Raw genomic sequence first — 110,348 nt, 5'->3', positions numbered from 1 at the left:
GCGGACATCGCGGAGCGGCGGCGCGCGATGGGTGGAAACGACGACGATCCTATCGCTGAAGCGGGCGAGCAGCCGCTCGAGGATACGCTCGCCCTGCGCCTCGTCGAGATGCTCGGTCGGCTCGTCGAGCAGCACAAGCGGCTGGGATGACAGCCAGGCGCGCGCGAGGTTGATGCGCTGCGCTTCGCCGAGCGAGAACATGTCCTGCCTGACCCAGCTGCCCAGCCCGCCCGCTTCGCGGATGCGGCCGTCCATCTCGACGGCTTCGAGCGCCCGCCAGAGCGCGGCATCCGGGACATCGCCGGCGAAGAGATTGGCCCGGACGGTGTCCTCGAGCACGACCGCGTCGTGCAGGACGAGGGACACGAGCGCCCGCCGCTCGCCTGCCGGCAGGATGCGATCGTCGGCGGCGAAGGCATCGTCGCCGATCCAGCCCGCGATCTGCTTGAGCAGGCTCGTCTTGCCCGAGCCGCTTGCGCCGACGAGCAGTGTCGGCTGGCCCCGCGCGAGGAGCAGAGAGATGGGCGTTCCGATCGACCGGCCGTCGGGCGCACGGCGTTGCAGGCCGCCATGAAGCAGCAGGCCGGGCTTGATGTCATCCAGGGCGAATTCGCGCCTGCCGGCGGCGGTGCCGCGTGTCCATTGGCCGATCTCGGCGCGAGCCGCGTTGCGGCGAAGCACGGCAACCAGCATGCGCGATGCGCCATTCATGGTTTCGCCCAGCGCCAGCCAGGAGAAGGCGAGCAGCATCGGCGCGAGAAGCTCCGAGCCTTGTCTGCCCGCATACCAGGCAGCCGCCATCACGCTGACGCCGGCAACCGGACCGAAGGCCGCGCCGATCATGTCCAGCATGGCCTGAAGCCGGCGAAGGGCAAGCTGCGCGCCATCGGCGCGAGAGAGCGGGGCAAGGGCCTCAGTGCATTCGCGGTTCCAGGCGCCCTCCGCTTTCAGGGGCACGGCTGACGCCATGGCCGCGCCAAGCCGGCTCGCGCCCCCGCGGCGCAGCGACCTGGTTTCACCCCACGCCATGGCGCCAGCTCTGGCCACCCGGTTCCCCGCGAATAGGGTGGCAAGCAGCAAGACTATGATGGGCAGGAGGGACAAAGGCGCCAGCACCGCCGAGCCGGCGACCAGAACCGCGAGGCCGCAGGCAAGCGTCAGAGCCGGCAGGCCGGCGCGCAGCCTAGCGAAGTCGAGGTCCTCGACGTCGTCCAGATAGTCGGCAAGGCGCGCATCGTCGCCGAGCTGCCATCCGGCCCGTCGCACCGCCGGCGCCGCCGCCATCGCGGCGAACAGCTCGACGCGACGCGATATCTGATCGGTGAGCGCGGCCTTGTGGCCGGTCAGCCGCTCGCCATAGCGGGCGGCGGTGCGGCCGACCGCGAACAGCCTGATGAAGGCTGCGGGAGTGTGAAAGTTGAAAGTGAAAGCGGCGGCGGAAAGGCCGGCGATCGCCACCGAGCCGAGCAGCCAGGCGGAAACGCCGCCCAGCAATATGGCGCAGGCCAGCGCGGTGAAGGCGAAGCCCGTCGCCAGCCGCCACGACTTCCGGCTCGATGACTGAAACGCCGTGCTCATGCAGCCACCTCGACGGTATTACCACGGGTGAGGTCCACAACCAGGTCGGCGGCGGCGGCAAGCTCCCGGTCATGCGTCGCCACGATGACCAGCCGCGCTCCTGAAATCCCGAGCAGCATGCGCCGGACGGCTTCGGCGGTCGCGCAGTCGAGCTTTGCCGTCGGCTCGTCGGCGAGCACGGTTCGTCCGGAAAGCTGTGCGCGGGCGACGGCGATGCGGAGCCGCTGGCCGCCCGAAAGATTGGTGCCGCCCTTGTCCAGCCTTGCATCGAGACCGCCCGGCAGCAGGGCGTCGTCGAGCAGCCCGATCGCGCGCGCGGCATTTTCCAGCCGGCTCCGGTCCGGCGCGCCGTCATTCCACGAAATGGCCTCAGCCAGCGTTCCTTCGGGCACGTAGGCATCCGTCGAGACCCAGGCGATCTCTTCATTGGCCAGCGAACGGGTTCCCGGCGTCGGCATGGCGCCCGGCTCGAGCCCGGCGAGACGGCGCAGAAGCGTCGATTTGCCCGATCCACTCGGGCCGACGATGGCGACGAGGCCATGCGCCGGCAATGTCAGGCGCAACCGGTCGAGCACCGGCAAGGTCGTCGACGCGATCGGTTCGGCGCCGAGCAGCCGGTCCAGCGCGGCGGCCGCCGCCAGCCCTTCCGCCTTGGCATGGTACTGCTCCGAAAAGCGACGGAACGGCGCGAAATATTCCGGCGCGATCATCAGGATGAACAGGCTCTGCCAGAGCTCGAGATTGGAGAAGCCCGGGATCGTCGCAAGCTTCAGGTGCCCCAGGCCGAGGAAGATGGCGAGGATCGCAATCGAGAGCGAGGCGAAGAAGTCGATGATCCCGGCATTGGCAAAGGCTATACGCAGCAGACCGATCGTCTCGCCCGCGTAGCCCTCCAGGCGCTGGCCGAGTTTTGCCTCCTCGCTTGCCGTCGCGTGGTTGGCAAGAATTGTGGGCAGGGTGCGGACGCGGTCGGCGAACTGGCCCGCCAGCCGGCCGAAGGCACGCTCCTGGGCGTCGGCGCGCCGGCGGATCGCATTGCCCACCAGCACGAAGAACAGGATCATCACCGGCGTCAGGCAGATGACCAGCAGCGCTGCCTGCCAGGAGGCGAAGCAAAGCGCGATGGCGGCGAGCAACGGTCCGGCCGCCATCATGGTCGTGGCGGCACGATGGCCCACCATCAGTGCGGCGATCGACTCGGGATGCCGCTGCATCGAGACGATCAAGGCGCCCGTCGAGAGCGACTGCAGCTGCCGCGCCGGCATCTTGCCCAATCGCTCGCCCGCGAGCGCCCGCAGTCGCGTCGACACGGCGTTTTCCGCGGTGGCCTGCACCCTTTCAGCGGCGAATCCGGCGAAGTATGCGGCCGCGAGCAGCGCGACCATCCCGGCGACGAGCCATGGATCGACCGTCTCGCCCATCACGAGCCGGCCAGCGGCCATCGCCGCCGTCGCGGCAAAGCCGAGCCTGAGCACGGCGCGGAGCGCCTGCAAGGCGAGGAGACCGCGCAATCCGGGTCCGGCCAATCGCTCGGCGGCGGAGAGCGACTGAAAGGTGCCGGGCGTCGCGGCGGCGGAATCAGGAACCGGTGCGGGAACGACCTGCGTTTTCATGGCCCGCTTCTCGCATAGGCGAGAAGGACATGAGTTGATTCAGGTCAAGTCTCCAGCATTCGTGCCGCGCTATGAGGCGATGTCCAGAAAGGATGCTCCATGTCCGACTTTCTTCGTTGGCGTCGCGACGATAATCGCCTCGGTGGGCTGGCGATGTTCCCGATCCTGTTGCCGTCGAGCAGCAACCCTCCTTGAGCCTGGGCGTGACAGAGGAGCTATCATGACGGGCGTAATGCCGGAGCCGCTGCACAGCCCGGCGGATATGCGGCGGGCGCATATGCAGAAGCTCGCGCTCTGCCACATGCTCGAAGGCATCGCCGACGACCTGCCGTCGCGGGTCGACCGGCTCCAGTGCCTCGCCGTGGCGGCCGACCTCTTGCCGTTGCTGCGCGAGTGCCACCGCTTCGAGGAAGAGATTGTCTTCCCAGCCTTTGCGCGGCAGACGGGCGAAGAAGACACCGTCGCGCGACTGAAGCTCGAGCACCTGGAGGATGAAAGCGCGGCAGCGGATCTCAGCGAGGCGCTGCTGGCCTACGGCCACGGGCGGCCGATCGAAAATCCCGAGGCGTTCGGCTATATGCTGCGCGCCTTCTTCGAATCGTTGCGCCGCCACATTGCCTTTGAGCGCGACCACGTGCTGCCAAAGGTTCTCGGCAATCAGTAAGGGAAGCGGGGGATCAGTCCCCGGCCCGCGCGGCCAGGCGCCCGATGTCATCGACGATGACGTGGCGGTTGTTTTCGACGCGGATGACGCTCTCGCCCCGCAGGCGGGTGATCTGCCGGCTCACCGTCTCGACGGTGAGACCCAGGAAATCCGCGATCTCCGCGCGCGACAGCGGCAGGTCGAAGGCCGCGCCGCGCCGTTCCGGCCCGGCGGCGGGATCGATGTTGCGCGCGATCATCAGAAGGAAGCTCGCGATCTTCTCGGAGGCCGTCTTGCGGCCGAGCGCCACCATCCAGTCGCGCGCCTGGTCGAGCTCGCGCAGCTTCTGTTCGAGCAGGCGATGCTCAAGGTCCGGCTGCTCCTTTATCATGCGCTCCAGCGCCTGGCGCGGGAACGAGCACAATTCGACGTCGGTCGCCGCCTCGGCGCTGAGCGTGCTCTCGCTCTGGAACGGCCTGCCGAGGAAATCGGGAGCGAATTGCAGGCCGACAATCTGCTGGCGGCCGTCGGAAAGCGTCTTGGTCAGCTTCACGACGCCTGAAAGCACGTTCGAGAAACGCTCGACGCTTCTGGAATCGCCCACCAGTTCCTTGCCGGCCTCGGCCTTGTGCCGTTTCGTCGATTTGGCAAGATCGACGAGCTGCCCGGCGTTGAGCGCGCCGCATATGCCACGATGCCGCGCCTCGCATGAAACGCAGAGTACCGGGACGCCTGCCGTGTGAATATCTTCGCGCACGATGGAACATCTATAGTGTTCCCGCCCCTCAGCGGCAACGCAGCGCGGGACGCGAAAGCGTCGCAGCCCATGCCGCGAGGGTCGGATGAATCATTCCCATCGACTGCCGCATTGCACATCTGCGGGCCGCCTGCACAATAGGCGCATGTCCACCGGTTCGTTGACCATCCTTGTTATCGACGAGAACCGCATCCGGGCCTCGATCATCGAGGCCGGATTGCGGGATGCCGGCCATCGGCAAGTCACGGTGATCCATGACGTGGCCGGCATTGCCCGGCGCATCGCCGAGATCGAGCCGGACGTCATCGTCATCGATCTGGAAAACCCCAACCGCGACATGCTGGAGAACATGTTCCAGCTGTCGCGCGCGGTGAAGCGGCCGATCGCCATGTTCGTCGACCGCTCCGACCAGGCTTCGATCGAGGCGGCGGTCGATGCCGGTGTGTCCGCCTATGTCGTCGACGGACTGAAGAAGGAACGCATCAAACCGATCCTCGACATGGCGATCAGCCGCTTCAACGCCTTCTCGCGCATGGCGCGCGAATTGGAGGAGGCGCGCAGCGAGCTGGAGAACCGCAAGGTCATCGACCGGGCCAAGGGCATCTTGATGAAGTCGCGGGGGTTGAGCGAGGAAGCTGCCTATACGCTTCTGCGCAAGACCGCCATGAACCAGAACCGCAAGATCGCCGACATCGCCCAGAGCCTGGTGACGGCGGCGGGATTGTTGGGGGAGGGCGAATGAGCATGGCGCACGAAATCACCGCCGGCTTCATGCCGCTCTTCGACAGCGCGGTCCTGGTCGTGGCAGGCGAGATGGGCTTTGCCGCCCGCGAGGGCATCGAGCTCAAGCTGCAGCGCGAGACCTCCTGGGCCAATATTCGCGACCGCATCGCCATCGGCCATTTCGACGTCGCGCACATGCTGGGACCGATGCCGCTCGCCTGCAGCCTCGGGCTGACGCCGCTTGCCTCCGACACCATCGTGCCATTCTCGCTCGGGCTCGGCGGCAATTGCGTCACCGTCTCAAACGCCGTTTGGGGCGGCATGACGGCCCGTGGCGCTGTGCCCGACCTCGATCCGGCGCGTGCCGGGGCCGCCCTCGGCGCGCTTGTGCGCGAGCGCTCGGCCGCCGGCCGCGAGCCGCTGCGTTTTGCGGTCGTGCATCCGCATTCCGGGCACAATTACGAACTGCGCTACTGGCTCGCCGCCTGTGGCATCGACCCCGATCGCGACATCGAGATCGTCATCGTGCCGCCGCCCTTCATGGCCGATGCGCTGGCCGCCGGACGCATCGACGGCTATTGCGTCGGCGAGCCCTGGAACAGCGCTGCCGTCGCCGCTGGCACCGGCCGCATCGTCACCGTCAAGGCACTGCTCTGGCGCAACAGTCCGGAAAAGGTGATCGGCGCACGCCGGGCCTGGGCTGAGGAGAACCCGGAGGCGATGGCAGCACTCTTGAGGGCGCTGCATCACTCTGCCCGCTGGTGCCAGGATCCGGCGAATCGCGGCGAGTTGGCCGCGCTGATGGCAAGGCCAGCTTTTCTCGGTCAGCCGGAGGCGATCCAGATGCCGGCGCTCACCGGACGGCTTCAACTGGGCGGCGGCGTCGAGCGGAGCGTCGAGGATTTCTTCCTGCCCTTCGACAAGGCGGCGAACTTCCCCTGGAAGAGCCATGCGCTGTGGTTCTACACGCAGATGGTGCGCTGGGGGCAGTTGCCGCATACACCGCAAAACCTGGCCATCGCCCGCGACTGCTACCGGCCCGACCTCTACCGCTCGGCCCTGAAGCCGCTCGGCGTGGCGCTGCCCGGCGCCAATGCCAAGGTCGAGGGCGCGCTGAAGGTTGCGACGCCGGTCGGCTCGGCGGGGGCGAGCCTCGTGCTTGGCCCTGACGGATTTTTCGACGGCCAGATCTTCGATCCGGACCGGATCGACGCCTACATCGCCGGCCAGAAACGCGCCTGATCATTTGCACGCCATTCTTGTGCATTGCACAAAATTTATGCGGCATATCTATGCCGCTGACCAATCTTTGACCGCGCCGCCGCACCGGTCGGCCCCAGGCCGATTCTGCTATCCAATTGATTTTAAGTGAAATTCTGATTTTTCGCAAAACTGGCACGCTTCGTGCTTTAAAGTAACCGAGCCCCTCGCAGGGCAACAGAACAGGCGTCCAATGGCGGGCGCCACAGGCAAAGCTGCCGCTCAGGTCACCACGCGATCCCGGATGTACGGACGCGAGGGGGCCTGGACGGCAGCTTTTTTCGTTTTGGCCGACACGCAATCGACGGCGCTGGCCCCAAGCGGCGCCCAACGGGAGACGACGATGACAACATGGATCGCAACGACATCCCTCAAGGATTTCGCCCGCCGCGATTTCCTGCTGAGCAGCGCGCTGACTGCGGTGCTGTTCACTGCCGCAATGCTGCTGTTTCCCGCCAATCACGAAACCGAGGCCAAGGTGCTGCAAATGAGCCCGCAAGTCTCGGCGCGCTGACGGATGCCACGCCGCTGATCAACACAACACACGGCGCGCCGCCCTGCGCCGCAAACCGGAGCCGACCATGACCGCAAACCTCCCAGCCGCGCCCAGCCAGGACAGTGCTCCCCGGCAGGCGCTCGTCATGTCCACCATCGCCTTCACCGTGTGCTTCGCGGTGTGGACGATCTTTTCCATCATCGGCGTGCGCATCAAGCAGGAGCTTGGGCTGAACGAGACCGAGTTCGGCCTGCTCGTCGGCACGCCGATCCTCACCGGTTCGTTCGTGCGCATGGTGCTCGGCGTCTGGACCGACCGTTATGGCGGACGCCTGGTCTACACTCTGACGATGCTTGCCGCCGCGGTCGCGACCTTCCTGCTCGCCTTCGCGCATACCTACGGGCAGATGCTGCTCGCCGCGCTCGGCGTCGGGCTCGCGGGCGGCTCCTTCGCCGTCGGCGTCGCCTATGTCTCGCGCTTCTTCCCCGCCGGCAGACAAGGCACGGCGCTCGGCATTTTCGGCGTCGGCAATGTCGGCGCGGCGGTCACCAAGTTCCTGGCGCCGCTCGTGCTGCTTGCCTGGGGTTGGCAGTCGGTGGCGCTGATCTGGGCCGCGGCGCTGGTCGTCATGGCGATCGTCTTCTGGTTCACCACCAACGACGATCCTGTCATCCGTGAACGCCGTGCCGGCAAGGCGGTGCCGGGGAGGAGCTTCTGGCAGGAGTTCGCGCCGCTGAAGAACCTGCAGGTCTGGCGCTTCGCCTTCTACTATTTCTTCGCCTTCGGCGCGTTCGTGGCGCTGTCGCTCTGGCTGCCGCGCTACCTGATCGGCGTCTATGGCTTCGGCATCGCCACCGCCGGCATGATCGGCGCAGCCTATTCGATCCCCGCCAGCATCTTCCGCGCCTATGGCGGCGTGCTGTCCGACCGCATCGGTGCCCGCACCGTGCTCTACTGGACCTTCAGCGTCTCCGCTGTCGCGACCCTCGTTCTGTCTCTCCCCTCGGCAGATTACGTGGTGCGCGGCATCAGCGGGCCGATCCCGTTCCACTTCGAGATCGGCCCGCTCGCCTTCATCGCCGTCGCCTCCGTGCTCGGCTTCTTCATGAGCCTCGGCAAGGCCGCCGTCTACAAGCACATCCCCGTCTACTACCCGCAGAGCGTCGGCGCGGTCGGCGGCGTGGTCGGCATGATCGGCGGCCTCGGCGGCTTCATCCTGCCGATCGCCTTCGGCGCGCTGAACGACGTCACCGGCGTCTGGTCGAGCTGCTTCATGCTGCTCTTCCTGATCGTCGTCTCCTGCCTGGTCTGGATGCACGTCAGCATCCGCCGGATGGAGCGCCAGGCCGCCGTCAAGACATCATCCCTCTCCTACGCCGCCGAATAGACCGGAGACCGACATGAGCGAAAAACTCGTCATCATCGGCAACGGCATGGCGCCGGGCAGGATGCTGGAGCACCTGCTGGAAGCGGCGCCCGACCGTTACAGCGTCACCATCTTCAACGCCGAGCCGCGCGTGAACTACGACCGCATCATGCTGTCGCCGGTCCTGTCGGGCGAGAAGGCGTTCGAGGAAATCGTCATCCATGGCGATGGCTGGTACATCAAGCACGGCATCACCCTCTACAAGGGCCACCGGATCGTCGCCATCGACAGGGACGCGAAGACCGTCACCTCGGACCATGGCGTGACCGAAAGCTATGACCGGCTGGTCATCGCCACCGGCTCGGTGCCTTTCATCATCCCGGTGCCGGGCAAGGACCTGCCTGGCGTGCTCACCTATCGCGACCTCGACGACGTCAACGCCATGCTGCTTGCCGCGCAATCGCGGGCCAAGGCGGTCGTCATCGGCGGCGGCCTGCTTGGGCTCGAAGCCGCGGCGGGTCTGAAAGAACAGGGCATGGACGTCACCGTGCTGCACGTGATGCCGACGCTGATGGAACGCCAGCTCGACCCGGCCGCCGGCTACCTGCTGCAGAAAGCCGTCGAGGCGCGCGGCATCAAGGTGATGACCAAGGCCAACACCAAGGCCATTGTCGGCGACGGCAAGGTCGAGGGTGTCGGACTGATGGACGGCACGATCATCCCGGCGACGCTGGTCGTGATGGCGGTCGGCATCCGCCCGAGCACCGCTTTGGCCAAGGATGCCGGGCTCGAGGTCAATCGCGGCATCGTCGTCGACGACCGCATGCGGACCTCCGATCCGGCTGTCATGGCGCTTGGCGAATGCGCCGAAGTCGGCGGCCATGTCTACGGGCTGGTCGCGCCTCTCTACGAGATGGCGCGCGTCGCGGCCGCCGGGCTGGCGGATGGCGAGGACAGGCGCTTCGTCCATTCCGACACGCCGACCAAGCTCAAGGTCACCGGTATCGACCTCTATTCGCTGGGCGATTTCGCCGATGGCGAGGACCGCGAGGAGATCATCCTGCGGGACGCATCCGCCGGCATCTACAAGCGCCTCGTGCTGCAGGACAACCGCATCATCGGCACGGTGCTGTTCGGCGAGACGGGTGACGGCGCCTGGTTCAACGACCTCAAGAAGAAGGCGACCGACATCTCCGAGATGCGCGACACGCTGATCTTCGGCCAGGCGTTCCAGGGAGGCGTTTCCTCGGACCCTTTGGCGGCCGTTGCGGCACTGGCGGATGATGCGGAAATCTGCGGCTGCAACGGCGTCTGCAAGGGCAAGATCACCGGCGCCATCTCGGCCAAGGGGCTGACCGGCCTCGACGATGTGCGCGCGCATACGAAAGCCTCGGCCTCCTGCGGCTCATGCACGGGTCTGGTCGAACAGCTGCTGAAGCTCACGCTGGGCGAAGCGTACAATCCTGCGGCGGTGCAGCCGATGTGCGGCTGCACCGGCCTCGGCCATGACGATGTGCGGCGCCTGATCAAAGCGAAGGGCCTGAAGACAATTCCGGCCGTCATGCAGGAGCTCGAATGGAAGACCTCCTGCGGCTGCGCCAAATGCCGGCCGGCGCTCAACTATTATCTGGTCTGCGACTGGCCCGACCAATATGCCGACGACTATCAATCGCGCTTCATCAACGAGCGCGTGCACGCCAACATCCAGAAGGACGGCACCTATTCGGTGGTGCCGCGCATGTGGGGCGGAGTGACCAGCGCAAACGAATTGCGCGCCATCGCCGATGTCGTCGACAAGTTCGAGATCCCGATGGTCAAGGTCACCGGCGGCCAGCGCATCGACATGCTGGGCATCCGCAAGGAGGACCTGCCGGCGGTATGGGCCGACCTCGGCAGGGCCGGTTTCGTCTCCGGCCATGCCTATGCCAAGGGTCTGCGCACGGTGAAGACCTGCGTCGGCACCGACTGGTGCCGTTTCGGCACGCAGGATTCGACCGGGCTCGGCATCCGCATCGAGAAATTCATGTGGGGGTCGTGGACGCCGGCCAAGGTGAAGATGGCGGTGTCGGGCTGCCCGCGCAACTGCGCGGAGGCGACCTGCAAAGATGTCGGGGTGGTGTGCGTCGACTCCGGCTACGAGATCCACTTCGCGGGTGCGGCCGGCCTCGACATCAAGGGCACGGAAGTGCTCGGCCTGGTGAAGACCGAGGACGAGGCGCTGGAGGTGATTGTGGCGCTCGTCCAGATGTATCGCGAGCAGGCGCGCTATCTCGAGCGCATCTACAAATGGGCCAAGCGGATCGGCACAGCGGAGATCAAAAAACAGATCCTGGATGATGGCGAGAAGCGCAAAGCCTATTACGAGCGCTTCGTCTTCAGCCAGAAATTCGCCCAAGTCGATCCGTGGTCGGAGCGCGTCTCCGGCAAGGACAAGCATGAGTTCCGGCCGATGGCGTCGGTCGGGTTCGCGGAGGCGGCGGAGTGAGTCGACAGGAAAGAGACGGCATGAACTGGATCGCCATCGGCTCCATCGCCGACATCCCTAGCCGCGGCGCGCGCTGCGTTGCAACCCCGCAAGGCAAGATCGCGGTGTTCCGCACGGCGGACGACCAGGTCTTTGCCATCGACGACCACTGCCCGCACAAGGGCGGGCCGCTGAGCCAAGGCATCGTCCATGGCGCCGCGGTGACCTGCCCGCTGCACAATTGGGTGATCTCGCTGGAGACGGGCAAGGCGCTCGGCGCCGACGAGGGCGCGGTGCGAACGATCCCGGTCAAGGTCGAGGGCGGACGGCTGTTCATCGCGCTCGAAGCGCTGGCCTCGAAAGCGGCCTGAGGCATGGAGGAAGCGCGCGAGGTGAGGACCACCTGCCCCTATTGCGGGGTAGGCTGCGGCGTGCTGGCCACGGTCGCCGCGGACGGCAAGACGACCGTCCGCGGCGATCCCGAGCACCCGGCCAATTTCGGCCGGCTCTGCTCGAAAGGCGCCGCGCTTGGCGAGACGCTCGGCCTGGAAGGCCGTCTGCTGCAGCCGGAGATCGGCGGCGGGCAAGCCGGTTGGGACGAAGCGCTCGATCTCGTCGCCGAGAAATTCTCGCGGGCGATTGCCGAGCACGGGCCGGACTCGGTCGCCTTCTACGTCTCCGGCCAGTTGCTCACCGAAGACTATTACGTCGCCAACAAGCTGATGAAAGGCTTCATCGGCTCGGGCAATATCGACACCAATTCGCGGCTCTGCATGGCCTCGTCCGTCGCCGGCCACCGCCGCGCATTCGGCGAGGACATCGTTCCGGGCGTCTATGAGGATTTCGAGCGCGCCGACCTCATCGTGCTCACCGGCTCCAACACGGCCTGGTGCCATCCGGTTCTCTACCAGCGCATGCTTGCGGCGCGCCGGGAGCGTGGCACGAAATTCGTCGTGATCGATCCGCGCCGCACCGCCACGGCTGACGAGTGCGACCTGCATCTGGCGCTGGACCCTGGAACCGACGTGCTGCTGTTCAACGGGCTGCTCGCGCATCTCGTCCAGACCGGAAAGATCGATCAGGATTTCATCCGTGAGCATACGTCCGGCTTCGATGCAGCGGCCGCGCTGGCCGGCGCCGATGCGCCGTCGATCGCGCGTGTCGCGAAAGGCTGCGGATTGGCGGCCCCCGACGTCCAGGCCTTCTATGATCTCTTCGCCGAGACCGACCGTACGGTCACCGTCTACAGCCAGGGCGTCAACCAGTCGGCGCATGGAACCGACAAGGTCAACGCCATCATCAATTGCCATCTCGCCACCGGCCGCATCGGCAAGCCCGGCACGGGGCCGTTCTCGGTCACTGGGCAGCCGAACGCCATGGGCGGCCGCGAGGTGGGTGGCCTGGCCAACCAGCTTGCCGCGCATATGGACTTCGCGGATGAAGCCAACGTCGACCGCATCTCGCGCTTCTGGAACGCGCCAAATGTCGCGCGACGCGCCGGCCTGAAGGCGGTGGACATGTTCCAGGCAGTTGCAGACGGGCGCATCAAGGCCCTGTGGGTCATGGGCACCAACCCCGCCGTCAGCATGCCGGACGCTTCGCGCGTGCGTGCCGCGCTCGCCAAATGCGATTTCGTCGTCGTCTCGGATGTCACCCGCACCGACACCACGCGCTATGCCGACGTGCTGCTGCCGGCCGCCGGCTGGGGCGAGAAGGACGGCACCGTCACCAATTCGGAACGGCGTATCTCGCGCCAGCGGCCGTTCCTGCCGCCGCCGGGCGAGGCGAAGGCCGACTGGCGTATCGTCTGCGATGTCGCCGCGCGCATGGGCTTTGGCGATGCCTTCGCCTACAAGACGCCGGCAGAGATATTCCGCGAGCACGCCGCGCTGTCTGCTTTCGAGAATAGCGGCGCGCGGCTGTTCGACCTTGGCGGGCTGACCGGCCTTAGCGACACGGATTACGATACCTTCGCGCCGCGCCATTGGCCTGCGCCGGAGCAGCGCAAGAAGCAGACAAGATTGTTCGCCGACGGCCGTTTTCCGACACCCGACGGCCGCGCGCGTTTCGTGCCGGTGCGGCAAGAGGCAACGGCCTTCACCGTCGACGCCGACTATCCGCTTGCCCTCAACACCGGCCGGCTGCGCGACCAGTGGCACACCATGACGCGCACCGGCAACGTGCCGCGTTTGACGGCGAACGCGCCGGAGCCGGCGGTCGACATCAACCCGGGGGATGCGGCCGCGCACCGTCTCAAGGATGGCGATCTCGCCCATCTCTCGACGCGCTTCGGCTTCGTCCGTGCGAGGGTGCGGGTGTCGGAAGCACAGCGGCGCGGCCAGGCCTTCCTGCCCATGCATTGGAGCGGGCAGTTCGCGGCCAAGGCCGCGGCTGGCCTCTTATCCTCACCGGTGACCGATCCGCATTCCGGCCAGCCGGAACTCAAGCATGTTCCGGTGAGGATCGTGCGCGAGAACACCGGCTGGGCCGGCTTGCTCATCACCCGCCGTGATCTCAGGCCAACGGGTTTCGTCCACTGGAGCCGGCATGCGGTCGAGGGCGGCTGGGTCTACGAGCTGACCGGAACCGAACCGCCGGACCAGGGCATTCTCCTGGCGCGCAAGCTGCTCGCTGTCCAGCGGCAGGATCAGCTTCTGGAATACACCGATCGCCGCGGGCTCTCCTATCGCGCTGCAGCCATCGACGATGGGGGCGCTATGGCCGAGGCTCTGCTGGTCGCCGCCCCGGGGCAGTTGCCGGCGCGCGACTGGCTGGTGTCGCTGCTCGCCACTCGCCAGCCGCTATCGCCCACCGATCGTCATGCGCTTTTGTCGGGACGGTCGCCTGTGCCGATGCCCGCCATCGGGCGGGTCGTGTGCGCCTGCTTCCATGTCGGCGCCAACCAGCTTGCGTCAGCGGTCGCGGCCGGATGCGGCAGCCTCGAAGCCATCGGCTCGACGCTGCGCGCCGGCACCAATTGCGGCTCGTGCCGCTCCGAGATCAGGGCGATCATCGATGCCCGTCATGTGCAGGCGGCGGAGTGAGCCGTCCGCCAGCCCTACCGATCCTCGACGATCCGCAGATAGGCCGCCGTCACGAACAGCACGATGAAACCGAACAGGATGCGGCGACCGCCTTCGGGCATCTGCAGGATGGTGAGCAGCGTCGTCAGCACGGTCAGGATCAGCGCACCGATAATGGTGCCCATGTAGCCGCCGCGGCCGCCGAAGATCGACGTGCCGCCGATGACGGCGGCTGCCACCGAAGGCAGCACCAGCGGTTCGGCGAGTGAGAGCGAGGGCGCCTTGATCAGGCCGATATAGAGCAGGCCGGTGATGCCGGCGAGCAGGCTGGAGAGGATGTAGAGCGCCGTGATCACCTGCCAGTAGCGGACGCCGGACAGGCGTGCGGCGCGCTCATTGTCGCCGACGGCGTAGAGCAGGCGGCCGAAGCCGGTGCGGTTCAGCATGAAGACGATCAGCACCGCCACCGGTACGAACAGCAGAAGCGCATTGGGAAAACCGTAGGTGACGCCGGTGCCCAGCCAGTTGAGGAAATCCGGGATCTTCGCGCCGGACGCGATCACGGTGCGCTGGTAGACCTGCAGGAAGCCGGTGCCGATCAGGCTGGTGCCGAGCGTCATGATCAGCGGATGCACCCGGAACACGCCGACGCCGATGCCGTTGACGAGGCCGATCAGCACGGCGGGCAGCATGGCCAGCAGGAATGCCACCGTCGGATCCTGATTGACGATCTGGGTCGCCATGATGAAGGCGCTCATCGTAGCCACTGTGCCGACGGAAAGGTCGATGCCGCCGGTCAGCATGGTCATGGTCTGGCAGCCGGCGAGGATCGCCAGCGGAATGGCGAATTTCGCCGTGTTGGCGAGCCAGCGCTCGTTGACGATGCCGGGGCGCAGGATCTGCAGGATCACCACGAGGATGATCAAAAGGATGATCAGAGGAATCAGCGGCCGGTCCGCCATGAAGCGCTTCAGGCGGCGGCCGAACGAAACGGGCCGGGGCATGGTCGCGATGTCGGTCATGGCGTTGCTCCTGCCGGGCGGCTCCGCATGGTGATGAAGGCGCCGAACATCACGACCGCGACCATGATTGCGCCTTCGATGATCGCGGTGACATTCGGATCGATGGCCAGAAGCGTCAGGTCCGTGCGCACCAGCCTCAGCACGAAGACGGCGATGATCGGCCCGAGCAGGCCGCCCTTGCCGCCCCCGAGCGCGACGCCGCCCAACACCACCGCGGCGACGCTGGCGAGCAGGTAAGGCCCGGGTATCGGCGCGCCGATGCCGGTGCTGATGGTGAGCGACAGGCCGCCGAGCGCGGCGAACAGGCCGGAGAGCGCATAGGCGATGATCCTGGTGCGGGCCACCGGCACGCCGCTGCGGAAGGCGGCGAGCTCGTTGCTGCCAATGGCGTAGATGGAAAGCCCAAGGCGTGAGCGCCTGAGCGGAATCCACACGATGCAGAGGCAAACGACGAGCAGCACCAGCGCCTTCGGTACCCAGACATCGGCCCAGTCCGGCAGGCCGGGGATCGGCACGGTGCCGATGACGCTTGCCTTCAGCCATTCGGCGGCGGCGCCGCCCGGAGCGCCGAGCACGAGCAGCGCCGCGCCCTGCAGCACGAACAGCATGGCGAGGGTGACAACGATGTCGGGCACCCGGGTGACGACGATAAGGACACCGTTCAGCGCGCCGAGCACCAGCCCCATGGCCAGCACGAAGGGCACGACGAAGAACGCATATTCCTCGCTGGCGCCGTTCATCATCGAGGCGGCGGTCACGCTGGTCAGCGCCATCATGGCGGCGACCGACAGGTCGATGCCGCCGGCAATGACGACGACCGTCTGCGCCGCGACGGCGAAGGCATAGGGTAAGACTGCCCGCGCGAGCGAACCGAAGTCGCCGCTGCCATAGCCGGGCTGGATCAGCTTGGTGATGACGAAGAGGAAGATCAGCAGGGCGAACAGGCCGGCGACCCAGCCCTGGTTGCGGAAGAAGCGGCTCATGACGCGGCCTCCGCATCGGAAGCGGGTTTGACCTCGGCAAGGATGCCGACATCCGCCTTGGCGCCGCGCGGCAGGCCGTAGGCGGCCCGCATCAGCGCCGGCTCGTCGGCCTCCTCGACCGAAAAAGTGTCGACGACGCGGCCGCCGAAGATGACGATGACGCGGTCGCAGACGCGCTGCACCTCTTCCATTTCGGAGGTGTAGAACAGCACAGACTTGCCCTGGCCGGCGAGCTCGCGCAGCAGCTTGTAGATTTCCTGCTTGGTGCCGACATCGATGCCGCGCGTCGGGTCGAAGCAAAGGATGGTGCGGGCGTTGGCCGCGATCCAGCGGGCGATGGTCACCTTCTGCTGGTTGCCGCCGGAAAGCCGCTGCACCTCGCCCTGGGCGCGGGTGTCGATCTGCAATCTGCCGATCACGCCGGAAACCACCACCTGCTCGCGGCGCATGCGGATCGGCCCCCATTTGCGCAGCCCGGCGCTGAAGGGCAGCGCGATGTTCTCGCGCACCGAGCGCTGCATGGCCAAAGCATCGGTGCGGTCGCCCGGCACATAGGCGATGCCGGCCTGGATGGCGTCGCTCGGATGCGAGAACTTCACCGGCGCACCGTCGACGTCGATCGTGCCGCCGGTCGGACGGATCGAGCCGGCAAGTGCTGCGAAGAGCTCGTCCTGCCCCTGGCCCTCGAGCGCGAAGACGCCGACGACCTCGCCATTGGCGAGATCGAAGGAGACGTCGTTGAGCTTGGTGCCGAGCTGCAGGTTGCGGACCGACAGGCGCGGACGGCCGCCGGCCGCAACCGCCACCTCATTCGCCGCGCGCGCGGCGACGCGCGTTTTCTCGATGCGGGTGCCGAGCATCATCTCGACTATTCTTTCCTCGACGCCCGGCTCGATGTCGACGACACCGACCGTGGAGCCGTCACGCAAAACGGTGGCGCGGTCGCAGAGCGCGGAGATCTCGACGAAACGGTGCGAGATGAAGATGACGGAGCGGCCGGCGTCGCCCTGGCGGCGCACGACTTCCAGCACTTTCTCGGCGAGGTTGGCCGGCAGTGCCGCGGTCATCTCGTCGAGCAGAAGCACGTCGGGCTCAACGGCCAGAGCGCGGGCCAGGTCGAGCACGCGCAGGATGGCCAGGGGGATATGGCGCGCGGTGTCGCGGATGTCGAGGTTCGGAATGCCGAGCTCGCGCACCCAGGCGCGGAAGGGCTCAACCGGCGTGCCGGTCAACCGCAAATTGGACAGGACATCGAGGTCGGGGATGAGCGACGGTTCCTGATAGACCGGCAGCAGGCCGGCGCGGCGGGCGGCGGCGGGCGAACGGACATCGAGCTGCTTCCCGCGGATCAGGATGCGGCCGGCATCCGCCTTGATCGCGCCGGTCAGGATCTTCACCAGCGTTGACTTGCCGGCGCCGTTGGCGCCCATCAGCGCATGCACTTCGCCCGGCAGCACGGACAGCGAGGCGTTGCGAAGTGCTGCAACCGCACCGTAGTTTTTCGCGACACCGGTGGCGTCGAGGAGGGGGTTGGTGGTCAAAGCGTTCTCGGGTCTGGAGCGTTTCACCGTTTCATGGAAACGGCGAACCGCTCTATCTTTTGTTTTTACGCAATTCCGGACGGAACACCGCTCGCACTTTTCCTGGAATTGCTCGAAGGCTCAAACTATGCGTGACAAATCAAATGGCAAGGACGCCGGACCTTGGTCGGGCGTCCTCGCGCTTCAGTTCAGATCAGGTGCTTACTCGCCCGGACCCTTGCAGGCGACGATCTGGTCCTTGGTGTAGGTCGTCCAGTCCGGGATCGAGATCGAGACCGGCCATTCGGGGCTGAGCGACGGATCGGCGGCGGACTTCAGCTTGGCTTTGCCTTCGTCGGTGGCGTTTTCCCACAGCTGCGGCTCGACCAGCACGGTCTGCTGCGCCGGCTTCTTGCCGTCGAGGATCTGCAGCGCCAGCGTCACGCCGGCGCCGCCGATCGAGCCGGGGTTGGTGACGGCAGCGCCGACCAGGCCCTTGACCGTGTTCAACTGGCCGACGAAACCGGCATTGTCGGCGCCGACGACCGGCACCATGGGCGCCTGCTGCTCGACCAGCGCGTCGACGATGACGTTGTCGATGCCGGAGGTCCAGATGCCGTTGATCGGTGTGCCGGTGGCGAGGAAGGAGAGGATCTGCTGCTTGGCCTGGTCCTGCTGCCAGCCGGTGAAGACTTCCTGCGCGACTTTCACATCGGGGAATTCGGCCAGCGCCTTCTTGAAGCCTTTGTCGCGGTCGCTGTCAGCCGAGGCGCCGGCGGCGCCGCGCATATAGAACACCTCGCCCTTGCCGCCCATCTGCTGGAACAGCCACTTGGCGCCCAGATAGGCATATTGTTCCTGGTTGTTGGAGATGATGTAGGCGGATGGCTCGGTCACCGCCTGATCGACGGCGACGACGACGATGCCGGCCTTGGTGGCTTCTTCCAGACCTGCCTTGATGCCGGCCGGATCGGCCGGGTTGACGACGATGGCGTCGACCTTGGCGCTGATCAGGTTGCGGATGTCCTCGAGCTGGCCTGCGGCGTCGGTGTTGCGGTGGGCGATGTTGAGCTTCGCCACTTCGCCGGAAGCGAGCGCCTGTGCCTTCATCGCGCAGATCATTTCCTCGCGCCAGCCATTGCCCTGCACGGTGTTGGAAATGCCGATCGTGTACTTGCCGGCGGCGGCCGAGACGCCCACCGAGGCAAGCAAGGCGGCGCCGGCAAGTAGCGAGGCCACGGTCAGATGTTTCTTCATGTCAGTACTCCTCCACATTGATCTTTCAGTTCAGTTCGATTTTTCAGTTCGCGGGCGCCGACGCGACCGGCGTCAAGCTTTTCGTCATTTGACGAAGGGGCGCAGCACGTCGCGGGCAAGCAGGAAGCCGCGCTTGACCTTTTCATCCGTCCCCTCGAAGCGCCGGTCCTCATGCTCGATGATGACCGGCCCGTCATAACCGGCCCGGTAGAGGCCCGAAAAAATCCTGCTCCAATCGATGTCCCCAAGCCCCGGCATGCGCGGCACCTGCCAGCCTATGCCAGCCGAAAGGATTCCGCGCTCGTACAAACCATCATGATCAATCATCAGGTCCTTGGCATGCACATGCAGCATGCTTGCGCCGAACTCGCGGATGAAGCGCTCCTTGTCGATCATCTGCCAGACCAGATGCGAGGGGTCGAAATTCATGCCGACATCGCCGCCCCAGGCTTCGAGGATGCGGCGCCAGACGTAAGGCGAGTAGGCGATGTTGTGCCCGCCCGGCCATTCGTCATAGCTGAAGATCATCGGGCAATTCTCGAAGGCGAGTTTTACACCGTGTTCGCGGGCGTGGGCGATGATCGCCGGCCAGACCTTTTGCGCGTCCTCCCAATTGGCGTCGACAGTCTTCGAGGCGTCGCCGCCGCAGAAGGTGTTGACCAGCGAGACCCCCATGCGGCTCGCCAGCACGATCACCTTCTTCAGATGATCGATCACCGCCTCGCGATGCGCCCGGTCGGGATGGAGCGGGTTGGGATAGAAGCCGAGGCCGGAGATGGACAAGCCCTTGCCGGCAAGCCCGGCGGTAATATCCTTGGCTTCAGCGGCCGGGATGTCCACATCGATGTGGCTGGTGCCGGCATAGCGGCGGCTGGCCCCGGAAGTCTTCGGCCAGCAGGCGATTTCCAGCGCCTCGAAACCGGCCGAACGCGCCCAGTCGGCGACCTCGCCGAGAGCAGTATCCGGAAATGGTGCCGTGAGCAGTCCAAGTTTCATGATGCCTCCCAATACCAAACTATGCAGATCGAGCCGGCTGCTTCAACCGCGCATCCGTTGGCCCAGAGCAGACTTGTTTGACGAAGCCCATCGGATCATTCGAGAGCAGGCCGTCGAGGCTGGCGACGACATGCGCTCGGAACGTCGCGTTGGCGGCCAAGGACGGGTCGAAGACAGCGTCGATGGCGAGGATCGCGTCGGCGAGCAGTTTGCTGTCGGAACCAACGCGGTCGGCGATTGTCGCAATTCTCTCGGCGAAGGGGTCGGACACCTGCCAGGCGCGGCCGAAGCGCGCCGATGCCTTGATCAGATAGGCCATCCAGCCTGCCACTGGAACCGAAAGAAGCTCGACACTTAAGCCCTTCACCAGGCGGTCGCGGATCGGGTTGAGCAGGCGCTGCACGATCTTCTGCGAGCCGTCTGTAGCAATCTGGTGGTTGCGATGGCGGATCGCGGTGTTGGTGAGCCGCGACAGGCTCTGCTCGACATAAGCCGCGGGCGCAATGCCGGGGACCGGCATCAGCGTCGGCAGTGTTTCCTCGGTCAGCATGCGGCGGACGAAGCCTGCCAGAAGCGGGTCGGCTATCGCCTCGAAAGTGTGCTCGAAACCGCCCAAAACCCCGAGATAGCTGAGCGTCGTCTGGGCGCCGTTCAGCACCCGCATCTTGAGATGCTCGAACGGCGTGACATCGTCGACGAAGGCCGCGCCGACAAGGTCCCAGCGCGGCACGCGTCCGGCGAAGCGGTTCTCGATCACCCATTGGCGGAAACGCTCGCCGACCACCAAGGCGCTGTCATGGTAGCCATAGCGCTGCTCGACCGTATCGATATCGGCCGCGGTCGTCGCCGGCGCGATGCGGTCGACCATGGCCGAAGGGAAGGCGACATTGGCTTCGATCCAGTCCGCCAGCTTCCCGCCGCGCCGCTCTGCGAATGCACGCACGACATTGCCCAGGATGGTGCCGTTGGTCGGGATGTTGTCGCAGGAGAGCAGCGTCACCGGCCTGCCATGCGAGGCCATGCGCAGTTCCAGCGCCCGTGCCAGGATGCCGGGCACGCTGCGCGGCGTTTCCGGATTGGCGAGATCGTGGACGATATCGGGATGCTCAAGGTCGAGCGCGCCGCTCGACGGGATGTGGCAATAGCCTTTCTCGGTCACCGTCATGGTGACCATCTCGATCTCGGGCGAGGCGAGCACGTCCAGCGCCGGCGCGGCATTGTCCTGGCTGTCGACGACGCGCATGATGCTGCCGATGACGCGCGCCTCGACTTCGTCGTTCTGGCGGATCAGCCGCGTGTAGAGACCGTCCTGCTGCCCCAGCGTGTCGGAAAGAAGAGGCGGGCGGATGTTGATGCCGACCAGTCCCCAGCGATCGAAATCCTTCGCCAGGAGGTCGTCGGTGTATTCGGCCTGGTGGCAGCGGTGGAAGGCGCCGACGCCGATATGGGCGATGCCTGGCTTGAGTGCTGCGCGATTGTAAGCCGGCTTGCGGACTTCGGATGGCAAACGGCCGAGCAGGGCAGGGCTGAGGCTTTCGGGCGATGACGCGCTCACCGGTTGGCTCCGATCACCCATTGCTCCTGGTCGACCAGCGTGCCGGTCATCGGGCCGGCCGCGTCGGAGAGCAGGAAGACGGCAAGATTGGCTATGTCGGTCACGGAGAACAGCCGGCCGAAGGGCTGCGTTGCGTTGGCGGCGTCGAGCCAGCCTGGACCCTGGCCGAGCGTCTCGCCTTGCATGACCCGTTCGGCCGGGGTGTCGGTCCAGCCGACATTGATGCCGTTGACTCGGATGCGATCGAAGCGGTGGGCGTTGGCGGCGTTCTTGGTCAGCGTCGCCAGCGCGCCCTTGGTGGCGGAATAGACGGCAAGCTCCGGCGATCCGCAATGCGCGTTGATCGACAGGATGTTGACGATGGCGCCGCCTTGGCCGCGTTTCTTCATGTCCGCGATCGCCGCCTGCATCAGGAAGAAGGGCGCGCGGGCGTTGACGGCAAACAGCGACGCCCAATCGTCGAGCGTGGCGTCGATGAAGGACGCGCGGTCGGTGAGGCCGGCGGCGTTGACCAGACCGTCGATGCGGCCGAAGCGTTCAATGCAGGCATCAGCCAACCGCGCCGGGGCTTCGGGATCGCCGAGGTCGGCCGCAGCGAAGACGGTGGCGGCGCCTGTGGCCGTGAGTTCGGCGGCAACAGCGTCGCCGCGCTTTTGGTCCCGGCCGGTGATCAGCAGGCCGGCGGCGCCGGAGCGCGCAAGCGTCTCGGCGATCGCCCGGCCGATGCCTTGCGTCGCGCCGGTGACCAGCACCACCTTGCCGTCGAGACGAACCTCCATTCCTCCTCCCGGAACAAAGTTTCCATTTTTTCAAATATGGAACGATAATTCCTTTTAGTCAACTGCGCTAGAGCGGTTCACCGTTTTCTTGGAACCGGTGAACCGCTCTATCTCCTTGTCTTGCGCAATTCCGGACGGAAAACCGCTCCACACTTTTCCTGGAATTGCTCTTGTCAGCCTGTCCGGCGCGCGACGACGCCGTGGACCAAGGCCATGCCTACTGCGAGCGAGGCGGCGAGCGAACGGAAGCCGCCAAAATCCTGCTCGACCACTTCCAGCCAGGTTTCGGAGAGTTTTGCCAGCGGCGAAAATGTGCTGTCGGTGATGGCGAGGATGCGGGCCTTGCGCTCATGCGCGACGGCGACGAGGTCGGGCGTGATAGAATTGTAGGGACTGAAGGAGACGGCGAGCACCGCATCGCGCGGCGTGATGCAGCCGACCTGGTCCAGCGCGGTCGAGCCGACATTGTCGACCAGCACATTGCGCACGCCCTGCTGCGACAGCGTCAGCGACAGATACGCGGTGACGGGAAAGGCGCGTTTGCTGCCGATGACGTAGATCAGATCGGCCGCCGCCAAATGATCGATCATCGTCTCGAAAGCGGCGATATCGAAATCAGCGCCGATGCGGCCGAGCGAGGCCTGGCAGGCGCCGACCATGCCGCTGAGGAAATGCAGGTCGGCATTCGGCTCCTCGGCCCTGTCCGGGCTGCCTTGTGTCTCCGGCCAGGAGCCCTTCATGCGGTCCTTGAACAGGAGCTGGAAATCGGAAAAACCGGAATAGCCGAAGATCTGCGCGAAGCGCACCAGGGTCGAGGGCTGCACGCCGGCCTGATCCGCCACCTGCGCGATCGTGCCCAGCGCAACTTCGCTCGGATGTTGCCAGAGGAAGATCGCTACCTGGCGAAGCCGTTTCGGGAAATGCACGGTGCCTGACGAAAGCACTGCACGCAGCTCTTCATAGGTTTGCGGCTTGGTGTAGCCAAGTGCTGCCAGTGATCGGCTCCTCTTCCTCGCTGCCGTCTCCAGGCTATGCGAGGACGGCTCGTCGGCCGCCTTGCCGCGGCCGCTCATAGGATACGCCTCATCGTGACCCCAACCATCGGATGCATTATCCGATCCCTGCCCACCGGATGCGGTCCGTCATCTGGACCGAGGGTAAAAAGCTAACGCGGCACAATCGTTTTACAAAACAAAAAATAGAAATATCATTCGAAAACAGTCGTCGCCGGTCACAACATCCGCACCGACCGGCATATCGAAACTTGGGGAGGATAATCGCAATCATGGTCTACGCAACCGCCGATGGTACGTCGCGTCAACGCCTGCGGGTCGGCATGGTCGGAGGCGGCCGCAACGCCTTCATCGGCGCCGTGCATCGCCTGGCCATGCGGCTGGACGACCAGATCGCGCTGGTCGCCGGCGCATTGTCCTCGGATCCGGAGAATGCCGCGGCGTCCGCCGCCGAGATCGGCATTGCGCCCGAGCGCAGCTATGCCGACTACCATGCCATGGCCAAGGCCGAAGCGGCACGGCCGGACGGTATCGAGGCGGTGGTCATCGTCACGCCCAACCATCTGCATGCGCCGATCGCAACGGCCTTCCTCGAGGCCGGCATCGACGTCATCTGCGACAAGCCGCTGTCGACGACGCTTGGCGAGGCCGAGGCGCTGGTTGCGTTGACCAAAGCGCGGAAGCGCCGCTTTGTCGTCACGCTCAACAACACCGGCTATGCCATGGTGCGCCAGGCGCGCGAGATGGTGGCGGCGGGCGAGCTCGGCCGCATCGTGTCGGTGCATGGCGCCTATATCCAGGACTGGCTGACGAAGCCGATCGACGCCGAGGGTCAGAAGCAGGCCGAATGGCGCACCGATCCGGCGCGCGCCGGCCAGTCGGCCGTGCTTGCCGATATCGGCGTGCATGCCTTCAACCTGGCAAGCTTCGTCTCCGGCTTCGAGGCCGAGGCGGTTTCGGCCGACCTGTTCACCGCCGTGCCCGGACGGCGGCTCGACGACAATGCCCATGTGCTCATGCGCTGGTCGGGCGGAGCGCGCGGCACCATCCTCGCCAGCCAGACCTCGCCCGGTCACTACAACGACCTCTCGGTGCGCATCTATGGCGAGAAGGCCGGTCTCGAATGGTTTGGATCACGGCCGGAGGAACTGCGCTTCTCGCCCTATGGCGAGGAGACGCGCACGCTGGTGCGCGGCGGGCATGGCTCGACGGCGGAAGCTCGGCGCGTCTCGCGCATGCCAGCAGCGCACCCCGAAGGCTATATCGAGGCCTTCGCTAATTTCTACCGCGACGCCGCCGACATCATCCGCGCGCATCGATCGGGCGGTGCGGTCGATGCCGCGCGGGCAGCACAGGTACCCGATGTGGTCGACGGTGCGCGCGGCGTGAAGTTCGTCGCAGCGGCGGTGGAGTCGAATGCGGCGGGCGGGGCTTGGACGGCGGCGAGGTTTGAGTGAGGCACGCGAAGCCTTCTGCGATAAGACGCAAGCCAGGATCTCGATCAATGGCTAGCTTGCGACGCGCAACCGACGAGCTCGAACGAAGCTTCTCAGCGCGCCGGAATCCATCGCATGCCCGAATGCGTAGCCTTGGAGAATGTCGCAGCCAAGGCCTTTGAGCAGACGTGCGTGCTTCATCGTCTCGACGCCTTCGGCAATGATTTCGATGCCCAGGGATTTGCCGATTTCGATGATTGATGAGACGACCTGCCGTTGCGCGGGTGAGTTTACGATAGGATCCACCAACTGGCGATCTATCTTGAGGCGGCGAGGTTGCAATTTGAGCAAGCTGACGATGGATGCATAACCGGTGCCGAAATCGTCGATTTCGATGTCGATGCCTAGTTGCTTGATTTGCTCGACGTTCCACGTGACCAGATCGTCGTTGTTGTCGAGGAAGATCGACTCGACGAGTTCAAAGGAGACAGTCCCCTTCCTGATGTTGAGGTCCCGCAGACTCTTCAGCAGTTCCTCATCCTGAAGTCGCCGCGCCGAAACGTTGACCGAAACGCGCGGAATGCCAATTTTCTCCGCTGACCAAACGTCGAAGTCCAAAAGCGATTGCTGGAGGACTTTCCGATCTATCACCGAGACGACGTTCAGTTCTTCGGCGGTCTTCAGGAACACGTCGGGTGCCAGAATGCCCTTCTCTGGATGCCTCCACCGCGCCAGCGCCTCAACGCCCACAATCTCCAGCGTCTTGGCGTCAAATTGAGGCTGGTAGAACACGATGAATTCGTTGCGCTCGAGACCAGCTAGAATCTCGTCGGCAATCCGCTTTGTGTTGACGATTTCGCTTTGCAGCTCTCCGCTGAAGAATTCATGCCGGTTGCGGCCCCGCCTCTTTGCCCGGTAGAGGGCAATATCGGCGTTGACCAGCAACTGCTTGGCATCGGCAACCCGGCCATTGTCGATGGCAATTCCGACGCTGACGCCAAAGCGGCATTGATGACCGTGGTAGTAAACCGGTCTGCGCATCTGTTCGATAATGCGGTTCGCGAGCACGGCCGCTTGGTCGACATCCTCATGCACCGTGCAGAGCACGATGAATTCGTCGCCGCCGACCCGGGCGACGAAACCGCGGTCGCCGACGTTGGACTGGAGAACGGAGGATGCATGCACAAGCATTGCATCGCCCGCCGCGTGGCCGAGCGTATCGTTGATGTGCTTGAAGCGGTCCAGGTCAACGTGAAGCAGCGCTGCGTAGCCTCCGCTCAGCCTGGCTTTTGCCGCATAATCCTCCAGCACCTGGTCCAGGTAACGGCGATTCGGCAAATCCGTCAGCGAATCGTGCAGTGCGATGTGTTCTATGCGCGCCTTGGCGGACTCAAGTTCCGTATTTTTCGACTCGGTCAGCTGCTTCGCGCGAACCAGATCGGTGTTCAGCAGAACGTCCGCAGTCACGTCCCATTCGGCACCGACCATTCGAGGGGAATTGTTTGCGGTCTGGTAGAAGATCGCCCTGGAGCGGACGTGGCGAATTTCGCCGTCCGGGCGAATGATCCGGTATTGCGACGAATAGGTGCTGCGACCGGCCGCTGCATTGTCGAAGTCTGCAAGCGCGCCAGGCAGATCGGCGGGATGAATAGCTCCGGCCCAATCCGAATATCCGGGCGGTCCGCCATCGGGGTCTCTGCCGTATATTTCGTTGACGCGGTCATCCCAGGTCAGATCGTTGGTTTCGAGGTCGTGCTCCCACACTCCGATGGTCGACGCCTCCAGAGCGAGTTCCAGTCGCCGCGACAGCCGATGCAGTTCCCAGTAATTGCGCTGCCTTTCACCAATCAGGCGGCCCGCCGTCAGGAAAGGGATCAAGATCAGTGCCGCCGCCGCCGCCATGATCGCCCGGAGCTGCCATGCATTGCCGGGCGTGGCGGGCCAACCGCTAGTGGGGACGGCAGCGATCCGCCAGGAGCCCGACGGGACCAGAACGTCGGCCGTCACCGGATTGCTTTTGACGACGCGTTCGTCGCCGAAGAACTGGATTCCCTTTGTGCCAAGAGCATCATTGCCGATGAGTGCGATGTCGATCCCGAGATCCTTGTCGAGAAGACCGCTCGCCTTGTAGAGGCGCTGCACGTCGACGACCGCTGAAACGATGCCCCAGAACCGGTCGGTGTTGCCCGCGCTTTTGACGAAAACCGGAAAGCGGCCGATGAAAGCCTGCCCACCCTGAGCCAGATCGACCGGGCCGGCGAGAATGAGCTTGCGCTCGTCACGCGCACGCAAGGCAGCGGCACGCTGCTGATCGTTCTTCCGGTAATCGAGACCGATGGCCTTCTCATTGCCGGCCATCGGATACATCAAGGAAATCACCAGATCCGGCGCGCCGGCAATGTTGCGAAGCTGAGACTCTTCGCTGAACAGCCTGCTGGCAAGCTCCGCGAAGCGCTGCTGGCCCATATAGGGTTCGGTCGTGACTGCAGCGACCAGTCCCCGCACCAGCTGGAGGTTGCCGTTGATGTTGCCTTCGAGCTTGGCGCGAATGACATTGACCTTGGCCAGGACCTCCGCGCGAGAGGCCTGTTCCGAAACGACCTTGTTCTGATGATCAGCGAATATCGCGCAAACGGCCATGACCACGACCGCGATCGCCGCCGGTATCCTTGCCGGTGAAAGGACGGCTCCCCTCATGCGGCTGTACATGTTGGCAAAAAGAGCCAATAAAGCGTGAATCCCTGTGGCTGTCAGGCTCTCCGGGTGAGCCTCATCAAGGGAATATTAGTTCGCAATAAATTAATTTTAGACTTCACAGTCCTTAAAATTTCGCTCCGTCGGGCGCTGATACGCCGGCAATAGCACGAGAAACTCGCCGCGAGGTGGAGCTAATGGCGATCGACCTTCTTCTGGACGATCCGATACGTCCCAACACCGCGCTTGGTCGCACCAATTGAATAGGCCATCGGAATCTTGGGAGCGTTTTCGGGCAGGCCATACATGTCCTTGCCGGCCCTGACCGCGAATGAAAAGTGCTGCCAGGAAACCGTGTCGTGCTCATTGAGAAAATCGAGCGTCAGCCCCGCGGCAATCAACGCGTTCACCACGTCGCTGATGGGATGGATCCACTCGTAATATCGAGGATGCTTCAAGGTTCGTTCATCGCCAGTATAGGTCCGCTGCTCGTTCCAGACGAGCGGTCGCGCCACCGGCGTTCGCCAGTCGTCCTTCAATTCGAGGGCGGCAGCCTTGCGATTGCATTGGAACATCAAGGGATGGCCCTCGGCCATGTAGAGCCTGCCGCCAGGCCGCAGAAGATCGGCGACCACCCGTGCCCAACGAAATACATCGTCAAGCCAGTTCACCGACCCCCAGGTGACGTAGACGACATCAAAGGTCCGGTCGAGCGCCTCGACAGCTTCGTATAGCGGCGCTTCGACGAAGCGAACATCGCTGCCTGCCTTGGATGCGAAATCCCGCGCCGCCGCGATCGCCCTTGGTGAAAAGTCCAGGCCGGTCACGCTGCCCGCGCCGAGATTCCTCAAGCTGATCGTGTCGAGCCCGATGTGGCATTGCAGATGAACGATATCCTTGCCGAAAATGTCTCCGACCTCACGCGTTTCCAACTCATAGAGATTGGATCCGCCAGCCAGCACATTCTCGATGCGGTAACTACCCGTATTGTCGGTCGCGTGCAGTTCGGCCCGATCATCCCAATTCAGGAGATTCGCGTCCAAAAACGGTTCCAAATCGCCCCCCCACCTCGATCTCAGCCGCAAGGTTAACAGCTGGTTAACAACCATTGCAGCCTGAGGGCAGGCGCGTCAATCCGCAACGTCGCATTGGCGTGGCGCTGAAAGGCGCGAGAGGCGGGTCCACCGCCTCCTAGGAGCCTTCAAGGTTGGCGCCGCCTGGGCGTGGAATGCTTGGGCGGCGCGTCATTCTCATCGGGATTGGGGACCGGCTCCTCATCGGGAAGCCGATCCGGATCCGGCTCGCGCATCGGCTTCGGTTCCGGTATGGGCGGAGGCGTGGGCACCGGCGTTGGAGACGGGTCCGGATTGGGGAGAATTGCCATCGCTTTTTCCTTCCGCTCGGCGCCTTGGCAGGCTCTGCGCGATCCCGACAAGCGGGATGTCCTGCCCGACCTGAAATGATGGAGGCGATCGCCGCGTTCAGACGTTTCGTCGGGGGCGATCGGCGGCGCAAGCTGGCAGAACGGCCGCGCCAGCGGATGGTTCCCACACGATCGCGCCGCGAGATTGCGACAGGTGACGATCAAATGATTCCGCGCGTCCGTTTCGGCTCTTGCCGGCGCCGGTCGGCGCCTTAATTCCCATTGCGGGCGGGTGATTGTCTGTCGATACAGGAGACGGCCGTGAAGCACCAAACCCTTGACCAAATCAACGCCGTTGCCGACGTTCATGCCGAAGCACCGGCTCTCATCGCCAATCGGGGCCAGCGCCTTGAGCGCTGGGCGCAACTTCTCGAACAAAGCCCCAGCCGCCGCCTCACGGCGTTGGCGGGCACCGAATACGCTCCACCCGACGTGCGTGAAAGAATGCGCACCGACGGATCGGCGATCACCGTCGCATTCGAAGATCCGATCTTCCGTGCGCAGGGGCTGCAGGATGACACTTACGGCGAAGCCAAGCGCTTCTTCGAGATGAGCGACTGGCAACTGCATGAGGTTGTCTGCCATTGCCATGTCGGCGCCAACATGCCGGCACGCTGGGCGGCGTCGCGCGTGCGCGCGGCAGTCTCTCCGGGGGCTGGCATTCTTGCGTGGCTGAGAGCTGTGTTCATGCATTGAGGCGGTTCCGCCGGCGGGATCGTTCCGGGCTCGACGGTGGACGGAAGAGATTGGGGGAGGCGCCGGGCTCTCCTTCCCCGTCGGCGATCGATCTCGTCAGCGATCGATCTCGCCGAAGACAATGTCGAGCGAGCCGATGATCGCCGCGACGTCCGCCACCATGTGCCCGCGCGACAGGAAGTCCATCGCCTGGAGATGGGCGAAGGACGGCGCGCGTATCTTGCAGCGATAGGGAATGTTGCTGCCGTCGGAGACCAGATAGACGCCGAACTCGCCCTTCGGCGCCTCAACCGCGGCATAAACCTCGCCACGCGGCACGCGGTGGCCTTCGGTATAAAGCTTGAAATGATGGATGGTCGCTTCCATGGAGCGCTTCATGGTGGCGCGCGGCGGCGGCGTGATCTTCTGGTTGGGCACCGCGACCGGGCCCTGGCCATCGGGTGAGCGCAGCTTCTCCAGGCACTGCCGCATGATGCGCACCGACTGGCGCATCTCTTCCATGCGTACCAGATAGCGGTCGTAGCAGTCGCCGTTCTTGCCGATCGGGATATCGAACTCCATCTCGGGATAGCATTCATAGGGCTGTGCCTTGCGCAGGTCCCAGGCGGCGCCCGAGCCGCGCACCATGGGGCCGGAGAAACCCAGAGCCCAGGCGTCATCGAGCGAAATCGCGCCGATATCGACGTTGCGTTGCTTGAAGATGCGGTTGTCGGTAAGCAGGCCTTCGAGATTGTCGCAGACCTTCAGGAACGGATCGCAGAAATCCCAGATGTCGTCGAGCAGTTCTTCCGGCAGATCCTGATGCACACCGCCGACGCGGAAATAATTCGCGTGCATGCGGGCGCCGGATGCGCGTTCATAGAAAACCATCAGCTTCTCGCGTTCGGCGAAACCCCAGAGCGGCGGGGTCAAGGCGCCGATATCCATGGCCTGCGTGGTGACGTTGAGAAGATGCGAGAGCAACCGGCCGATCTCGCAGAACAGCACGCGGATGAGTTGCCCGCGCCGGGGAACCGATATTTCCAGCAGCTTTTCGGCGGCAAGGCAGAAGGCATGCTCCTGGTTCATCGGCGCGACATAATCGAGCCGGTCGAAATAGGGCAGCGCCTGCAGGTAGTTCTTGTGTTCGATCAGCTTCTCGGTGCCGCGATGGAGCAGGCCGATATGCGGATCGGCGCGATCGACGATCTCGCCGTCCAATTCCAGCACCAGCCTGAGCACGCCATGCGCCGAGGGGTGCTGCGCCCGAAATTCAGGGTGAAGTTGCGAACTGCGGCTTCGGTCATGGCGACCTCCGCATGAGTGAGGATCGAAGGACGCGGTCGCTTGGCCGCTGGCCGGTCAGGCCGTCGTCTGGATGATCAGCGTCAGTGTGCCGTCACCGTCGATGTTGGCGGCGACGACCTGCGAGGAATTCAGCCCGTTCGCCTGCAGGACCGACGTCGCCTCGGGCGAAGCATCGACCGAGTTCTGCAGCTTGGCCAACTCCTTGGCGGTCGTCCTGGTGACGATGGCCTCCGCCTGCGCCTTCACTTCCGAAGGCAGGTCCTCGATCGCGACCACGACGATGTTGGTGACGTTCTGGGCGGCATCGTCCTGGCCAGGCTGCGGCTGGTCCGGGACGGGCTCCTGAGCAGGAGGCGGGGCTTGCGGCGGCTGCGGATCGGCGCGTTGAGCAGAAGCGGGCTGCGCCAATGCCATTGCCGACAGCGTCAGGACCATCGTCAGGGTGCGCATCGTCTTTCCTTTCGATCTCGAAATCTGACGACACAACCCCGGGGGCCGGGTGATGGTTCCCCCATCGCAGTCCTCTTACGCCCTGCGCGCAAAGTGCGCGCTGCGCCGCCTGGATAAGAGGGATACCGCGCGGTCGATTGCGAAATCCTCCAGCATCTATCGCCGCGGTGCCAACCGCGTTTGTCGGAAGCGTTTACATTAGCGCTATAATAGGGATACTATGTATCCTTAATATGCGGTGATCGATCGTTCCCGGAAAAAGACCTATGATTTTGAAAAGCCAGGTTGAATGGGCGCTGCATTGCTGCGCCATTCTCTCCGGTCTGCCGGAGGGGCGCTATCTGTCCACCAAGGCGCTGGCGGAACTCCATGGACTTCCGAAGGAATATCTCTCCAAGGCATTGCAGAGCCTGTCACAGGCGGGGCTCGTCGATACGACCCTGGGTCCATCGGGCGGATACCGCCTTGCGAAGCCGCCGGAGCAGGTGACTTTCCTGGACATCGTCGAGGCGGTGGAAGGCGAGACGCGCACCTTCGTGTGCAACAATATCCGTACGAACAATCCGTGCCTGCCTGACGGCTATTGCTACAGCGGTCCGTGCGCCGTCGCGCGCGTCATGTGGGAAGCCGACGAAGCCTGGCGTGAAAAACTGCGAAGCGTCACACTGGCGAATCTCGGACGCATGCTCGTGCGGGAAACGCCGGCAAAGCTCTGGAAGGACACTTTCGCTTGGGTGTTAGACCGCGCTGGATGAGCGTGCATCGATGCCCTGAGCCGTCGCAGCCAGGCTGAAGACGAGGCTTCCGGCCGGTGCGGCGAACGAAAGGCCCTTTGCCTTGCAGTGGCTGTAGAGGAGGCCGATGATCTCATTGCGGGCCGCTGCCCAATCGGCGGGGTCTGTGATGCGGAACAGCAGGTCGACATCGATCGCAGCCGCATCGATCGTCTTCAAAACGACAATCGGTAGCGGGTCCTTGACGATCCGTGTGCTGCCATCCAGCACGGACCACATCACCCGTTCGACAAAAGTCGGTGTTGCGAGAGCGACGCGCACGCCCAACGTGATCTGGCGCGTGTCGTCGGGACGGCTGAGATTGGTCACCGCTTGTCTGGCCAGCACGCTGTTGGGCACCACCGCGACATTGTACTGTGCGGTGAGCAGTTTGGCGGAGCGCCAGTTGGTTTCGATGACACGGCCTTCCGCGCCATCGGTCAACTGGATCCAGTCGCCTATCGCATAAGTCCTGCCAAGCGTCAGCGCGATGCCCGAAAAGACATCGCCCAAAGTGTTTTGCAGGGCGAGGCCGAACACGATCGCGACGATGCCCGAGGTTGCGACCAGAGTGCCGACCGGCACGCCGAAAACGAAGCCTATGATGGATAGCGCCACGCCGGGATAGATGACACCGACGGCCATATCCTGGACGAGATGCGCTTCCCGCGGCCCACGCTTGAGCATGAGCAAGAAGTGGACCAGGCCGATGGTCGTCCATGCCAGGTGCGTCCACCACAGGATCATGGCCGATTTGACGAGCAGCGCGGCGAAGCCCCGCAGATCGGTGTCGTCGATGTGCTGCGGAGAGATGCCGCCAAGATAGAGCACCGAACTCATCCCGACAAAGAAAAGTATCTGGGCGATCAGCCGGCCTGTCGGGCGACTTCTGCCCTGGAGGTGCCACACGACGATACCGGCGATTCCGAGGATGTTGGTCAGGACAAGCGGCATCGAACCCTCTGCTGAAGCTGCTCGAGCTCGAAGCACGTCGCTCATCTCGGAGGGGCTTTACAGCTCGGCAATTACGGATATTATCTATCCTTAAGGATATCTGATATCCTTAATAAAGGGAAGGCTGGTTTGTGGTCGGCCGATCAAGCCGCTCGACCCGACGAACTATCGAACAAGGAGCGTGCCGCAAGAGCGGCGCAAAAGGAGACATCACATGAAACTCGTCATCATAGGGGGAACCGGCCTGATTGGTTCGAAAACCGCAGAACGCCTGCGCAAGCGCGGTCACGAGGTGATCGCGGCCTCCCCCAACACCGGCGTCAACACAATCACCGGTGAGGGGCTGGCAGCTGTGTTGGCGGGGGCCGAGGTGGTCATCGACCTGGCAAATTCCCCTTCCTTCGAGGACAGGGCCGTGCTCGAATTCTTCCAGACGTCTGGGCGGAACCTGATTGCCGCGGAGAAGGCCGCCGGCGTCAAGCACCACGTCGCGCTGTCCATCATCGGGACGGATCGGTTGCCGGACAGCGGCTATCTTCGCGCCAAGGTCGCCCAGGAAAAGATCATCCAGGAAGGCGGCATTCCCTATACGATCGTGCGCTCCACCCAGTTCTTCGAATTTCTCGGCGGCATCGCCAAGGAAGGCACGGTCGGCGATACGACGCGCCTGTCGACGGGCTATCTTCAACCGATCGCTTCGGACGACGTCGCGGACTTCGTGACGGACGCCGCTCTTGCGGCGCCGGTCAACGGCATCGTCGAGATCTCCGGTCCGGAACGCCTGCGCCTGTGCGATTTCGTCGCCCGCTACCTCAAGGCGATCGGCGACACGCGCACCGTCATAGCCGATCCGGAGGCGCGGTACTTCGGAACCAGACTGCAAGACGATTCGCTCGTTTCCGACGGCCATCCCCGCATCGGCCGCGTCGGTTTCGATCAGTGGTTCGCTGCCCAGCCGAAAAAATGACCGCGCCCGCTGCCCTTCATCCGGCGGCGCCCAACCCGTGAAAGGAAAATCGAAATGATCAAGTCACTCGCCGCCGCCGCAATTCTCACGGCGTTTCTGCCCTCTTCGGCTTTCGCCGACGACACCCCCGGCGGTGGTAAAGGCGCAAAGGTCACCCTCGTCTACGACCATGAACTGCCGAATGTGCCTGGCAAAAGCATGAAAGGCGTTCTCGTCGAATATGCTCCCGGCGGCTTCTCCGAGGGCCACACGCACCCCCAGTCCGCCTTCATCTACGCCACTGTGCTGGAAGGCGAGATCCGCAGCCAGGTCAATGACGGCCCCGTTACAGTCTACAAGGCCGGCGAGAGCTTTTCAGAAATGCCCGGCGACCGCCACGGTGTCAGCGAAAACGCCAGCAAGACGAAACCGGCAAAGCTGCTGGCTGTCTTCGTCGTCGACACTTCCCAAAAGGAACTGACGTTTCCGATCAAGAAATAGGGCCGAAGCGGTTCATCGTTTCAGGAAACGGTGAGCCGCCCTAGCTCTGTTTTTGGCGCGGATAGTGGATCACCTGGACGCCCGGCCCTTCAGCCGACGCGCAGCGTCCGGAACGTGATTGAGTAGCGGTGTTGTTCGACAGGCGGGATGGAGTGTTCCCACTCATTTCGCGCCGGTCCCGCCATGAGATAGACCGACCTGGGCTCGACGTTTATCGTCTCACGGTCCCATGCCGTGGCGCTCTTACGGCGCAGGCGGAAGCTGCAGGGCGCCAGCAGGGAAACGCCGGCGACCAGCTCGAAATGCGGCTTGTCCCGATGCCAGCCTATGCCGGCGCCCGGACGATATTCGTTGATCAGCAGCTGCGCGAATTCGCTCGCCGCGACGCCCGCGAATTCGGCGACCTTGGCGCGCAGCGGCAGCATGAAATCCGGAATGGGCGGCGCGTCGACGACCTGGCGGCGCTGATAGTCATAGCGCAGGCCGAAGCCGACGACCTGCCTGTTGGCAAGATAGCCGTGAAAATCGAACGGCTTGAAGGGCAGGCCGCGGATATGGCGGACCAGTTCGTGCTCTTCGTCACGGGTGATCAGTTCCGGCTGGTAGGAAAAGCCTTCGGGCAGGCTTGCGGGCAGCGCAGGCCCGGGCGCACGAAAGAGGTCGCCCTGGCGGGCGCTCTCCTTGGTCGGGCGTTTGGCTGATGACATGCGGGCTCAGATAGGCGATCGGAGCAGGTGTGCAAGGCCACTCCCGGCCCGCGGAACCTGGAGATGCGTGAAGGGTTGGGTTGGGAACAGGATGCCGGCCATGCCTTCCACCGCAATCCAGAACATTCACTACGATCCATCGAGGCGAGTCCTTTCGGTATGGTTCGTTCCGAGCGGCGACCGCTACGACTATGAGGATGTGGACCCCGAGATCTACATGGCCTTCAAGGCAGCTTTCTCAAAAGGCCAGTTCTTCAACGAATTCGTGCGCGATCGCTTCAGATACCACCTCGTGGGAGGTGGACGCCGGCATTGAGCGCCAGGGCGCCGCGTCTTGACGCTGCGGCGCCGTCAGCCCGTCTTGGGCGCGAGGATGCACATCACGTGCTCGGCAATCGCCAGGCTGGCAGTCAGGCCGGGGCTTTCGATGCCGAACAAGTTGACGAGGCCGTCGATGCCATGCGTTGCGGCATCCTGGATGACGAAATCGCTGTTGGGGTCGCCTGGACCGGAGAGCTTCGGCCGGATGCCGCTATAGGCCGCCTGCAGGCTACCATCGGGCAGATCGGGCCAATATTTGCGGATCGCGGCATAGAAGCGCTCGCCGCGCGCCGGATCGACGCGATAGTCGATCGTGTCCGTCCACTCGACGTCCGGTCCGAAGCGTGCGGCGCCCGCAAGATCGAGCGTAAGATGGACGCCGAGCCCTCCGGGCTCAGGCACGGGATAGAGAAGATGTGAAAAGGGGGCGCGCCCGGCAACCGAGAAGTAATTGCCCTTGGCGTAGCGAAGCGCCGGCAGGAACTGCCGGCCAAACCCTTTGAGCGAGCCTGCCAAGGCGACGGCGCCCAGGCCGGCCGCGTTGATGAGGCGCGGTGCGGCGATCTCGAACTGCTCGCCGCTCGCCGCGTCCATCGTCCGCACCACGATCCTGCTCGGCTCGACGCGGCCCGAGACGATGCGGGTGTTGAGCGACAGCGTCGCGCCGTTATCCTCGGCGTCGCCGAGCAGGCCGAGCATGAGCGCGTGGCTGTCGATGATGCCAGTGGAAGGCGAAAGCAGCGCCTTGGTACAGTGAAGCGCCGGCTCCAGGGCTCGCGCTTCGGCGGCGGAGACGAAGCGCAAATCGCCGACGCCGCAGGCAGCGGCGCCGGCCTGGATCGTGGCAAGCACGGGGTCCTGGGCCTCGTCGGTCGCGACGATCAGCTTGCCTGCGCGGCGATGCGGGATCGCGCGTTCCGCACAGTATCGATACAGCATGTCGCGGCCAGCGACGCAGAGCCGGGCCTTCAGCGACCCTTGCGGATAATAGATCCCGGCATGGATGACTTCCGAATTGCGCGAGCTCGTCTCGGTGCCTATGGCGTCCGCCGCTTCGAGGACCAGCGTGTCCAGACCTTGGGCGGCCATGGCGCGCGCGACCGCAAGGCCGATGACGCCGGCGCCCGCGACGATGCAATCGACTTGTTCCATGCTCCAACCCTGCTGCGCCATCAGTTCCGCGACGGTCGCGGCTTGTTGGCGCTATCGATCCCGGCTTCGCGGCTCTTGCGAGCAGCCTTCGCGATGAGGCATCAGCCGCGACAATGCAACGCGGAATTTTTGGATTTCTCAACGAGGAAGCTCGTCCTATTTCCGCTTTGGACCCCCAAGACAGGACCCACCATGATGGACGCCCGACCGAATTCCCCCGAAGCCCGCGATATCCGCTACCACCTGCATGGCTACACGAATGCCCGCAAGCATCAGGAAACGGGGCCGCTGGTGATCGAAAAGGGCGACGGCGTCTATGTCGAGGACATTGCCGGCAATCGTTACCTCGAGGCGATGGCGGGCTTGTGGAGCGTCGCCGTCGGCTTCTCAGAAAAGCGGCTGGTCGAAGCGGCAACGCGGCAGATGTCCAAGCTGCCTTTCTATCACGACTTTGGCTCGAAGGCGCATTCGCCGCTGATCGACCTGGCCGAGAAGCTGGTGCAGATGGCGCCGGTGCCGATGAGCAAGGCCTATTTCACCAATTCCGGCTCCGAGGCCAACGATACCGCGATCAAGATGATCTGGTACCGCTCGAATGCGCTTGGACAACCGGCGCGCAAGAAGATCATCAGCCGCAAGCGCGGCTATCATGGCGTCACCATCGCCTCGGCGAGCCTGACCGGCCTGCCCAACAACCATCTTTCCTTCGATCTGCCGATCGCCAATATTCTGCACACGTCGACGCCGCATCACTGGCGAGACGCCCAGCCCGGCGAGAGTGAGGAGCAGTTCACCGCCAGGCTCGCGGACGAGCTGGAGAAGCTCATCCTTGCCGAGGGGCCTGAAACGATTGCCGCCTTCATCGGCGAGCCGATCATGGGCGCCGGCGGCGTCGTCGTGCCGCCCGCCGGCTATTGGGAAAAGATCCAGGCGGTGCTGTCGAAATATGGCATCCTGCTGGTGGCCGACGAGGTGATTTGCGGTTTTGGCAGGACTGGCGAGATGTTCGGCTCGCAGACCTTCGGCATCAAGCCCGACATCATGGTGCTGTCCAAGCAGATTTCCTCCTCCTACCTGCCGATCTCGGCGCTGCTCATCAACGACAAGGTGTTCGAGCCGATCGCCGACGAGAGCGACCGCATCGGCACCTTCGGTCATGGCTTCACGGGCGGCGGCCATCCGGTCGCCGCGGCCGTGGCGCTGGAAAACATCAAGCTGATCGAGGAGCGCGATCTCGTCGGCAATGCGCGCAAGGTCGGCTCACATCTGCAGGCACGGCTGCGCAAGCTCGCCTCGCATCCGCTGGTGGGCGAGGTGCGCGGGGTCGGTCTCATCGCCGCCGTCGAACTCGTCGCCGACAAGGCATCCAAGGCGCCCTGGGGCAAGCCGGCGGCGCTCGGCGCGCTGGTCAACGGCTTCCTGCAGCAGAATGGCGTGATCTCGCGCAACATGGGCGACGCGATCGCCTTCTGTCCGCCGCTGATCATCACCGAGGCACAGGTCGACGTGCTGGTCGATGCGTTCGAGCGGTCGCTCGACGCCGCCCTGCCGCAAGTTCATCCGCAGGGCTGAAAAGACGATCGGGGACGGCGCCCGATGTCTTGGCGCCCCTGTTGATGGGCAAGCTGCTTATGCGCGTCTCGCCGTCAGTATCCATAATCTGTTCGATCCATGGAAAAATTGTTCGGCGGCAAGCCCTCCAAGGGTCGACGGTTCCTTCTAAGGCGGGTCGGAGTCTATAAAAATTATAGACATTGGACTCTGATCGTCGACCTACCGAGAAAGTGCCACAGCATGCCCAATCCAACTGTCGTCGGTTTCTCCGGAAATTTCACCCGGCCGTCGAAGACGCGCGGCTTCGTCGAGCATGTCGTCAGGGATATCGCGGTCCGCAACAATCTGTCGGCGAGCACCTATGACATCGAGGATGTCGGAGCCTCGCTCGGCAGCGCCAAATGGGCGCGCGATCTCGATCAGCAGGGCCGCGACGTCCTTGACAAGGTCGTCAACGCCGATGTGCTGGTGGTCGGATCACCGACCTACAAGGGCAGCTACACGGGCCTGTTCAAGCACTTCTTCGACCTGCTCGATCCGACGGCGCTGAGAGGCAAGCCGGTGCTGTTGCTTGCCACCGGCGGCGGCGAGCGGCATGCGCTGATCGTCGAGCACCAGCTTCGGCCGCTGTTCGGGTTCTTCGAGGCGCTTGCCTTGCCGACGGGAGTTTATGCGACGGACAAGGATTTCGCCGACGGCGTGCTTGTGTCCGAGGCGATCCGCAAACGCGCCGCGCAGGCGGTCGAGGAAGCGGGATACGCGCTGCTGCGCCGCGCCGGCGGTCAGCGGGTTGCGGCTGAATAGCCGGGGCCTCTGGCCGCAGGACGTTTCCCGACGAGTGAGGCATAGCCAATAGGCGGCCACCACTGGAACCGCGCCTTGCTCGTGCGAGCAGATCGTGACCTGCTGGCCTTTGCGCATATGGACGATCTCGCCCGGTCCTGCGGTGATGCTGCCTGACACCGCAGGTAAGGGCTACTGGAGATCATATGTTGCCAAGATATCAGCTCCCGATAACGCGGATTTTGCTGTAGCCATCGCGGTCGGCAATTCAACTGTGATGAAATAGCGGGCCTCACTTTCATTGGCGCCGCCTTGTGTTAGAGCCGCGCTCTCTGCCAGATATCCCCCGGCAATGACTGCGGCCAAGGCGCGGAGGAGTGGCATTGCGGCCGCCAGCGACTGGACGCTGTCGGGCGCTTTGGATAGCGTCTTCGCCAGTTCCGATATTTCAGACACAATACGGCTTGCGAGCGGTTCGCCGGCAACGATCGCCAGTCCCTCCCGGCTGGATTTCAGGGCGTCAAACAGCGTCTCGCCGTCTTCGAGACGTAGCTTTCGCGAGACAAGGTCAATGGCCTGTATGCCATTGGTGCCTTCGTAGATCGGCAGAATACGAGCGTCGCGATAAAGCTGCGCAACGCCCGTCTCCTCAATGTATCCCATTCCGCCGTGGATCTGAATTGCAGTTGACGTTACCTCAACCGCTATCTCCGTCGAGTAGGCTTTGGCCAACGGTGTCAATAGAGAGGCCCTTGCATGCGCAAGCCGTCGGTCATCAGCTGATTTTGCTCTCAGGCTCCCGTCGATCCAAGAGGCGGTGGCCATGCATAGCAGACGTGCAGCAGCGGTCTTGGCCCGCATTTCAAGGAGCATTCGTTTGACGTCAGGATGATGAATTATTGCGCTCGCGCCTGCTCGCTGATCCGGAACGCTTCCCTGGCGCCGTTCCCTTGCATACGCGACCGACATCTGCGTGGCCCGCTCGGCGAGCGCAACTCCCTGGACGCCAACAAGAAGCCTCGCGTTGTTCATCATCGTGAACATGCAATTGAGGCCGCGGTTCTCTTCTCCGATCAGCCATCCTTTCGCGCCGCCGTTGTCACCATAGGTCATGGCGCAGGTCGGTGAACCGTGTATGCCGAGCTTATGCTCGAGCGAATGGCAGCGCAGGTCGTTGCGTGCTCCGTCAGGCAGAAATTTAGGGACGAGAAACAGGGAGATTCCCCGAGTGCCGGCAGGCGCATCGGCAAGTCGCGCCAAGACCAGATGCACGATGTTGGACGCGCAATCATGCTCGCCATACGTTATGAAAATCTTGCTGCCGGTGATGGAGTAAGTGCCGTCGCCCAACCGTTCCGCTCGGCAGCGTAGATCCGAAAGATCGGAGCCAGCCTGCGGTTCCGTGAGGTTCATGGTACCGGTCCATTCCCCGGACACGAGCTTGGGCAGGTAAAAGTCCTTGAGGTCCTGGCAGGCGTGCGCCGCAATCGCTTCGATGGCACCTGCCGTCAGAAGCGGGCAGAGAGCGAAGGCCATGGAAGCTGAGTTCCACAGTTCGGTACATCCCACGGCGATCAACATGGGAAGGCCTTGCCCGCCATGGTCGGCGGGGCCCGCTAAGCCGTTCCAGCCAGCTGCGCACCAGTCCCGATAGGTTGCGCTCCAGCCCGGAGGTGTGGTGACCTTCCCGTCGTTGATGGATGCAGGAAGCCGGTCGCCGACCTGGTTCAACGGGGCGATACGTTTGGCGGCAAAACGCCCGGCCTCGGAAATGATGGCCTGCGCATCATCGAGAGAGAGATCGGCATAATGAGGAGCGCCGAACTTCCCGGCGCTCTGCATCGCCAAAAGAATCTGGGACACAGGCGGTCGATAGGTCATCTGTCACCTGGTCCCCGGTTCGAGACGCTCGGTTTTCTTGGAAAAGAAGGCCTCGAGCCGCTCCCTGATATCCGGGTTGGTTTGCACGGCTGCGGCAAGCAGGCCTTCCGCAAACAGGCCGTCCGTGGTGGACATGTCATTGATGCGGGATATGCCGGTCACGATGGCAAAATTGGTGGTTGGGGGATTGGACGCAACCTGCGCAGCCAGCATCTTGGCACGGGCGAGCGCCTGGCCGTCGCCAACCACTTCATGGCATAGGCCAAGATCCAGCCCGCGTCGGGCGTCGTAGGTCCTTGCCGACAGCATCATGTCGATCATGCGCGCCGGCGTGATGATGCGGGCCACGCGTACCGTTGCGCCGCCGCCCGTGAAGATGCCGCGCTGGCCTTCCGGAAGAGCAAAGAAGGCACTCTCCTCTGCTACGCGGACATGCGCCGCCGCCGCCAGTTCGAGGCCGCCGCCCACGACTGCCCCCTTGAGCGCGGCGACCACGGGGATGCCGCTGAATTGAATGAGGTCGAAGGTTCGGTGCCAGCGTTGGCACATGGTCATGAATTCGACTGGAGAGCGGTCCTTCTCATAGTGCTCCCGCAAATCCAGCCCGGCGCAGAAATGGGCGCCCCTGGCCGAAAGCACGAAACACCGCGTGCCGTGGGGTGGCGCCCGAAACACGTTTTCGATCTCCAACAGCATGTCTTCGCTAATGGCATTGCGCCGATCCTCGCGTGCCAGCGTCACAACGGTTACAGCGCCTTCCGTCTCGATGGTGATGTATTGTTGTTTCATCATGGAAAAGCCTTGGCCCGTTCACGTAACTTGTACTTTTCGATCTTGCCCGTCGAAGTCTTGGGCAAGGTCTCGAAGATATAATGCTTTGGAACCTTGAAGCCGGGGAGATGTTGCCGGCAGAACTGGTTCAGTTCATCCGCGGTGGCGTTTGCACCAGGCTTGAGCTCCACGAAGGCGCAGGGTGTTTCGCCCCATTTGACGTCGTGCTTGGCCACGACAGCGGCGGCGCTGACGGCCGCGTGTCGATATAGAACAGATTCCACCTCGATCGAGGAAATGTTCTCCCCGCCAGAGATGATGATGTCCTTGATGCGGTCCTTGATTTCGAGGAAGCCGTCCGGATGCTGCACGGCGACGTCGCCAGTGTGGAACGCTCCGCCTGCAAAGGCAGCTTCCGTGGCTGCTTCATCCTTGTGATAGCCTTTCATGATCGTGTTGCCGCGCAGCACGATCTCGCCCATCGCGCTGCCATCCTGGGGCAGGCGCGTTCCGGATTGGGAGTCCCAAATCTCAGCCGCTTCCGTTGTGGGAAAGCGCACGCCCTGGCGCGCTTTGATCATCGCGCGCCTCGTGAAATCCACGCCGTCCCATGCCTGGTCCCAAATGGATTGGACGACATGGCCGTAGGTTTCGGTGAGTCCGTATACTTGCATCACATCGAAGCCCAAGGCTTCGACTTTCTCAAGAATGGCCGCAGGCGGCGGCGCTCCGGCCGTCATGACCCGAACGGCATGCGGGAGTGTAAAAGGTTCTGCTTCGGCGGCCTCCACCAGCATGCCGAGCACGACGGGCGCCCCGCCAAAATGGGTGACACCGAAAGCCTCGATGGCCCCGACGATCGCCTTGGCCGAGATCTGCCGGCAACAGACGATCGTCGCTGCAAGCGCGGTCATGGTCCACGCATGCCCCCAGCCGTTGCAGTGGAACATGGGCACTGTGTAAAGATAGGTCGGATGGCCCGAGAGCCCCCATCCCGCGATGGTGCCCAGTGCCATGAGATAGGCGCCGCGATGATGGTAGAGCACGCCTTTGGGCCGCCCGCTGGTGCCGGATGTATAGTTCAGGCACAGGGTCTGCCATTCGTCGGCCGGCAGCAGCGGCGCGAAGGCTGCGGCTTCGGAATGAACCAAATCCGCGTGGCGGTTGCATCCGGCCAGGGCCTGTCCCGGCCCGCCAAGGTCGATGACCAGGGGTTTCAGCCGATTGAGGCGCGCCAGCGCCACTTCTGCCAACGGCGCGCTTTGCCTAAGCCGATCAAGGCGTGCCAGTGCCTCCTCCGCCAGGGGGGTCAATTGCCGATCCAGCATCAGCACTCGGGCTTCGGCATGCTCAAGAATATAGGCCACGGTTTCGGCATCGAGCCGGATATTGATGGTGTTGAGGACCGCGCCGGCCATCGCGACGGCGAAGTGTGCCTCGAACATTTCAGCCGTGTTGGGAGCAAGGACCGAAACGACGTCTCCCGGCCTAACGCCCAAGCGGATCAAGCCCGCCGCCAGAGCCTCGCAGCGGCGGCGCACTTCCAGCCAGGTGAAGCGACGCTCCTCATCGATGATTGCCAGGCGATCAGGATAAAGATCAGCCGTACGGTAGAGGAATGAGATCGGGGTCAACGGCACGTGGTTGGCGGCCCGAGGTCGGAGATAAGGCGCCTCGTCGATCATAGGAAAGGAAGCTCCACCAGCCGCGCGGCCATCGAACCGTTCGCGCGATTGACGCTGACCGTCGCTCCGGCCTTCACGTCGGTCGATATCAAGGCATACCCGATGTTGGCCTTCATTCGGGGCGACCACGTGCAATGCGTCATCACCCCAACCTTGGCGCCCTCGAAGGTGATGTCCTCACGTTTGGCGCCAAACGGCACCGGCATCGAGGCATCGAAGATGAGACCCAGTTGATGCCGCTTCGGTCCCTCGGCTTCAATCTTTCGGAGTGCTCCGATGCCAACAACATCGTCGGGAACGTCGAGATCGACATACTTGCCGAGCCGAACTTCGAAAGGATTGGTTTCGTCGTCGGTATCGCCTCCCACCGACACGAGTCCGCTCTCGGTGCGTTCCGCAGTTGCCGGTGCGCCGGGGCCGATCCCCCAGGGCTTGCCCGCTTCCTTGAAGATGTTCCAGAGCTTCGTGCCCTGCGTCCCATCCCTCAGATAGATTTCAAATCCGCCTTGTTTGGACCAGCCTGATCGCTGCACCGCTATCGGGATGCCTTCGATCTCGGTTTCTTTGAACCAGAAGTACTTGAGCGCGCGCACCCAATCGCCCAGGACATGGGCTACGACATCCTCGGCTTTGGGTCCCTGCAGCGCCATGGGCGAGACGTCGGGTTCGGTAATCTCGACATTCAGCCCGCGTTCGGCCGCGATGGCGCTGGCCCAAAGCCAGATGTCGCTGTCGGCAATCGAAAACCAATAGAGGTCGTCGGCGAGCTTCAACAAGATCGGGTCATTGATGATCGTGCCGCGATGGTTGCAAAGCGGCACATATTTTCCTTGGCCAATCTTGCAGGTCGAGAGATCGCGCGGTGACAGGATTTGTGCCAGCCGGCCTGCGTCCGGTCCCTTAAGCTGCACCTGGCGTTCCACACCGACATCCCATTGCGAGACGCCGTTGATCAGCCGCCAATACTCTCCCTCCGGGTCGCCGAACGATGTCGGCATGATCATGCGGTTGTAGACATTCGCAGCCACCATGCCTTCCGCGACGGCGGCTTCAAAGAAGGGCGATGGACGGACGCGGGCAGTTGGGAAAAACGAGAACATTGGATCCCTCGGGCTGCATTATCGGCGGTACCTGCCGCCTTCCTCATCGGGGACGGCTCTGAGCTTCGGAAGTGGGCTCACTTGGTCCCGCCGGCGCAGGTGAGCCTTGAATGTCTCGGCAACGCGTGTTGCGTCAAACAACCGTTTCGCAGACAATGACCCTGTTTCTGTTATAGATAGGTTGGAGATGACTAGATGCAGCTCGATCTGCCGCCTCTCATTTGGCTGCGCGCCTTCGAAGCCGCAGCGCGACACCTCAGCTTCACCGATGCTGCCAAGGAACTGAATCTGACTCAGGCCGCCATCTCCAAGCACGTCAAATCGCTCGAGTTCAGCCTTCGGCATCAGCTGTTCATCCGCCACCCCCGCAGCCTGCAACTGACCAAGACCGGGGAGGCCTATCTGCCGAAGGTGCGCGACGCATTCGAGCGTCTGGCTGTCGGTACCCGTGAGGTGTTCGGTGGGCGCCGAGCAAAGGAGTTGACAGTGAGATGCGCGGTGTCGTTCGCGGTCAATTGGCTGGCGCCCCGTCTCCCGGAATTTCTGGACTGCAATCCCAACAAGAATATCCGGATTATCTCGAGTGTCTGGAACGATGCCTTCGATACGGACGTCTTTGATCTCGACATTCAGTACGGCACTGGCGGCTGGAGCAACGTGCGGAGTCACCGTTTGACATGGGAGACCATTACGCCCCTCTGCGCCCCTGGCCTCGTCGCGAAACGGCCACTGAAGCGGCCCGACGATCTGCGGGAACACCGGTTACTGCATGTGCTCGGATACCAGGAAGGCTGGGGGATCTGGCTGAATGCCGCCAAGGCAAAAACGGTCGACCCGGGGCAAGGCTTGCAACTCGACACCTCCTTAACGGCCTTCGAGATCGCGGCAGAAGGTGGCGGCGTGGCACTCGGGCGGTTGTCTGTTGCCAACCGAGAACGGAAATCCGGCAGACTGTTCGCGCCATTCGATCTCGAAGTTCCGATTGACGAGGCCTTTCACCTGTTGGAGCCCCTCGGAAGGGATCCGCATCCCGACGCCGCGCTTTTCGTCGACTGGCTGCTGGAAGCCGCGGCTCGCAATCGAGTTAGCTAACTATTCGAAACAATTGATTCATTAAAAAAATATGGCGGAGAGGTCGTCTTTCGATTTTATGCCTATACATTGAAATTGTTGATTTTTTCTGCTCATTGTTACGCAGTTTATTACACAGAAAACGTTCAGTATGGATATGTTACAAATAGAATTCCCACCCTCACGACCCGATTGATGGGCGATAAACTCTCCTGCGCAACCTCGATCACGTCTGGTGAACAGAGGTGATGGTGCCCCGGCGGCGGAATCCAAGCGCAAGAAATTCCGCTTTGTTTCCAGGCGGTTGACCGCCAATCCCAGGCAACAAAGCCAACAAAAATACCCCGAAATATTTCTGTGGATCGCTTCGGTTCACGAATCGTTTTGCGCGTGAAGGCGACTTGCAGTGTTTCGGTCGCGAGGGGAGTCGTTGGGGCGAGCCGATACCGGGTTTCTCCGCTGAAGCGCCAAACGCCTCCAGCCGCGCGCTCGAACCGTCGAGGAACATTCTTCTCTCCGCACTCTTCGGTGGACGTTTTCTCGGGATCGCGACATGTCGATACTTGGATGGATTCTCGGCCGCCGGCTGGCCAATCAGGAACAGTCGCAGCGCAAGATCGGCGTCTTCGAAGGCGTGCCGGCCATGGGCCTCGATGGGCTGGGTTCCTCGGCCTACGGCCCGGAAGCGGCACTCACCGTCCTGATCCCGCTCGGCGCGGCGGGCCTCGGCTATATCGGCCCGATCATGGGCGCTATAGTCGGCCTGCTCGCGGTCCTCTATCTTTCCTACCGCCAGACCATCGCGGCCTATCCCAGCAATGGCGGTACCTACATCGTTTCGCGCGAGAACCTTGGCCGCAATGCCAGCCTGCTCGCCGCCTCCGCGCTGATGGTCGACTACGTGCTCAATGTCGCCGTCGGCATCTCCGCAGGCGTCGGCGCGCTGGTTTCGGCGCTGCCCTCGCTGCACCCCTACACGCTGTGGCTTTGCCTTGGCATCCTTCTTCTGGTGACCGTCGTCAACCTGCGCGGCACGCTCGATGCCGGCCGGCTGTTCGCCTTGCCCACCTACCTCTTCGTGGGGAGCTTTCTGGCGATCCTTGCGATCGGCGTCTGGAAGGCGAGCCTATCGGGCGGGCAGCCGTCGCCGGCAGTTCCGCCGCCGCCGCTGCCGCAGCCGACCGCGAGTGTGAGCCTGCTGCTTTTGATGCACGCCTTCGCCAGCGGCTGCACTGCGATGACCGGCGTCGAGGCGGTCAGCAACGGCATGACCGCCTTCAAGGATCCGCCCGTCAGGCACGGCCGCCGCACGCTGGCGGCGATCTGCCTGGTCCTGGGGCTTCTGCTCGGCGGTATCGCCTTCCTTTCGGCACGCTATCGCATTGGCGCGATGGACCAGGAGAAGGACGGCTATCAGAGCGTGCTTTCGCAGCTTGCGCATGCCGTGGTGGGCGACGGTATTTTCTATTACGTCGCCATCGGCAGCCTGCTCTGCGTGCTCGCGCTTTCAGCCAACACCAGCTTCGTCGATTTTCCCCGCCTTTGCCGCATGGTGGCTGAAGACGGGTATCTTCCCAGGCCCTTTGCAATGGTCGGCCGCCGGCTGGTTTTCTCTGTCGGCATACTCTACCTCGGTTTTGCCACGGGGCTGCTGCTGGTGGTGTTTGGCGGCATCACCGACCATTTGATCCCGCTCTTCGCCATCGGCGCCTTTCTGACCTTCACGCTGTCGCAGACCGGCATGGTGCTGCATTGGGTGAGAGCGCGGCGCACGGAGAAGGGTCCGGAGCACGCAGGTCATCGTATGCATCTGGCGGTCAATGCGCTCGGCGGCGCCATCACCGCCCTGGCGCTCGTCGTGATCGTCATCGCCAAATTCAGGGAAGGGGCCTGGATAACGGTGATCGTCATTCCTCTGGTGATCGTCCTCCTGCGGCTGGTGCGGCGCTATTACGACCACCTCGAGGCCGGTTTGCGCGAGCCCGGAGAGCTCAGTCTCAGCAACACTCAACCGCCTGTGGTTCTCGTCGTGACCCAGCAGTGGAACAGGATGGCCGACAAGGCGCTCAGCTTTGCCTTTCAGTTGTCGAAAGATGTCATTGCCGTCCATGTCGCGCGCCTGTCGGGTGAAGAGAGCGACGAAGAGCGAGCAATTCGCGGGAGGTGGTCGAAGGATGTGGAGGCGCCGGTGAAGGCCGCTGGCCTGCGCCACCCCGCCTGGTTCTCCTCAATGCCGACTACCGGCTGATGTCCGAGCCGTTGCTGAAGGAGATCAGGGTGCTGCGAGTCGAGTTCGGTGGCCGCACCATTGCGGTGCTGCTCCCGGAGGTCGTGCCGCCCAATTGGTGGCAGTACATCCTGCACACCCATCGCGCTCGCCGACTGCACGCCAAACTGCTCGAGTTTGGCGGATCGGACATCGTGATCATTTCCATGCCTTGGTATATCGAGGAGCCGAGGATCGAAGCGCCCCACTGAATGTTGCCGCTTCCCTCGACCGAGCCGCTCAGCCAAAAGTTTCGGCCGAGCGATGGAAAACAGGAACGTTCCTTTTTCTCAGGCATTCTCCCTAGTCTGCATCTCATCCACTCCTGCTTGCTAGGCCCGGAAAATTGTCACCCAGAGAGCATAATTTGTCGAACTCTGACGCCGGTGAGGTCTCCGTCGTTGATCTTATTCCTGCTTTGCGGGCTTTTGCACGAACGTTCTGTCGGGTGCCCGACGACGCCGACGACCTCGTGCAGGAGACACTGACCAAGGGACTCGCCAACCTGGACAAGTTCGAGCCGGGCACGCGGCTGAAGTCCTGGCTCTTCACGATCATGCGCAACACGCATTACACGCGTGTCAAGGCGGCGGCCAGGGAGGCCCCCGGGCTGCTTGACTGCGCCTCCAGCCGGCCGATCTCGGAGCCGTCGCAGGATTGGTCCGTTCAAAGCAAGGAGGTGCATCGAGCCATCCAGAAACTGCCATCCCATCAGCGTGAAGTTCTGGTGCTGATCGGCGTGCTGGGCGTAAGCTATGAAGAAACTGCTGAGATATGCGGTTGCGCTGTCGGCACCGTCAAAAGCCGTCTCAATCGTGCCCGTGCCGGTGTTCTGGAGTTCCTCGGGGAAAGCTCGCCGCAGGCGCTGATCGAGCGACGGCGCCAATTTTCGGACGACCATTGGGATACCGAAGGCGCAAGACGCTAAAGCCAGCCTACGGGCGCTGAGTTGCTTGCAGGACTTTCGCCTCTCTCATCAACGAAGCCCAATTCAGGCCGAGCAAGGCAACAAGTTCAAGCGCCTGCGTTTCGGTGATGCCCGTCGTTGCGACAAGCCGCCGAACGAGTTCGTCCACTTCCGGAGTTCTGCCATCCTGCGCCATCGGGATGACTCCTAACCGGCTACAACGATTCACATATGTTAAGGTTCCATCGATCAAGTTGGCCAGCGACAGCAGGCCCTGCCAATGCCCTTCGGCCGGTCTCGGAGGAATGCCGCATCCTTGCCGCGACACCTTCAACCGCGCTCAGTCGTCATATCGCCTTTGCGCTTTTCGATCAGTGCGTTCTGCAGTTCGAGTGCAAGCCTGGTCAGCCGGTCAGGGACCTTCTCCCGCTCGATGGCGGTCAACAGGGACGCGATCTCCTGATCCAGGCTCTGGATTGCCTGGGCGCATAGATCGCGCTGGCTCCGGCGAGACATCGCATTCTCTTAACAATAGAGGCCCCTTCAGATCTCACTGAGGCATACCCGACCGGCCTTTGCAAGGCGCCCGCCGCAAGCTGTGGGATTTCGGAATCGCAGTCTTCGGATTTCGGGGCAAAAGGCGATCCGCTGGCATTCACTCATTCCTTCGGGAGACGGTTCGCCGCGTGGTCCTGGTACTGATCGGATTTGATCCGGTTGCCGTCCAGACCGCGTTGCTCCGTATGCTGCTTCTTGTCCCGATTGGACAGGACCTCGTTCTCGCCGACCATTTCCTTGTCGAGGGTCGTCTTCGCCCCGGTTCCAGAGCTCTTGCCCTGGCTGCCCCGGCCCATATGCTTCTTGCCGCCGGTCGCCATTGTTCGTCTTCCTGCCTGCGTGAAACTGTTCGGCGACCGAACTGCCGCCCGCGCGTTATGTTCCGCCGCCACGGCGGATAAGGAAGACCGTGCCGTCCCAACTGCGGAAAGGCATTTCGCCGTCGACCAGGACATGCATGCCATAGGCACGGGCAAGACCGTTGATATCGCGGGAATCGATGTCCGGCGATGTCCGATAAGAATAGTTGAGGATTGCCGCCATTCCTCCCGGCCGCAGCACGCGCGCGATCTCGCCGAGGTGCCGCCCGGCAACACCGGCAAGCATCAGGTAAGGAAAACTGTCGAGAGCCAGCACGTCGTCGAAGCTTTGATCGGCAAAGTCATCGAGGTCTAGGCCCGAGGTCAGGCGGAATTCCACATTGGCGACGCCGGCGCATCGCCGGCGCGCGATGGCGATCATCCCGGGCGAGATATCGATGCCGACGATAGATCCCGCCATGGCGCCAAGCGCATGTTCGAGGCGCCCGATGCCGCAGCCGATGTCCAACATTCGTTTGTGGGCGCCGAGCATGCCTTGCCGTTCCAGCCACAAGGCAATCTCGCCGGTTGTGGCCGAGAGTCTGTCCTCGTCGCCCAGCGAAGACAGTTGCACGCTGGCCGCCGGGGAGATGGCCGCCGCCCGATCGAATCCGCCGGCCAGCCGCTCGACGGTCATGGCGGCCGGCTCGCCGTCCGGCAGATCATGCGAGACGCAAGCAGCAGCCCTGCGGACGGCGTCAAAGGTGTCGGCGTTGTCACGAAGCGTCGTGGCGATCTCTTCCAACCAGTACTGCCGGGGGACATGGCTCGGGCGCATCTTCAGCGCGATATCCGCCAATTGCGCCGCGCTGGTCATATTATCGATATGGACAGCCAATCTCGCCAGCGCGTTGTCGACGGAGAGACCATCGGCCATGCAATCCTCCAGAAGGCGCCTGGCAATCGCACCGGTTTGCCTCACGGCGGTCACCGCGGCGCGCTCCGCATCCAGACCTTCTGCGCTGTCCAGCGGTCTTTTGCGCCCCAGCCATATTTGTAACTTTCGCGTCCGCGCAGGAAATCGAACTCCCTTGCGCCCTCGCTGGCGGCTTCGGCGATGGCATGGCCGATCAGGATCGCGCCGGGGCTTTCCTCGGCATAGGCCGGATCGAACCCGCCGAGATAAGCATAGGCCCGGCCGTGGTGATGAAATCCGTAATAGGCACCGACGACGGCGCCGCCGATCTCGATCGTCAGGCATCGCGCCAGGCCTTTATCGGCAAGCCGCGGCAGGGCCCTGCGGTGGAATTCCACAGCCGCGGCGGATAGCACGCCCCCGCCATGACCGGCCCAGCGCGCGCCATGCAGCGGGATCAGCCTCTCGAGAAATATCTGCGGATCGGACTCGCCGCGGCTGACGACAACGGCTCCCCTTCGCCGGGCAGCTCGCTCGGCGCGGCGCAACTGACGCCTTCGTCTCGCCGGAACCGAGTAGGCCAGGGTTCGATCGCCATCGAGCGGCAGCACGGGACAGGCGGCGTGCGCCATCGACCGGCACTCTTGTGCATTCGGCAGCTCAAGGCTCAGCGACATGGCATCGGCCGGGAGGTCGGGCAGGATCCATTGCGACCATTCGAGCGAGAGCACCGCGCCGGCAATGGCGGCGCCAGCCTTCGCCTCCAGTTCCGGCACGCACAAGATGTCGAGGTAGTCGCTTAGAGAAATGCCGATGGGCAGCAGGCGCTGACCGCGATCATGCCTTTCGACATAGAGCGGCGCCAGGCCGGCGAGGGCGTCTCCACTCCACACTGCAATGGCCACAAGGTCGCCGGGCGCGAATGTCCGCCACCATGGAATGAGCCAGGCAGGAGACTGGAACGGCGTGGCCGAGATGCTCCGCCGCCAGAGCCGCCACCAATGCGGCTCCAGGTCCTCGAATGCTCTCGCGTCACGAATGATCTCGGTGCGCAGACCGCCCATCAGCCGGTTCCCAGCAAGGCGCGACGGGTGCCAAGCTTTGCCAGCGCTTCGTAAGCATCCATGTAGGATGGGATCATGCGCTCAAGCGAGAAGCGGCGACGCGCCTCGGCACGGCACGCCGCGTGGTCCAGGGCTCCGGAAGCGATAATGGCTTTCGCCATCTCCTCGACGTCATTGACCAGGAAACCGGTCCTGCTGTGCTGGACGACATCGGGAAGGGCGCCGTTCGGGAAAGCGACGACCGGTGTGCCGCAGGCAAGCGCCTCCATCGCGACAAGCGAGCTTGTTTCGGGGGCAAGGCTGGGAATGACAAGGCAGCGTGCGGTGTTGAGCAGCCGCCGCTTGGCATAGAAGCCGAGTGGCCCGAGGAAACGCCGCTGGCGATCGAGCCGGGGGCGGACCTCGTCGGCGAAATAGCGCAGATGGGTCTCGTATGGATAGACCTGGCCGGCGATCGCCAGAGGCACGCCGGCGCGCTTGGCGGCCTCGATCGCGAGATGGACGCCCTTCTCGGGACAGATGCGGCTGAGCACCAGCGCGAAATTGCGCCGCGACCGGGGCTGGTTCAGCGCATCGATATCAACACCGTTTGGAATAGGCTTCGCAAGCCTCGACCCTGTCGGCGCCATCCTGTGCTGCGCCTGCGAGACTGCATGCAGCCACAAGTCCTCGCGTGACGGCGCCAGCACCTCGGGCGGGTACCAGTCGAGTGGTAGGTGCAGTGTCACCAGGGTAGGGCCGTCGGAAGGCAGATAGGCATCGAAGTCGATCCCGTGGAGATGAACGACATCGATGGGCCAGCGCGCCCGGGCGGCCGCGATCGCATCGCGATGCACTTGATGAGCTCGGTCCTTCGCCGCCTCGTCGAGCACACCTGTTTCGGCTTGTGTCTCCACCAGGACGCCGGCCGTGCTCGAGCCGTGGCAGGCGACGACAACCGAACGGTGGCCTTTCTCGACCAGCGCCCGATCCAACGCCGACAGCACCTGTTCCGCGCCGCCGACCGCATCCGGCCCGACGGGCGCGAGGGGATAGGCGACGTTGAGGACAGTCAGTGTCATCGCTGATCGAGCCGGGCCTCACCACGCCGCCGACACACGTTGCGCTGCTGCCATATCGTCGCCGATCGCGGGAGCGTAGCGCCGGATCATCGCTGCGCAGAACTCGGCGAATTCCTCGGGGATCTGAGGCGGGCTGGTGTGATGAGGCTGCAGACCGCGATGTTCCGGCGTGAAGCAGAAGGTGACGGTGACGTTGAAGTCGGCCAGCGCTTCCATCTGGCGGTCGAACCAGTCCAGCGCATTCGGCCGAAAGCTGTCGGCCCAGGACAGGCCTGTGCGCAGATGGGTGACGCCCAGACGCTCCATCCAGGCAACAGCGTCGTCCAGCCGAGGGTCCTCGTAATGGAACCACTGCACCAGGCCCATTTGCGGAGTGTGGCGCACGAATTCCTCGAGCGCCGGCTTGGGCGTGCCGTCCTCGCGAAGCAGGCCCATGTAGAAATGCCTGTAATAGGACGAACCTTCCGCTTCCCGATGGCGTGTCGTCGCCTCCCACGAACGCGGCAGGTCATAGAGGCTGTACCACTGCACGCGCGGCGCAAGTCCGAGCAAAAGCTCCGCTGTCCGGCGCAAGCCCCAGACCTGCACCTCCTCGGCGCCGAAGGTCGACACGCCCACTTCGCTGACCCACACCGGAATGTCGGCGACCGTCGCGATTTCTCCGAGCTTGTGGGGCCACTCGTGAATTTGCCAAAGGTTCCAGTCCAGCGGGAAGCCATGCACCGCGACCGCCTCGACATGGTCCAGGACACCGAATTCCTTCATCCGCGTCATGAAGCCGGCATCGATCGGGGAAATGCCGCCCAGCACTCTTGTGATGGCAGGATTTTCCCGGCCGATCGCGTCAGCCGCCAGGATCGCCATTGTGGCAAAACGGCTCCAGTCGGGGTCGAGCTCCGGGTCCCAGTGCGATTTGTTGTTGGGCTCGTTCCAGATCATGGCGGCTTCAATCACGGGTCTCTCCTTTCGAAGGATAGACGGCGGCGCTGCCGGTCGGTTCGCCGGACGCGCGGCAGAAATAGACCTCGTCTTCCGGGTGGAGCAGGATCTCGAAACCGGAGCTGCGCAGCATCGCTTCGGTGCAGGCACGGTTCGGAATCCACCAGTTGGTCGGGTCGTCCGCATAGCGATGCTCGATGAAGTGCAGCTTCGGAAACTCGGGCTGATCGAAGAGGTCGCGTGTCCAGAAATGGTAGTTCTGTTCGAGCGGCAGGACTTCGTTGCTGCCCCGCTGCATCGACTGGAAGATCATCAGGTCGTTCGCGACATGCGCGCGGATCAGGTCGAGCGCCAGCAGCGGGTGGCGCAGGTGGTAAAGCACGCCCATGAACAGCACGATGTCGAAGCGCTCGCCGAGCGAGGCGACGTCGTAGACCGACAGTTCCCTGAACTCGATCTCGCAGTCGGCGATCTCGGCGGCGAAACGCGCCTGGGCGAGATAGGCTTGGTCGAAGTCTATCCCAAGCACGCGATCGGCGCCGCGTTTCTTCATTTCGATCGAGTAAAAGCCTGCGTTGCAGCCGATATCGAGCACCGACTTGCCCGAAAGATCAGTCGGAATGGCATCCGCGAATTTGCGCCATTTGATCAGCGGGTAGTTGCCGAGGAAATGATCGGGAGCAGTCTCCACGCCCGCGAGCTCCATATTGTGGAACCACGGCCCCAGTGCGTCGATGCGGCGGCGTATTTCCGTGCTGGAATGCAGCATGGCTAAGCTCCTTCGCCTGGAACGGTTGGCACGCCCGAACGGTCCTGCGATGCGAATATCGGCAGGGTCGGATCATCGAGGGCATCGTTGCTTTCGAGCAGCCTGAGCGCAGTGCGATAGCCGTTGAAAGTACCGACATCGACATAGGCCGTCCCCGCCTTGACGCCGTAAGCTTCGCCTCCGCCGGCGAGATAGGCGTTGACCAGCGTGCCGAAATACTCGTCGACGCCGTCGCGCTGGCGCCACAGGGCCGCCAGTTGATGGAAGATACGGCCCGGCGTCTTGAAGGCGCCCCAGACCCAGTTTGTTGCGGCGTCAGCTTGCTTGACCTGGATCTGCTCGACCCGCCCGTTCCCATCGAGGACGACGGCGTCGAACAGTTCCGGGCGATCGACCGGAAACATCAGGAAGGACAGCCGGTCGTCGGCCAGGCGGCAGAAGCCATCTTCGGGGAACCAGATCGTATCCGGCAGGCCGACCAGGACCGTTTCTTCCGGCGTCACGAGCGGTGCGGCGCGGAAGATCGCGTCACAGAGTCCAACTGGGGAAGGCTGCGCCACGAAGATCGCTGCGGCATTGTCGTAGCCGGCGGCGTAATATTCGAGGATGTCCGACTTGCCCGAACCGATGATGAAGCAGATGCGGTCGACACCGTTGCGGACCATCCGCCGCACCAGATATTCGCTCACCGCGCATGGACGCTCGGTCTGGCCGTCGAGCCGGCTGCCGACCGGCAGCAACTCCTTGGAGAAACCCAGCGGCTGAATGCGGCTGCCGCGGCCCGCGGCAGGCACGATGCCCAACATCAGACGACTTCCTCCATTGTGCCCCTCGACATGGACGCGAAGGCGTCGTTCAGGATGCGGTCGAGTTCGGCGGCGCGATGCGCGGACGTATGCTCGTCGAGGACGCGCTCCCGGGCGCGGCGGCCGAGCGTTTCGATCTCATTGTCCGACAGGCCAAGGGCGGCAATGACGTCGCCGGTGCCATGCGCCAACAGAATCTCGCTGCGGGGCGTGAAGAAGCTGTCGAGGCCGGCCCAGTCGTCGGAAATAATCGCTGTGCCGCAGGCGGCCGCCTCGAACAGACGGCCAGATGGGCACCAGCCCTGTCGCGCCATCGCCTCGCGGGTGACGTTGAGCGTCAGGCGCGAGGAGGAAAAGAAGGCCGGGTGGTCGGCGGGGGGCAGGTGCCTGACGAAATAGATGTTGCTGCTCCAGGGAAAGTGCTGCGGGTACTGCGCCCCGCCGATGATGAAACGGCGCTGCGGCAATCGGGCTGCTGGAGCGACGAGCAGCCTTTCGACGGCCGCCTGCCGGTCCTCGGCATAGGTCCCGAGATAAGACAGGTCGGCGGCGAACTCGGACCTAGACTGCGCCGGCCGGTGCCGGTTGGGGTCGACATGACCGTAAAGCGGCAGGACATGACGCGCGCCGAGAATGCTCTTCAGTGTGTCGATCGCCGGCCCTCCGGTATAACTCAGGACCAGATCGAAATCGCGCAATTCTTCCGGCTCGAAATAGGCCGGGTAATCACCTCGCTCGATGTTGGCCAGCGTCACCGGTGTATCGAGGTCGTAGAACACTTTCAGGCCGCGACAGCCGTCGTTGGCGAGCCGCGAGGCCTCCACGGCATCAGGACAATAGGAGGTGACGATGACCACGTCGGCCTGCCCTATGGCGGTCTCGGCCTCTTGGCGGATATCCTCCCAATCCGGGTAGAGAACGACATCGCCGCCGCTCAAGCGGTCGATGTCCCTGGCGCCGGCGTAGTAGGGCGTATCGCGCTCGAAGAAGCTGATCGACCAGCCAAGCGGCGCCAGAGCGCCAATCAGCCCGCGCCAGAGTGTGGCATGCCCGTTGCCCCATGACGATGTGACGGTGAGGCCGAAAATGACCATGCGCATCGGTTACCGCTCCCGTCAGGCGATTTCATTCAAACGGATCAGCTTGGAACCCCAGTCGCCGTGGACGACTGTTGTGATGGAGGCCGGCGCGATATCGAAGCGGAAGCAATCGCCGAGCGGCAGGCCGAGGATCGCGCAGACAGCCGCCTTGATCACATCGGCATGGCTGACAAGCGCGATGCACTGACCCTGTCCATTCTCGCGCAGCGCGTCCATGAGGCCGATCATCCTGTGCTGGACGTCCAGCATGGTCTCGCCGCTCGGCGTCCGGGCGCTCTGGCGCTGGTCGTTCCAAAGCCGCCAGCTTGCGTCGCCGTTCAGTTCTTCGAAGGTCTTTCCGGACCACTCGCCGAAGTCGATCTCGTCGAGTTCCTTGCAGATCGCGATCTTCTCAATCTCGCAAGCGATGGCGATCGGCTTGGCTGTTTCAAGCGTGCGTTCGCGCGGGCTGCTGAAGATCGCCGCGAGCGGTTCCCGCGCCATCCGTCGGGCGAGATGCAGCGCCTGCGCCTGGCCGGCTTCGCCGAGGCGAACGCCTTCGAGCCGCCCGGCCAGATAGGAGCCGACATGATCATGCGCCGCGTGGCGGATAAGAAAGAACGTCGTTGTCATTCGGCGGCGTCCAGCATTGGCTCGTCGTTGCCGGCGATGAAGGCGAGCGTGCGCAGGCGCGCTTCTGCGTCGGTGAATTGCTCCGGCGGCGATTTCATGAAGTAGCTGCTGGGGCCCGTGAGCGCGCCGGCAATGCCGCGATCAAGCGCGAGCTTTGCGCAACGGACGGCGTCGATGACGACGCCGGCCGAATTGGGCGAATCCCAAACCTCCAGCTTCAGCTCGGCATTGAGCGGCACGCCGCCGAAGGTGGTGCCCTCGACCCGGATATAGGCCCATTTGCGATCAGTCAGCCACGGGACATGGTCGCTGGGTCCGACATGGATGTTGCCGGCCTCGAGCGGGACGTCGATCTGGCTGGTGACGGACTGCGTCTTCGAAATCTTCTTCGATTCCAGCCGCTCGCGCTCGAGCATGTTGAGGAAGTCGGTGTTGCCGCCGAAATTGAGCTGATAGGTGCGATCGATGCGCACGCCGCGCTCGCGGAAGAGATTTGCGAGCAGCCGGTGCACGATGGTTGCGCCGACCTGGCTCTTGATGTCGTCGCCGACCAGGGGAAGGCCGCGTTCCTCGAAGCGCCGGCGCCATTCCGGCCTCGAAGCGATGAACACGGGGATGCAATTGACGAAGGCACAGCCGGCATCGAGTGCGCATTCTGCATAGAAATGCGCGGCCTCTTCGGAGCCGACCGGAAGATAGCATATGAGCACCTCGGTCCCGCTTTCCTTGAGCCGTGCGGTTACGTCTGCGACCGGTTCATCGGACTCTTCGATCGTGTCGCGGAGATATTTGCCGATGCCGTCGAGAGTCGGACCGCGCTCCACACGAACGCCGGTCGGCGCGACATCAGCGAAACGGAAGGTGTTGTTGGGCGCGGTGTAGATCGCTTCCGCCACATCGCGCCCAACCTTGTTTTCCGCAACATCGAAGGCGCAGGCCACCTCGATATCGTCGACATGGTAGCCGCCGAGATCGGCATGCATCAGTCCGGGGATCGGCTCGTTGCCATTGGCGTGGCGGTAGTAGGAGAGACCTTGCACAAGGGATGATGCGCAGTTGCCTACGCCGACGATGCCGATACGAACTTTCTTCGATGTCACGAAACCACTGCCTCTTTTAAGTTGGAGGTAAGTTCCTCGCCGCCGAACCGGGAGCGGCCTCGAATGTTCCTTCGCGCCGCGAAAAATTGGTGAGTCTGATTGCGGATCAAAGAGGCGCCGCTTCGCGTTGGCGGCCAGACAGGCAGGCAGGAGCCGTATGATCGTCTTCGGCGACCACAAGCGAACGCATAGCGCAGAACAGCTCCGGGAGGCTGTCTTGGCCGCGGCTCAAGCAATTGGCGATCTGCCTGCGGGCCTCGAACGTCACGCCGCTCTAGTCGATCTTTTCGTCACCGCCTCTGAACTCTTGCAGGGCCTTGCCGATGCGGAATTCGACACGAGAGGCGTCGACACCAGTTCGTCGAGGCAGAAGCTGGGGTCGGAAATTCTCGTCGAGTTGTCGCGGGAAGTGCTGCGGTCCTGGCAACAAGGATTTGCCCGAAGCGGAGCGCTCGATGCGTCGCTGCTTGCGAAGCTTGCCGCCTTCGATTGCGGCGGCGCAATAGCCACCGGACCGGCTGAAGGCTATGCGCTGTATGCCCTCTACCCGGAAACCTATCTGCTTGCGGCGTTGCGGTCCGGCCTCGACGCAAACACCTGCGTCATAGGCATCCGCAGCATCGGTCTCGGCCTGGCGGCGATGGTCGCCGCCGCCCTGCATGCGCCGTCGCCTATCAGCGTACGGCCGATCGGCCATCCTTTTTCCCGACACATTAGCGCCGCGCCCGAACTCCTCGGCTCTTGGCGCGACAGACCGCAAGCCAAATTTGCTGTCGTCGATGAGGGCCCGGGTCTCTCCGGTAGCTCATTTCATGCCGTCATTGCCTGGCTTCGCCGGCACGGGATCGACCAGGAGCGCATTCATCTCTTCCCGAGCCACCGCGGGGGGCCGGGCGCGCAGGCTGCTGCCGAAACCGTCGCTGCCTTGTCGCAGTGCCAAAGCCATGTCGCGGAGTTCGAAGATGCCTTCGACGGCGCAGTCGCCCCCCGGCTGCGGGACTGGATAAGACATCTGCTTGGCAAGACCGATGTTGAGCTTCATGAGATTTCCGGCGGGGCGTGGCGCGAATGTCTCTCTGTGCCGACAGGCGCCTGGCCGCCTGCATTTCCGGCGTTCGAGCGGCGCAAATTCATCGCTTCGTCCGGCGGCGAACGCTGGCTGGTCAAGTTCGCGGGCCTTGGCGAGACTGGACGTCGCAAGCTGCGCACGGCCAAGGCACTCCACGAAGCCGGCTTCGGCGCCCAGCCTGCCGGCCTCTGCCACGGTTTTCTGGTCGAGCGCTGGATCGATGCCGGCAGGCTGGACCGGGCAGGGCCGGCAAGGGATTTGCTGATCGAATGGCTTGGGCATTACCTCGGCTGGCGCGCTGCCAGGCTGCAGACCGACGAGGCAGGCGCGTCGTTGGACCAGCTCGCACACATGGCGGTGCAAAACTGCGAGGAAGCGCTGGGGGAAAAGTTTGCGCACGCCTTGCAGAACTGGTTTGCCTGCCAGCCATCACCGCGTCCAACGCGCCGGGTCGAGATCGATGGACGGCTGCACCCTTGGGAGTTTCTGGTCCTTCCCGGTGGATCCCTGGTCAAGACGGACGCGCTCGATCATTGCCGCTCGCATGATCTTGTCGGCTGCCAGGGCATAGAATGGGACATCGCGGGCGCGCGGGTCGAACACGACCTGTCCGCCGCCGAGCTTTCTAAGCTGGTAATCTGCATCGAGCAAGCGACACCGATCGACTGGGCTTTGGTCGACTATTTGGAACCTTGTTATCTCGCGTTTCAGCTTGGTCTCTGGACGATTGCTGGGCAATCGGCCGACGAGCGGGAGCGGATGCGTGCCACGCATATGGTCGAACGTTACAAAGCCGGGCTTGTCCGGCTTCTGGGCTGTTGAAGGCAAGCCTGGACTCAGTCGAGCCTGCGCAACATGTCGGCTTCCTGCTCCAGGATACTCGCCACTTCCTCCCGTTGCAGATGCGTCATCATCAGGCTGACGCAGCACTCGAGGTAAGTGATGGAAGCTCTTCGCAGGAACGCGGCGGTTTCCGCCGCCGCCATCTGGTCGATGTCGTTGACTGATCGCTTCGGCTGCACAGCTCTTCCTCCATCGCGGTTGTCATTCCCAACCGCGATATCGATTGGTTGTTCCGCCCCGGTGAAAAGATGCCGCTGCTTCAGAGCTGCAGGTTCTGCAGCTTTCCCCGACCCGCTCTGTCGATTGCAGCGACGGGCTCGATCGCGAGATCGTCCATCCCTGAAAAGTAGACGATCGTCTGCATCAGGCCTTGCCTGAGAGGCACCCTGGGCGACCAGCCGAGAAGCGCCTTTGCGCGGCCTATGTCGGGGCGGCGCCGCCGCGGGTCGTCCTCAGGCAGAGGCAGGAACTTCACGGGCGATCTGGTCCCGGTCAGCTCGCGTACCAGTCTTGCCAGTTCGAGGATCGAGAACTCCCCCGGATTGCCGAGATTGACCGGTTGGCGGGGGTTGGGATCGACATCCATCAGGCGTCGCAATCCCTCGACCAGATCTGTGACATAGCAGAAGGAGCGGGTCTGCCGGCCGTCGCCGAATATGGTCAGCGGCCGTTTCTCGATCGCTTGCATGACCAGATTGGAGACAATGCGGCCATCAGCGGGGTCCATCCTGGGCCCATAGGTGTTGAAGATACGGGCGACACGAATATCGGCCATCTCGGCGCGCAGATAGTCGAAGCAGAGCGTTTCGGCGGCGCGCTTGCCCTCGTCGTAACAGGCTCGCGGTCCGGTGCAGTTGACGTGACCGACATAATCCTCGCGCTGCGGATGCTGTTCCGGATCGCCATAGACCTCGCTTGTCGATGCCTGCAGGAAGCGGGCGCCGTTGCTGGCGGCGAGCTCCAAAAGATTGAGGGTCCCGATGACACAGGTGCGGGTCGTATGGATCGGGTCGGCTTGATAGCGAGGCGGCGATGCCGCGCAGGCCAGGTTGAAAACGCGATCGACAGGTTCACCGAGCTCCAGCGGGGTGCAAACATCCTGCTCGATCAGCCGAAAGCGCGCCTGGCCGACCAGCGAACTGACATTCTCCATTCTGCCGGTGAGGAAATTGTCGACGCAGATCACGCGATAGCCGTCATGCAGCAGCGCCTCGCACAAATGCGAGCCGAGGAAACCGGCGCCGCCGGCAACGAGCGCCGTCCCTGTTTGTTCAGCCCTTTTTGATCGCCGCATATCGATGGTCTCCTGTCTGCCGCTCATGCTGCACTTTCGACGTCCAGATCGACCGCCGGACGCGTCCCGACAGACGGCGTCAGCGCCGAAACGAATTCACGTGCCCTTGCCATGGCGGTATGTCTTGAAAGCACCGCCTCGCGCGCCAGTCTGGCCATATTGAGCCTTGCCCGATCGGACTTGGCGCTGAGGATCTTTTTTACATCTCCAGCATTTGACGCCGTCTCGATCGCCGGAACCGGGAAGAAATCGTCGAGTCCAGGCCAGCGGTCGCTTATGATGGGAGTGCCGCAGGCAGCGGCCTCGAAAAGCCGCACGCTGGGCGACCATCCGGCCGCGATCATCGAAGCCCGCGTAAGGTTCAATGTGTAGCGCTGGCGGCTGTAGAAGGCGGCATGTTCGGAAGGTGGCAGGTGCTCGATCCGCTCCACATTGTCCGGCCATGCGATGTCGGCGGGATATTGCGAGCCGGCCACGACGAAGCGGCGGTCCGGCAGGCGCCGTGCAGGCTCCAGGAGCAGCGCTTCCAATGAGGGCTGCCGGTCCGCGCTATAGGTGCCAAGGTAACCAAGGTCCCATTCGACGGCGTGTCTGGTGCGACGATGCCGCGTTGGATCGACGGAGCAATAGAGCGCCTCCGCCCGGCGCGCGCCGAACTCGGACTTTAGCCGCTCCAGCGTCGGTCCGCCGGTGAAGGAGAAATAGACGTCGAAATAGGGAATCTGCCGGCGGGCAAGATAGTCGCAATCGTCCTCGGCAACCCGCGCCAGCGTCACCGGCGTGTCGATGTCATAGAAGCAGAACTGCCCCGTGCACCGCGAAGCAAGGTCGTCGATGATCGCCCTGCCTTCAGGCACGAAGGAACCTATCACCACCGCGTCGGCGCGCTGCAGCTCCTGCCGGTGGTTGCGGCGCAGCTCCGAGACCGTCTCGTAGTAGCGCAAGTCGCAGAAATCGGGGTCGCGCAGGTCCCGGTGATGCGCGTACCAGGAGACGTCGCGTTCGAAGAAGGTGACGCGATGGCCGAGCTCGTCAAGCGCACGCAGCAGTCCCCTGAAAGTCGTCGCATGGCCGTTGCCCCAGGACGAAGACAGGGAAAGTCCGAGGAAAACGATGTCGAGCGGTTTCGTCATTCCGCAGCCTCCATTGCGCGGCGCTCGAAATGCGCCTTGAAGATGTCGTCCACGAGCCGAGCCCTCAGCGTGTAGGTATGCTCCGCCAGAACGCGCCGCAGCGCTGCCGCGCCGATCGCCTGCGCCCGTTGCGGCGTCAGAGTGTGCATGATCTCGGCGACATCGGCTCCGTCGCGGGCCACCAGGATCTCTTCTCCAGGGGTCAGGAACAACTCGATGCCAAGCCAGGCGTCCGTCAGGAGGCACGCGCCGGCCCCTGCTGCTTCAAAGACACGTGTCGCGGGCGAAAACCCGTTGGCGGCCATGCTGTCGCGGCTGATGTTGAGCACGGCCTTCGGCGTGACGTTGAAGGCGTTGTGATCGCTGGTGCCGACATGCCCCAGCCATGAAACATTCGCCGGCAGCGGCTTGTCGGCCCAGCCGGAGCCGCCAAGCAGGAAGCGCTGGCCGCCGAGCTTACGGGCCGGGTCGAGGAAGAAGGCGTCAACCCTCGCCTCGCGGTCGGGCAGCCGATTGCCGAGGAAGGCCAGGTCGCAGGCGAAGCGCGGATTTGCGGCGACGGGATGATGCGTCTCAGGATCGAGCGCATTGTAGATAGGCACGCATTCCGCGGCGCCGAGCGCACGATAATCCCAGACGACCGGGTCGCCGCCGCCATAAGTCAGCACGATGCCGATCCGCTTCAGGGCCTCATGCAACGGGTGGTCGGCGTCGTCGCGCAATTCGCTTAGCGTCGCCGGCGCATCGACATCCCAAAACACGGTCAGCGCCTCTGGGCGGGCATTGTCGAGGACTGCCTGCAGCAGCGCATCGTCTTCGAAGCCGACACCGCTTGCCTTGACAACGATGTCTGCCTGCGCGGCGCGCGAGGCGACCTGCATCAGCGCATGCGCTGTCGGCTCGTAGACCACGACGCTGCACCAGTCCGGCGCCTCGATGTCACGATGCTTCTGCCGGTCATAGACGTCGGGCTCATAGAAGACGATGTCATAGCCGCGCTGCGACAGGGCCTTGAGCAGGCCCCGATAATAAGTGGCCGCGCCGTTCCAGTAGGACGACAGGAGGCTCGATCCGTAAAAGGCGATTTTCATGCGGCGGCCTCCGCTGCAGGTTTGATTTCAGTCGCGTCGCGATTGCCGCATGCGGCGAGGATGGCGAACATTTCGTCGGCGCGGTGCCGGCATGTGTGCCGCGCAAGGATGGTCTCCAGGCCCGATGCGGCCAGCGCTTCCGCGAGCTCGCGATCGTTCACCACGTCGCGGAGGTGACCTCTCATCTCGTCGCCGTTTCGGGCGAAGAGGAAATCCGTTCCGGCGCGGAACAGCCCTTCGACATCCGCCCATGGCGCAGACACAAGCGGAATGCCGCAGGCCAGCGCCTCGAACATGCGAATGGTGGGAATGCCCGGCAGGCTCTCCCGGTAGGGCCGGCGTGGGATGTGCATGGTGACGCGATGCCGGGCGAAGGCCTTCGGCACATCGGCATTGGCGATCCAGCCTTCATAGCACAGGCCGGTATCCGCGAGGGCCGTAAGCGCATCCGGCGGATAGCGCACCCCGTGCACGGTTCCCGACAATCCAAGCGCTCTCGCCGGCTCGATCAGGAACTCGGCGATCTCGGCACTGCGTTCGTCGTCGCCCCAATTGCCGATCCAGACGAGATCGGACTCACGGTCGATCTCGGGCAACGGCTTGAACAGCCGGTCGTCCGCGGCCTCATGCCAGGTGAAGACCCGTCTGCCCCAGCCGGCGCGGAGATAGCTTTCCCGCAGCACTTCGCCGAAGACCAGCACTCCGTCATAATGCTCCAGCTGAAGCGCCGCGATCGCCTCGGTCGCCGATACGGCGCGGTGATGGGTGTCATGGAACAGGAGTGTGAAGTTGCAGTAGGCTCGCGCCCGTCCGATACGCGCGACAAGGTCTTTGTCCGTCCATTCGTGGACGATCACGACATCCGCGCCGGCGAGCCACGCTTCGTGCTCGAAGCCGGGATCGTAGGCGGCCACCATTAGTTCCGGAAAATCCTTGCGAAAGCGCTCGACGGCGAAGGGGCCTTGCTCGGCGAGCAGGTTCGATCGGCTCCAGCCATCGGCGGGCTCCAGCGCGGCCACCCCATGGCCACGCGCGATAAGCTCTCGCATGATGCCGCGCTGGAAATGCGCGTTGCCGTGGTTCCAGTCGGAAACCGCCGAATGGGTGTAGAACAGAAAACGCATGGTCAACGCCCCGCTGCGGTCAGCGCCGCTCGGTTGTAGATGTCGCGCATCATCCTCACCTGCTTGCCCAGCGAGAATTGGCGTGCCCGCCGCGCGGCGCGCCTGCCGAGCTTGCGCCGCAGGCTTTCGTCGCGGGACAGGCTCCCGATGCAGTCGGCCAGCGCATGTGGGTCGCGCGCGTTGAAGAACATGGCCGCACCGTCCCAGATCTCGCGGTAGGTCGCGATATCGGCGAGCACCAGCGGCGTGGCCGAGAGCGCGGCTTCAAGGGCGGCTAGCCCGAAAGGCTCGTAGATCGAGCTCGAAACGAAGATTCCGGATTGCCTCATCAGCCGGCGGACTTTGCCGTGATCCAACGGCCCGAACGAGACGCAGTTGTCGAAACGGGCGCGCTGACCGTCGGGGCCGGCGAGCGGACCGGCGACCCGAATGGGCCAATCGCAGAGCGCGGCGGCGGCGTCGAGCGATGTCGCATTCTTGCCCTCGTCCCACCAGCGCGCGGCAGCGAAGACAAAAGGTTCGCGCCGGCCCGGTCTCGGGCCTGGCAGGGCGCCATTATGGACGACGCCCAACCCTGCGATCGCGCCGTAGCAGGCTTGGAGCATCTCGGCATGGCTTCGGCTCGGAGCGACAACGACGTCGGCGCGATCGAATCCGGCTCTGTTGCGATCTCGCTGCCAGGACCAATCGTGCGCCGGCGCCTGCCCACGCACCGCGTGCAGCCATGTCGCCACGCATGAATGCGAGACCGCGACGATAGGACATGTCAGATCAAGCCCGGCCGCTTGCGTCGGCGCATTGAGATGGACGAGATCGATCGCATAGGTCTCGGCAAGGTTCCGCAATTCGCCCGGCAAGCGGGCGAGATCGCTTTCGTCGCGCGTCATCCAATCCGGCGGGCATTTCAGCCAAGCCAGCGTTGCAAAAGACCCCACCTCCCGCGCCTGCTCCGGAGAAGGTTCGGGTCCGAGCCCGGCAAGCACGATGCTGTCGCCGCCGGCCGCCAGCTCGCGCGCCAGGTCGAGGCAGTAGCGCCACACCCCGCCGACCGCGTCGGTCGTCATCAGGATGCCCCGCGGACGATGGATCAGTGATTGCAGCATGAGGACTCCAACTCAGCCAGCGCATGCGGGCGCTGGTCCTGGATGTCGCTGAAGGAGCGGAAGGAGGCGAGGTAGTGCTCATGCGCGCGCTCCCAGGCGAGGTCGTCGGGTTCGCCCCAGAGTTCTCGGTAGCTGGGAGAGCTCGGATAGGGATAGAGCGGCACGGGCTCGTTGGCCCAGACGCCGTGATCGATGAGGTGCTTGCGCCAATAATCCACCAGCGCCGGGTCGTCCTCGACCACGCCGATCAGATTGGCCTGGACGAAAGGCACGTTGCGGCGAGCGTCAATGAGCAGCGCTGCGAGGTCCTCGGTGTCGAGGCGGCAGCGCTTGGCAAGCATCTCGCGACCCTCGACGGTCAGGCTTTCGAGGCCTGCCTCGATCGAGACGCAGCCGGCCGCGCCGAGCAGCTCGAGCAGTTCCGGCTTCCAGAGGTCGATCCTGGTCTGGACGCCGAATTGGACGTCGCGATCGACCAGCGCCTCCAGCAGCGCCTTCTGCGGCAGGAATATCTCGTCGATGAAATAGATGTAGCCGACCCCTTGCGCGATCAGCGCGTCGATCTCGGCGACGATCGCATCGTGCTTCCTGCGCCTATAGGCATCGCGAAAATCGATCTTGGCGCAGAAGCTGCAATTGTAGGGACAGCCGCGCGAGGCCTCCACCTCGGCGCCGGCGCCCTTCTGGACGGTATCGAACCTATGGTGGTGATGGCCATGCGCCGCGACCCAGTCGGACGGCCAGGTGAGCGCCGGATGATCGACGAACGGGCTGACATGAACGCCGCCGTTGCAGGCCAGACCCTCGCCTTGGAGGCGGGCCGTGTGCGCAACCTTGCTCCAGTCGCTTTGCCGCGCGAGCTCCGCCACGACCTCCTCGCATTCGCCGCGCACGACGACATCGACGCCGAGCTTGCGCAAGGTCGGGGCAGGCGTCGCCGAGCCATGCGGTCCGACCGCCACGGTACGTCCACCGCGTCCGGCGAGATGGTTGAGGAATTCTCCGGGAACACGCAGTTCCGGGGGCGCGCAGCGCCAGAACAGATAGGTCGGGGCGGTGGTTACCACCGTCATGTCCGGCGCAAAGTCAGCCACACGATCGGCAAGGGCCGCGTTGTCCAGCCCCTGCAGCAAGCCGTCCAGCATCAGGATGTCGTGCCCATCGGCGTCCAGCATTGCCTTCGAATAGCCGAGCTCCAGCGGCAGATGCGGCTGGCGGCAGCCGAAATAGATGCTGTGCTCATACGTCCAGAACGGATTGACCAGGGCGACTTTCATGCGACGTACCTCGTGGCTTCGGGGCGCGATTGGAGCCGATGCCGCAGCAGCCAGCTGGCGAGATCGCAGACGCCTTCGCGCCATGGGACACGCGCCTGCCAGCCGATCGCGGCTTGCAGCTTGCGGGTGTCGGCGACGAAGTAGGGTTGATCGCCGATGCGCTCGTGGTCGTGGCGGATCGTGATGTCGCTGCCGGTCATGTCGGCGATCTCCGCCAGCAGCACGCGCAGGCTGACCGCGTTGCGCGGGCCGCCGCCCAGATTGAACGCCTGGCCCTTGAGGTCCTCGATCCTGGCCAACAGGCCGCGATAGGCGGCCACGGCATCCGACACATGCAGGATGTCGCGCACCTGTCGGCCCTCGCCGTAGATGGTGATCGGCCGGCTCGACAGCGCGCTGAGCAGAAAATGCGCGACCCAGCCCTGGTCCTCGGTGCCGAACTGGCGCGGCCCGTAGATGCAGCTCATGCGCAGCACCGCCGTCGGCAAGCCGTAGGACTTGGAATAGTCGAGCACATACTGGTCAGCCGCGCCCTTCGAGCAGCCATAGGGCGTGCAGAAATCAAGGCCGATCTTCTCAGCGACGCCGCTCGTACGCACGTCCTCGTCGAGCGGTTCATAGTGATCGTCGGCTTGGCGCACCGCGATCTGCGGCAGGCTGCCATAGACCTTATTGGTGCTGGCGAAGATCACGGGAGCTCCGGCGCCGCGAGCCGCTTCCAACACGTTGAACGTCCCTTTGAGGTTGATGTCGAAGTCTTCAGCGGGATCGCTCAGGCTGGTCGTCACGGCTGTTTGAGCGGCGAGGTGAAAAATCGCTTTGGCCGGCGCCAGCGCGGTGGCCAACGCGCTCAGATCGCGAATGTCGACGATTTCGACGATCAGCCGTTCGCCATGCTTTTGCGCCAGCCAATCGAGATTCTGCTCGACGCCTGGACGGCTGAGATTGTCGACGACCAGCACAGTTTCCCCGTCGGAGAGCAGGCTGTCTGCGAGATTGGAGCCGATGAAGCCGCTGCCGCCGATAACGGCTACGGGCGCCTGTCGGGCGTGGCGGTGCGTCTGGGTCATGAGACCAATCCTCGCTCTTCCAGCTCGCGCCGCATGTCGGCGCCGCGGTCGATGACGACGCTGTTGCGAACCCAGGCGGCGAATTCACCGAGCGAATTCTCCAGCCGATGCTTCGGCTCGAAGCCCAGCAGCTCGCGCGCCTTGGCAATGTCGGCGAAGCAATTGCGGATGTCGCCGGAGCGCGCCTTGCCGAGAATTTCGGGTGGACGCTTGGGAATGCCCATCGCCTTGGCAAGCAGACGGGCCACTTCGCTGATCGAATAGGCGTGGCCGCTGCCGATGTTGATGGCATGCCCGGCGGCCTGCCGTTGCTCCAGCGCCAGCCGGAACGCGGTGGCGACGTCGCGCACATGAACGAAGTCGCGCTTCTGCTCGCCGTCCTCGAAGATCGTCGGCCGCTTGCCGTTGGCGAGACGCGAGGCGAAGTTGGCGAGAACGCCGGTGTAGGGATTGGAGAGCGCCTGTCCGGCCCCGAAGACGTTGAAGAGACGCAACGCCACGGCGTCGATGCCATAGGCCTCACCGAAGATCAGCGCGGCGCGCTCCTGCGCGTATTTCGTCAGCGCGTAGATCGAGGCGAGATCGGGCCGTTTCTCCTCGTCGGTGGGAATCGGCGACAGGGCTTCGCCCGATGCCGATCTGAGATCCCACAGGCCGTCCTTAATGTCAGCGGGCTTGCGTCGGGCATTGTCGATCCGCTCGCCGTCCGCAGTCCGGTAGAGGCCTTCGCCATAGATGCTCATGGAGGATGCCACGACGATCCGTTCGACCGGCTTCTTGATCAGTGCCTCGAGCAGCACCGCCGTGCCGAGATCGTTGGTGCCGACATAGCGGGCGATCTCGTACATCGACTGGCCGACGCCGACCTCGGCCGCCAGGTGGATGACCGCGTCGACATCCGAAACCGCCTCGGCGACCGCATCGCGATCGCGAACGTCGCCTTTGATCAGCTCGGCTCCGGTCGGAAGGTTGATGGCCTCAGTGCCGTGCACCTGGTCGACAAGCGCATCGAGCAGGCGCACGCGATAGCCATGGTCGGCGAGCTCCTGGGCGACGTGGCGGCCGATGAAGCCGCAACCTCCCGTAACCAATACTCGTTTCACGATGACTCCCTTGCGGATTTTGCTTCGGCGCCCCGAACTGCGCGGTAAAAGGTTTGTTCCCTGCTTCAACAAAGTTCCCGCCGCGGCAGGTCACGCAGCTTGGACAAGGGCTGTGCAACCCGCTGGAACATTGCCTGTTGGCTGCTGTTAGGACCGCTCACCAATCCTCGCTGCGAGAAAGGGAAATCCATGTCCGAGGCCAAGACGACCACCAATCACGACGAGATCCGGAAATGGGTGGAAGAACGGAAGGGACGACCGGCCGTCGTTCGCACGAAAGGCGAGGGCGGCATCCTGCGTATCGATTTCGGCGAGCCTGAAGATACGTTCGAGGCGATCGGGTGGGACGAATTCTTCCGCATTTTCGACGAGAATGATCTCGCCTTCCTGCATCAGGATGAAGCCGGCGGCGGCGGAACGAGCCGCTTCAACAAATTCGTCAAGCGCGACCGAAAGAGCTAGGCGGTCGGGACTGGTGTCATGGCGGCTGAGGGAACCGCGTTGGCGTTCCGGCTGTTGGATCGGCAAGGAGCAATCGCCATGGGACTCTTTTCCGACCTGAACAGGAAGCTGACCGAAAACCTCTATGCCCACGGCAGCTACCTGAGCGATCCGAGCGCCGACCTGCCGCGAAGGGTGGAGGAGACGGTCGATCTGCTGATGCCCTTCGTGAAGCCCGAAGCGCGGGAAACGGTGAAGCTGCAGATTCTCGGCATCATCCACGAGCACATCTTTGACGAGGAGTGACTCCGGCGATCGCTCGACCATCCGGAGACACCAGCCGTCAGGATACTTTTATTCCGAACGCCGGGATCCGCGCTGCTTCTCGGCGTCGCGCAGCAGCCGCACAATGGCGTCCACTGGAGAGGGGTCGGTCGCAGGCTGTGCTTTCCAGCGCCACAGATGGCGAAACAAACTTCTCAAGCTCGGCATCGCAATAACCTCCTTGCGCTATCAAACCTGGGGCGGCGAATGATGTTCCTTCCATGCCTAGCGGATGGCTGCGGCGAGCAGAAAGGCGACCGCGGCCAGGACAACCAGCGCCACGATGACCAGGACCGGTCCGTTCCTGCGCGGCTCAAGGTCTGGCGCGTTCTCCGGCGGTCGCATCGCGTTGGCAAAGCTCGCCTGGTTGGTGAAGTTCGGTTTGCGCGGCTCGGCCGGCGCGGCGGACGTCGAGACAGCACCGGCTTCGGCGTCTGCTTCCTGCGGTGCCGCCGCCGGATCGAATCCGGGTGTCTTGTCCTGCGTCCTGCCGGCCTGGATTTCGCCGCGGGCCTCGGCCGGTGTGTGTGGGTTGGGTGACATTCGGCGTCTCCTTTGTTCCCAAAACCTTCATCCGGCCCCGCTGTTCCAACCGGGCCGCAATCGAAGAATGAGTTGCCAGCGAGCTCAGCGCATTCATCACGGACGCGACAGGAGCGTCAGGCCTGGTTTTCGGGATTCGATTCCTGAGCTCGGACGGAACCTTCGGGACCAGGGGAGCTTTTTATCCTCGATACCAGGACAGAGAGGCGGCAATGCAAGTTCTCGACACAGCGATACATGCAAGTCCCAAAGGCGCTACGGTCGAATTTCTTGGCGAGGGTGGGGAGGGCATCGCTGTCACCATGATCGTGTCAGACCCGTTGCTCGGCGACGCCGCGCTTATCGATCGCGCCAGAGAGATGATGCTTCAATGCGCCGCTTTCGGCGGCCCCTCAGAACGAGACGGACCGGACGGGATGGTGAACGCAGGCCGACCCGGCAACGAGCGGCCAAGCGATACGAACCAGGGTCCCTATACATTCGAATATCGCGAGGGTGGCAGTGTGAGGCGGCTCGAGGGCGTCGAGTTGCCCGACCTCGAAGCTGTTCGTCACGAAGCGCTGCGCTCGGCGATCGATCTGCTCGACGATGCGGCCGAACCCGGTCAGGACGGTTGGGCGGTTCGGGTTCGTGGCGGCGACGGCGCTGTCGTCGTGTCCGTCGATTTCGAGGAAGCAAGGCAGGAAAGGGCAACCGCCGCGATGTGAGGGAGGCGGCATCTGTGAAAGGTAATATGATGCATTCCCTCATGTCACTGCATGCGCTTGCAAATTCACGAGGCGACGGGCTGAGACCTGAGTTTCTTCGTCTGCTTCAGGCCCGCGCGCCCCTGTCTCACCCCGACGTGATCGAGCTTCACCAGGAGACGGGCTTGAACCAGGCCGGTCCTAATCCTGTTGGGGACCCCGAAACCGCTTCGAAGCAAAGCGTGGTGCGTTTCCCTGGCCGGCGGCGTATGATCGGCCGTCGGTCCGGAAGGGATGCGCCTGTCAGAGGAGGTCGCCATGGCAGCGCCCCTGGCACTGATCATTGAAGACGAGTACCTGATCGCGTCGGACGTGGCGAATGGCCTGAAGGAGCGCGGTTTCGAGGTGGCCTGCGTGGCGTCCGAGCGGGCCGCCGCGGCTTGGCTGGACGACAACAAGCCGGACCTGGCCATCATCGACATCCAGTTGCTCGACGGCCAGCGCGGCGCCGCAGCCGCCCGCCTCAAGGAAGCGGGCGTGCCTTTCCTCGTCCATTCGGGCTATGATCCGGAATTCCAGTCGCCGATCTTCCACGGCGCGCCTTATGTGCCGAAACCGGCGCCGATCCGGCACCTGATCGAACTGGCGAGCCAACTGGTAGGGAATCGCGCCGAGCGATAGACGAGCCCGATCAAGGCCATTTCAGCCCGGCGCGGCGTCACCTTTGCGGAACCGCGACACCGCCTCGATCAGCAGACCGTAGTCGACCGGCTTGGTCAGCTTCGGCGAGTCGCGAAACTTGTCGGGAAAAACTGTGGCGCTGTCATAGCCGGTGAGGAAAATGAAAGGAACGCCATCGCGCGCAAGATGCTCGGCCAAAGGAAAGCTTCGCTCCCCGCGAAGATTGACATCCAGCAAGGCGCCGTCCAGGGCAATGCCGTCGATTTGATCCAGTGCTTGTTGGACCGTAGGCGCCGGTCCCACCACGGTACATCCAGCGCCCGCCAACTGATCGGCGAGATCTTGTGCGAGCATGAACACATCCTCGACCACGAGGACATTAAGACCCGACAAGGGTGTATTTGTGTTCATCCTAAGCACACAGCAAGAATGCTATCGGCGAGCGCCTGACGCCAGCGGAATTTCTATATCGCATTCCAGTCCCGAGGGTTCAAATCGCAGTCCGACCTTACCCCCGAGTTCATATTCTAAACTTTGCTGGATGAAGCTGGTTCCGAAATTTCGCTGCGGCGGCTCCGTAACGACGGGACCTTCGACTTCCCGCCAGTGGATGGACAGAACCCCGGCTTTGTCGGTGTTCCATGTCACCTCGACCCGACCCTCCTCGGTCGAGAGCGCGCCATATTTCGCCGCATTGCTGGCGAGCTCGAAGAACACCATGCCGAGCGTCGCGGCCATGCTTGCGCCGAGCTGCAAAGGCTTTCCACGGATGACGATATTGCTGCGCGATTTGCTGGCGTAGGGCGACAGGACCGCCCGCAGCAGCTGCTCGAGATCGGCATCGGTCCAGTTGTAGGAGGACAGCACTTCGTGGGTCCGGCCCATCGCCTGCAGCCGCTGCTGGAACGAGGTTGAGAAATCGCTCACCGAACCCGCCGTGCGCACCATGCGCGATGTCAGCGCGGTGACGGTGGCGAGAATGTTCTTCACGCGGTGCTGCAGTTCATGCAGCAGCCTTTCCTGACTGCGCTCGGCCTCCTTGTGGCTCGAGACGTCGACCAGTGCCGCGATCGCGCCGCGAACCCTGCCGTTTTCGTCGAACAGCGGGTTGGCCGACATCATCACGTCGATGCCCGAGCCATCCTCGCGCAGAATCCGCGCTTCATAGCCCGGGATAGCCTTGCCGGTGCGCATTGCCTTCATCAGAGGCTGGTCGTCGGCGTCGACCTTGGCGCCATTGAGCGTCAGCGGCAGGACGGCGGGGACGGAGATCAGCTTGTCGCCGGTGGCGCGTTGCCCCGCGAGCTCCACAGCGCGGCGGTTGGCGCGGATCTCCGCGCCGTCGCCGTCTTCTGCGATGAAGATGCCGACCGGCACCAGGTCGAGCAGGGTCTCGAGGCTTTCGACGCGGTTGCGCAGGTCGTGCGAGAGCACGCCGATCTTTTCCTCCGCCCGGGCTATCTGGGTGACGTCGACGAAAGTGACCACGACGCCGGCGATCACATTGTCGACGGTGCGATAGGGCAGGACGCGCATGATGTAGCGCCGGCCGCTGTCGGTACCCTCGACCTGACGCTCGATCGTGCCCAGCCTCAGCAGCACCTGTTCCATATCGGCCTGCAGCCCATCGGCGGGGAAGCGCGGGCGCACATGCGCCAGCGGCCGGCCGACGTCGCTTTCGACCAGGCGGAACAGGTCGCGCGCCGTCGGCGTGAAGCTCTTGATGCAGAGGTCGCGGTCGAGGAACACGGTGGCGATCTGCGTGCTTTCGAGCAGGTTGGCCATATCGTTGTTGGCGCGGCTAAGCTCGTCGACGCGGATGTTGAGCTCGGCATTAACCGTCTGCAGTTCCTCGTTGATCGACTGCAGCTCTTCCTTCGAGGTTTCCAGTTCCTCGTTGGACGACTGCAGCTCCTCGTTGATGGAGGACAATTCCTCATTGGAGGATTTCAGCTCCTCATTGGAGGATTCGAGCTCCTCGGTCGTGATCTGCAGCCGCTCCTTGGTTTCCCTCAGCTCCCTTTCGAGCTGGCTGACATTGGCGCTTTCCACATCGTCGGTCGTGTGGACGGGCTCGTCATCGGGCTCCGGCTTGATGCCGCCGATGTCCCGGAAGACCAGCATGTAGAGCGGGTCCGCCGAGCCGTCGGAGGGTAACGGCTGCACCGCCAGGCTTATTGTCTGTCGGCCGCCATTGGTGCCGATGCTGATCTTGTTTTGGATCGCCACCTGTCCGGTGCTGGCCGCCTTGTGGAGCGCGGCGCGCAGATCCATGCGAAGGCCGCGCCTTGCCATGGAAAAGACGTTGTGGTCGGGAGCGCCCGCGGCGAGCTCGAGATATTTGCCGGTGCCGCCCGAGCTGTGCATCAACTCGCCGGCCGCGTTGGTCACCACATAGGCCGGCGCATAGCGCTCGACGATGACACGCTCTGCCACCTCCTGCAAAGTTCCGTTCGTTGCCCGCTGGCGCGCGCTCGGCGTCGTCTGCCTGGCCGCGGCGGCGAGGGGGAATTCCGGCAGCCGGTGCGGAGTGACCCCGCCGCGCTTCTGGAAGATGCGGCTCGTCTTGTCGACGGTGGAGAAGAGGCGGGCGTGCCGCGTGACATTCTCCGAGGATCCGAGAAAGAGATAGCCGTTGTTGCGCAACGCGTAGTGGAAGATCGGGACGATCTTTTCCTGCAGCTCCGGGCCCATATAGATCAGGAGGTTGCGGCAGGCGATCAGGTCGAGCTTGGAGAAGGGCGGGTCGCGCAACAGATTGTGCGAGGAAAACAGGCAGACTTCGCGCAGGTCGGCCGAAACGCGGTAGGTGCCGTCCTCGCGCGAGAAAAACTCCTTGAGCCGCTTCGGCGTTATGTCCGTCGCGATCGTCGCCGGATAACGGCCGGCGCGTGCCACCTCCAGCGCGCGTTCGTCGATATCGGTGGCGAAGATCTGCAGATTGGGCGAGGCGGCGCCGCGCGGCGCGCTCTCCTTCAGGAGCATGGCGATCGAGTAAGCCTCTTCGCCCGTCGCGCAGCCCGGCACCCATACGCGGATCGTCTCGTCGGGCTTGCGGCTCTCGAACAGCCGAGGAATGACCAGCCTTTCCAGCACATCGAAGGCGTGCTCGTCGCGGAAAAAGCTGGTGACGCCGATCAAGAGGTCCTGGAACAGCAGATCGACCTGCTGCGGCTCGTCGCGCAGACGTTCGTAGAAGGCGGCCGGGTCGTCGATCTGCAGCACCTGCATGCGGCGCTGGATGCGGCGCAGGATCGTGTTGTCCTTGTAACCGCTGAAATCGTGGCCGGTCCGCACGCGCAGCAGCGCCGCGATGCGCGAAAGCTGTTCGGCGACATCGCGCTTGCGGCGGTCGCGCTCGCCTTCGGTGTGGTTGGAGTGGCGGAAATAGCTGATCACCTTGACCGCCATTTCCTCGGCCGGAAGCACCATGTCGACCAGGCCGCTCTGGACGGCGCTGCGCATCATGCCGTCATATTCGGCACTCTCCTGCGCCAGGGTAAGGCCGCCGCGTTCCTTTATGGCTCTCAGCCCGATGGTGCCGTCGCTGCCCGTCCCGGACAGGATGATGCCTGCCGCATTCTCCGCCTGCTCCTGCGCCAGCGAGGTGAAGAAATCGTCGATCGGCGTCCGCCTGGCGCGTGTCGCGGCCATCTTGGCTATGTGGAAGCGCTGGTCACGTACGGTGACCGATACGCCTGGAGGCGTGACGTAGATCTTGTCGGGCTCGATCTCCATGCCTTCGGCCGCGGTCTGGGTTTCGATCGCGGTGGAGCGCTGGATGATGCTGGCAAGCACGCTTTCGTGCTCGGCGTCGAGGTGCTGGATCACCACATAGGCAAAGCCGCTGTCGGCCGGCACTTCGGGGAAGAATTTCTGCAGCGCAGCGATGCCGCCCGCCGATGCGCCAATGCCGATCAGCGGAAAGGGGGCGGGCTCTTTCGCGCCCTCGCGCGAACTAATCGTTGCCTTCCTTGTGCTTGCCTTCCGCCCCGACTTCGCCATTGCCCGCTACCTGAATCCGCCTGCTTTCGAGGATCCGCTCGATTACAGCGGCATCCGCCTCATAGTCCTTCGCCCGCTTGCCTATTTCAACGGCGAGTTCGGAGCGGTGCCTTGCCCGCTCCCGATCCGCCATCCGCCTGGCAAACGCCGCCCGTTGCTGATGCGAGCGGAGCAGGCTCCACAGAATCTCGTCCGCTTCGATCGCCTGCGCCTCCATCACGGCGTCGGCGGTGAAGGCATGCCCGGTATGGCACCGATAACGCAGCATGTCACCGTCTTCGATCTCCCACAACGGCCCGTGGCATTCCGGGCATGTAAACACCGACAACTCGCCAAGTCGATCCGCTTCTTTCATGGTCGAATGCTCCTGCGCGGCGATGGCCGCCTCCAGTCTGACCGTCGGTGGGGCTGCGAAGGTTTCGCCGGCGGGCTCAGCCGCGAGCTTTGCCAGCAAAGCCCCGAGCTTCGCCGCCGGCAGGCAGTGGTCGACCTCGACAAAATGCAGCGCGCTTTCAACCATCGCCGGCACCAGCGTATCGTTGGGGTCCTGGACCACCGCCAGCCCGCCCACAGCCTTGACCGCCCTCAACCCGGCGGTGCCGTCCGAAAGCGAGCCCGACAGCAACACGCCAATGACGCTGGCGCCGTAGCTCAGCGCCGCCGAGCGGAACAAGGGATCGATGGCCGGTCGGGCCAGGTTTTCGCGCGGACCGCGCCGCAGCATCATATGGCCATCGTGAAGGAGGAGATGGACACCGGGTGGCGCCACATAGATGCAACCCATCCTGAACGCCGCGCCGTTCCTGGCCGGCATGGCGCCGAGCGGTCCCGCTCGGTCGAGGATTTCGGGCAGGTAGCTGACCTGGCCGACATGCACCACGACGAACACGGCCGCCGGCAAATCGGCTGGCAAATCGCTGACAATCTTCTTCAGGGGCTCGACCCCGCCCGCCGACGCGCCGATGACGATGATGTTGTGGTTTTTCGCTGGGCTTGTGGAACGGGCCATTCCGCGACGAGCCTCCAGATTGGGCTGTAAGAACCGTTCCGTTGCGGTGATGGCGCCATCGCGGTTCAGCGACCGGTCAGGTGTTTAACAATGCAATCCGCGCGATGTTCCATCGCTGCCGCTTCTCGATTGTCGGGTGGTCGCGGCGATGCGGCGGTTCGCCGGCTTTTTCCGGGGTGCTGGCAGGGTTTTCTTTTGGAACAAACACCGGCATTCGCGCTTAGGGCGCTGCGGTCATGTCCGCTCCAGGTGTCCGGTGCGAAGACCCGTCGCTGCTTCGTCCCCGGCGACGGGTCTTTCTTTGCGCCATGTAAACACACGTTAAGGCGAGCGGGAGAACAATCCTTGATCTTGGCCGCTCGGGCAGCGACTGGCGCTGCCATTGTGAGAACGGCGAATGCATAGGCTGGACGATCCCATCGCCCCTGAGAAAGCGGTGACACTGGCGGAAGCCGGTGCCGAATGGCACGTGATGATCGAAGAACCGGGGCATGTCACCGTCAGGTCTTTCGACTGCGAAGCCGATGCTGAGAACTACGCCGAAAGGCAGAAGACGCGGCTTGGCTTCGACAAGGTGACCAGGATTTAGCCATGGATAAGAAATACGCGGCAAGCGAAGCAGCTATAGCGCGGGCAAACAGGCTGCGGGCAGAGAGCGACCGAATCAGGACTACTTTGAGGCATGAGTCAGCCCGCGCGCGGCGGCTCATAACCGATGTCTCGAACCTTCTGCGGCACGCCAAGGAAACGGGCGGCGAAAGGCAGCGCTAATTCCGCTGTGACATTTCTCGTAAAGAGCTAGCCGGGCCGGGCGCGCGATCTTGTCGACTGATCGGGCGGTGCGAACTCGCACCTTCGCACTGGCTCGGCTGCTCAGGAGGCCCACGCTATGGCCCCAACCTCGTCATCCGACTCCCTAAGCCAGAATGGCTGGAACATAGGAGATCGCTGGCAGTTCGGGTTCGCCTCAGACGCCGCTCCAAGGCGTTTGTTGAAGACGGGTGGGCAACACCTGGTCGGCCCGCGCCTGTCCCCTCGCAGGCGTGGGCTTCAGGCCCGGCAGGACCTGCCGCGCCGCCGTGCAGATGTCGCCGCCACAACCACAGGAGACAGCAATGAAGCATCAGACCTCATACGAACTTCAATCGGTGGCGGTCGTCGACCGGCTCGGCTTGATTCCCCTTGCAACGAGAAGGCAGCGGATCGAGCGGTGGGCGGAACTGCTCGACCGCAATCCCCAGCGCTGCCTCTCGGCGCTGACGGGCACCGAATATGTCGATCCCAGTGTGCGTGAAAGGGTGCGGGCGGATGGCTCCGCGCTCGCGGTTGCCTTCGATGATCCGCTGCTGCGCGCGGCCGGGTTGCAATCGGACACCTATGGCGAGGCGAAGCGCTTTTTCGAACTGTCCGATTGGCAATTGCATGACGTGGTCTGCAGCTGCCATGCCGGCGCGACGATGCAGGCCAGCTGGGCCGCCGCGCGGGTGCGCCGGATCGTAAGAGGCAGCCGGATCCTCGCCTGGGTCAGAAGCCGATTTACGCATTGAGGCGTGCTTGGTCGCCCGGCGAGCGCAGGTCGCCGGCGGCTCGGCTGCCCGACGATCGGTGCAGAGATGATCAGTGTAGAAGAGAAGCTCCGCGCAACTGCGCTATCCTGCGCATGATGGCGTTCAGCCAGTCGGCGATGGACGAGTCAGCGGGCCTGTTGTCGATATCCTCGAGCGCCCGTTCCAAAGTGTGCTCGACAAGGCGGTCGGAGGCCCCGGCATCGTCCAGCAGCAGGCGCGCGGTGAGCCGGAGCTTGGGCAGCAGCGCGACGACGTCCTCCGCCGCAGACACCTGCTGCGCGACGGCCGCTGGTTCTGCGGAGGGCTCCGGCGGGAACAGCGCATCGACCAGGGTGGCGCGGTTCGAGGACTTGCTCAGGCTGCTCGCGAAACGCAAATGCTCGGGGATGGCGATGTCGTCATATCCGCTGAAGAACACGAAGGGCACGTTGCGCAGCATCAGCTCGTCCGCAATCGGGAAAATCTTGCGGCCGTGCAGGTCGATGTCCAGGATTGCGGCCTCGGCCGCTTTCGCATGCCGCCCGGCCTGCTCCACCGTCGCCACCGGTCCCAGGATGATGGCGCCCATGTCGGCGAAGAAGGTCGCCAGATCGCTGGCGAGCAGCCACTCGTCCTCCGCGATCAAGAGGTGAAGTCCCCTGAGGTTTCGCACACGAGCTCCTTCAGTTCGCATACCGCAACCGTAAAGCGAGGCGCGCCAACACCGGGGCGCGTGACAATGAGGTCGCAGGGAAGCCAGATGTTAGAACGCAGCGACGGGGGAACCGTTCCGGCCGTTCGCTGCATGCGCTTCGATCTGATCCGGCAGGCATGGAACCATTGCGCCGGCCTGCGGTTCGGCACAGGCGGGGCTAGGCCGGGAACCAGGACCATGACATCGCACGACGAAGCCTCCAAGGACGACCACGAGCGTGAGAACGCCGAACGTGTCCGCGACCTCGCGGAAAGAGCGGGAATTCCAAGCGGGTTGGCGCTGGCGCTGATCCTGAAATACGGAAACGATCCGAACGTGCTCGATCGCGAGGCGGCAAAGCTGAAGCGGAACGCGGACAATGGCGATAGATAGGGGGCAGTCGTGCTTGACGATCCGATGGTCCTCATCCTGATGTATTTCGTCTTGCCGGTCTGGCTGATCGCGGGTTTTGCCGACTGGCTCTGCCACCGTGCGACCCACATAGAATCCACCACCGGTGCGAAGGAATCGCTCATCCATCTGCTGATGTTCGCCGAGGTCGGAATCCCGCTGCTTGCGGCAATGTTCCTCGAGGTGAACGCCCTGGTCATCGCCGTGATGATCGTCACCTTCTTCGTCCATGAAGCGACGGCGATGTGGGACGTGCGCTACGCGACCACGGCGCGCACGGTGAGCCCGATCGAGCAGCATGTGCACAGCTTCCTGGAGATGATCCCGCTGATGGGCCTGGTCAGTGTCGTGTCCTTGCATTGGGGACAGTTTCTGGCGCTGTTCGGAGCCGGAACGGAGAGGGCGCGCTTCGACCTTGCCTGGAAGCAGGAGCAACTGCCGGTGGCATATGTCGCCATCGTCATGATCGTCATCGCGCTGTTTGAACTGCTGCCCTATGTGGAGGAGTTCCTCAGAGGCTTGCGCGCCAACGCCGGCCGGTTCGTACCCGCCAAGGCAAGGCGCCACGAGCCCGGCGATACCACGGTGCGATGAGGCGAGCCGTCCTCCGCTTAATGCATGTCGCCCAAAAGTGCGCAGCGGTTTTGGGAGAACGACATGCATCAAAACAAAGGCTTAAAGCGCGTCGCGCGAATCCGTTTCGACGCGACGCGCTTTAGCCGTTCTGGTCGATCGCGTGCGGCGAGGGCTGCTGGGCACCGCCAGCCGGGCGCCCGCCGTTCTGGCCAGCCCAAACCCAGAGGGCGATCAGAATGATCAACAGAACGCCGAGCGCAATTGTGATATGACGCATCCGCGACCTCAGCCGCCCGGCCTGTTGGCGGCCGGGTCCGAGCCGACCCCAACAGCGGGATCGGGCGCCACCGGACCGCGCTCGGCCTCCGAACCTTCCGACTCGATCTCCTGGACGGCTTGATCCCAGTGTTCCTGCTGGCGTCCCTCGGGGCGGCCTTCCCGCTCCCATATCTCGTGCGCGCGTTGCCTGATGCGTTCTTCCCTGTCCATGACGAGCTTCCTTCGCGCCTCATCTGCTGCCCGCGCCTAATTGATTGCCGAAAGCTTTGTTCCGTCCGACTCGAAACTTAGGTGCCGTGTACCGTGCCGGGTCGGGAACGTCGCCTTCGCGCCGGTGTTACTTCTCCATTGAGAAAATGGAGATCACTCATGAACAATCAGAACCGCCGCGAGACCGGCGCCACAAAATATCCAGCCAATAGCGATCCGGATCCTGCCGACCAGTTCTCGCAGGACGCTGCCGAGAATGAAAAGCCTCAGGACGACATGGGCCTCACCAGACGACAGGGCGAGGTCGAGGACAAGACGCGGCAGTCAGAAGGCCCGCGGCAGCCGACCCCAAGCCCGGCGACGCAAAAGGGCTCAGGCGCCGGTCCGTCCGTGGCTGAGCATTCCAAGGACGCCAAGGCGCCTAGGAGCGGCCGTCAGCCCGGGGCGTATGTGAAGGAATGAACGGCGCCGCAGACGCCGTGGAACATAGCTATGACTTCTAAGTTCGGGGAATGCCCGCCGCCGGCGATCCGGCGGCGGATCGTGAGGCTCTGGACTTATCCGGAGCTGCCGCAACCACGGCGGATCGGTTATGAACAAAACAGCATCAAGCAAGCATCTGCGAGAACGGGTAGCGGCGGTTGGGTTACATCCACTCCGCCGGCGGGCATGGCTTCCTCTGACCGCAAGTGTCCTGGCGAGCCTCCTCTGGGGCCCGGCATCGGCGCACCAGGCGCCGGCGGGCTGGCAGTATGAGCCTTCCTGCTGCGCCGGGGTGGATTGCTACCAGGCGCCGCCTTCGGATGTGAAGGAGACGAAGTATGGCTACCAGCTTTCGACCGGCGAGCTGATCCCCTACAGCGACCATCGCATCAAGCGATCGCGTGACGAATATTTCCATGAATGCAAGCCGGGCGGCGACAACAGTTCGCAGCACTCTTTCTGCCTGTATGTTCCTGACCGCGGGATGTGATCCGCAACGGCTCGACCGAAAGGTTGACGACAAAAAGCCCGCCCTCTCAAAGGCGGGCTTTCGAGGCCGTGCAAGAGGCCGATAGCTTACTTGTTGCAATTCTGCATGTTGGACGTCGTGTTGCCGCTGGCTGTGTTGTTGTCGATGTCGTTGCCGGCGGCGTCCTTGCACCGGTCGTTTGCGCCGTTGGACTTGGTGCTGTTCGTGCTGTTGGTTGCGTTTGGATCGACCGTGCCGTTGCCGTTGCCCGTACCCGTTGCGCCGCCCGTGCCAGTGGTGCCTGTGGTAGCGCCGGTACCGTTGGTGCCCGCCCCGTTGCCCGAGCCGCTGGTTTGCGCCATGGCGGAAGTCGCCAGGACAATGGCAAGAACCGATGCGGAAAGAAGTTTGATCATGGTAAGGATCTCCTGTTGATCGCGTTATTGCGATATGAGTCAACAAGAAATTCTCTCGGATGTTCCAAAGGTCTCTGCTAGGATGCGGAATTTGTTCATTGATGATGATTTGCTACCGTGTGCCGGAATATTACATTCTCGCTGATCAATCTCATTTCTGAATTTACTTGTTTGTGCGAACCTTCTGGCGCGGGTTGATGCCACCTGCGTCGGTGGTGTCGTTCTCTACATCACCTTCGACTGTGTTCTCGCCGTGCTCCAGCTCGTCGCCTTCCTTGATGGTGCCTTTGGAGGTTCCAATGCCGGGATCATTGCCCATATCGGCATCGCTCGGTTTTTTCGATTTCGGGTGCTGGTTTCCGCTCATGGTCTTTCCTCGTTATGTCTTTCGAACCGGAAGCGGCGCAGAATGTTCCGGCGTCAGACGCCGAACGGATAGGTTTCCGGCATGCCTTCAGCGGCGTGTTCGGGTCCGAGCGGGGTGACCGCGCTGGTCTCGTCGAACCAGACGAAGGCATCGAATTGCCGCGCCAGCGAAGCGTCGGCATAGTGGCTGTGCAGTTCGGTTTCCGGCCGGTAGATCACGCCGATGAAGCGCTCCAGGCGGCGCTCGGTCAACCGGTCGCGCAGCTTCGGGTCGCGTGCCAGGTCAAGCAGGAACCGCTCGATGCCGGCGTCGTGGCAGAGACGCTCGTAGCTGTCCTCGCGCGACGGCCGCACCGACTTGATTTCCATCTCGCCGTCCCAGTCGGTCGCCGCTGCGACAGTACCGGTGTGGGTGCCGAAACCGATGAGAGCCGCGGCATCGCCAAACCGCTGCCGGCAGAGCTGGCCGATATTCACTTCCTCGCGCGAGATTCCCATTTCGGTGTAACGCGCATCGCCGATGTGGGAATTGTGCGCCCACACGATGGCTTTCGCGTTCGGGCCGCGTACATCCAGAATATGTTCGAGCGTCTCGAACATATGCGTGTCGCGCAGATTCCAGGATTGCGGTCCGCCGTAATACATGACGCGGTAATACTGCTCCGCCGAAGCGATGAGCCGGGCATTCTGCGCGGCGTCGAACAGTTCCTCGCCGTCTTGGCCGGCATGATCGAGTTGCCTCGCCAGCATGTCGCGGCACTGCTCGAGGACCGCCTTCTCGCATTCGCGGTAGCCCTTGGTCAGCGCGGCACGACCGTAGGTCGATGGTTCGGTCTGCCATGGCGTCAGGCAGCCATAGCGCTCCCGCGCAACCCTTGCCGCTTCCGGGTCGACGCGGTCGAGATACTCCAGGACGGCGGCGATCGAACCGCGCATGTTGTAGATGTCGAGGCCATAAAAGCCTGCCTCAGGCTGCAGCGCCTTGACCTTGTCATTGTGCTCGCGCAGCCATTCCACGAATGCCGCGACCTCGGTGTTGCGCCACATCCAGGTTGGAAAGCGCTGGAACGGCTGATCGGCGCCAGGCGAGGCGCCTCGGCCGCGGACATAGCGGTCGATGGCCGCTGCATCGGGCCAGTCGGCCTCGACCGCGACGATGGTGAAGCCGTGCCTCTCGATCAGCCTTTTGGTGATTGCCGCGCGCGCCCGGTAGAATTCGGAGGTGCCGTGGCTGGATTCGCCGAGCAGGACGATCCGCCGGTCCGCGAAACGGTCGAACGGTTCGGCAAATGCAGGGTCGTCGAAGTCGGAAAGCGGCTCGGCGGCCGCCGCGATCATCTCCGGCAGGCTGCGCGTGCGCGCTAGTGGAACCGCGCGGATAGTCGTCGGACGGCTTTCCTCTCGCCAGCCCTGTTCGCCGATGAGCGGGACGAAGCGCACCCCGCCGAAATCCTCCTCGCTGTAAGTCGATGCGCCCGTGCGGGTCACCTTGAGCAGGCGCTGCTCGTAAGGATCGTCGCCCACCGGAATGACCAGCCTGCCGCCGACGTCGAGCTGCTGCTGCAAGGCCAGCGGCGCGCCCGGTCCGCTCGCGGCCACCACGATGGCGTCGAAGGGTGCGGCTTCGGGCCAGCCTCTGGTGCCGTCGCCGATCCGAACTTCGATGTTGCCGTAGCCTAGTTTTTGGAAGCGCCGCCGTGCGGTCTCGGCAAGCGGCGCATGGCGTTCGATCGTGTAGACATGGTCGACGATGCGGCTCATCACGGCGGCCGCATAGCCCGATCCTGTGCCGACCTCGAGCACATGATCGCCTGGGCCGATGTCCGCCATCTCCAGCATGAAGGCAACGATGTAAGGCTGCGATATCGTCTGTCCTTCCGCGATCGGCAGCGGCCCGTCCTCGTAAGCGAATTCCTCGTAGCCTGGGTCCACGAAGACTTCGCGTGGAACTTCTTTCATCGCTGCCAGGATTTCCCGATCATGGATGCCGCGCCGGCTGAGATGCACATCGACCATCCGACGACGCTCGCGGGAAAGATCGAGCATGTGAATGTCCTCCGTTCTATTCGCCGGCCTCCATCATCGTCTTGGTCGGCTGGCGGGCGACGTTTTCCTCGATAAGATCGCGACCCGGAGTCTGCGGCAGCGCCTTGCGGAAGTTCTTGGCGTAATCGGGCGGCATTTTCGGCGGCATCATCGGCTCATAGGCGTCGACGAGCGCCTCGATGATCACTGGCCCGCTGGTGGCGAAAGCCTGGTCGAGCACGCGTTCGACCTCCTCCGCCCGCTCGATGCTGAAGCCTTTTCCGCCCATCGCCTCGGCGGCCTTGGCGAAATCGATCGGCTGCAACTCGCAGCCGAACTGGGGATTGCCGAGGAACATCATCTGCTCCCAGGCGATCTGGTTCAGCATGTTGTTCTTGATGACCAGGACTTTCAGCGGGATGCCGTAGCGCACCGCCGTGGAAAACTCGCCGAGCTGCATGGCAAGCCCGCCATCGCCGACGATCGCCGCGACCGGACGACCGGGAAAGGCAATGCCGGCCGCGATCGCATAGCTCAAACCGCAGGACATGGAGGCGAGCGCGCCGGAAACGCCGAAGGCCTGTCCCGCGCGGAGATCGACATGGCGCGCGGCAAGTTCCGTGTTCTGGCCGGAATCGGTCGCCAGCACCGTATTCTCGGCAAGGCGCTCGCCGAAGGCGCGCGCGACGCGTTGCGGCTTGAGCGGATGGGCCAAGCCATCTTCGGACTGGCGCATCATCTCGCGCCATTTCTGCGTAGAACTCTGTGCAGTTGCCAGGAATGCACCGTCGCCCTTCTGCTGCAGCCGCTGGTTGAGGGCGCGCAAGGTCTCGGCCGCGTCGCCAACCAGACCGGCCTCGACGGGGAAGCGCAGGCCGATGCGCTGCGCGTCACAATCGATCTGCACGCCACGCGCTTTGCCCGGCTGCGGATAATATTCGATGTAAGGGAAGGTCGAGCCGACGATGAGGACGGCGTCGCACGTCTCCATCGCCTCTTGCGAAGGCAAGGTGCCCAGAATGCCGATGCCGCCCGTAGTGTAGGGATGATCGTCCGGCAGCACGGCTTTGCCAAGCAGCGCCTTGGCGATCGGCGCCTGCAACAGCCGCGCAGTTTCCTCGAGTTCAGCCGCCGCCCCGATCGCTCCGCGTCCCGCAAGGATCGCCACGCGCCCGGCGTCGTTGAGGATGGCCGCGGCCTTGTCCAACTCCGCATCCTGCGCGACGCAGTGGGGGGCGAACATGTCCTGCGGCGTGTGCGCCGGGCGGTTGCGCTTGGATCGCTTGGCCGCGTCGGCGGGCTGTTCCTGGATATCGCTGGCGATCGAAAGATGCGCGACGCCCTTGCGGGCGAGCGCCGTGCGGCAGGCGAGGCTCGCCACGTTCTCCATATGCGCCGCGTCCGAGACCTGGGCGTTGTAGACGCTGACGTCGTTGAAGACGCGGGTGAGATCGACATCCTGCTGCGTGAAAGTCTCGATCAGGTCATGGAACTGCATGCCGGTGATCGCCAGCACCGGCGCTTGGTCGAGCCTTGCGTCGTAGAGACCGGTGAGAAGGTGAGTACCGCCGGGCCCGGACGTCGCGAGGCATACGCCGAGCCTGCCTGTCCATTTCGCGTAGGCGCAAGCCATGAACGCGGCCGACTCCTCGTGCCGCACTTGAACGAAAGAAATTTTGTCCTGGTTCTTGCGCAGCGCCTCCATGACGCCGTTGATGCCGTCGCCGGGCAATCCGAACACGACTTCGACGTTCCAGGCAATCAGGGTCTCGACGAGGATTTCGGCTGCATTAGGCATGGCGAGGCTCCGCTGTTGGGTTCCGAACCAGCGAGGCTGCGGTTGGTTCCCTCGCCGGATCGAAGCGGGCTCCTATGGCGAAAAGGAACAAACCAGATTGCGCCGGGTTGGGCGGCCACTGCAATGTGGTGCCCGTGAGGAGGCGTCCATGGAAGAACCTGTCTTCTGCGATACTTCGCTTCTGCGCGTCGCCTTTCTGAGCGGCGGATCCGAGGACGGCCCGCCTGTGCTGCTCCTTCATGGATGGCCGGACGATGCGACCACTTTTGCGGATGTGGCACCATCTCTTCAGGCCGCGGGCTTCCGCACCTTCGCGCCGTGGCTGCGCGGATTCGGGAAGACCTCGTTCCACTCCGACGAAACCATACGCTCGGGCGAGATCGCGGCTATGGCGCAGGACGCGCTCGACTTTGCCGACGCCATCGGCCTCGAGCGGTTCGCGGTTGTCGGCCATGACTGGGGCGCGCGCATCGCCTACCTGCTCGCCTCGGTTTTTCCGCAGCGCATAACATGCTGCGCGGCGCTTTCGCTCGGATGGCAACCCGGCCCGCCTCCGACGCCGCCTTTGGAGCAGACGAAAGCCTTCTGGTATCAGTGGTTCATGGCGACCGCGCGCGGCGAGGAGTTCGTGCGACAGCACGGTCACTCTTTCGCGCGCTTCCAGTGGGACAGCTGGAGCCCGCCAGGCTGGTTCGACGACGATCTGTTTGAGCGTGTGGCCAAGTCATTCGCAAATCCGGACTGGCCGGATGTGACGGTGCATTCCTATCGCGTGCGCTGGGGGAAGGCGGATCCCGACCCGCGCTATGCTGAACTCGCGCGCAAACAAATTGAGGCGGAGATCATCTCGGTGCCGACATTGGTCCTTCATGGCGACGAAGATCGCGTCGTTCTGCCGGATTCGTCCAAGGGCAAGGAGCGGTATTTTACCGGCGGTTATGAGCGTGTGCTGCTGCCGGGTGTCGGTCATTTCCCAACTCGCGAAGCGCCCGCACAGGTTCGGGAGGGATTGGAGAGATTTCTGCTCGAGTTCGGCAGGCAATAAGCGAAAGCAGCGTTGAAGGAAGTTCGCCGTTCCAGCGGACGGGCGCAGCAGGAACTTTTTCTCCATCAGTGGGTTAGTGGGGAGGCGTTAACCCATGTTAGGGTCCGGCCGTGGCACGGAAGCTTCGTGAAGCACTGACATCGGAACAGGAATTGTCCGAGGCGACAACGCCGGAACGCGAGACGACCGCGGCGTTGGAGGCGCTGACAGTCGAGGACGCGCCTTCTCGAATGCTCGAACTGGCGCGAAAGCTCGACGCCGCCATCGCGTTGCGAGCGCGCAAGTCCCATCCGAATTGATTTTCACCGACGACATCGCGCCGACCCGGAACAATTGGGGCTGGCATCTGTTCGCCTGTGAAACCTTCCATGGGCAATCGGATGAAGAGCCTTATTCAAAGCCTGATGGCTGAGTTCCTGCCGCGCTGGTGGCGCCGAAAATCTCGCATCCCGGCACCGAGAGACATGCTCGCTCGTGCATCCTCGCGAGTAACGCCGGACCGTTCCGAGGCAAGCGGAGCAGAGGAAGGATCGGACGCCGTTCCAAGATAGGTCAAGCCGGGACATGCCCCGCTGTACCGGCTGGAACATTCGCCCCGATTGCTCGTTCGGCAACATCATTTCAGCGAGCACAAGGGACAACGACAATGCCGAAGAAAGCTTCCCCGGCCGGCGCTACAGCCGTGGCTGAGATTCATGACCAGGAACTTGTCCGCGGCAGTGGCGGCGAGCTGCATCAGGTTGCCGAAGGCGATGCCGAGGTGCAGACGACGGCGCTTGGCACGCCGATCGCCGATGACCACAACACGTTGAAGGTCGGCGAACGCGGTCCCACGCTGATCGAGGATTTTCATTTCCGCGAAAAAATCTTCCATTTCGATCATGAGCGCATCCCCGAGCGCGTGGTCCACGCGCGCGGCTACGGCGCCCATGGCTTCTTCGAGACGTACGAGTCGCTCGGCAAGTACACCAAGGCCGATATCTTCCAGCGGCCCGGCGAAAAGACACCCGCCTTCGTTCGTTTCTCGACCGTCGCCGGCAGCAAAGGCTCTTTCGATCTGGCGCGGGATGTGCGCGGCTTCGCCGTGAAGCTCTATACCAAGGAGGGGAATTGGGACCTCGTCGGCAACAACATCCCGGTCTTCTTCATCCAGGATGCGATCAGGTTTCCGGATATGGTCCATGCTGTGAAGGAGGAGCCGGACCGGGCTTTTCCGCAGGCCCAATCCGCGCATGACAATTTCTGGGATTTTATCTCGCTCACGCCGGAATCGATGCACATGATCATGTGGATCATGTCCGACCGCGCCATTCCCCGGTCGTTCCGGTTCATGCAGGGCTTCGGCGTACACACGTTCCGTCTCGTCAACGCCAAGGATGAATCGACCTTCGTCAAATTCATCTGGAAGCCGAAGCTGGGCATGCAGTCGGTGGTCTGGAACGAGGCTGTGAAGATCAACGGCACCGATCCCGATTTTCACCGCCGCGACCTCTGGAACGCCATCCAGTCGGGCGATTTTCCGGAATGGGAGCTCTGCGTGCAGCTCTTCGACCAGGATTTCGCCGATAGTTTCGACTTCGACATCCTCGATCCGACCAAGATCATTCCCGAGGAGATCATCGAGCCGATCCCGGTCGGGCGGCTTGTCCTCGATCGCATGCCTGAGAACTTCTTCGCCGAGACCGAGCAGGTTGCCTTCATGACGCAGAACGTGCCGCCAGGCATCGACTTTTCCAACGATCCCCTGCTGCAGGGACGCAACTTCTCCTATCTCGACACGCAGCTCAAACGCCTCGGCAGCCCCAACTTCACCCACCTTCCCATCAACGCGCCGAAATGCCCGTTCCATCATTTCCAGCAGGACGGCCACATGGCGATGCGCAATCCCGCGGGCCGCGCCAACTATCAGCCGAATTCCTGGGGCGAGGGGCCGCGTGAGTCACCTAGCCAAGGCTTCCGCTCCTTTGCCGATGCGGAGGAGGGGCAGAAGGTCCGGCTGCGAGCGGAGAGCTTCGCCGATCACTACAGCCAAGCCCGCCAATTCTTCATCAGCCAGACCGAGCCCGAGCAGCGTCACATCGCGATGGCTTTGACGTTCGAACTGAGCAAGGTCGAGACGCCGGTCATCCGCGAGCGGATGATCTCCCATCTGCTTAACATCGACGAGACGCTGGCGACCACGGTCGCCGACAAGCTCGGCATCAAGACCATGCCGGCCCCTGCCGACGCCGCCGTACCGACACGCGATGACCTCGAGCCGTCGCCCGCGCTCAGCATCATCAACAACGGGCCGGACAGCTTCAAGGGCCGCAAGATCGGCGTGCTCGTCAGCGACGGCATCGATTCCGGCCTTCTGCAAGCGGTACGGGATGCGGCGCAAGCGGAAGGCGCCAAGGTGGAAATCGTGGCGCGCCGGGTGGGCGGTGTCGAAGCCGGCGATGGCAGCTGGATCGAAGCCAACCACATGATCGACGGCGGACCGTCGGTTCTTTTCGATGCGGTGGTGCTGCTCGTTTCCGAGGAAGGCGCCGAGATGCTGTCCAGGGATGCTGCGGCAAAGGACTTCGTGTCCGACGCCTTTGCGCACCTGAAGTTCATCGGCTTCGTCGCGGGCGCCGGACCTCTGCTGGCAAGCGCCGGCGTGGCGGTCGACGCGGACGAGGGGCTCATCGAACTCACAGGCGGCGGTTCCGCGCGCTCGTTCGTCGAGGCTTGCCGCAAGCTGCGGCTGTGGGCGAGGGAAGGTGCCGTCAAACTCTGAGGTGTTCATCCGACCCGTTACCAGCGCAGGAATTTTACCGGAACATTTGGAGTGCCTGCCGGTTCGGGAGATGATCGCCCTCCCTCCAGCGATCCAGGGTCCCATCAAGGCCCAAGGCCCGTTGCCGCATGCAGGCAGCGGGCCTTTCTTCGTCGGGGGATATTCCGCGCGCTGGAGCCCCCGGGGAACAAGCGGGATATCTTCGGGTTCCTTTCGAGAGAGGAGAACCGTCAAACAGGAGGCCGCAATGAGCGAGGCTATGACGACCTCAAATCACGAAGTGATCCGAGCGTGGATCGAGGCGCGCGAGGGCAGGCCTGCCGTCGTCGCGGCGCCGGGAAAGGCCGCGACGCTGCGGGTCGATTTCGGCGAGGGCGATGAGGATCTTAGGCCGATCGAATGGGAAGATTTCTTCAAGGTGCTGGACGACAACAACCTGGCGTTCGTCCACCAGGACATGACCGCGGAGGGCAGCACCAGCCGCTTCAACAAATTCGTCCCGCGCGAGTAGTGATCCGGGAAGTCAGGACATCGCCAGTTACTGAACGCCCGGCATCTTGCTGGCATCCTGAGGGTTCTTCGTGATGCCGGCTGCTGGCGAGGTATCCTGCGGCGCATTCCCGCCCTGGTTTTGTTCGGGCGTGCGTTTCCATGGCGCGGAAGATGAGCCGCTGTCGACTTCAATAAAGGCCCAGTAGCAAAGCGCCATGACCACCAGCAACAGTAGCAGCGGCAAAAGCACCCGTTTCATGCCGAACTCCCGACGGACTTTGCCGTTGCACCGCTGGCGCCGACGACGCTCATGCTTGCCGCCGTCGCGCGGCCTCGCGCTCGACATCGTCAGCCGAATAATCGCGGGCAGCCGGATCGAATTCTGCCCACCCGTCCGCTTGGTATTCGCTGCGGCGGTCGGCGATGTTGACCGACGCGGAGCTGCGGAGAACTTCACCGGCTTCCGAGGCGAGGTCGTCCTCGACGCGAGCCGTCACCAGCGTGCCGCCGCGGCGGACGCCTTCGGCATAGACATGCGCGTCTTGCTCCGGCACGCCGGCGTTGGTCAGGCCGCCGATAATGCCGCCGGCCGCGCCGCCGACAACCGCTCCGGCGACGGCCCCCGCGGCTGTTGCCGCCAGCCAGCCGGCCGCGACCACCGGCCCGACGCCCGGTATCGCCATAGCGCCAAGGCCCGTCGCCAGGCCGCCGGCGCCGCCCACGACCGCGCCGATGCCGGCGCCGCTGGCGGCATCCTCGGCTGCGGGGGATTGCGTGTTTCGGTACCAGCCGCGAGCATTGTTGGCCATGATGCTGATGTCGGACGACGGAACGCCGATGGACTCCAGCGCGCCTACGGCGTCAGCGGCTTCGTCATAGTCGTCGAACAGGGCGGTGATCGTTTGCATGTCGGTTCTCCTGTCTATTGTTGGCCGGCAAAGACGTTGCCCTGGTAGTCGAGGGCTACGGAGGTGCCCTTGCCATCCTTCGTCGCTTGGCCGCGCCAGATGCCCTGTTCGTCCTTGGCGAGCGCGGAGACGTCCGCATAGCCGGCATCCTGAATGCGCGTCTTCGCCTGCGCTTCCGTGAAGCTGTTTGCGCCGGGGACCGGAGCGGGTGGCTTGGGCGTCGATGCCGATTTGACCGCCGGCATGCTCGCCCTGGCGGCGGCGATCTTCTCGATCATGTCCTGATGCATCTTCAGTGTCGGCAGCGTCTCCGTCGCGAAGGATTTGAGGGCCGGATTGTCTCCATCCTTGGCATAAGCCTCGAACAGGCCAACCGCGTCCGCATGCGCCTTGCGCTGCATCTCGATGTAAGGCTGGTCCAGCGAGGCTGTCGTGCTCTGCAGCCGTTCCAGATCGCTCTTATGCTCGGCATCGGATTGCGTCGGCACCTGCAGCTTCTGCTCGCCGGCGATCTTCTGCAATTTGGCGTTCGCGGCGCCGTGATCGGCGATCATCCGCTTGGCGAAATCCGTGATCTGCTGATCCTTCGCATTGTCCTGCGCAATCTTGCTCGAATCCACTTCGAACATCCCGCCGATTGCAGCCTTGTTGACGAAGGTCTGGGCGTCATCGGCCGCGAAGGCCGGAAGGGCGAGCATCAATAAGGCAGTCGCCGATGGGATAAGGGATATCCGCATGCTCATGGGGCAAGGCTCCTTTGTCTTGGTGGCACCGAACCACCATTCCGGCCCTTTGTTCCCCAAGGACCTCGTTTCCTTGGCCTGAAAAAAATCGTCCGGCCGTGGCTGGCGGATGTCGATTGGGTCCACTTGGTGCCAAAGGTGCTTGGATGGCGAGTCAGGGAGCGTCAGTCGCAAGGTTGACTCTGCCTCCGGCGAGCTTGGAGAGCGGGGCGTCGGCTATCCTTCCTCCCTGGTCTCGCCCTTATCGATGAAGCCAACGATCGCAACAGACCTCGCGGCGAGGCGACTCATTCAAAGAATCTTCTTCTGCGGAGCGGCCGAAAACATCATTTGTTATTGTGGCTTGGCAAATCGAGGCCGGTCAGCGCGAGCGCTTATCGAAAAACGTGGCAAGCGGCCACTTTAATGGAACGGGGAACTTTAATCGGAGTTTAGCGGCAGACAACGCGATGGAGAAATCCAACATGGAATACACTGCCGAGAATCTTTGTCCTGAAATCGCCGAACGCGAACGGTGTGCGGCGATGGCCGAGGCGCAAGCGAGGGAGTTCGAACGCATCAAGATGTATCCGGTGGCACGCGCGATGCGTGCCTTGGCTTGTCGCATCAAGGGGTCCAGCCTGACGCCGGGTTTCGACACGCGAACTGCTTCTCGCGATATCGCCGCGATTTGAGGGTCATATGCTTTGACCGCGCTCTCACCGATTTCGGCGAAAGCCGTCCATATTTGCGTGGACATGCAGCAGATGTTCACGCCGCCGTGGCCATGGGCGGTCGATTGGCTGCCCGTGATCCTGCCACAAGTTCAGAGGCTGGTGCGCAAGCGACCGGAAGCCACGATCTTCACCAGGTTCATCCCCGCGCGAAATCCGGGCGAGGGCCACGGCCAATGGAAACAATATTATGAGCATTGGGCGGACATGACGATCGCAAGGGCCGGCAAGGAGGCGGTCGACCTTCTGCCCGAGCTTGCCGTCCATATCCCGCCGGCGCGCGTGTTCGACAAGCCGATCTATTCACCGTGGCTGAGCGGCGAACTGGCTGGTGTGCTTCAGTCCGAAGGCGTCGAGGAAGTCATCGTCAGCGGCGGTGAGGCCGATATGTGCGTTTTGGCGACCCTGCTCGGCTCCATCGATCTGGGCTATCGAACCATCCTCGCGGAGGACGCCATCTGCAGCGCGTCCGATGAGGCCTATGAGAACATCCTGAAGCTCTTCACCAAGCGGTACTCCCACCATGTCGAGGTCGCGCCGGTGGAGGCAATTCTCGAATGCTGGCGATAGCGGAGAGGCGGCGCCCCCGACCAGCGGACTGCTTTTGTTCGGAACATCTCGCTACTTTCTTAGTTTGATCGGCGCCGGCGCGTTCCGCGTCCCGAATGCGCCGTCTTGGGCGTCAGGCGTCCTATCGAAAGGCTCGCCCGTTCACCCCCTTTTGCGGGCGAGCCTTCCGTCGGTCCAAGATTTGCGAGCCGTGATGGCGTTCGCGTCAGGCCCTGAGTTTAACAGCTGATTGAAAGACGTAGTTCAGGCGGAACGAAAGCGAGATCCGGGAATTAGGTACAAGCATTAGAACATTACTTGCAGGAGGACGAAATGGGACGAGGTATTCTGCTCTGGCTGCTTGGCGTTCCGATTCCGATCATCATCCTTTTGATGCTTTTCGCACGTTAGGAGCCGACGATGACCGACGCCACAATGGACGAACCCGCGACGATTGAGACATCATCCTCCGCGGTCAACTGGGGACCAATCGTGGCCGGCGCTTTCGCGGCGGCCACTTTGACCGTCGTCCTTATGCTTGTCGGTTCCGGACTCGGTTTGGCGATGATGTCGTCATGGGGTAGCTCTACCCTGACGACATTTGCGGTGTCGACCGCGGTCTGGCTGGTTATCGTGCAATGGCTGTCATCTGCGTTGGGCGGCTACGTCGCCGGGCGGCTTCGCACGAAGTGGGTCAACGTGCACACCGACGAGGTGTATTTCCGCGACACCGCGCATGGATTCCTGGCCTGGGCGCTGGCCACGCTGCTCGTGGCCACGGTCCTCGGCTCGGCGGTCTCCGGAATTGCCGGGACGGGCGCCCAGGCGACGACTGGTTTGCTGAGCGGCGCGGCCGCCGGTGCGGCTTCGCAAGCGTCGTCAGCGCGAACGCCGTCCGCCAATGATCTCACCGGCTATTTCGTGGACGCGCTCTTCCGGCCGGCCGGCAACACGGCCGCGCCTACAGCGGCGGCAACGCCTCAGAACAACGCGGACACCGCAGCGCAGGCAGCGCGCATACTAACAATCAGCGCTGCGAACGGCGAAATGAGCCCGGAAGACAAGGCGTATCTAGCCCAACTCGTCGCATCCCGCACTGGCCTCCCTCAGGCTGAGGCGCAGAAGCGGGTCGACCAGGTTCTGGCGCAGGTCGAGGATGCCAAGAACAAAGCCAAGGCCGCCGCCGACAAAGCCCGCAAGGCGAGCGCTACCGCTGCACTGGTTGGCGCGCTGTCGCTGGTGATCGGCGCGTTCATCGCTGCAGTCGCCGGAGTGCTTGGGGGCCGCCAAAGAGACGAGGACGAGGCGGGCTATTTGCGGAGCAACTGACACTCACTGCGACGTTTAAGTGCGCCGCAATTGCCCATTCCCGATCGCTTACCGCTGCCGAGGGATAAGGGCGCGAAGCGGGATGGCAGCCGTGAAATTGAGACCGCTCGGAGCGAACCGCAACTCCACCGTCGCTCCGAGCTCATAAGGTAAGGTCCGCTCGAGCACCTCGAATCCGAAGCCGCGCCGTTCGGTCTGTGTTAGATCGTCAACACCGCTCTCAGCCCATACGAAGCGAAGCAGATCTTCCTCCAAACGCCATCCGATGTCGATGCGGCCACTCCGGCTCGAGCTTGCAAGCGCGCCGTATTTCAACGCGTTCGTTGCCAATTCGTGGATGGCCAGGCCCATCGTCTCGGCGGCCTTGGGGGCGAGCGCCAACGGCGGGCCCTCGATCGTCAGGTTGTCGCCCTCGCGGCCCCCGGCAGCGAGCAATTCGTCGGCGGCTATCGATACCAGGTTGATCTCGATCGACGGATGGCGTGTGATCGCCACCTGCACGCGGGCGAAAGCGTTGATGCGACCTTCCAGGTGAGCCGCGGCTTCGTCAAGGGATTCGCTTTTCTCCATCGTACGCCGCACGATCGAGCGGATCACGGCCAGCGTGTTGCGCATATGGTGCTGCAATCCGGCGAAGCGAGCCTGCTGCTGTTCCTCAGCTTCCTTCTGGCGCGTGATGTCCTGGCCGACGCTCCCGATATGAGCGACCTTTCCCGCCTCGTCGCGCATCGGAAAGCCGGAATCGCGCAGCCAGCGTATCTCGTTGTCGGCTGGCCGGCATATTCGATATTCGAAGGTTGCACGTTCGCCGTCGCGTATGCGCTCGATCTGGCCCAGCACATGCTCGCGATCCTCGGGCACCATAAGGTCGATCCAGGTGGCGAAGTTGTCGCCGGCCAAGGCCTTTTGGCGGCTCATCCCGTAAATGGCGTCGAAGGCGGGCGCCAGGTATTCCCACTGCAGCGTGTCTGCATTGCGGACCCAGAGCACGTCGGAAGTGGCGTCCGCGAAACCGCGCAGGATCTCTCCGCTTTCGCTCCGGCGGTCCTCGGCACGCGCGCGCCCGTGCAGTGCTGCTTTGACATCTGCCGGACCGGGTTCAAGCGGCTTGTTGGGCGGGTCCTTGGACATCACTCCTCGTTGGCATCGAGATGCCTGCCCTCGCGATCGAGATGCAGATAATTGGGATTGAACAGCGCGACGTCCTGCAATGCCTGGAGATTGGGAATGGTCAGCGTCCTGTCCTTCAGCACGATGAGGTTCGAAGCGCGCAGTTCCTGCAGCGTACGATTGACGTGAACCGTTGACATGCCCAGCGTCTCGCCCAGTTCCGTCTGCGTCAACGGAAATTCGCAACTGCTGTCGCTTGTGCAGCCGGCGGCCTCGAGCCGGATGAACAGCTCACACAACAGATGCGCCATCCGCTCGAGCGCATCGCGCTGGCCGAGGTTGACCGTCCACTCGCGCTGGATCGCCGCCGCGACCAGCGTCTCCCACCACAGCGCCTGAGTGATGCGCGGGTGCCCGATCATCATCTCGTCGAAGGCGGCGCGCGAAATCTCTGAGACCGAGACCGGCGTGATCGCGCCGATCGAATGGTCCATTTCCTTAAGGATGAAGACGTTGAGATCGCACAGATCACCGGGGAGGAAGAAAGCAATGATCTGCCGGCGTCCGTCTTCGAGGGTCTTATAGCGGCAGGCCCAGCCCTCGTTGATAAGATTGATGAATTCAGGCTTCTCGCCTTCGTGGATGATGTCTTCTCGCGCGGCGAAGCGCCGGACACGTTGCGCCGCAATTCTGACCAGCATCTCCTTGTCGGCCTGCGAAAGCCGCGTGAATTTCTCAAGCTTGCGGATCAGAGGTCGCCTCATCCCAGTCCTCTTGATCCCGTGATACACATAATGATGCGGCAGCGACCTTACCTATGTTAATGTAAGGCTGCGTAAGACGTTTCAAATGGCTGCCTTCGGGAGGCTTGCCATGGACGAGAAAGTCGCCGGCGCTCGTGTTCTGGTCATGGAAGACGAGTATTTTCTGGCTGAGGATATCACAAAAGCCGTCTCGGGGCTTGGTCTGACGGTCATCGGTCCCTTCGCGACCAGCGATCAGGCCTTGAATTCCCTTGACCTGGATTGCGTCGATGCCGCCATACTTGACCTCGATCTGGCTGGCGCCATCGACTTTGCCGTGGCGGACGCGCTCCTGGACAGGCGGATTCCATTTGTGTTCGCGACCGGCTACGACGCCGCCACCATTCCCCCACGCTTTGCTGAGATTCGCAGGTTCGAAAAACCTTGCGACGCAACGGAACTGGCGCGCCGCCTTCTGGAGATGACGCGCAAGTCGCTGCCGATCGATAGTGGTTGATACCAGACTAGGCGGTCATCAAATCGAAGCTCACGGCATGGCCGTGCTTGACCGCCGATCGCGCGATCATGTTGCTCAATTGAGGGCTCTCAACCGCGCAGTCCGGCATCACCGTCAGGATCGCTCTGGTCGCCGCGGCCACGGACACCGGAGATCGGTGAGGGGACCGCGTTTCCATATAGTGGTCGATGAGTTCGTTCAGACGAACAGGATGATATTTGATCACGCCGCAACCTCCCTAAGCCGCGCTCTTGTCGTTCTTTCAGTTGATAATTGCGCCCTGGCTCGCGGCCACGCATTAACCCATGAAAAAGAGACGAAAATTTTTATGAGCTTCGGAGCGGCCAGGACCCGATCCGGAAGAAAGGGCCCGCCTCGTCTGGGGGTAGAGTGAGGCGGACCCTCCGGCTCTCTTTGATTGCTACCATCTCGTAAGCCAGGGCCGAAATTTATCCGAGCCTGGAAAGAGTCGCTTTAACCTGCGTTATTGTCGGGGACCTGCCCCGGGGCGCAGATATCTTGAGCATCACCCGGCGGACCCGCTTGACTGGTGCCTGGGATAGCTCGTGAGGCGCTCAGCCAAGCAACAAGAAGAACAAAATGGTCACCGCTCCCAATGGCTATGACTTTTCCGATATCAAGGCTGTTGCGCGCGAGCTCTTGCGGTCCGATCCGTCCGTGCCGATAGAGGACATAGTCCGGTCGCTTTACGAAGATCTCTACGAAGGCGAGCCCTGCCCGCCGGCGTTGATTGAAGCCGTCAAGCAAGCGTTGCACCACCCGGCCAGCGGGCAAACAGATCAGCCGTGATCGCTGTCTTGATGCGTTCGGAGCGCGTGATCGCTTTGCCGCTGACCGTTTCGCCCAAAACAGGAGCGCGCAATTGCCGCTGCCATCAACAACCTATGTTAAGGCAGCGGCGCCATCCTTGTGCAACATAGGCTGGCCTTTGTCCCCTCACTTAGGCTAGGCCCGGCCTGGACTCCTGTGTCTCGGACGAAATCGCAGGCCGGGCTTTGCTATGCGGCCGGCAGGATCCTACAGGGTGAAGCGCCGATCCTCATAGCGATCGAGCAATCCGGAGTGGATCGGATCAGCAAGGCTGCGTGACTTCATGTAGGCATGTGCCAGCGTGCCTGGCCCGCCCGCGAGAGGTTCGACCTCAACCAGAATGCGAAAGTTCCCCGGCTTGCCAACAGACTCAATACTATCGAGCTTCGCCAGAGCGCGTTCATCCAGGGCATAGAGCTCGCCGCTGACATGAAGACCGCTTCCGGGCTCATTGAACATCATTGGAGCGATGCGTGGTCCTGCTATCAGCATCGGATATCGCTTTTTGGTCCGATAGGGACCGATAAATCGCGCACCGGACAGGCCTTCATCGTGGAGCGGAAAGCCTCTTTTCAAAGTGCCGAACACGAACACGTTCTCAGCCAATGGTCGACTCGACATTCTCAATGATCGGGTTTTGACCGCGGGATCTTGCTTTGATCTCCAACCCTTGCACCGCCACTATGTTCCAGCGCGGCAGAACACGGCGTCAGGGTTCCGAGCTTGGTCGATATGGCCTGCCGATCCGACCCAAGCCGCTACAACCCCGTAACGCCGTTCCGACTGCGGAACATTTGACCCTTTCACCGGTTAGCGCCACCAGCGCCTCTGCTTGCGGGAGCACAGCCTTCGATCCGGGAAGGAAGATCAATGTCAGGCACCGTCTTGTGGTTCATCGTCGTCGCGGGCGGTCCGCTCATTCTCTTGCTCGTGATCGTCTACGTTCTCCTCACCCGCCGTCGCCGCGGACCGGCGGAGCGGCGCGAGAGCGACCGGGCGGTCGAACGCCTGTACCAGAAGGAAGACGACTAGCGCGTCTGTCCTGGCGAAAGCTCGTCACAAAAAGCCTGACGTAGGGCGCGGAACAACGCCGGATTACCGCTGTTTATCGAAACATGGGAATGAAGATCAAAAGCCGGAGCAAACGGTTGATGGCCAATGAAGAGTTGCCGGGAGTGCTGGCGACGCTGCCGGTGATCGATGCAAAGGCGGAGCCGACGCTGAAGAGCGCGGAGGCGGAAGCGTTCTACACGCATGCGATCCGCGAGCTAGCCGCCACCGACATTCCGTTTCTGGTTGCCGGAACCTATGCCGTCAGCGCCTATACCGGCGTCGTTCGCCAGACCAAGGACCTGGATATCTTCTGCAAGCCCGGCGATTGCCCACGCATCCTTACCCATTTCAAGGATATCGGCTACGCCGTCGAGATCAAGGACGACCGCTGGCTGGGCAAGGTCTTCGAGGGCGCACATTTCTTCGACGTGATCTTTGCTTCCGCCAACGGGACCATGCACGTCGAGGACCAGTGGCTGGAGCATGCCCGCCAGGTCGAGCTGCTGGGGAGCCGGGTCAGGATCATCGGCCCGACCGAACTTATCTGGTCGAAATGCTTCATCCAGGACAGGGGCCGGCATGACGGCGCCGACATCGCCCATACCATCCTCAAGGCGCATGAGCAGATCGACTGGCAAAGATTGCTGTCCTATCTCGACACCCACTGGGAGGTGCTCTTGATGCAGTTGCTGAACTTCAGATGGATCTATCCCAGCGAACGCGACCACATCCCCGACTGGTTGCTTGACGATCTGCTCGACCGCCTCGCCAGGCAGCGGCGATTGCCTTCGCCGCGGATGAAGATCTGCCGCGGCAGGCTTTTGTCGCAGGTCGACTACGAGGTCGACGTCAAGGAATGGGGCTTCGCCGGCGTCGGCGGCGTTGGAGAATTCCGCGATGGCTGAACAAAGCAGAACAGGCCGCAAAGCGAGCGGCAACGGCAAGGTCAAGATCGCCGCGATGGGCGATCTGCATGTTCAGGAAGATGCGCAGACGTCCTACCGTGACCTGTTCGGCGAGGTTTCTCGAGAAGCAGACGTCCTGGTGCTCACCGGCGATCTCACCAATCTCGGTAAGCCGAGGGAGGCCGAGCTCCTCGCGGAGGATTTGCGCGCCTGCTCCATTCCCGTGGTAGCGGTGCTCGGCAACCACGATTACGAATCCGGCTGCGTCGACCAGGTCGCGGCGACGCTCCGTCAGGCAGGCGTCTATCTCCTCGATGGGCAAGCGACGGAGCTGATGGAAGTCGGCTTTGTCGGCGTCAAGGGTTTTGTCGGCGGCTTCGGCTCGAGGATGCTTGGCTCTTTCGGCGAGCCGGCGATCAAGGCCATGGTGGCCGAGAGCGTCAACGAGGCGATGCGGCTCGAGAACGCCATGCGGCAGGTCCGCGCCAAGCGCACGCTGGTGGTGCTTCACTATGCGCCGATCGCGGAGACGGTCGCCGGCGAGCCGCCGGAAATCTTTCCGTTCCTCGGATCGTCGCGGCTTGCCGAAACGATCGACCGGTTCAAGGTGAGCGCGGTCGTGCACGGCCACGCCCATCGTGGCAGCTTCGAAGGCCAGACCCCCGGCGGCGCCAAAGTCTACAACGTCGCCATGCACATCACGAAGCCGACGGGCCGGCCCTACGCGCTGCTCGAAATCTGAACGTTAGACCTCGTCGAACCGGCTGCCTTCCTTGGAAGGGTCTTTCGACAGGACACGCTCCTCTTCATCGTCGGGCAAGGCTTCGTCGCTGTCCTGGAAGGGGTTGTCGTCATCCTCTTCCGGAAGGTCGCCTTTGGCTTCGGCATCATCCTGCGGGTCACCGTTCACGGCGACGCTGTCAGGCAGGATTCTGCCTCCCTCCAGAGCATCCCAGTCCTGCTGTTCGATGGTCGGCGCTTCGGTTTCGTCGGTCTTTGCAGGCCGCTGTTTGTCGCGCGGGTCCATGACGTTCTCCATTTCTGAGCTTCAAGTGAAGAACCTCTCGCCGAAACAGTTGTTCCGCTTCATATCCAAGCACGGATGGTTGGCGCGGCTGCCCGGGAACAGCACTGCGCCTTGTGACTTATCGTGCCGAACCGGGAACTTTCATGCCTCGCCAGCTCGATCTCAGAAGCGGCAAACCTGTCTGGTCTGCCTATCGCTCGCCCGCGGTGCCGGTGGAACGCCTGACCCGGGATGCAAAGACCGATGTCCTGATCGTCGGCATGGGCATCAGCGGCGCGATGATGGCCGAAGCTTTGACACGCGACGGCCATTCCGTGATTTGCATCGACAGGCGTGGGCCGTTGAAGGGCTCGACGGCCGCGACGACGGCGCTCGTCGAGTTCGAGATCGATCAACCGCTGACAAGGCTGTCCAGGATGATTGGAGGCGATGCGGCGCGGCAGGCCTGGATCCGCTCGCGGCTGTCGCTGCTCAACCTGCGCGGGCGCATCGCGGAACTCGATATCCGCTGCCGGTCGTCGGAAACGCCGTCGCTTTACCTGGCCGGCCATCGGCTCGATGCGACGGAGCTGCGCCGCGAGGCGGAAGCGCGTCGTGAGGCGGGCATCGGAGCGTCCTTCCTGGCACGAAAGAAGCTGAGAGAAGATTTCGGGATAGACCGCGCCGCAGCGATTCTGAGCCATGGCAATCTGGCGCTCGACCCACGCAGATTGACGGCCGTACTGCTTATGAGGGCGTTGCAACGCAAAGCGCGTTTCTATGCGCCGGCGGAAGCGATCGCGATCGAAGATACCCGCCTCGGCGTGACGGTGGCGACGCGCCACGGTCCGAGGATCCATGCTCGCCATCTTGTCGTTGCGACCGGCTACGAGCTGCTCGATATCGTGCCGAGGACCGGCCATCGCATCATCTCGACATGGGCGATTGCCACCCGGCCACAGCCGGAGAAGATCTGGCCGCTCGCCGCGCTGATCTGGGAAGCTTCGGACCCTTATCTCTATCTCAGGGCGACATCCGATGGTCGCGTGATCTGCGGCGGCGAAGACGAGGAGTTCACCGACGAGGAGAGGCGTGACGCCCTGATTGCGCAAAAGACGGACCGCCTTGAGGAGAAGCTCGGGACGATCTTCCCGCAACTCGACACGGTGGCGGAATTCGCCTGGACCGGCTCGTTCGGAGCCACCGATACCGGGCTTCCGATAATCGGCAGTGTGCCCGGCCACCCGCGCATACATGCGGTGATGGGCTACGGCGGAAACGGAATCACGTTTTCACAGATCGCGTCCGAGATCGTCTCGGCTTCCATCGCCGGCAAGGAGGATGCAGATGCAAGCCGCTTCGCGTTCAAGAGATGAGCCTCCATGCTGTCTTCAATAGATTAGGCTACGCGATCTGCTCGAACGTGCACTGCCGCGGCGCCTTGTCCGGCCGCCAGCGCAGCAACCTTGTGCCATGCCGGAAGCGTTCACCGGTGACATGGTCGAAACGAACCTCGACGACCAGGTCCGGCTTCACGGGCTCCCATTCACCGCTGCGCTCCGTGCTCCAGCGGCTCGGACCGCCCGGCGCCTTGCCGGTGAAGCCCGGCCCTCCGCGCAAGGCCTCGAGCTTCGCCGTGAGCGCCGCGCGGTCTTCATTGGCGATGGTCGATGTGAAGCCGACATGATCGAGCTGCCCATTGTCGTTGTAGAGGCCGAGAAGAAGCGATCCGACCTGCCGTTTGCCGTTCAGATAGCGGAAGCCGCCGACCACGCAATCGGCGGTGCGCAGCCGCTTGACCTTGACCATCGCGCGTTCGCCCGGCCGATATGGCTCGTCGAGCATCTTGGCGACGACACCATCGGTCGAGCCGTGGCCGGCGCCTTGCAGCCATTGCCGCGCGGTGGCGACATTTGTGGTCGATGGCGACAGCTGGAGGTCGGGATTGGCCGCCTTGGACAGAAAGGCCTCCAAAGCCTCGCGCCGGGCCCGCAGGGGTCGCTCGAGCATGATCTTGCCTCCCGGGGCGACCAGCATGTCGAACAGGATCAGCAGCGCCGGCGTCTCGATGCTGAGCTTGCGGATACGGCTCTCCGCGGGGTGCAGCCGCATCTGCAGCGCGTCGAAGGAAGCGCGGCCGTCGACCTCGATGACGATCTCGCCGTCAATGACGAAATCCTTGGCATCGAGGCTTTGCATCGTTGTTATCAGTTCGGGAAAGTAGCGGCCAAGCGGCTTTCCGGATTTCGCCCTGAGATCGACGACCTTGCCGTTCTTGAAGGCAAGGCAGCGGAAGCCGTCCCATTTCGGCTCGTATTGCCAGGGACCATTTCCCTCCGGCAACGCCTCCGCCGTTCGCGCTTCCATCGGCGGCGTTTCCAATGGCAACGGGAAGTCGCTCCGGTGAGCCGCTACCATCGTTCTTCCGTGTCATGGTGCGGCAGGTCAATGCCGCAGCAAACCCACCCGAGCCGCTGCGAGGAACCGTAATTGTGTCGCGGCTCAAGCCCGGACGGATCGTCAAAGGTCCCGATATGCATCGCGACCTCGTATGGGTTGGCGTCATAGGCAAGGGTAAGCGGCGTGCCGCAAGACTGGCAGAAGCTTCTCCGCGCAATCGGCGAGGAGCGGCGATAGGCTGGTTCCATCGTCAGCCATGAGAGGCTGGCGACAGGCGCCCAGCCAAGCACGGCGAAGGCGCTCCCCGTCGCGCGCCGGCACATATCGCAATGGCAGTAATGCACGCGCGGCTCGCTCGTCAGGCGATAACGGATATTGCCGCACAGGCATCCGCCATATCGCTCGACCGCAGCGTTTCGCGTAAAGACGTCCGGTTCTTCCATCAAGCTTGAACGCTTCATCGAGCATGCGGTTTCGGCAGCGCGAGATTTCACGCGTCGAGATCGATCAGGGCGATGCCGAGGCCCGGTCGTTTCGTGCGCCGCAGATGGACGGGCGACTCCGTCACGGTGACCTCGAGTGTCGGCTTCACGACGCCTTCCAACAGGTGCCCGCCACGGGTGGATCCGTCGCTCAGGCCCAGCACCGCGTGCAAATGCAGGCTTGGCCTGCCGCTGTCATCCACGGCAATGTCGCCGATCGCGCTCAGCACCTCGCACTGCTCGTCGACCGGAATGCTGCGGTAGGATTTCGAGCCGAAATCGAACCAGCCGACCGTTGCTCTTTCGAAAGCGCCGATCGCCGTCAGCGAGGCGCCGGTAATTCCCTTCTGCCCCGCGAAAGCCGTGAGGGAGGCGAAAGCTTCCTCGCCTGGATCGAGCACGACCACGAATATTCTTTGTCCCGGGGTTTCAGTGACCAGCTTCGATTTCATGATGCCCTTCGCATGCAGCGGCGGTTCCTGCGCAAAACTCACGGGCGGGACGCATGTTCCAACCTGCGGCGGAACCTGGAGGCCGATCCATTTCCGGATAGCGAAGTCACGCTTCGGTGAAGTGGCGAAGTCTTTGGCCGGCAATTTGGAACATTGGCTCTTTTGAGAGGTTAGCGCACGAAACCAGCCAGCCAGGAGAGAGCCATGTCACAGCCCTCAGCCCTGTCCACCAATGGTCTCAGCCGAAGAAAGTTCATGGCAGGCACGGTCTCGGCGGCCGCGGCTGCGCCATTGCTGGCTTCACGAGCCGAGGCCGCGACGCCGGTCGCAGCTGAGCCGAAACTGAGGCAGCCGGTCGTAACGTCGCTCAGGATCAACGAGCAGCCCTATGAACTTTCGCTCGACACCCGAACCAGCCTGCTCGACGCCCTCCGCGACCACGCCGGCCTTACCGGCACCAAAAAGGGCTGCGACCACGGCCAGTGCGGCGCCTGCACGGTGCTGGTCGACGGCAAGCGGGTGCTGTCTTGCCTGAGCTTCGCCGTGATGAACGACGGCAAGGACATCACGACGGTCGAAGGGCTCGCCTCCAGCGACGGCAAGCTGCATCCGATGCAGCAGGCCTTCATCGACCACGATGCCTTCCAGTGCGGCTATTGCACGCCGGGCCAGATCCTGTCGGCGATAGGTTGCGTCAATGAAGGTCACGCCGAATCCGAGAATGACATCCGCGAATATATGAGCGGCAATATCTGCCGCTGCGCCGCCTATCCCAACATCGTCGCCGCCATCCTGCAGGCGCGCGACGAGACGAAGGGAGCCTGACATGCGTCCGTTCGTCTATGAACAGCCTGCCGACATCTCCGCGGCGGTCGCGATCGCGTCCCGGTTCACGACCAACGACGATCAACCCACGCGAGCGAATGCGCAGTTCATCGCGGGGGGTACCAACCTTGCCGACTACATGAAACTCGGCGTGGCGGAACCCAACCGCCTGCTTGATCTCAACCGGCTCAAGGAGTCTGGACTGAGGCAAATCCGGGTAACCGATGACGGCATCCGCTTCGGCGCCCTGGTTCGTATGGGCGAGGCTGCCGACCACGCCGAAGTGAAGCGCCGCTACCCGGTCATTGCCGACAGCTTGCGGCTGGCCGCGAGCGGCCAGATCCGCAACATGGCAAGCCTTGCCGGAAACATCCTGCAACGCACGCGCTGCGAATATTTTCGCGAGACGTCCTGGCAATGCAACAAGCGTGTGCCTGGGTCCGGCTGCGCGGCGATGGAAGGCTTCAACCGGCAGCATGCGGTTCTGGGGGGCAGCGATGCGTGCATCGCCACCTACCATGGCGACTTTGCCCAGGCGTTGATCGCACTCGATGCCGTGGTCCATGCCGAGGGATCGCGCGGGGCGCGCAGCATACCGTTCGCCAAACTGCATCGGCAGCCCGGCGACACGCCACATATCGAGACTGATCTCGCCGCCGACGAGATCATCACTGCTATCGAAGTGCCCGCCGTTCCGTGGGCCCGGCGCTCGCTTTACCTGAAAATCCGTGACCGTGAATCCTATGCCTTCGCGCTGGCTTCGGCGGCCGTCGCGCTCGACCTGGACGGCGAGACTGTGCGCGAAGCACGCATTGCGCTCGGCGGTGTGGCGACCGTGCCCTGGCGTGCCGGCGCGGCCGAACAAAGCCTGCAAGGCAAGAAGCTCGACGAGACATCGGCAGAAGCAGCGGCCGACGCCGCCTTCGCCCAAGCCCAACCGCGCCAGCACAACGCATTCAAGATCGAGCTTGGAAAACGAACGCTGGTGCGGGCACTGCTTGAAACCCGAGACATGAAGGCGTGACCATGGACGCTGCCGCTCCCAGACCCAAGGAGAACATGGGCGAACCGCTGCCGCGCGTCGATGCACGGTTGAAAGTCACCGGACAAGCCCACTACCCCGCCGATCTGCCCATCGCCAACATTGCTTATGGCGCGCTGGCCACCAGCAGCATTGCCAAGGGCAAAGTGACGAAGCTTCGTCTCGACGACGCCCGCGCGGTGCCCGGCCTGCTCGACATCGTCACCTATGGCGACATGGACAAGGTCGACAAACCGAAATTCGGCAATTCCGGCGCGACTTCTATCGGACCGCTGCACGACAGGACGATCTTCCATGACGGTCAGATCGTCGCGCTCGCGGTTGCCGAGACATTCGAGGCGGCCGAAGAAGCGGCGCGGCTGATCCGCGCCGAGTACGAGGAAGAGAAGCCGACTGCGACTTTCGACAGCCCGGGGACGGCGACCATCCCTGCCGCCGGAAAGAGCCCTCTGTTCAAGGAAGATGTGAAGGCGGGCGACTTCGATGCGGCCTATGCCGATGCCGCGGTCAAGATCGACCAGCGCTATTCGACACCCACGCAGCATCACAACCCGATCGAGCTGTTTTCAACGACGGCCTTCTGGGAAGGCGACCAGCTGACCGTACACGAGCCGTCGCAGAACGTGACCGGCTGGAAGGTCGAACTGGCCAGGCAGTTGAAGATCGATCCTGCGAAGGTACGCATCGTCAGCCCGTTCATCGGCGGAGCCTTCGGCTCGAAAGGGCCGATGACACCACGCACGGCAATCGTCGCGGTGGCCGCCAAGCGCCTCGGACGTCCGGTGCGCTGCGTGACCAGTCGCATGCAGGCATTCGGCACGCAGACCTACCGGGCCGAAACCCGGCACCGCATCCGCATCGGCGCCGGCAGAGACGGCCACATCACCGCCTTCGCGCATGAAGGCTGGGAAGTGACGTCGCGTCCGGACCCCTATGTCGTCGGCGGCACTTCGGCCACCGGCCGCATGTATGATTATGGCTCGGTTCTGACCCATGTCTCGCTGGTGCAGGCGGACCGCAACACGCCGGGTTACATGCGTTCGCCGCCCGAGACGCCTTATGTCTATGCGCTTGAAAACGCAATGGACGAGATGGCGGTGGCGCTCGGCATGGACCCGGTCGAGTTCCGCCGCATCAATGAACCTAAGACGGAGCCGATCGGCAAGAAGCCGTTCTCCAGTCGTTCGCTGATCCGGTGCTACGACGAGGCGGCGGAGGCCTTCGGATGGGCCAAGCGCGATCCGAAAATCGGCGCGATGCGCGACGGCGAGTGGCTGGTCGGCATGGGCTGCGCGACGGCGATTTACCCCACTGCCGTCGCGCCATGCGCGGCGCGCGTGCGCCTGACGGTCGACGGCGACGTGCGGCTGCAATGCGGTTCGCACGAGATCGGCACAGGCGTTCGCACGGTGGCCGGCCAGATGGCGTCGGAGCGTCTCGGCGTCAGCATCGACAGGATCAGCGTCGAAATGGGCGACAGCAGCCTGCCTCCGGCTCCGGTCTCGGGCGGGTCGATCTCCACGGCAAGCGTTTGTTCTGCGGTGCTCATGGCCTGCGACGCCATCCGTACCAAGCTTTACGCCGCGGCGACCGCGGAAGGCGGTCCGCTGGCCGGCTCCCATAATGAAGAACTCGAGCTTGCCGGCGGAAAGATCGTCGCGAAGAGCGGCGCATCGGCAAAGGTGGAGGACGTTCTGAAAGCAATGCAGGTCGGCGCGATCGAGGAATATGCCGAGTTCGCTCCCAAGGGCGCGACGCCGGATGCGCTGAAGAAACTCTATGCCGGCACGCCCGAATTCCACGGCGGCGACCAGGACGAGGATTCGGTGAAATACGCCTTCGGCGCCGAGTTCGTGGAAGTGCGCATCAACCGCCACACCAGGGAAATCCGCGTGCCGCGCATTGTCGGGGCGTTCGCGGCCGGCCGCATCATGAACACGCGCACCGCGCGCAGCCAGCTGATGGGCGGCATGATCTGGGGCATCGGTCAGGCGCTGCAAGAGGCGACCGAGATCGACAGGCGCTATGCGCGCTATGTAAATCGTGACCTGCAGGACTACCTTGTGCCGGTCAATGCCGACATCAAGGACCTGCAGGTGATCCTGGTTCCGGAAGTGGACCCTGCGGTCAACCCGGCCGGCGTGAAAGGGCTTGGTGAACTCGGCAATGTCGGCACCGCCGCCGCCGTCGCCAGCGCGGTGTACCACGCCACCGGCAAGCGTATCCGCGATCTGCCGATCAGGATCGAGCAGTTGCTCGTTTGAGCGTGGGCCCATCCCCAGGCGAGGTTGCCGGTGGTAGCGCCATAGCCGCGCACGCCATCCATCGGGCGATAAGCGAGCGATATCAATCGCCGGCAGGGACACCGACATAGTTCTGCGTCTTGAAGAGCCCGGCCAGATGGGCAGCGTTGGAGGCCGCCATCTTGATCATGCTGACGACTTTCTCCGGTGTCCCGGGAAGGTCGACGAAGTTGACGTCACCCATCGCTTCTCCGACCCAGTACACGCCGCCATTGGCGGGAACGGTGAACCCGACATCGTTGAGCGCCTGATAGCATTCGGCGTGGCAGTGATGTGCGCCATCCTCATTGCCGACGATCGCGACCAGCGCGACCTTGCCGGCGGCCGGCATGCGTCCGCTGTCGTCGGTCTCGGACAGGAAAGCGTCCATCCGCTCCATCACGCGCTTGGCAACGCTAGACGGCTGTCCCATCCAGATTGGCAAGCCAAGGACAAAGATGTCGGCGGCCAGGATCTTTTGCCGCAGCTTCGGCCAGTCGTCGCCTTCCCCCATATCGGAGAGCACGCCAGGCTTGATGTTGTGGGCGAGCGCACGTGTCGTTTGGCATTCGACGTCATGTGCCGCCAAGGCCTTGGTCAACTCAGCGAGCATCCGATCGGTCGAGGACTCGTCATCGTCCTGAGGCATCTTGAGTGTGCAATTCGAGGCAAAAGCGGTTAGCGGCATCGGACCTTCCCGGCTGAACATGATGACCAACGCGGAGGGCAGACACTGGTTGCCTCTTTCTGCGCAACAGCCAGCCGGAAAGAGTCAGGTGTTTTCATTGGCAAGGTGGGGCGTGGCCAGAATGCCGTTGCGACCTCATGCGCCTCGGGCGTCGGTTCGGTTCCGGTTGGTGGAGTCGAGTTTAGTTGCAGGTTAAGCTATTGAAGATACTAATGAAAACCAAAATGCTGAGGTGTCACAGGCGGCATCCAAGTAAAGAAAATCCTATTTTGCTTTCAGATGCTTAGGGGGTAGGCCAACCGCAGCTGCTACCAACAGAAATACCAGCAAACTATTTCAGTGGATAGGTTCGGTTTCCGAGCAGGGACTGTCGAGATCAAACAACTGCATCTTAGGTAGGACGTGTGGATCGAGCCAGAGGTCTGCTACCTCCTCGATCCTTCGAGGCAGCGCATCGGAGATTGAAACCCTGATCATTTCGGAACTGGCCGAGAGAGCGTCTTTCGAATTAGCGCTAAAGCATTGAATCTATTCTGATTTCTTATCCCTTGTTACCAGTTTGTTACACAGCCGCGGATGACCGCTATGCCTCCCGTCCGCCTATGCGCCCGCTAACCCAAGTCTGCAGAAAAGATGACATGGCGGCGGTCTTTTTTCCTCATCGAGATCGAAAGCAAGGAACTTAATCGACTGGGCTCTGTTCGGGCGCTTCACGCACCCCGGAGAAGCCGAATGACCAAAGACCATCCGCATTCATTGTCACGACGCGAAGTCATGGCTGCAGCAGGAGTCGGAATAGCGGCCGGCGTCGCAGGTCCGGCCAATGCCCAGCAAGCAAGCACCAAACCTCTAGAGAATGGACCCGCCATGCAAGATCCTCGCACCAAGTATCCGAAGCCGCCCTTCGAAGCGCAAACCCAGCCTTGGCCCGGTTTGGCACGAGATATGAAACCCAAACCCGACCATGGGGAAACCAGCTACAAGGGATCGGGTCGGCTTGCCGGAAGAAAGGCCCTGATCACAGGCGGCGATTCCGGAATGGGCCGCGCTGCTGCCATCGCCTATGCACGCGAGGGAGCGGATGTCGCTATCAATTACTATCCTTCCGAAGAGCCTGACGCGAGCGAGGTGATTCAGCTTATCCGCGATGCTGGCAGAACCGGCGTGGCGCTTCCAGGCGATCTCCGTGACGAGGGCTTTTGCCAGAGGCTCGTCGCTGACGCCGTGCAGCAGCTCGGTGGCCTCGATATCGTCGTCTGCAATGCTGGAAGACAGCAGGCGAAGCCATCCATCCTCGACGTCACGAGCGAGGATTTCGATGCCACGATGAAGACCAACATCTACGCGCCGTTCTGGATCATCAAGGCGGCGCTGCCGCATCTGAAGCCTGGTTCCTGTATAATCGGCACGACGTCGGAACAGGCCTACGATCCTTCGCCCGAGCTTTACGACTATGCCCAGACCAAGGCCGCGACAATGAACTACGTCAAGTCGCTGGCGAAGCAGCTCGGCTCCAAGGGCATCCGCGTCAACGGTGTGGCGCCTGGCCCGGTCTGGACGCCGTTGCAGATCAGCGGCGGAGCGTCCGAGGAGAAGTACAAGAAATTTGGCAGCACCACCGCGCTGGAGCGACCGGGCCAGCCGGTGGAACTGGCCTCGATCTACGTGCAGTTGGCCGCCGATGACGCAAGCTTCGCAACCGGAAACATCTACGGGTCGGGCGGAGGTCAGGGACAACCGTAGGCAGATAAACGGGCGGCGCCGAGTTCAGC

114 protein-coding genes and 2 pseudogenes (1 of these 116 cut by a window edge) are annotated in these 110,348 nt (G+C 63.3%); 48 read left to right on the top strand and 68 right to left on the bottom strand.

Annotated elements, in window-relative coordinates; all coding sequences use genetic code 11:
- Window positions 1-1,578, bottom strand: the 5' portion of a protein-coding gene (locus EN852_RS02885; protein WP_127874831.1) for an ATP-binding cassette domain-containing protein. 21 nt of this gene lie to the left of the window's left edge; the window shows 1,578 of its 1,599 coding nt (coding positions 1-1,578); it begins with the start codon at window positions 1,576-1,578; its stop codon lies off the left edge, out of view.
- Complete coding sequence (locus EN852_RS02880; RefSeq protein WP_127874830.1) at window positions 1,575-3,191, bottom strand: ATP-binding cassette domain-containing protein; 1,617 nt, start codon at window positions 3,189-3,191, stop codon at window positions 1,575-1,577. The genes EN852_RS02885 and EN852_RS02880 overlap by 4 nt, the downstream gene beginning before the upstream one ends.
- Before the next feature lie 232 nt (window positions 3,192-3,423).
- Between EN852_RS02880 and EN852_RS02875 the strand changes: the two genes are divergently transcribed.
- A complete protein-coding gene (locus EN852_RS02875; protein ID WP_246694159.1) occupies window positions 3,424-3,855 on the top strand; it encodes a hemerythrin domain-containing protein in 432 nt (143 codons plus the stop codon).
- 13 nt (window positions 3,856-3,868) lie between these two features.
- On the opposite strand, the gene EN852_RS02870 is transcribed toward EN852_RS02875, so the two are convergent.
- A complete protein-coding gene (locus EN852_RS02870; protein ID WP_348643420.1) occupies window positions 3,869-4,591 on the bottom strand; it encodes a Crp/Fnr family transcriptional regulator in 723 nt (240 codons plus the stop codon).
- A 145-nt stretch (window positions 4,592-4,736) separates the two neighbouring features.
- Between EN852_RS02870 and EN852_RS02865 the strand changes: the two genes are divergently transcribed.
- From EN852_RS02865 to EN852_RS02835, 7 genes are all read left to right on the top strand, one after another.
- Window positions 4,737-5,333 carry an ANTAR domain-containing response regulator gene (locus EN852_RS02865; protein ID WP_127874828.1) on the top strand — a complete coding sequence of 199 codons (597 nt, stop codon included), beginning with the start codon at window positions 4,737-4,739 and terminating at the stop codon, window positions 5,331-5,333.
- Window positions 5,330-6,556 carry a CmpA/NrtA family ABC transporter substrate-binding protein gene (locus tag EN852_RS02860; RefSeq protein WP_127874827.1) on the top strand — a complete coding sequence of 409 codons (1,227 nt, stop codon included), beginning with the start codon at window positions 5,330-5,332 and terminating at the stop codon, window positions 6,554-6,556. The genes EN852_RS02865 and EN852_RS02860 overlap by 4 nt, the downstream gene beginning before the upstream one ends.
- A gap of 211 nt (window positions 6,557-6,767) precedes the next feature.
- Window positions 6,768-7,088: a hypothetical protein gene (locus EN852_RS02855; RefSeq protein ID WP_127874826.1), complete on the top strand. Its 321-nt coding sequence runs from the start codon at window positions 6,768-6,770 to the stop codon at window positions 7,086-7,088.
- A gap of 67 nt (window positions 7,089-7,155) precedes the next feature.
- Entirely contained in the window at window positions 7,156-8,457 is a 1,302-nt protein-coding gene (locus EN852_RS02850; RefSeq protein ID WP_127874825.1) for a nitrate/nitrite transporter, read from the top strand.
- Window positions 8,458-8,470: 13 nt separating this feature from the next.
- Window positions 8,471-10,921, top strand: a complete 2,451-nt coding sequence (gene nirB / locus EN852_RS02845) for a nitrite reductase large subunit NirB (RefSeq protein ID WP_127874824.1) — start codon at window positions 8,471-8,473, stop codon at window positions 10,919-10,921.
- Window positions 10,922-10,941: 20 nt separating this feature from the next.
- Window positions 10,942-11,271 carry a nitrite reductase small subunit NirD gene (nirD, locus tag EN852_RS02840; RefSeq protein ID WP_127874823.1) on the top strand — a complete coding sequence of 110 codons (330 nt, stop codon included), beginning with the start codon at window positions 10,942-10,944 and terminating at the stop codon, window positions 11,269-11,271.
- Between the two features lie 3 nt (window positions 11,272-11,274).
- Window positions 11,275-13,944 (top strand): nitrate reductase, encoded by a 2,670-nt coding sequence (locus tag EN852_RS02835; protein WP_127874822.1) that lies wholly within the window; start codon window positions 11,275-11,277, stop codon window positions 13,942-13,944.
- A 14-nt stretch (window positions 13,945-13,958) separates the two neighbouring features.
- On the opposite strand, the gene EN852_RS02830 is transcribed toward EN852_RS02835, so the two are convergent.
- The 8 genes from EN852_RS02830 to EN852_RS02795 all read right to left on the bottom strand — a co-directional run bounded on the left by EN852_RS02830 (window position 13,959) and on the right by EN852_RS02795 (window position 23,108).
- Entirely contained in the window at window positions 13,959-14,945 is a 987-nt protein-coding gene (locus tag EN852_RS02830; RefSeq protein WP_127864056.1) for an ABC transporter permease, read from the bottom strand.
- Window positions 14,942-15,928: an ABC transporter permease gene (locus EN852_RS02825; protein ID WP_127874821.1), complete on the bottom strand. Its 987-nt coding sequence runs from the start codon at window positions 15,926-15,928 to the stop codon at window positions 14,942-14,944. Before EN852_RS02825 ends, EN852_RS02830 begins: the two co-directional genes overlap by 4 nt.
- Window positions 15,925-17,469: a sugar ABC transporter ATP-binding protein gene (locus EN852_RS02820; protein WP_127874820.1), complete on the bottom strand. Its 1,545-nt coding sequence runs from the start codon at window positions 17,467-17,469 to the stop codon at window positions 15,925-15,927. Before EN852_RS02820 ends, EN852_RS02825 begins: the two co-directional genes overlap by 4 nt.
- A gap of 201 nt (window positions 17,470-17,670) precedes the next feature.
- Window positions 17,671-18,705 carry an ABC transporter substrate-binding protein gene (locus tag EN852_RS02815; protein WP_127874819.1) on the bottom strand — a complete coding sequence of 345 codons (1,035 nt, stop codon included), beginning with the start codon at window positions 18,703-18,705 and terminating at the stop codon, window positions 17,671-17,673.
- Between the two features lie 84 nt (window positions 18,706-18,789).
- Entirely contained in the window at window positions 18,790-19,701 is a 912-nt protein-coding gene (locus EN852_RS02810; RefSeq protein WP_127874818.1) for a sugar phosphate isomerase/epimerase, read from the bottom strand.
- A 19-nt stretch (window positions 19,702-19,720) separates the two neighbouring features.
- Window positions 19,721-21,256, bottom strand: a complete 1,536-nt coding sequence (locus EN852_RS02805; protein ID WP_246694158.1) for a mannitol dehydrogenase family protein — start codon at window positions 21,254-21,256, stop codon at window positions 19,721-19,723.
- Entirely contained in the window at window positions 21,253-22,035 is a 783-nt protein-coding gene (locus tag EN852_RS02800) for an SDR family oxidoreductase (protein WP_127874816.1), read from the bottom strand. Before EN852_RS02800 ends, EN852_RS02805 begins: the two co-directional genes overlap by 4 nt.
- A 173-nt stretch (window positions 22,036-22,208) precedes the next feature.
- Window positions 22,209-23,108 (bottom strand): MurR/RpiR family transcriptional regulator, encoded by a 900-nt coding sequence (locus tag EN852_RS02795; protein ID WP_127874815.1) that lies wholly within the window; start codon window positions 23,106-23,108, stop codon window positions 22,209-22,211.
- 212 nt (window positions 23,109-23,320) lie between these two features.
- Between EN852_RS02795 and EN852_RS02790 the strand changes: the two genes are divergently transcribed.
- A complete protein-coding gene (locus EN852_RS02790) occupies window positions 23,321-24,505 on the top strand; it encodes a Gfo/Idh/MocA family oxidoreductase (RefSeq protein WP_127874814.1) in 1,185 nt (394 codons plus the stop codon).
- A gap of 51 nt (window positions 24,506-24,556) precedes the next feature.
- Here the strand turns inward: EN852_RS02790 and EN852_RS02785 are convergent, their stop codons facing one another.
- Entirely contained in the window at window positions 24,557-27,181 is a 2,625-nt protein-coding gene (locus tag EN852_RS02785) for an EAL domain-containing protein (protein ID WP_189545689.1), read from the bottom strand.
- Between the two features lie 191 nt (window positions 27,182-27,372).
- A complete protein-coding gene (locus EN852_RS02780; RefSeq protein WP_127874813.1) occupies window positions 27,373-28,233 on the bottom strand; it encodes a class I SAM-dependent methyltransferase in 861 nt (286 codons plus the stop codon).
- A gap of 629 nt (window positions 28,234-28,862) precedes the next feature.
- Here EN852_RS02780 and EN852_RS02770 point away from each other — a divergent pair.
- Window positions 28,863-29,297 carry a hypothetical protein gene (locus EN852_RS02770; RefSeq protein WP_095819542.1) on the top strand — a complete coding sequence of 145 codons (435 nt, stop codon included), beginning with the start codon at window positions 28,863-28,865 and terminating at the stop codon, window positions 29,295-29,297.
- A 96-nt stretch (window positions 29,298-29,393) separates the two neighbouring features.
- On the opposite strand, the pseudogene EN852_RS02765 reads toward EN852_RS02770, so the two are convergent.
- Window positions 29,394-30,583 (bottom strand): annotated as a pseudogene (locus tag EN852_RS02765) (NADH-quinone oxidoreductase subunit D).
- A 55-nt stretch (window positions 30,584-30,638) separates the two neighbouring features.
- The gene (locus EN852_RS02760; RefSeq protein ID WP_127864066.1) at window positions 30,639-31,034 is read right to left on the bottom strand and encodes a hypothetical protein; all 396 of its coding nucleotides are present in this window, start codon (window positions 31,032-31,034) and stop codon (window positions 30,639-30,641) included.
- Between the two features lie 266 nt (window positions 31,035-31,300).
- On the opposite strand from EN852_RS02760, the gene EN852_RS02755 reads away from it, so the two are divergent.
- Complete coding sequence (locus tag EN852_RS02755) at window positions 31,301-31,789, top strand: Rrf2 family transcriptional regulator (RefSeq protein ID WP_127874812.1); 489 nt, start codon at window positions 31,301-31,303, stop codon at window positions 31,787-31,789.
- On the opposite strand, the gene EN852_RS02750 is transcribed toward EN852_RS02755, so the two are convergent.
- A complete protein-coding gene (locus tag EN852_RS02750; protein WP_246694157.1) occupies window positions 31,772-32,761 on the bottom strand; it encodes a mechanosensitive ion channel domain-containing protein in 990 nt (329 codons plus the stop codon). The genes EN852_RS02755 and EN852_RS02750 overlap by 18 nt on opposite strands.
- 214 nt (window positions 32,762-32,975) lie before the next feature.
- Here EN852_RS02750 and EN852_RS02745 point away from each other — a divergent pair, with 214 nt between their 5' ends.
- Both EN852_RS02745 and EN852_RS02740 read left to right on the top strand, forming a co-directional pair.
- Window positions 32,976-33,728 carry an SDR family oxidoreductase gene (locus EN852_RS02745; protein ID WP_127874810.1) on the top strand — a complete coding sequence of 251 codons (753 nt, stop codon included), beginning with the start codon at window positions 32,976-32,978 and terminating at the stop codon, window positions 33,726-33,728.
- 54 nt (window positions 33,729-33,782) lie between these two features.
- Window positions 33,783-34,208: a cupin domain-containing protein gene (locus EN852_RS02740; RefSeq protein WP_127874809.1), complete on the top strand. Its 426-nt coding sequence runs from the start codon at window positions 33,783-33,785 to the stop codon at window positions 34,206-34,208.
- Between the two features lie 89 nt (window positions 34,209-34,297).
- Here EN852_RS02740 and EN852_RS02735 read toward each other — a convergent pair whose 3' ends face one another.
- On the bottom strand, window positions 34,298-34,915 hold the full coding sequence (locus tag EN852_RS02735) for an alpha-ketoglutarate-dependent dioxygenase AlkB (protein WP_127874808.1): 618 nt from the start codon (window positions 34,913-34,915) through the stop codon (window positions 34,298-34,300).
- 100 nt (window positions 34,916-35,015) lie between these two features.
- Here EN852_RS02735 and EN852_RS02730 point away from each other — a divergent pair, with 100 nt between their 5' ends.
- On the top strand, window positions 35,016-35,231 hold the full coding sequence (locus EN852_RS02730) for a KTSC domain-containing protein (protein ID WP_127864072.1): 216 nt from the start codon (window positions 35,016-35,018) through the stop codon (window positions 35,229-35,231).
- A 35-nt stretch (window positions 35,232-35,266) separates the two neighbouring features.
- On the opposite strand, the gene EN852_RS02725 is transcribed toward EN852_RS02730, so the two are convergent.
- Complete coding sequence (locus EN852_RS02725; RefSeq protein ID WP_127874807.1) at window positions 35,267-36,388, bottom strand: NAD(P)/FAD-dependent oxidoreductase; 1,122 nt, start codon at window positions 36,386-36,388, stop codon at window positions 35,267-35,269.
- Window positions 36,389-36,583: 195 nt separating this feature from the next.
- On the opposite strand from EN852_RS02725, the gene EN852_RS02720 reads away from it, so the two are divergent.
- Both EN852_RS02720 and msuE read left to right on the top strand, forming a co-directional pair.
- Window positions 36,584-37,960 carry an aspartate aminotransferase family protein gene (locus tag EN852_RS02720; protein ID WP_127874947.1) on the top strand — a complete coding sequence of 459 codons (1,377 nt, stop codon included), beginning with the start codon at window positions 36,584-36,586 and terminating at the stop codon, window positions 37,958-37,960.
- 222 nt (window positions 37,961-38,182) lie between these two features.
- On the top strand, window positions 38,183-38,746 hold the full coding sequence (gene msuE, locus EN852_RS02715; protein WP_127864074.1) for an FMN reductase: 564 nt from the start codon (window positions 38,183-38,185) through the stop codon (window positions 38,744-38,746).
- 66 nt (window positions 38,747-38,812) lie between these two features.
- Here msuE and EN852_RS42140 read toward each other — a convergent pair.
- The 5 genes and pseudogenes from EN852_RS42140 to EN852_RS02690 form a co-directional block, all read right to left on the bottom strand.
- Window positions 38,813-38,899, bottom strand: a pseudogene (locus EN852_RS42140) (ethanolamine utilization protein); the annotation flags it as partial.
- An 18-nt stretch (window positions 38,900-38,917) separates the two neighbouring features.
- A complete protein-coding gene (locus tag EN852_RS02705) occupies window positions 38,918-40,606 on the bottom strand; it encodes an acyl-CoA dehydrogenase family protein (RefSeq protein ID WP_127874806.1) in 1,689 nt (562 codons plus the stop codon).
- Window positions 40,607-40,609: 3 nt separating this feature from the next.
- Complete coding sequence (locus tag EN852_RS02700) at window positions 40,610-41,395, bottom strand: crotonase/enoyl-CoA hydratase family protein (RefSeq protein WP_127874946.1); 786 nt, start codon at window positions 41,393-41,395, stop codon at window positions 40,610-40,612.
- Window positions 41,395-43,062, bottom strand: coding sequence for an AMP-binding protein (locus tag EN852_RS02695; protein ID WP_127874805.1), 1,668 nt, complete (start codon window positions 43,060-43,062; stop codon window positions 41,395-41,397). Before EN852_RS02695 ends, EN852_RS02700 begins: the two co-directional genes overlap by 1 nt.
- The gene (locus tag EN852_RS02690; RefSeq protein WP_246694155.1) at window positions 43,059-44,066 is read right to left on the bottom strand and encodes a glycine cleavage T C-terminal barrel domain-containing protein; all 1,008 of its coding nucleotides are present in this window, start codon (window positions 44,064-44,066) and stop codon (window positions 43,059-43,061) included. Before EN852_RS02690 ends, EN852_RS02695 begins: the two co-directional genes overlap by 4 nt.
- A 291-nt stretch (window positions 44,067-44,357) precedes the next feature.
- On the opposite strand from EN852_RS02690, the gene EN852_RS02685 reads away from it, so the two are divergent.
- A complete protein-coding gene (locus tag EN852_RS02685; RefSeq protein WP_127874803.1) occupies window positions 44,358-45,254 on the top strand; it encodes a LysR substrate-binding domain-containing protein in 897 nt (298 codons plus the stop codon).
- A 205-nt stretch (window positions 45,255-45,459) separates the two neighbouring features.
- Here the strand turns inward: EN852_RS02685 and EN852_RS02680 are convergent, their stop codons facing one another.
- Entirely contained in the window at window positions 45,460-45,741 is a 282-nt protein-coding gene (locus EN852_RS02680) for a hypothetical protein (RefSeq protein WP_127874802.1), read from the bottom strand.
- A 45-nt stretch (window positions 45,742-45,786) separates the two neighbouring features.
- Here EN852_RS02680 and EN852_RS02675 point away from each other — a divergent pair, with 45 nt between their 5' ends.
- From EN852_RS02675 to EN852_RS02670, 3 genes are all read left to right on the top strand, one after another.
- On the top strand, window positions 45,787-47,481 hold the full coding sequence (locus EN852_RS02675; protein ID WP_246694154.1) for an APC family permease: 1,695 nt from the start codon (window positions 45,787-45,789) through the stop codon (window positions 47,479-47,481).
- The gene (locus EN852_RS42135; RefSeq protein WP_246694153.1) at window positions 47,481-47,711 is read left to right on the top strand and encodes a hypothetical protein; all 231 of its coding nucleotides are present in this window, start codon (window positions 47,481-47,483) and stop codon (window positions 47,709-47,711) included. Before EN852_RS02675 ends, EN852_RS42135 begins: the two co-directional genes overlap by 1 nt.
- Window positions 47,712-47,866: 155 nt before the next feature.
- Complete coding sequence (locus tag EN852_RS02670; RefSeq protein ID WP_127874801.1) at window positions 47,867-48,427, top strand: sigma-70 family RNA polymerase sigma factor; 561 nt, start codon at window positions 47,867-47,869, stop codon at window positions 48,425-48,427.
- Window positions 48,428-48,434: 7 nt separating this feature from the next.
- On the opposite strand, the gene EN852_RS40730 is transcribed toward EN852_RS02670, so the two are convergent.
- From EN852_RS40730 to EN852_RS02615, 11 genes are all read right to left on the bottom strand, one after another.
- Window positions 48,435-48,602 (bottom strand): hypothetical protein, encoded by a 168-nt coding sequence (locus tag EN852_RS40730; RefSeq protein WP_189545673.1) that lies wholly within the window; start codon window positions 48,600-48,602, stop codon window positions 48,435-48,437.
- 463 nt (window positions 48,603-49,065) lie between these two features.
- Window positions 49,066-49,284 carry a hypothetical protein gene (locus EN852_RS02660; RefSeq protein WP_127874800.1) on the bottom strand — a complete coding sequence of 73 codons (219 nt, stop codon included), beginning with the start codon at window positions 49,282-49,284 and terminating at the stop codon, window positions 49,066-49,068.
- 55 nt (window positions 49,285-49,339) lie between these two features.
- Window positions 49,340-50,200 carry a class I SAM-dependent methyltransferase gene (locus tag EN852_RS02655; protein ID WP_127874799.1) on the bottom strand — a complete coding sequence of 287 codons (861 nt, stop codon included), beginning with the start codon at window positions 50,198-50,200 and terminating at the stop codon, window positions 49,340-49,342.
- Window positions 50,201-50,250: 50 nt separating this feature from the next.
- On the bottom strand, window positions 50,251-51,243 hold the full coding sequence (locus EN852_RS02650; protein WP_127874798.1) for a GNAT family N-acetyltransferase: 993 nt from the start codon (window positions 51,241-51,243) through the stop codon (window positions 50,251-50,253).
- A complete protein-coding gene (locus tag EN852_RS02645) occupies window positions 51,243-52,304 on the bottom strand; it encodes a glycosyltransferase (RefSeq protein WP_127874797.1) in 1,062 nt (353 codons plus the stop codon). The genes EN852_RS02650 and EN852_RS02645 overlap by 1 nt, the downstream gene beginning before the upstream one ends.
- Window positions 52,305-52,322: 18 nt before the next feature.
- A complete protein-coding gene (locus EN852_RS02640; protein WP_127874796.1) occupies window positions 52,323-53,258 on the bottom strand; it encodes a beta-xylosidase in 936 nt (311 codons plus the stop codon).
- Window positions 53,251-54,012 carry a TIGR04290 family methyltransferase gene (locus EN852_RS02635; RefSeq protein ID WP_127874795.1) on the bottom strand — a complete coding sequence of 254 codons (762 nt, stop codon included), beginning with the start codon at window positions 54,010-54,012 and terminating at the stop codon, window positions 53,251-53,253. The genes EN852_RS02640 and EN852_RS02635 overlap by 8 nt, the downstream gene beginning before the upstream one ends.
- A gap of 2 nt (window positions 54,013-54,014) precedes the next feature.
- Window positions 54,015-54,818: a sugar phosphate nucleotidyltransferase gene (locus tag EN852_RS02630; protein WP_127874794.1), complete on the bottom strand. Its 804-nt coding sequence runs from the start codon at window positions 54,816-54,818 to the stop codon at window positions 54,015-54,017.
- The gene (locus tag EN852_RS02625; RefSeq protein ID WP_127874793.1) at window positions 54,818-55,918 is read right to left on the bottom strand and encodes a glycosyltransferase; all 1,101 of its coding nucleotides are present in this window, start codon (window positions 55,916-55,918) and stop codon (window positions 54,818-54,820) included. The genes EN852_RS02630 and EN852_RS02625 overlap by 1 nt, the downstream gene beginning before the upstream one ends.
- Window positions 55,919-55,933: 15 nt before the next feature.
- Window positions 55,934-56,530 (bottom strand): histidine phosphatase family protein, encoded by a 597-nt coding sequence (locus EN852_RS02620; RefSeq protein ID WP_127874792.1) that lies wholly within the window; start codon window positions 56,528-56,530, stop codon window positions 55,934-55,936.
- Window positions 56,527-57,630 (bottom strand): inositol-3-phosphate synthase, encoded by a 1,104-nt coding sequence (locus EN852_RS02615; RefSeq protein WP_127874791.1) that lies wholly within the window; start codon window positions 57,628-57,630, stop codon window positions 56,527-56,529. Before EN852_RS02615 ends, EN852_RS02620 begins: the two co-directional genes overlap by 4 nt.
- Window positions 57,631-57,787: 157 nt before the next feature.
- Between EN852_RS02615 and EN852_RS02610 the strand changes: the two genes are divergently transcribed.
- Window positions 57,788-59,521 carry a hypothetical protein gene (locus EN852_RS02610; RefSeq protein ID WP_127874790.1) on the top strand — a complete coding sequence of 578 codons (1,734 nt, stop codon included), beginning with the start codon at window positions 57,788-57,790 and terminating at the stop codon, window positions 59,519-59,521.
- A gap of 14 nt (window positions 59,522-59,535) precedes the next feature.
- On the opposite strand, the gene EN852_RS02605 is transcribed toward EN852_RS02610, so the two are convergent.
- The 9 genes from EN852_RS02605 to EN852_RS02565 all read right to left on the bottom strand — a co-directional run bounded on the left by EN852_RS02605 (window position 59,536) and on the right by EN852_RS02565 (window position 68,737).
- Complete coding sequence (locus EN852_RS02605; protein ID WP_095820198.1) at window positions 59,536-59,721, bottom strand: hypothetical protein; 186 nt, start codon at window positions 59,719-59,721, stop codon at window positions 59,536-59,538.
- Window positions 59,722-59,801: 80 nt separating this feature from the next.
- Window positions 59,802-60,836 (bottom strand): UDP-glucuronic acid decarboxylase family protein, encoded by a 1,035-nt coding sequence (locus EN852_RS02600; RefSeq protein WP_127874945.1) that lies wholly within the window; start codon window positions 60,834-60,836, stop codon window positions 59,802-59,804.
- Window positions 60,837-60,859: 23 nt separating this feature from the next.
- Entirely contained in the window at window positions 60,860-61,969 is a 1,110-nt protein-coding gene (locus EN852_RS02595; RefSeq protein ID WP_127874789.1) for a glycosyltransferase, read from the bottom strand.
- Window positions 61,966-63,060, bottom strand: a complete 1,095-nt coding sequence (locus tag EN852_RS02590; protein ID WP_127874788.1) for a glycosyltransferase — start codon at window positions 63,058-63,060, stop codon at window positions 61,966-61,968. Before EN852_RS02590 ends, EN852_RS02595 begins: the two co-directional genes overlap by 4 nt.
- Window positions 63,057-64,184, bottom strand: coding sequence for a glycosyltransferase (locus EN852_RS02585; RefSeq protein ID WP_127874787.1), 1,128 nt, complete (start codon window positions 64,182-64,184; stop codon window positions 63,057-63,059). Before EN852_RS02585 ends, EN852_RS02590 begins: the two co-directional genes overlap by 4 nt.
- 2 nt (window positions 64,185-64,186) lie before the next feature.
- Complete coding sequence (locus EN852_RS02580) at window positions 64,187-65,287, bottom strand: glycosyltransferase family 4 protein (protein ID WP_127874786.1); 1,101 nt, start codon at window positions 65,285-65,287, stop codon at window positions 64,187-64,189.
- Complete coding sequence (locus tag EN852_RS02575; RefSeq protein ID WP_127874785.1) at window positions 65,272-66,564, bottom strand: TIGR04295 family B12-binding domain-containing radical SAM protein; 1,293 nt, start codon at window positions 66,562-66,564, stop codon at window positions 65,272-65,274. Before EN852_RS02575 ends, EN852_RS02580 begins: the two co-directional genes overlap by 16 nt.
- Complete coding sequence (locus tag EN852_RS02570; RefSeq protein WP_127874784.1) at window positions 66,561-67,634, bottom strand: NAD-dependent epimerase/dehydratase family protein; 1,074 nt, start codon at window positions 67,632-67,634, stop codon at window positions 66,561-66,563. The genes EN852_RS02575 and EN852_RS02570 overlap by 4 nt, the downstream gene beginning before the upstream one ends.
- Window positions 67,631-68,737, bottom strand: coding sequence for an SDR family NAD(P)-dependent oxidoreductase (locus EN852_RS02565; protein WP_127874783.1), 1,107 nt, complete (start codon window positions 68,735-68,737; stop codon window positions 67,631-67,633). The genes EN852_RS02570 and EN852_RS02565 overlap by 4 nt, the downstream gene beginning before the upstream one ends.
- Before the next feature lie 189 nt (window positions 68,738-68,926).
- Here EN852_RS02565 and EN852_RS02560 point away from each other — a divergent pair, with 189 nt between their 5' ends.
- Both EN852_RS02560 and EN852_RS02555 read left to right on the top strand, forming a co-directional pair.
- Window positions 68,927-69,199, top strand: coding sequence for a hypothetical protein (locus EN852_RS02560; RefSeq protein ID WP_127874782.1), 273 nt, complete (start codon window positions 68,927-68,929; stop codon window positions 69,197-69,199).
- Between the two features lie 78 nt (window positions 69,200-69,277).
- Window positions 69,278-69,484 carry a hypothetical protein gene (locus EN852_RS02555; RefSeq protein ID WP_127874781.1) on the top strand — a complete coding sequence of 69 codons (207 nt, stop codon included), beginning with the start codon at window positions 69,278-69,280 and terminating at the stop codon, window positions 69,482-69,484.
- A gap of 243 nt (window positions 69,485-69,727) precedes the next feature.
- Here EN852_RS02555 and EN852_RS02550 read toward each other — a convergent pair whose 3' ends face one another.
- On the bottom strand, window positions 69,728-70,045 hold the full coding sequence (locus EN852_RS02550) for a hypothetical protein (protein ID WP_127874780.1): 318 nt from the start codon (window positions 70,043-70,045) through the stop codon (window positions 69,728-69,730).
- 302 nt (window positions 70,046-70,347) lie between these two features.
- On the opposite strand from EN852_RS02550, the gene EN852_RS02545 reads away from it, so the two are divergent.
- Together EN852_RS02545 and EN852_RS02540 are read left to right on the top strand one after the other, a co-directional pair.
- Entirely contained in the window at window positions 70,348-70,752 is a 405-nt protein-coding gene (locus EN852_RS02545) for a hypothetical protein (RefSeq protein WP_135879531.1), read from the top strand.
- 297 nt (window positions 70,753-71,049) lie between these two features.
- Window positions 71,050-71,412 carry a response regulator gene (locus tag EN852_RS02540; protein WP_189545671.1) on the top strand — a complete coding sequence of 121 codons (363 nt, stop codon included), beginning with the start codon at window positions 71,050-71,052 and terminating at the stop codon, window positions 71,410-71,412.
- Window positions 71,413-71,433: 21 nt separating this feature from the next.
- Here the strand turns inward: EN852_RS02540 and EN852_RS02535 are convergent, their stop codons facing one another.
- From EN852_RS02535 to EN852_RS40725, 4 genes are all read right to left on the bottom strand, one after another.
- Entirely contained in the window at window positions 71,434-71,823 is a 390-nt protein-coding gene (locus EN852_RS02535; protein ID WP_127874777.1) for a response regulator, read from the bottom strand.
- 21 nt (window positions 71,824-71,844) lie between these two features.
- Entirely contained in the window at window positions 71,845-75,417 is a 3,573-nt protein-coding gene (locus tag EN852_RS02530) for a CheR family methyltransferase (RefSeq protein WP_127874776.1), read from the bottom strand.
- Complete coding sequence (locus tag EN852_RS02525) at window positions 75,371-76,426, bottom strand: chemotaxis protein CheB (protein WP_127874775.1); 1,056 nt, start codon at window positions 76,424-76,426, stop codon at window positions 75,371-75,373. Before EN852_RS02525 ends, EN852_RS02530 begins: the two co-directional genes overlap by 47 nt.
- Window positions 76,427-76,502: 76 nt before the next feature.
- The gene (locus EN852_RS40725) at window positions 76,503-76,640 is read right to left on the bottom strand and encodes a hypothetical protein (protein WP_189545669.1); all 138 of its coding nucleotides are present in this window, start codon (window positions 76,638-76,640) and stop codon (window positions 76,503-76,505) included.
- 183 nt (window positions 76,641-76,823) lie between these two features.
- Between EN852_RS40725 and EN852_RS02520 the strand changes: the two genes are divergently transcribed.
- Entirely contained in the window at window positions 76,824-77,015 is a 192-nt protein-coding gene (locus EN852_RS02520; protein ID WP_127874774.1) for a hypothetical protein, read from the top strand.
- A 526-nt stretch (window positions 77,016-77,541) separates the two neighbouring features.
- The gene (locus tag EN852_RS02515; RefSeq protein ID WP_127874773.1) at window positions 77,542-77,973 is read left to right on the top strand and encodes a hypothetical protein; all 432 of its coding nucleotides are present in this window, start codon (window positions 77,542-77,544) and stop codon (window positions 77,971-77,973) included.
- 70 nt (window positions 77,974-78,043) lie between these two features.
- Here EN852_RS02515 and EN852_RS02510 read toward each other — a convergent pair whose 3' ends face one another.
- Window positions 78,044-78,619 carry a response regulator gene (locus EN852_RS02510; protein WP_246694151.1) on the bottom strand — a complete coding sequence of 192 codons (576 nt, stop codon included), beginning with the start codon at window positions 78,617-78,619 and terminating at the stop codon, window positions 78,044-78,046.
- Between the two features lie 246 nt (window positions 78,620-78,865).
- Here EN852_RS02510 and EN852_RS02505 point away from each other — a divergent pair, with 246 nt between their 5' ends.
- Both EN852_RS02505 and EN852_RS02500 read left to right on the top strand, forming a co-directional pair.
- Window positions 78,866-79,060, top strand: a complete 195-nt coding sequence (locus EN852_RS02505; RefSeq protein ID WP_127874771.1) for a hypothetical protein — start codon at window positions 78,866-78,868, stop codon at window positions 79,058-79,060.
- A 9-nt stretch (window positions 79,061-79,069) separates the two neighbouring features.
- Complete coding sequence (locus EN852_RS02500) at window positions 79,070-79,672, top strand: diguanylate cyclase (RefSeq protein ID WP_127874770.1); 603 nt, start codon at window positions 79,070-79,072, stop codon at window positions 79,670-79,672.
- Between the two features lie 121 nt (window positions 79,673-79,793).
- Here EN852_RS02500 and EN852_RS40720 read toward each other — a convergent pair whose 3' ends face one another.
- Both EN852_RS40720 and EN852_RS02490 read right to left on the bottom strand, forming a co-directional pair.
- Window positions 79,794-79,931 carry a hypothetical protein gene (locus tag EN852_RS40720; protein ID WP_189545667.1) on the bottom strand — a complete coding sequence of 46 codons (138 nt, stop codon included), beginning with the start codon at window positions 79,929-79,931 and terminating at the stop codon, window positions 79,794-79,796.
- Between the two features lie 8 nt (window positions 79,932-79,939).
- Window positions 79,940-80,143 (bottom strand): DUF2934 domain-containing protein, encoded by a 204-nt coding sequence (locus EN852_RS02490; RefSeq protein ID WP_095819879.1) that lies wholly within the window; start codon window positions 80,141-80,143, stop codon window positions 79,940-79,942.
- 159 nt (window positions 80,144-80,302) lie between these two features.
- Here EN852_RS02490 and EN852_RS02485 point away from each other — a divergent pair, with 159 nt between their 5' ends.
- Both EN852_RS02485 and EN852_RS02480 read left to right on the top strand, forming a co-directional pair.
- Window positions 80,303-80,605 (top strand): hypothetical protein, encoded by a 303-nt coding sequence (locus EN852_RS02485; protein ID WP_127874768.1) that lies wholly within the window; start codon window positions 80,303-80,305, stop codon window positions 80,603-80,605.
- 130 nt (window positions 80,606-80,735) lie between these two features.
- The gene (locus tag EN852_RS02480) at window positions 80,736-81,116 is read left to right on the top strand and encodes a hypothetical protein (protein WP_127874767.1); all 381 of its coding nucleotides are present in this window, start codon (window positions 80,736-80,738) and stop codon (window positions 81,114-81,116) included.
- Window positions 81,117-81,202: 86 nt separating this feature from the next.
- On the opposite strand, the gene EN852_RS40715 is transcribed toward EN852_RS02480, so the two are convergent.
- The 4 genes from EN852_RS40715 to EN852_RS02460 all read right to left on the bottom strand — a co-directional run bounded on the left by EN852_RS40715 (window position 81,203) and on the right by EN852_RS02460 (window position 85,700).
- Window positions 81,203-81,511, bottom strand: a complete 309-nt coding sequence (locus tag EN852_RS40715; protein ID WP_189545665.1) for a hypothetical protein — start codon at window positions 81,509-81,511, stop codon at window positions 81,203-81,205.
- 163 nt (window positions 81,512-81,674) lie between these two features.
- Window positions 81,675-81,878: a hypothetical protein gene (locus tag EN852_RS02470; protein ID WP_126062604.1), complete on the bottom strand. Its 204-nt coding sequence runs from the start codon at window positions 81,876-81,878 to the stop codon at window positions 81,675-81,677.
- A gap of 53 nt (window positions 81,879-81,931) precedes the next feature.
- Window positions 81,932-83,923 (bottom strand): protein-L-isoaspartate(D-aspartate) O-methyltransferase, encoded by a 1,992-nt coding sequence (locus EN852_RS02465; protein ID WP_127874765.1) that lies wholly within the window; start codon window positions 83,921-83,923, stop codon window positions 81,932-81,934.
- Between the two features lie 16 nt (window positions 83,924-83,939).
- Window positions 83,940-85,700 carry a thiamine pyrophosphate-dependent enzyme gene (locus tag EN852_RS02460; RefSeq protein WP_127874764.1) on the bottom strand — a complete coding sequence of 587 codons (1,761 nt, stop codon included), beginning with the start codon at window positions 85,698-85,700 and terminating at the stop codon, window positions 83,940-83,942.
- A gap of 148 nt (window positions 85,701-85,848) precedes the next feature.
- Here EN852_RS02460 and EN852_RS02455 point away from each other — a divergent pair, with 148 nt between their 5' ends.
- The 4 genes from EN852_RS02455 to EN852_RS02440 all read left to right on the top strand — a co-directional run bounded on the left by EN852_RS02455 (window position 85,849) and on the right by EN852_RS02440 (window position 90,017).
- On the top strand, window positions 85,849-86,745 hold the full coding sequence (locus tag EN852_RS02455; RefSeq protein ID WP_127874763.1) for an alpha/beta hydrolase: 897 nt from the start codon (window positions 85,849-85,851) through the stop codon (window positions 86,743-86,745).
- 110 nt (window positions 86,746-86,855) lie between these two features.
- A complete protein-coding gene (locus EN852_RS02450) occupies window positions 86,856-87,044 on the top strand; it encodes a hypothetical protein (protein WP_127874762.1) in 189 nt (62 codons plus the stop codon).
- A gap of 347 nt (window positions 87,045-87,391) precedes the next feature.
- Window positions 87,392-89,506, top strand: a complete 2,115-nt coding sequence (locus EN852_RS02445; protein WP_127874761.1) for a catalase — start codon at window positions 87,392-87,394, stop codon at window positions 89,504-89,506.
- 247 nt (window positions 89,507-89,753) lie between these two features.
- Window positions 89,754-90,017 carry a hypothetical protein gene (locus EN852_RS02440; RefSeq protein WP_127874760.1) on the top strand — a complete coding sequence of 88 codons (264 nt, stop codon included), beginning with the start codon at window positions 89,754-89,756 and terminating at the stop codon, window positions 90,015-90,017.
- Window positions 90,018-90,044: 27 nt separating this feature from the next.
- Here the strand turns inward: EN852_RS02440 and EN852_RS02435 are convergent, their stop codons facing one another.
- Genes EN852_RS02435 through EN852_RS02425 form a run of 3 tightly spaced genes read right to left on the bottom strand, consistent with a single transcriptional unit; the run spans window position 90,045 to window position 91,604 of the window.
- Window positions 90,045-90,257 (bottom strand): hypothetical protein, encoded by a 213-nt coding sequence (locus EN852_RS02435; protein ID WP_127874759.1) that lies wholly within the window; start codon window positions 90,255-90,257, stop codon window positions 90,045-90,047.
- 49 nt (window positions 90,258-90,306) lie between these two features.
- Entirely contained in the window at window positions 90,307-90,906 is a 600-nt protein-coding gene (locus EN852_RS02430) for a hypothetical protein (protein ID WP_127874758.1), read from the bottom strand.
- Window positions 90,907-90,920: 14 nt separating this feature from the next.
- Window positions 90,921-91,604: a DUF4142 domain-containing protein gene (locus tag EN852_RS02425; RefSeq protein ID WP_246694150.1), complete on the bottom strand. Its 684-nt coding sequence runs from the start codon at window positions 91,602-91,604 to the stop codon at window positions 90,921-90,923.
- 509 nt (window positions 91,605-92,113) lie between these two features.
- On the opposite strand from EN852_RS02425, the gene EN852_RS02420 reads away from it, so the two are divergent.
- The 3 genes from EN852_RS02420 (at window position 92,114) to EN852_RS02410 (ending at window position 94,240) form a co-directional block, all read left to right on the top strand.
- Window positions 92,114-92,323: a hypothetical protein gene (locus EN852_RS02420; protein WP_127874756.1), complete on the top strand. Its 210-nt coding sequence runs from the start codon at window positions 92,114-92,116 to the stop codon at window positions 92,321-92,323.
- Window positions 92,324-92,335: 12 nt separating this feature from the next.
- Complete coding sequence (locus EN852_RS02415) at window positions 92,336-92,932, top strand: isochorismatase family cysteine hydrolase (protein WP_281407770.1); 597 nt, start codon at window positions 92,336-92,338, stop codon at window positions 92,930-92,932.
- Between the two features lie 399 nt (window positions 92,933-93,331).
- Entirely contained in the window at window positions 93,332-94,240 is a 909-nt protein-coding gene (locus EN852_RS02410; RefSeq protein ID WP_246694149.1) for a hypothetical protein, read from the top strand.
- A gap of 48 nt (window positions 94,241-94,288) precedes the next feature.
- On the opposite strand, the gene EN852_RS02405 is transcribed toward EN852_RS02410, so the two are convergent.
- A complete protein-coding gene (locus EN852_RS02405) occupies window positions 94,289-95,371 on the bottom strand; it encodes an HWE histidine kinase domain-containing protein (protein ID WP_127874755.1) in 1,083 nt (360 codons plus the stop codon).
- Window positions 95,371-96,114 carry a Crp/Fnr family transcriptional regulator gene (locus tag EN852_RS02400; protein WP_127874754.1) on the bottom strand — a complete coding sequence of 248 codons (744 nt, stop codon included), beginning with the start codon at window positions 96,112-96,114 and terminating at the stop codon, window positions 95,371-95,373. The genes EN852_RS02405 and EN852_RS02400 overlap by 1 nt, the downstream gene beginning before the upstream one ends.
- A gap of 109 nt (window positions 96,115-96,223) precedes the next feature.
- On the opposite strand from EN852_RS02400, the gene EN852_RS02395 reads away from it, so the two are divergent.
- Window positions 96,224-96,610 carry a response regulator gene (locus EN852_RS02395; RefSeq protein WP_246694148.1) on the top strand — a complete coding sequence of 129 codons (387 nt, stop codon included), beginning with the start codon at window positions 96,224-96,226 and terminating at the stop codon, window positions 96,608-96,610.
- Window positions 96,611-96,617: 7 nt separating this feature from the next.
- Here the strand turns inward: EN852_RS02395 and EN852_RS02390 are convergent, their stop codons facing one another.
- Window positions 96,618-96,836: a hypothetical protein gene (locus EN852_RS02390; RefSeq protein ID WP_127874753.1), complete on the bottom strand. Its 219-nt coding sequence runs from the start codon at window positions 96,834-96,836 to the stop codon at window positions 96,618-96,620.
- Window positions 96,837-97,210: 374 nt separating this feature from the next.
- Between EN852_RS02390 and EN852_RS02385 the strand changes: the two genes are divergently transcribed.
- Window positions 97,211-97,420, top strand: a complete 210-nt coding sequence (locus EN852_RS02385; RefSeq protein WP_127874752.1) for a hypothetical protein — start codon at window positions 97,211-97,213, stop codon at window positions 97,418-97,420.
- A 228-nt stretch (window positions 97,421-97,648) separates the two neighbouring features.
- On the opposite strand, the gene EN852_RS02380 is transcribed toward EN852_RS02385, so the two are convergent.
- Window positions 97,649-98,047, bottom strand: coding sequence for a gamma-glutamylcyclotransferase family protein (locus EN852_RS02380; RefSeq protein WP_246694147.1), 399 nt, complete (start codon window positions 98,045-98,047; stop codon window positions 97,649-97,651).
- Between the two features lie 264 nt (window positions 98,048-98,311).
- Here EN852_RS02380 and EN852_RS40710 point away from each other — a divergent pair, with 264 nt between their 5' ends.
- The 3 genes from EN852_RS40710 to EN852_RS02370 all read left to right on the top strand — a co-directional run bounded on the left by EN852_RS40710 (window position 98,312) and on the right by EN852_RS02370 (window position 100,141).
- Window positions 98,312-98,473 (top strand): hypothetical protein, encoded by a 162-nt coding sequence (locus tag EN852_RS40710; protein WP_189545663.1) that lies wholly within the window; start codon window positions 98,312-98,314, stop codon window positions 98,471-98,473.
- Window positions 98,474-98,592: 119 nt separating this feature from the next.
- Entirely contained in the window at window positions 98,593-99,399 is an 807-nt protein-coding gene (locus tag EN852_RS02375) for a nucleotidyltransferase (RefSeq protein WP_127874942.1), read from the top strand.
- Window positions 99,392-100,141 carry a metallophosphoesterase gene (locus EN852_RS02370; RefSeq protein ID WP_127874750.1) on the top strand — a complete coding sequence of 250 codons (750 nt, stop codon included), beginning with the start codon at window positions 99,392-99,394 and terminating at the stop codon, window positions 100,139-100,141. Before EN852_RS02375 ends, EN852_RS02370 begins: the two co-directional genes overlap by 8 nt.
- 3 nt (window positions 100,142-100,144) lie before the next feature.
- Here the strand turns inward: EN852_RS02370 and EN852_RS02365 are convergent, their stop codons facing one another.
- Window positions 100,145-100,426 carry a hypothetical protein gene (locus EN852_RS02365; RefSeq protein WP_246694146.1) on the bottom strand — a complete coding sequence of 94 codons (282 nt, stop codon included), beginning with the start codon at window positions 100,424-100,426 and terminating at the stop codon, window positions 100,145-100,147.
- A 143-nt stretch (window positions 100,427-100,569) separates the two neighbouring features.
- Here EN852_RS02365 and EN852_RS02360 point away from each other — a divergent pair, with 143 nt between their 5' ends.
- Window positions 100,570-101,781 (top strand): FAD-binding oxidoreductase, encoded by a 1,212-nt coding sequence (locus EN852_RS02360; protein WP_127874749.1) that lies wholly within the window; start codon window positions 100,570-100,572, stop codon window positions 101,779-101,781.
- Window positions 101,782-101,809: 28 nt separating this feature from the next.
- Here EN852_RS02360 and EN852_RS02355 read toward each other — a convergent pair whose 3' ends face one another.
- The 3 genes from EN852_RS02355 to EN852_RS02345 are packed head-to-tail and all read right to left on the bottom strand — an operon-like array spanning window position 101,810 to window position 103,739.
- On the bottom strand, window positions 101,810-102,823 hold the full coding sequence (locus EN852_RS02355; RefSeq protein ID WP_127874748.1) for an ATP-dependent DNA ligase: 1,014 nt from the start codon (window positions 102,821-102,823) through the stop codon (window positions 101,810-101,812).
- A complete protein-coding gene (locus tag EN852_RS02350; protein ID WP_246694144.1) occupies window positions 102,817-103,266 on the bottom strand; it encodes a GFA family protein in 450 nt (149 codons plus the stop codon). Before EN852_RS02350 ends, EN852_RS02355 begins: the two co-directional genes overlap by 7 nt.
- 29 nt (window positions 103,267-103,295) lie before the next feature.
- Entirely contained in the window at window positions 103,296-103,739 is a 444-nt protein-coding gene (locus EN852_RS02345; RefSeq protein ID WP_127874747.1) for a PPC domain-containing DNA-binding protein, read from the bottom strand.
- Window positions 103,740-103,943: 204 nt separating this feature from the next.
- Between EN852_RS02345 and EN852_RS02340 the strand changes: the two genes are divergently transcribed.
- The 3 genes from EN852_RS02340 to EN852_RS02330 are packed head-to-tail and all read left to right on the top strand — an operon-like array spanning window position 103,944 to window position 107,870.
- On the top strand, window positions 103,944-104,564 hold the full coding sequence (locus EN852_RS02340) for a (2Fe-2S)-binding protein (protein ID WP_127874746.1): 621 nt from the start codon (window positions 103,944-103,946) through the stop codon (window positions 104,562-104,564).
- Between the two features lies 1 nt (window position 104,565).
- A complete protein-coding gene (locus tag EN852_RS02335) occupies window positions 104,566-105,588 on the top strand; it encodes a xanthine dehydrogenase family protein subunit M (protein ID WP_127874745.1) in 1,023 nt (340 codons plus the stop codon).
- A gap of 2 nt (window positions 105,589-105,590) precedes the next feature.
- Window positions 105,591-107,870, top strand: a complete 2,280-nt coding sequence (locus EN852_RS02330) for a xanthine dehydrogenase family protein molybdopterin-binding subunit (RefSeq protein ID WP_127864139.1) — start codon at window positions 105,591-105,593, stop codon at window positions 107,868-107,870.
- A gap of 82 nt (window positions 107,871-107,952) precedes the next feature.
- On the opposite strand, the gene EN852_RS02325 is transcribed toward EN852_RS02330, so the two are convergent.
- Window positions 107,953-108,576, bottom strand: coding sequence for an NAD(P)H-dependent oxidoreductase (locus EN852_RS02325; protein ID WP_127874744.1), 624 nt, complete (start codon window positions 108,574-108,576; stop codon window positions 107,953-107,955).
- Between the two features lie 867 nt (window positions 108,577-109,443).
- On the opposite strand from EN852_RS02325, the gene EN852_RS02320 reads away from it, so the two are divergent.
- Window positions 109,444-110,319, top strand: a complete 876-nt coding sequence (locus EN852_RS02320; RefSeq protein WP_246693043.1) for an SDR family oxidoreductase — start codon at window positions 109,444-109,446, stop codon at window positions 110,317-110,319.
- Window positions 110,320-110,348 lie beyond the last annotated feature (29 nt).

This window comes from Mesorhizobium sp. M2E.F.Ca.ET.209.01.1.1 (genome assembly GCF_004010375.2).
Taxonomy (GTDB): Bacteria; Pseudomonadota; Alphaproteobacteria; order Rhizobiales; family Rhizobiaceae; genus Mesorhizobium.
Note: the sequence above shows the minus strand (reverse complement) of the source record. Positions and strands in the feature narration are given on the sequence as shown.

Bases quoted from the DNA above. Each gene is read 5' to 3' on its own strand.
- EN852_RS02880 (WP_127874830.1), bottom strand. From the start codon at position 3,191: ATGAAAACGCAGGTCGTTCCCGCACCGGTTCCTGATTCCGCCGCCGCG.
- EN852_RS02875 (WP_246694159.1), top strand. From the start codon at position 3,424: ATGCCGGAGCCGCTGCACAGCCCGGCGGATATGCGGCGGGCGCATATG.
- EN852_RS02865 (WP_127874828.1), top strand. From the start codon at position 4,737: ATGTCCACCGGTTCGTTGACCATCCTTGTTATCGACGAGAACCGCATC.
- EN852_RS02860 (WP_127874827.1), top strand. From the start codon at position 5,330: ATGAGCATGGCGCACGAAATCACCGCCGGCTTCATGCCGCTCTTCGAC.
- EN852_RS02855 (WP_127874826.1), top strand. From the start codon at position 6,768: ATGGCGGGCGCCACAGGCAAAGCTGCCGCTCAGGTCACCACGCGATCC.
- EN852_RS02850 (WP_127874825.1), top strand. From the start codon at position 7,156: ATGACCGCAAACCTCCCAGCCGCGCCCAGCCAGGACAGTGCTCCCCGG.
- nirB (WP_127874824.1), top strand. From the start codon at position 8,471: ATGAGCGAAAAACTCGTCATCATCGGCAACGGCATGGCGCCGGGCAGG.
- nirD (WP_127874823.1), top strand. From the start codon at position 10,942: ATGAACTGGATCGCCATCGGCTCCATCGCCGACATCCCTAGCCGCGGC.
- EN852_RS02835 (WP_127874822.1), top strand. From the start codon at position 11,275: ATGGAGGAAGCGCGCGAGGTGAGGACCACCTGCCCCTATTGCGGGGTA.
- EN852_RS02830 (WP_127864056.1), bottom strand. From the start codon at position 14,945: ATGACCGACATCGCGACCATGCCCCGGCCCGTTTCGTTCGGCCGCCGC.
- EN852_RS02825 (WP_127874821.1), bottom strand. From the start codon at position 15,928: ATGAGCCGCTTCTTCCGCAACCAGGGCTGGGTCGCCGGCCTGTTCGCC.
- EN852_RS02815 (WP_127874819.1), bottom strand. From the start codon at position 18,705: ATGAAGAAACATCTGACCGTGGCCTCGCTACTTGCCGGCGCCGCCTTG.
- EN852_RS02810 (WP_127874818.1), bottom strand. From the start codon at position 19,701: ATGAAACTTGGACTGCTCACGGCACCATTTCCGGATACTGCTCTCGGC.
- EN852_RS02800 (WP_127874816.1), bottom strand. From the start codon at position 22,035: ATGGAGGTTCGTCTCGACGGCAAGGTGGTGCTGGTCACCGGCGCGACG.
- EN852_RS02795 (WP_127874815.1), bottom strand. From the start codon at position 23,108: ATGAGCGGCCGCGGCAAGGCGGCCGACGAGCCGTCCTCGCATAGCCTG.
- EN852_RS02790 (WP_127874814.1), top strand. From the start codon at position 23,321: ATGGTCTACGCAACCGCCGATGGTACGTCGCGTCAACGCCTGCGGGTC.
- EN852_RS02785 (WP_189545689.1), bottom strand. From the start codon at position 27,181: ATGAGGGGAGCCGTCCTTTCACCGGCAAGGATACCGGCGGCGATCGCG.
- EN852_RS02760 (WP_127864066.1), bottom strand. From the start codon at position 31,034: ATGCGCACCCTGACGATGGTCCTGACGCTGTCGGCAATGGCATTGGCG.
- EN852_RS02755 (WP_127874812.1), top strand. From the start codon at position 31,301: ATGATTTTGAAAAGCCAGGTTGAATGGGCGCTGCATTGCTGCGCCATT.
- EN852_RS02750 (WP_246694157.1), bottom strand. From the start codon at position 32,761: ATGCCGCTTGTCCTGACCAACATCCTCGGAATCGCCGGTATCGTCGTG.
- EN852_RS02745 (WP_127874810.1), top strand. From the start codon at position 32,976: ATGAAACTCGTCATCATAGGGGGAACCGGCCTGATTGGTTCGAAAACC.
- EN852_RS02740 (WP_127874809.1), top strand. From the start codon at position 33,783: ATGATCAAGTCACTCGCCGCCGCCGCAATTCTCACGGCGTTTCTGCCC.
- EN852_RS02735 (WP_127874808.1), bottom strand. From the start codon at position 34,915: ATGTCATCAGCCAAACGCCCGACCAAGGAGAGCGCCCGCCAGGGCGAC.
- EN852_RS02730 (WP_127864072.1), top strand. From the start codon at position 35,016: ATGCCTTCCACCGCAATCCAGAACATTCACTACGATCCATCGAGGCGA.
- EN852_RS02725 (WP_127874807.1), bottom strand. From the start codon at position 36,388: ATGGAACAAGTCGATTGCATCGTCGCGGGCGCCGGCGTCATCGGCCTT.
- EN852_RS02720 (WP_127874947.1), top strand. From the start codon at position 36,584: ATGGACGCCCGACCGAATTCCCCCGAAGCCCGCGATATCCGCTACCAC.
- msuE (WP_127864074.1), top strand. From the start codon at position 38,183: ATGCCCAATCCAACTGTCGTCGGTTTCTCCGGAAATTTCACCCGGCCG.
- EN852_RS02705 (WP_127874806.1), bottom strand. From the start codon at position 40,606: ATGACCTATCGACCGCCTGTGTCCCAGATTCTTTTGGCGATGCAGAGC.
- EN852_RS02700 (WP_127874946.1), bottom strand. From the start codon at position 41,395: ATGAAACAACAATACATCACCATCGAGACGGAAGGCGCTGTAACCGTT.
- EN852_RS02695 (WP_127874805.1), bottom strand. From the start codon at position 43,062: ATGATCGACGAGGCGCCTTATCTCCGACCTCGGGCCGCCAACCACGTG.
- EN852_RS02690 (WP_246694155.1), bottom strand. From the start codon at position 44,066: ATGATCATGCCGACATCGTTCGGCGACCCGGAGGGAGAGTATTGGCGG.
- EN852_RS02685 (WP_127874803.1), top strand. From the start codon at position 44,358: ATGCAGCTCGATCTGCCGCCTCTCATTTGGCTGCGCGCCTTCGAAGCC.
- EN852_RS02680 (WP_127874802.1), bottom strand. From the start codon at position 45,741: ATGTTCCTCGACGGTTCGAGCGCGCGGCTGGAGGCGTTTGGCGCTTCA.
- EN852_RS02675 (WP_246694154.1), top strand. From the start codon at position 45,787: ATGTCGATACTTGGATGGATTCTCGGCCGCCGGCTGGCCAATCAGGAA.
- EN852_RS42135 (WP_246694153.1), top strand. From the start codon at position 47,481: ATGTCCGAGCCGTTGCTGAAGGAGATCAGGGTGCTGCGAGTCGAGTTC.
- EN852_RS40730 (WP_189545673.1), bottom strand. From the start codon at position 48,602: ATGGCGCAGGATGGCAGAACTCCGGAAGTGGACGAACTCGTTCGGCGG.
- EN852_RS02660 (WP_127874800.1), bottom strand. From the start codon at position 49,284: ATGGCGACCGGCGGCAAGAAGCATATGGGCCGGGGCAGCCAGGGCAAG.
- EN852_RS02655 (WP_127874799.1), bottom strand. From the start codon at position 50,200: ATGGCCGATGGTCTCTCCGTCGACAACGCGCTGGCGAGATTGGCTGTC.
- EN852_RS02650 (WP_127874798.1), bottom strand. From the start codon at position 51,243: ATGGGCGGTCTGCGCACCGAGATCATTCGTGACGCGAGAGCATTCGAG.
- EN852_RS02645 (WP_127874797.1), bottom strand. From the start codon at position 52,304: ATGACACTGACTGTCCTCAACGTCGCCTATCCCCTCGCGCCCGTCGGG.
- EN852_RS02635 (WP_127874795.1), bottom strand. From the start codon at position 54,012: ATGCTGCATTCCAGCACGGAAATACGCCGCCGCATCGACGCACTGGGG.
- EN852_RS02630 (WP_127874794.1), bottom strand. From the start codon at position 54,818: ATGTTGGGCATCGTGCCTGCCGCGGGCCGCGGCAGCCGCATTCAGCCG.
- EN852_RS02625 (WP_127874793.1), bottom strand. From the start codon at position 55,918: ATGCGCATGGTCATTTTCGGCCTCACCGTCACATCGTCATGGGGCAAC.
- EN852_RS02620 (WP_127874792.1), bottom strand. From the start codon at position 56,530: ATGACAACGACGTTCTTTCTTATCCGCCACGCGGCGCATGATCATGTC.
- EN852_RS02610 (WP_127874790.1), top strand. From the start codon at position 57,788: ATGATCGTCTTCGGCGACCACAAGCGAACGCATAGCGCAGAACAGCTC.
- EN852_RS02600 (WP_127874945.1), bottom strand. From the start codon at position 60,836: ATGCGGCGATCAAAAAGGGCTGAACAAACAGGGACGGCGCTCGTTGCC.
- EN852_RS02595 (WP_127874789.1), bottom strand. From the start codon at position 61,969: ATGACGAAACCGCTCGACATCGTTTTCCTCGGACTTTCCCTGTCTTCG.
- EN852_RS02590 (WP_127874788.1), bottom strand. From the start codon at position 63,060: ATGAAAATCGCCTTTTACGGATCGAGCCTCCTGTCGTCCTACTGGAAC.
- EN852_RS02585 (WP_127874787.1), bottom strand. From the start codon at position 64,184: ATGCGTTTTCTGTTCTACACCCATTCGGCGGTTTCCGACTGGAACCAC.
- EN852_RS02580 (WP_127874786.1), bottom strand. From the start codon at position 65,287: ATGCTGCAATCACTGATCCATCGTCCGCGGGGCATCCTGATGACGACC.
- EN852_RS02575 (WP_127874785.1), bottom strand. From the start codon at position 66,564: ATGAAAGTCGCCCTGGTCAATCCGTTCTGGACGTATGAGCACAGCATC.
- EN852_RS02570 (WP_127874784.1), bottom strand. From the start codon at position 67,634: ATGACCCAGACGCACCGCCACGCCCGACAGGCGCCCGTAGCCGTTATC.
- EN852_RS02560 (WP_127874782.1), top strand. From the start codon at position 68,927: ATGTCCGAGGCCAAGACGACCACCAATCACGACGAGATCCGGAAATGG.
- EN852_RS02555 (WP_127874781.1), top strand. From the start codon at position 69,278: ATGGGACTCTTTTCCGACCTGAACAGGAAGCTGACCGAAAACCTCTAT.
- EN852_RS02550 (WP_127874780.1), bottom strand. From the start codon at position 70,045: ATGTCACCCAACCCACACACACCGGCCGAGGCCCGCGGCGAAATCCAG.
- EN852_RS02545 (WP_135879531.1), top strand. From the start codon at position 70,348: ATGATCGTGTCAGACCCGTTGCTCGGCGACGCCGCGCTTATCGATCGC.
- EN852_RS02540 (WP_189545671.1), top strand. From the start codon at position 71,050: ATGGCAGCGCCCCTGGCACTGATCATTGAAGACGAGTACCTGATCGCG.
- EN852_RS02535 (WP_127874777.1), bottom strand. From the start codon at position 71,823: ATGAACACAAATACACCCTTGTCGGGTCTTAATGTCCTCGTGGTCGAG.
- EN852_RS02530 (WP_127874776.1), bottom strand. From the start codon at position 75,417: ATGGCGAAGTCGGGGCGGAAGGCAAGCACAAGGAAGGCAACGATTAGT.
- EN852_RS02525 (WP_127874775.1), bottom strand. From the start codon at position 76,426: ATGGCCCGTTCCACAAGCCCAGCGAAAAACCACAACATCATCGTCATC.
- EN852_RS40725 (WP_189545669.1), bottom strand. From the start codon at position 76,640: ATGCCGGTGTTTGTTCCAAAAGAAAACCCTGCCAGCACCCCGGAAAAA.
- EN852_RS02520 (WP_127874774.1), top strand. From the start codon at position 76,824: ATGCATAGGCTGGACGATCCCATCGCCCCTGAGAAAGCGGTGACACTG.
- EN852_RS02515 (WP_127874773.1), top strand. From the start codon at position 77,542: ATGAAGCATCAGACCTCATACGAACTTCAATCGGTGGCGGTCGTCGAC.
- EN852_RS02505 (WP_127874771.1), top strand. From the start codon at position 78,866: ATGACATCGCACGACGAAGCCTCCAAGGACGACCACGAGCGTGAGAAC.
- EN852_RS40720 (WP_189545667.1), bottom strand. From the start codon at position 79,931: ATGCGTCATATCACAATTGCGCTCGGCGTTCTGTTGATCATTCTGATC.
- EN852_RS02490 (WP_095819879.1), bottom strand. From the start codon at position 80,143: ATGGACAGGGAAGAACGCATCAGGCAACGCGCGCACGAGATATGGGAG.
- EN852_RS02485 (WP_127874768.1), top strand. From the start codon at position 80,303: ATGAACAATCAGAACCGCCGCGAGACCGGCGCCACAAAATATCCAGCC.
- EN852_RS02480 (WP_127874767.1), top strand. From the start codon at position 80,736: ATGAACAAAACAGCATCAAGCAAGCATCTGCGAGAACGGGTAGCGGCG.
- EN852_RS40715 (WP_189545665.1), bottom strand. From the start codon at position 81,511: ATGATCAAACTTCTTTCCGCATCGGTTCTTGCCATTGTCCTGGCGACT.
- EN852_RS02470 (WP_126062604.1), bottom strand. From the start codon at position 81,878: ATGAGCGGAAACCAGCACCCGAAATCGAAAAAACCGAGCGATGCCGAT.
- EN852_RS02465 (WP_127874765.1), bottom strand. From the start codon at position 83,923: ATGCTCGATCTTTCCCGCGAGCGTCGTCGGATGGTCGATGTGCATCTC.
- EN852_RS02460 (WP_127874764.1), bottom strand. From the start codon at position 85,700: ATGCCTAATGCAGCCGAAATCCTCGTCGAGACCCTGATTGCCTGGAAC.
- EN852_RS02455 (WP_127874763.1), top strand. From the start codon at position 85,849: ATGGAAGAACCTGTCTTCTGCGATACTTCGCTTCTGCGCGTCGCCTTT.
- EN852_RS02445 (WP_127874761.1), top strand. From the start codon at position 87,392: ATGCCGAAGAAAGCTTCCCCGGCCGGCGCTACAGCCGTGGCTGAGATT.
- EN852_RS02440 (WP_127874760.1), top strand. From the start codon at position 89,754: ATGAGCGAGGCTATGACGACCTCAAATCACGAAGTGATCCGAGCGTGG.
- EN852_RS02435 (WP_127874759.1), bottom strand. From the start codon at position 90,257: ATGAAACGGGTGCTTTTGCCGCTGCTACTGTTGCTGGTGGTCATGGCG.
- EN852_RS02430 (WP_127874758.1), bottom strand. From the start codon at position 90,906: ATGCAAACGATCACCGCCCTGTTCGACGACTATGACGAAGCCGCTGAC.
- EN852_RS02425 (WP_246694150.1), bottom strand. From the start codon at position 91,604: ATGCTCGCCCTTCCGGCCTTCGCGGCCGATGACGCCCAGACCTTCGTC.
- EN852_RS02420 (WP_127874756.1), top strand. From the start codon at position 92,114: ATGGAATACACTGCCGAGAATCTTTGTCCTGAAATCGCCGAACGCGAA.
- EN852_RS02410 (WP_246694149.1), top strand. From the start codon at position 93,332: ATGACCGACGCCACAATGGACGAACCCGCGACGATTGAGACATCATCC.
- EN852_RS02405 (WP_127874755.1), bottom strand. From the start codon at position 95,371: ATGTCCAAGGACCCGCCCAACAAGCCGCTTGAACCCGGTCCGGCAGAT.
- EN852_RS02400 (WP_127874754.1), bottom strand. From the start codon at position 96,114: ATGAGGCGACCTCTGATCCGCAAGCTTGAGAAATTCACGCGGCTTTCG.
- EN852_RS02395 (WP_246694148.1), top strand. From the start codon at position 96,224: ATGGACGAGAAAGTCGCCGGCGCTCGTGTTCTGGTCATGGAAGACGAG.
- EN852_RS02385 (WP_127874752.1), top strand. From the start codon at position 97,211: ATGGTCACCGCTCCCAATGGCTATGACTTTTCCGATATCAAGGCTGTT.
- EN852_RS40710 (WP_189545663.1), top strand. From the start codon at position 98,312: ATGTCAGGCACCGTCTTGTGGTTCATCGTCGTCGCGGGCGGTCCGCTC.
- EN852_RS02375 (WP_127874942.1), top strand. From the start codon at position 98,593: ATGGCCAATGAAGAGTTGCCGGGAGTGCTGGCGACGCTGCCGGTGATC.
- EN852_RS02370 (WP_127874750.1), top strand. From the start codon at position 99,392: ATGGCTGAACAAAGCAGAACAGGCCGCAAAGCGAGCGGCAACGGCAAG.
- EN852_RS02365 (WP_246694146.1), bottom strand. From the start codon at position 100,426: ATGGACCCGCGCGACAAACAGCGGCCTGCAAAGACCGACGAAACCGAA.
- EN852_RS02360 (WP_127874749.1), top strand. From the start codon at position 100,570: ATGCCTCGCCAGCTCGATCTCAGAAGCGGCAAACCTGTCTGGTCTGCC.
- EN852_RS02355 (WP_127874748.1), bottom strand. From the start codon at position 102,823: ATGGTAGCGGCTCACCGGAGCGACTTCCCGTTGCCATTGGAAACGCCG.
- EN852_RS02350 (WP_246694144.1), bottom strand. From the start codon at position 103,266: ATGAAGCGTTCAAGCTTGATGGAAGAACCGGACGTCTTTACGCGAAAC.
- EN852_RS02345 (WP_127874747.1), bottom strand. From the start codon at position 103,739: ATGAAATCGAAGCTGGTCACTGAAACCCCGGGACAAAGAATATTCGTG.
- EN852_RS02340 (WP_127874746.1), top strand. From the start codon at position 103,944: ATGTCACAGCCCTCAGCCCTGTCCACCAATGGTCTCAGCCGAAGAAAG.
- EN852_RS02335 (WP_127874745.1), top strand. From the start codon at position 104,566: ATGCGTCCGTTCGTCTATGAACAGCCTGCCGACATCTCCGCGGCGGTC.
- EN852_RS02330 (WP_127864139.1), top strand. From the start codon at position 105,591: ATGGACGCTGCCGCTCCCAGACCCAAGGAGAACATGGGCGAACCGCTG.
- EN852_RS02325 (WP_127874744.1), bottom strand. From the start codon at position 108,576: ATGCCGCTAACCGCTTTTGCCTCGAATTGCACACTCAAGATGCCTCAG.
- EN852_RS02320 (WP_246693043.1), top strand. From the start codon at position 109,444: ATGCAAGATCCTCGCACCAAGTATCCGAAGCCGCCCTTCGAAGCGCAA.